At 71.0% G+C, this 115,100-nt stretch carries 99 protein-coding genes and 1 pseudogene (2 of these 100 running past the window's edge); 35 read left to right on the forward strand and 65 right to left on the reverse strand.

Annotated features, from left to right (window positions below; genetic code table 11):
- Positions 1–2,141: the 5' portion of a G8 domain-containing protein gene (locus D7D94_RS09270; RefSeq protein WP_156242333.1), read on the reverse strand. 469 nt of this gene lie to the left of the window's left edge; 2,141 of the gene's 2,610 nt are visible here — the first part of the coding sequence; its start codon is at positions 2,139–2,141; its stop codon lies off the left edge, out of view.
- A gap of 200 nt (positions 2,142–2,341) precedes the next feature.
- Between D7D94_RS09270 and D7D94_RS14460 the strand changes: the two genes are divergently transcribed.
- Both D7D94_RS14460 and D7D94_RS09290 read left to right on the forward strand, forming a co-directional pair.
- Entirely contained in the window at positions 2,342–5,008 is a 2,667-nt protein-coding gene (locus tag D7D94_RS14460) for a glycosyltransferase (RefSeq protein ID WP_246171749.1), read from the forward strand.
- The gene (locus D7D94_RS09290; protein ID WP_156242334.1) at positions 5,005–6,234 is read left to right on the forward strand and encodes a rhamnosyltransferase WsaF family glycosyltransferase; all 1,230 of its coding nucleotides are present in this window, start codon (positions 5,005–5,007) and stop codon (positions 6,232–6,234) included. Before D7D94_RS14460 ends, D7D94_RS09290 begins: the two co-directional genes overlap by 4 nt.
- Before the next feature lie 69 nt (positions 6,235–6,303).
- Here the strand turns inward: D7D94_RS09290 and D7D94_RS09295 are convergent, their stop codons facing one another.
- The 11 genes from D7D94_RS09295 to ypfJ all read right to left on the reverse strand — a co-directional run bounded on the left by D7D94_RS09295 (position 6,304) and on the right by ypfJ (position 21,455).
- On the reverse strand, positions 6,304–7,683 hold the full coding sequence (locus tag D7D94_RS09295) for an O-antigen ligase family protein (protein ID WP_173024276.1): 1,380 nt from the start codon (positions 7,681–7,683) through the stop codon (positions 6,304–6,306).
- A gap of 62 nt (positions 7,684–7,745) precedes the next feature.
- A complete protein-coding gene (locus D7D94_RS09300; RefSeq protein ID WP_156242336.1) occupies positions 7,746–8,534 on the reverse strand; it encodes a YveK family protein in 789 nt (262 codons plus the stop codon).
- Positions 8,531–9,226, reverse strand: a complete 696-nt coding sequence (locus D7D94_RS09305) for a hypothetical protein (protein WP_156242337.1) — start codon at positions 9,224–9,226, stop codon at positions 8,531–8,533. Before D7D94_RS09305 ends, D7D94_RS09300 begins: the two co-directional genes overlap by 4 nt.
- Positions 9,213–10,331 (reverse strand): glycosyltransferase family 4 protein, encoded by a 1,119-nt coding sequence (locus tag D7D94_RS09310; protein WP_156242338.1) that lies wholly within the window; start codon positions 10,329–10,331, stop codon positions 9,213–9,215. Before D7D94_RS09310 ends, D7D94_RS09305 begins: the two co-directional genes overlap by 14 nt.
- A 264-nt stretch (positions 10,332–10,595) precedes the next feature.
- Positions 10,596–13,406 carry a DUF7402 domain-containing protein gene (locus D7D94_RS09315; RefSeq protein ID WP_173024277.1) on the reverse strand — a complete coding sequence of 937 codons (2,811 nt, stop codon included), beginning with the start codon at positions 13,404–13,406 and terminating at the stop codon, positions 10,596–10,598.
- A 44-nt stretch (positions 13,407–13,450) separates the two neighbouring features.
- Entirely contained in the window at positions 13,451–14,872 is a 1,422-nt protein-coding gene (locus D7D94_RS09320; protein WP_173024278.1) for a glycosyltransferase, read from the reverse strand.
- Positions 14,869–16,278, reverse strand: coding sequence for an oligosaccharide flippase family protein (locus D7D94_RS09325; protein WP_156242341.1), 1,410 nt, complete (start codon positions 16,276–16,278; stop codon positions 14,869–14,871). Before D7D94_RS09325 ends, D7D94_RS09320 begins: the two co-directional genes overlap by 4 nt.
- 419 nt (positions 16,279–16,697) lie before the next feature.
- Positions 16,698–19,256, reverse strand: coding sequence for a CHAT domain-containing protein (locus tag D7D94_RS09330; protein ID WP_156242342.1), 2,559 nt, complete (start codon positions 19,254–19,256; stop codon positions 16,698–16,700).
- A gap of 81 nt (positions 19,257–19,337) precedes the next feature.
- Positions 19,338–19,802, reverse strand: a complete 465-nt coding sequence (locus D7D94_RS09335; RefSeq protein WP_156242343.1) for a hypothetical protein — start codon at positions 19,800–19,802, stop codon at positions 19,338–19,340.
- Entirely contained in the window at positions 19,799–20,476 is a 678-nt protein-coding gene (locus D7D94_RS09340; RefSeq protein WP_156242344.1) for an RNA polymerase sigma factor, read from the reverse strand. The genes D7D94_RS09335 and D7D94_RS09340 overlap by 4 nt, the downstream gene beginning before the upstream one ends.
- 94 nt (positions 20,477–20,570) lie before the next feature.
- Positions 20,571–21,455 (reverse strand): KPN_02809 family neutral zinc metallopeptidase, encoded by an 885-nt coding sequence (gene ypfJ / locus D7D94_RS09345; protein ID WP_156242345.1) that lies wholly within the window; start codon positions 21,453–21,455, stop codon positions 20,571–20,573.
- 61 nt (positions 21,456–21,516) lie between these two features.
- Here ypfJ and trhO point away from each other — a divergent pair, with 61 nt between their 5' ends.
- Positions 21,517–22,416, forward strand: a complete 900-nt coding sequence (gene trhO, locus D7D94_RS09350; RefSeq protein WP_156242346.1) for an oxygen-dependent tRNA uridine(34) hydroxylase TrhO — start codon at positions 21,517–21,519, stop codon at positions 22,414–22,416.
- Between the two features lie 4 nt (positions 22,417–22,420).
- Here trhO and D7D94_RS09355 read toward each other — a convergent pair whose 3' ends face one another.
- The gene (locus tag D7D94_RS09355) at positions 22,421–23,524 is read right to left on the reverse strand and encodes a Gfo/Idh/MocA family protein (protein ID WP_156242347.1); all 1,104 of its coding nucleotides are present in this window, start codon (positions 23,522–23,524) and stop codon (positions 22,421–22,423) included.
- A 103-nt stretch (positions 23,525–23,627) separates the two neighbouring features.
- Here D7D94_RS09355 and D7D94_RS09360 point away from each other — a divergent pair, with 103 nt between their 5' ends.
- The 7 genes from D7D94_RS09360 to D7D94_RS09390 all read left to right on the forward strand — a co-directional run bounded on the left by D7D94_RS09360 (position 23,628) and on the right by D7D94_RS09390 (position 32,687).
- Positions 23,628–26,297, forward strand: a complete 2,670-nt coding sequence (locus D7D94_RS09360; protein WP_156242348.1) for a phosphoenolpyruvate carboxylase — start codon at positions 23,628–23,630, stop codon at positions 26,295–26,297.
- Between the two features lie 71 nt (positions 26,298–26,368).
- Positions 26,369–27,412: a LacI family DNA-binding transcriptional regulator gene (locus D7D94_RS09365; RefSeq protein ID WP_246171750.1), complete on the forward strand. Its 1,044-nt coding sequence runs from the start codon at positions 26,369–26,371 to the stop codon at positions 27,410–27,412.
- Between the two features lie 235 nt (positions 27,413–27,647).
- Complete coding sequence (locus D7D94_RS09370; RefSeq protein WP_246171751.1) at positions 27,648–28,964, forward strand: extracellular solute-binding protein; 1,317 nt, start codon at positions 27,648–27,650, stop codon at positions 28,962–28,964.
- Positions 28,961–29,902, forward strand: coding sequence for a carbohydrate ABC transporter permease (locus D7D94_RS09375; RefSeq protein WP_156242350.1), 942 nt, complete (start codon positions 28,961–28,963; stop codon positions 29,900–29,902). The genes D7D94_RS09370 and D7D94_RS09375 overlap by 4 nt, the downstream gene beginning before the upstream one ends.
- Positions 29,902–30,798 (forward strand): carbohydrate ABC transporter permease, encoded by an 897-nt coding sequence (locus tag D7D94_RS09380; protein ID WP_156242351.1) that lies wholly within the window; start codon positions 29,902–29,904, stop codon positions 30,796–30,798. The genes D7D94_RS09375 and D7D94_RS09380 overlap by 1 nt, the downstream gene beginning before the upstream one ends.
- A gap of 26 nt (positions 30,799–30,824) precedes the next feature.
- Positions 30,825–32,360: an arabinosylfuranosidase ArfA gene (gene arfA / locus D7D94_RS09385; protein WP_156242352.1), complete on the forward strand. Its 1,536-nt coding sequence runs from the start codon at positions 30,825–30,827 to the stop codon at positions 32,358–32,360.
- A 63-nt stretch (positions 32,361–32,423) separates the two neighbouring features.
- Positions 32,424–32,687: a glutaredoxin family protein gene (locus D7D94_RS09390; RefSeq protein WP_156242353.1), complete on the forward strand. Its 264-nt coding sequence runs from the start codon at positions 32,424–32,426 to the stop codon at positions 32,685–32,687.
- A 51-nt stretch (positions 32,688–32,738) separates the two neighbouring features.
- Here D7D94_RS09390 and D7D94_RS09395 read toward each other — a convergent pair whose 3' ends face one another.
- From D7D94_RS09395 to idi, 9 genes are all read right to left on the reverse strand, one after another.
- Positions 32,739–33,161, reverse strand: a complete 423-nt coding sequence (locus D7D94_RS09395) for a recombinase family protein (protein ID WP_425486969.1) — start codon at positions 33,159–33,161, stop codon at positions 32,739–32,741.
- 82 nt (positions 33,162–33,243) lie between these two features.
- Positions 33,244–34,422: a ferrochelatase gene (locus D7D94_RS09400; RefSeq protein ID WP_246171752.1), complete on the reverse strand. Its 1,179-nt coding sequence runs from the start codon at positions 34,420–34,422 to the stop codon at positions 33,244–33,246.
- 31 nt (positions 34,423–34,453) lie between these two features.
- Positions 34,454–35,314: a prenyltransferase gene (locus tag D7D94_RS09405; RefSeq protein WP_156242356.1), complete on the reverse strand. Its 861-nt coding sequence runs from the start codon at positions 35,312–35,314 to the stop codon at positions 34,454–34,456.
- Positions 35,304–35,630 carry a lycopene cyclase domain-containing protein gene (locus D7D94_RS09410; protein WP_156242357.1) on the reverse strand — a complete coding sequence of 109 codons (327 nt, stop codon included), beginning with the start codon at positions 35,628–35,630 and terminating at the stop codon, positions 35,304–35,306. The genes D7D94_RS09405 and D7D94_RS09410 overlap by 11 nt, the downstream gene beginning before the upstream one ends.
- The gene (locus D7D94_RS09415; RefSeq protein WP_156242358.1) at positions 35,627–35,959 is read right to left on the reverse strand and encodes a lycopene cyclase domain-containing protein; all 333 of its coding nucleotides are present in this window, start codon (positions 35,957–35,959) and stop codon (positions 35,627–35,629) included. The genes D7D94_RS09410 and D7D94_RS09415 overlap by 4 nt, the downstream gene beginning before the upstream one ends.
- The gene (gene crtI / locus D7D94_RS09420) at positions 35,956–37,512 is read right to left on the reverse strand and encodes a phytoene desaturase family protein (protein ID WP_156242359.1); all 1,557 of its coding nucleotides are present in this window, start codon (positions 37,510–37,512) and stop codon (positions 35,956–35,958) included. The genes D7D94_RS09415 and crtI overlap by 4 nt, the downstream gene beginning before the upstream one ends.
- Positions 37,509–38,381, reverse strand: coding sequence for a phytoene/squalene synthase family protein (locus D7D94_RS09425; RefSeq protein ID WP_156242360.1), 873 nt, complete (start codon positions 38,379–38,381; stop codon positions 37,509–37,511). Before D7D94_RS09425 ends, crtI begins: the two co-directional genes overlap by 4 nt.
- The gene (locus D7D94_RS09430; RefSeq protein WP_173024279.1) at positions 38,378–39,409 is read right to left on the reverse strand and encodes a polyprenyl synthetase family protein; all 1,032 of its coding nucleotides are present in this window, start codon (positions 39,407–39,409) and stop codon (positions 38,378–38,380) included. The genes D7D94_RS09425 and D7D94_RS09430 overlap by 4 nt, the downstream gene beginning before the upstream one ends.
- 14 nt (positions 39,410–39,423) lie before the next feature.
- Positions 39,424–39,987, reverse strand: a complete 564-nt coding sequence (gene idi / locus D7D94_RS09435) for an isopentenyl-diphosphate Delta-isomerase (protein WP_156242362.1) — start codon at positions 39,985–39,987, stop codon at positions 39,424–39,426.
- Positions 39,988–40,063: 76 nt separating this feature from the next.
- On the opposite strand from idi, the gene D7D94_RS09440 reads away from it, so the two are divergent.
- Positions 40,064–40,642, forward strand: coding sequence for a MarR family winged helix-turn-helix transcriptional regulator (locus D7D94_RS09440; protein ID WP_246171753.1), 579 nt, complete (start codon positions 40,064–40,066; stop codon positions 40,640–40,642).
- Positions 40,643–40,655: 13 nt separating this feature from the next.
- Here the strand turns inward: D7D94_RS09440 and D7D94_RS09445 are convergent, their stop codons facing one another.
- Positions 40,656–42,722 (reverse strand): acyl-CoA dehydrogenase family protein, encoded by a 2,067-nt coding sequence (locus tag D7D94_RS09445; RefSeq protein WP_156242363.1) that lies wholly within the window; start codon positions 42,720–42,722, stop codon positions 40,656–40,658.
- Between the two features lie 143 nt (positions 42,723–42,865).
- A complete protein-coding gene (gene recQ, locus D7D94_RS09450) occupies positions 42,866–44,857 on the reverse strand; it encodes a DNA helicase RecQ (RefSeq protein WP_156242364.1) in 1,992 nt (663 codons plus the stop codon).
- Positions 44,858–44,940: 83 nt separating this feature from the next.
- Here recQ and D7D94_RS09455 point away from each other — a divergent pair, with 83 nt between their 5' ends.
- Both D7D94_RS09455 and D7D94_RS09460 read left to right on the forward strand, forming a co-directional pair.
- Positions 44,941–45,279: a GNAT family N-acetyltransferase gene (locus D7D94_RS09455; RefSeq protein WP_156242365.1), complete on the forward strand. Its 339-nt coding sequence runs from the start codon at positions 44,941–44,943 to the stop codon at positions 45,277–45,279.
- On the forward strand, positions 45,276–46,262 hold the full coding sequence (locus tag D7D94_RS09460) for a pirin family protein (RefSeq protein WP_246171754.1): 987 nt from the start codon (positions 45,276–45,278) through the stop codon (positions 46,260–46,262). Before D7D94_RS09455 ends, D7D94_RS09460 begins: the two co-directional genes overlap by 4 nt.
- A gap of 29 nt (positions 46,263–46,291) precedes the next feature.
- Here the strand turns inward: D7D94_RS09460 and D7D94_RS09465 are convergent, their stop codons facing one another.
- Positions 46,292–47,215 carry a M15 family metallopeptidase gene (locus D7D94_RS09465; protein WP_156242366.1) on the reverse strand — a complete coding sequence of 308 codons (924 nt, stop codon included), beginning with the start codon at positions 47,213–47,215 and terminating at the stop codon, positions 46,292–46,294.
- A 99-nt stretch (positions 47,216–47,314) separates the two neighbouring features.
- Between D7D94_RS09465 and D7D94_RS09470 the strand changes: the two genes are divergently transcribed.
- Positions 47,315–48,367 (forward strand): Rv2578c family radical SAM protein, encoded by a 1,053-nt coding sequence (locus D7D94_RS09470; protein WP_156242367.1) that lies wholly within the window; start codon positions 47,315–47,317, stop codon positions 48,365–48,367.
- A 9-nt stretch (positions 48,368–48,376) separates the two neighbouring features.
- On the opposite strand, the gene D7D94_RS09475 is transcribed toward D7D94_RS09470, so the two are convergent.
- Positions 48,377–49,291, reverse strand: a complete 915-nt coding sequence (locus D7D94_RS09475; protein ID WP_156242368.1) for an aldose 1-epimerase family protein — start codon at positions 49,289–49,291, stop codon at positions 48,377–48,379.
- A 119-nt stretch (positions 49,292–49,410) separates the two neighbouring features.
- On the opposite strand from D7D94_RS09475, the gene D7D94_RS09480 reads away from it, so the two are divergent.
- Positions 49,411–51,621 (forward strand): MMPL family transporter, encoded by a 2,211-nt coding sequence (locus tag D7D94_RS09480; RefSeq protein WP_156242369.1) that lies wholly within the window; start codon positions 49,411–49,413, stop codon positions 51,619–51,621.
- A gap of 6 nt (positions 51,622–51,627) precedes the next feature.
- Here D7D94_RS09480 and D7D94_RS14280 read toward each other — a convergent pair whose 3' ends face one another.
- From D7D94_RS14280 to D7D94_RS09505, 6 genes are all read right to left on the reverse strand, one after another.
- Positions 51,628–51,801 carry a hypothetical protein gene (locus D7D94_RS14280; protein ID WP_173024280.1) on the reverse strand — a complete coding sequence of 58 codons (174 nt, stop codon included), beginning with the start codon at positions 51,799–51,801 and terminating at the stop codon, positions 51,628–51,630.
- Between the two features lie 82 nt (positions 51,802–51,883).
- Complete coding sequence (locus D7D94_RS09485; RefSeq protein ID WP_156242370.1) at positions 51,884–53,965, reverse strand: DEAD/DEAH box helicase; 2,082 nt, start codon at positions 53,963–53,965, stop codon at positions 51,884–51,886.
- A gap of 357 nt (positions 53,966–54,322) precedes the next feature.
- Complete coding sequence (locus D7D94_RS09490) at positions 54,323–57,487, reverse strand: efflux RND transporter permease subunit (protein WP_156242371.1); 3,165 nt, start codon at positions 57,485–57,487, stop codon at positions 54,323–54,325.
- 117 nt (positions 57,488–57,604) lie between these two features.
- Positions 57,605–57,967, reverse strand: a complete 363-nt coding sequence (locus tag D7D94_RS09495; protein ID WP_156242372.1) for a fluoride efflux transporter FluC — start codon at positions 57,965–57,967, stop codon at positions 57,605–57,607.
- Positions 57,964–58,359: a fluoride efflux transporter FluC gene (locus D7D94_RS09500; protein WP_156242373.1), complete on the reverse strand. Its 396-nt coding sequence runs from the start codon at positions 58,357–58,359 to the stop codon at positions 57,964–57,966. The genes D7D94_RS09495 and D7D94_RS09500 overlap by 4 nt, the downstream gene beginning before the upstream one ends.
- Positions 58,360–58,436: 77 nt before the next feature.
- The gene (locus tag D7D94_RS09505) at positions 58,437–58,625 is read right to left on the reverse strand and encodes a DUF3073 domain-containing protein (RefSeq protein WP_156242374.1); all 189 of its coding nucleotides are present in this window, start codon (positions 58,623–58,625) and stop codon (positions 58,437–58,439) included.
- Between the two features lie 155 nt (positions 58,626–58,780).
- Here D7D94_RS09505 and D7D94_RS09510 point away from each other — a divergent pair, with 155 nt between their 5' ends.
- Entirely contained in the window at positions 58,781–59,332 is a 552-nt protein-coding gene (locus D7D94_RS09510) for a universal stress protein (RefSeq protein ID WP_156242375.1), read from the forward strand.
- A 16-nt stretch (positions 59,333–59,348) separates the two neighbouring features.
- Here the strand turns inward: D7D94_RS09510 and D7D94_RS09515 are convergent, their stop codons facing one another.
- On the reverse strand, positions 59,349–59,957 hold the full coding sequence (locus D7D94_RS09515) for a PadR family transcriptional regulator (protein ID WP_156242376.1): 609 nt from the start codon (positions 59,955–59,957) through the stop codon (positions 59,349–59,351).
- Entirely contained in the window at positions 59,957–60,859 is a 903-nt protein-coding gene (locus D7D94_RS09520; RefSeq protein WP_156242377.1) for a DUF4097 family beta strand repeat-containing protein, read from the reverse strand. Before D7D94_RS09520 ends, D7D94_RS09515 begins: the two co-directional genes overlap by 1 nt.
- Before the next feature lie 173 nt (positions 60,860–61,032).
- Here D7D94_RS09520 and D7D94_RS09525 point away from each other — a divergent pair, with 173 nt between their 5' ends.
- Together D7D94_RS09525 and D7D94_RS09530 are read left to right on the forward strand one after the other, a co-directional pair.
- Positions 61,033–61,791: a MerR family transcriptional regulator gene (locus tag D7D94_RS09525; RefSeq protein WP_156242378.1), complete on the forward strand. Its 759-nt coding sequence runs from the start codon at positions 61,033–61,035 to the stop codon at positions 61,789–61,791.
- A gap of 169 nt (positions 61,792–61,960) precedes the next feature.
- Positions 61,961–62,536 (forward strand): HdeD family acid-resistance protein, encoded by a 576-nt coding sequence (locus D7D94_RS09530; RefSeq protein WP_156242379.1) that lies wholly within the window; start codon positions 61,961–61,963, stop codon positions 62,534–62,536.
- A gap of 9 nt (positions 62,537–62,545) precedes the next feature.
- Here D7D94_RS09530 and purF read toward each other — a convergent pair whose 3' ends face one another.
- From purF to D7D94_RS09550, 4 genes are all read right to left on the reverse strand, one after another.
- Positions 62,546–64,018, reverse strand: a complete 1,473-nt coding sequence (gene purF / locus D7D94_RS09535) for an amidophosphoribosyltransferase (protein ID WP_156242380.1) — start codon at positions 64,016–64,018, stop codon at positions 62,546–62,548.
- Positions 64,019–64,024: 6 nt separating this feature from the next.
- Complete coding sequence (gene purM / locus D7D94_RS09540; RefSeq protein WP_156242381.1) at positions 64,025–65,164, reverse strand: phosphoribosylformylglycinamidine cyclo-ligase; 1,140 nt, start codon at positions 65,162–65,164, stop codon at positions 64,025–64,027.
- Between the two features lie 35 nt (positions 65,165–65,199).
- Positions 65,200–65,523 (reverse strand): potassium transporter Trk, encoded by a 324-nt coding sequence (locus D7D94_RS09545; protein ID WP_156242382.1) that lies wholly within the window; start codon positions 65,521–65,523, stop codon positions 65,200–65,202.
- Between the two features lie 63 nt (positions 65,524–65,586).
- Positions 65,587–65,955 (reverse strand): sterol carrier family protein, encoded by a 369-nt coding sequence (locus D7D94_RS09550; protein WP_156242383.1) that lies wholly within the window; start codon positions 65,953–65,955, stop codon positions 65,587–65,589.
- Positions 65,956–66,023: 68 nt separating this feature from the next.
- Here D7D94_RS09550 and purD point away from each other — a divergent pair, with 68 nt between their 5' ends.
- On the forward strand, positions 66,024–67,292 hold the full coding sequence (gene purD / locus D7D94_RS09555; protein ID WP_156242384.1) for a phosphoribosylamine--glycine ligase: 1,269 nt from the start codon (positions 66,024–66,026) through the stop codon (positions 67,290–67,292).
- A 36-nt stretch (positions 67,293–67,328) separates the two neighbouring features.
- On the opposite strand, the gene D7D94_RS09560 is transcribed toward purD, so the two are convergent.
- The 3 genes from D7D94_RS09560 to D7D94_RS09570 all read right to left on the reverse strand — a co-directional run bounded on the left by D7D94_RS09560 (position 67,329) and on the right by D7D94_RS09570 (position 70,854).
- Positions 67,329–67,742, reverse strand: a complete 414-nt coding sequence (locus D7D94_RS09560) for a DUF2695 domain-containing protein (RefSeq protein WP_156242385.1) — start codon at positions 67,740–67,742, stop codon at positions 67,329–67,331.
- Positions 67,743–67,773: 31 nt separating this feature from the next.
- Positions 67,774–68,832, reverse strand: a complete 1,059-nt coding sequence (locus tag D7D94_RS09565) for a DUF998 domain-containing protein (protein ID WP_246171755.1) — start codon at positions 68,830–68,832, stop codon at positions 67,774–67,776.
- A 150-nt stretch (positions 68,833–68,982) separates the two neighbouring features.
- Positions 68,983–70,854, reverse strand: a complete 1,872-nt coding sequence (locus D7D94_RS09570) for a DEAD/DEAH box helicase (protein WP_156242387.1) — start codon at positions 70,852–70,854, stop codon at positions 68,983–68,985.
- Positions 70,855–70,985: 131 nt separating this feature from the next.
- On the opposite strand from D7D94_RS09570, the gene D7D94_RS09575 reads away from it, so the two are divergent.
- The 3 genes from D7D94_RS09575 to D7D94_RS09585 all read left to right on the forward strand — a co-directional run bounded on the left by D7D94_RS09575 (position 70,986) and on the right by D7D94_RS09585 (position 73,832).
- On the forward strand, positions 70,986–71,879 hold the full coding sequence (locus D7D94_RS09575; protein ID WP_246171756.1) for a phosphoribosylaminoimidazolesuccinocarboxamide synthase: 894 nt from the start codon (positions 70,986–70,988) through the stop codon (positions 71,877–71,879).
- 113 nt (positions 71,880–71,992) lie between these two features.
- Complete coding sequence (locus tag D7D94_RS09580; RefSeq protein ID WP_156242388.1) at positions 71,993–73,348, forward strand: uracil-xanthine permease family protein; 1,356 nt, start codon at positions 71,993–71,995, stop codon at positions 73,346–73,348.
- Between the two features lie 7 nt (positions 73,349–73,355).
- Complete coding sequence (locus D7D94_RS09585) at positions 73,356–73,832, forward strand: hemerythrin domain-containing protein (RefSeq protein WP_156242389.1); 477 nt, start codon at positions 73,356–73,358, stop codon at positions 73,830–73,832.
- A gap of 21 nt (positions 73,833–73,853) precedes the next feature.
- Here the strand turns inward: D7D94_RS09585 and D7D94_RS09590 are convergent, their stop codons facing one another.
- The 6 genes from D7D94_RS09590 to D7D94_RS09615 form a co-directional block, all read right to left on the reverse strand.
- Positions 73,854–74,429: a GNAT family N-acetyltransferase gene (locus D7D94_RS09590; protein WP_156242390.1), complete on the reverse strand. Its 576-nt coding sequence runs from the start codon at positions 74,427–74,429 to the stop codon at positions 73,854–73,856.
- 6 nt (positions 74,430–74,435) lie between these two features.
- On the reverse strand, positions 74,436–75,467 hold the full coding sequence (locus tag D7D94_RS09595) for a LacI family DNA-binding transcriptional regulator (RefSeq protein WP_156242391.1): 1,032 nt from the start codon (positions 75,465–75,467) through the stop codon (positions 74,436–74,438).
- A gap of 117 nt (positions 75,468–75,584) precedes the next feature.
- Complete coding sequence (locus D7D94_RS09600; RefSeq protein ID WP_246171757.1) at positions 75,585–77,057, reverse strand: GH1 family beta-glucosidase; 1,473 nt, start codon at positions 77,055–77,057, stop codon at positions 75,585–75,587.
- Positions 77,058–77,062: 5 nt separating this feature from the next.
- Positions 77,063–77,953 carry a carbohydrate ABC transporter permease gene (locus tag D7D94_RS09605; RefSeq protein WP_156242393.1) on the reverse strand — a complete coding sequence of 297 codons (891 nt, stop codon included), beginning with the start codon at positions 77,951–77,953 and terminating at the stop codon, positions 77,063–77,065.
- Positions 77,950–78,984 (reverse strand): carbohydrate ABC transporter permease, encoded by a 1,035-nt coding sequence (locus D7D94_RS09610; protein WP_246171758.1) that lies wholly within the window; start codon positions 78,982–78,984, stop codon positions 77,950–77,952. The genes D7D94_RS09605 and D7D94_RS09610 overlap by 4 nt, the downstream gene beginning before the upstream one ends.
- A gap of 123 nt (positions 78,985–79,107) precedes the next feature.
- Positions 79,108–80,379, reverse strand: coding sequence for an ABC transporter substrate-binding protein (locus tag D7D94_RS09615; protein ID WP_246171759.1), 1,272 nt, complete (start codon positions 80,377–80,379; stop codon positions 79,108–79,110).
- 193 nt (positions 80,380–80,572) lie between these two features.
- Between D7D94_RS09615 and purS the strand changes: the two genes are divergently transcribed.
- From purS to D7D94_RS09630, 3 genes are all read left to right on the forward strand, one after another.
- The gene (gene purS / locus D7D94_RS09620; protein WP_156242395.1) at positions 80,573–80,821 is read left to right on the forward strand and encodes a phosphoribosylformylglycinamidine synthase subunit PurS; all 249 of its coding nucleotides are present in this window, start codon (positions 80,573–80,575) and stop codon (positions 80,819–80,821) included.
- A complete protein-coding gene (gene purQ / locus D7D94_RS09625) occupies positions 80,818–81,525 on the forward strand; it encodes a phosphoribosylformylglycinamidine synthase subunit PurQ (protein ID WP_156242396.1) in 708 nt (235 codons plus the stop codon). The genes purS and purQ overlap by 4 nt, the downstream gene beginning before the upstream one ends.
- A 107-nt stretch (positions 81,526–81,632) precedes the next feature.
- Positions 81,633–82,565 (forward strand): 2-hydroxyacid dehydrogenase, encoded by a 933-nt coding sequence (locus D7D94_RS09630; RefSeq protein WP_156242397.1) that lies wholly within the window; start codon positions 81,633–81,635, stop codon positions 82,563–82,565.
- 49 nt (positions 82,566–82,614) lie between these two features.
- Here D7D94_RS09630 and D7D94_RS09635 read toward each other — a convergent pair whose 3' ends face one another.
- Positions 82,615–83,004 (reverse strand): RidA family protein, encoded by a 390-nt coding sequence (locus D7D94_RS09635; RefSeq protein WP_156242398.1) that lies wholly within the window; start codon positions 83,002–83,004, stop codon positions 82,615–82,617.
- Positions 83,005–83,111: 107 nt separating this feature from the next.
- Positions 83,112–83,867 carry an SDR family NAD(P)-dependent oxidoreductase gene (locus D7D94_RS09640; protein WP_173024281.1) on the reverse strand — a complete coding sequence of 252 codons (756 nt, stop codon included), beginning with the start codon at positions 83,865–83,867 and terminating at the stop codon, positions 83,112–83,114.
- 168 nt (positions 83,868–84,035) lie between these two features.
- Here D7D94_RS09640 and D7D94_RS09645 point away from each other — a divergent pair, with 168 nt between their 5' ends.
- Positions 84,036–85,469: an NCS2 family permease gene (locus D7D94_RS09645; RefSeq protein ID WP_156242400.1), complete on the forward strand. Its 1,434-nt coding sequence runs from the start codon at positions 84,036–84,038 to the stop codon at positions 85,467–85,469.
- Positions 85,470–85,529: 60 nt separating this feature from the next.
- Here the strand turns inward: D7D94_RS09645 and D7D94_RS09650 are convergent, their stop codons facing one another.
- Positions 85,530–86,057, reverse strand: a complete 528-nt coding sequence (locus D7D94_RS09650; protein ID WP_156242401.1) for an adenine phosphoribosyltransferase — start codon at positions 86,055–86,057, stop codon at positions 85,530–85,532.
- 52 nt (positions 86,058–86,109) lie between these two features.
- Between D7D94_RS09650 and D7D94_RS09655 the strand changes: the two genes are divergently transcribed.
- From D7D94_RS09655 to D7D94_RS09665, 3 genes are all read left to right on the forward strand, one after another.
- Positions 86,110–86,688: a hypothetical protein gene (locus D7D94_RS09655; protein WP_156242402.1), complete on the forward strand. Its 579-nt coding sequence runs from the start codon at positions 86,110–86,112 to the stop codon at positions 86,686–86,688.
- A complete protein-coding gene (locus tag D7D94_RS09660; protein WP_156242403.1) occupies positions 86,688–87,551 on the forward strand; it encodes an endo alpha-1,4 polygalactosaminidase in 864 nt (287 codons plus the stop codon). The genes D7D94_RS09655 and D7D94_RS09660 overlap by 1 nt, the downstream gene beginning before the upstream one ends.
- A gap of 117 nt (positions 87,552–87,668) precedes the next feature.
- The gene (locus D7D94_RS09665) at positions 87,669–87,941 is read left to right on the forward strand and encodes a GlsB/YeaQ/YmgE family stress response membrane protein (RefSeq protein ID WP_156242404.1); all 273 of its coding nucleotides are present in this window, start codon (positions 87,669–87,671) and stop codon (positions 87,939–87,941) included.
- A 223-nt stretch (positions 87,942–88,164) separates the two neighbouring features.
- Here the strand turns inward: D7D94_RS09665 and D7D94_RS09670 are convergent, their stop codons facing one another.
- A complete protein-coding gene (locus tag D7D94_RS09670) occupies positions 88,165–89,319 on the reverse strand; it encodes an ROK family transcriptional regulator (protein ID WP_156242405.1) in 1,155 nt (384 codons plus the stop codon).
- A gap of 115 nt (positions 89,320–89,434) precedes the next feature.
- On the opposite strand from D7D94_RS09670, the gene D7D94_RS09675 reads away from it, so the two are divergent.
- The 5 genes from D7D94_RS09675 to D7D94_RS09695 are packed head-to-tail and all read left to right on the forward strand — an operon-like array spanning position 89,435 to position 95,969.
- Complete coding sequence (locus D7D94_RS09675) at positions 89,435–90,733, forward strand: ABC transporter substrate-binding protein (protein ID WP_156242406.1); 1,299 nt, start codon at positions 89,435–89,437, stop codon at positions 90,731–90,733.
- Positions 90,730–91,641, forward strand: a complete 912-nt coding sequence (locus D7D94_RS09680) for a carbohydrate ABC transporter permease (RefSeq protein WP_156242407.1) — start codon at positions 90,730–90,732, stop codon at positions 91,639–91,641. Before D7D94_RS09675 ends, D7D94_RS09680 begins: the two co-directional genes overlap by 4 nt.
- A complete protein-coding gene (locus D7D94_RS09685) occupies positions 91,641–92,537 on the forward strand; it encodes a carbohydrate ABC transporter permease (RefSeq protein ID WP_156242408.1) in 897 nt (298 codons plus the stop codon). The genes D7D94_RS09680 and D7D94_RS09685 overlap by 1 nt, the downstream gene beginning before the upstream one ends.
- Positions 92,538–92,571: 34 nt before the next feature.
- A complete protein-coding gene (locus tag D7D94_RS09690) occupies positions 92,572–94,248 on the forward strand; it encodes a glycoside hydrolase family 13 protein (protein ID WP_156242409.1) in 1,677 nt (558 codons plus the stop codon).
- A gap of 35 nt (positions 94,249–94,283) precedes the next feature.
- Positions 94,284–95,969 (forward strand): glycoside hydrolase family 13 protein, encoded by a 1,686-nt coding sequence (locus tag D7D94_RS09695; RefSeq protein WP_156242410.1) that lies wholly within the window; start codon positions 94,284–94,286, stop codon positions 95,967–95,969.
- A 67-nt stretch (positions 95,970–96,036) separates the two neighbouring features.
- Here the strand turns inward: D7D94_RS09695 and glgB are convergent.
- The 14 genes and pseudogenes from glgB to dnaK all read right to left on the reverse strand — a co-directional run.
- A pseudogene (gene glgB, locus D7D94_RS09700) lies at positions 96,037–98,256 on the reverse strand (1,4-alpha-glucan branching protein GlgB); the annotation flags it as partial.
- Positions 98,253–100,253 carry an alpha-1,4-glucan--maltose-1-phosphate maltosyltransferase gene (locus tag D7D94_RS09705; RefSeq protein ID WP_156242411.1) on the reverse strand — a complete coding sequence of 667 codons (2,001 nt, stop codon included), beginning with the start codon at positions 100,251–100,253 and terminating at the stop codon, positions 98,253–98,255. The pseudogene glgB and the gene D7D94_RS09705, both read right to left, overlap by 4 nt.
- A 67-nt stretch (positions 100,254–100,320) precedes the next feature.
- Entirely contained in the window at positions 100,321–102,474 is a 2,154-nt protein-coding gene (gene glgX, locus D7D94_RS09710) for a glycogen debranching protein GlgX (protein ID WP_246171760.1), read from the reverse strand.
- A gap of 70 nt (positions 102,475–102,544) precedes the next feature.
- A complete protein-coding gene (locus D7D94_RS09715; RefSeq protein WP_246171761.1) occupies positions 102,545–103,441 on the reverse strand; it encodes a ribokinase in 897 nt (298 codons plus the stop codon).
- A gap of 45 nt (positions 103,442–103,486) precedes the next feature.
- Positions 103,487–105,118: a fucose isomerase gene (locus D7D94_RS09720; RefSeq protein WP_156242412.1), complete on the reverse strand. Its 1,632-nt coding sequence runs from the start codon at positions 105,116–105,118 to the stop codon at positions 103,487–103,489.
- A gap of 17 nt (positions 105,119–105,135) precedes the next feature.
- A complete protein-coding gene (locus D7D94_RS09725; RefSeq protein ID WP_156242413.1) occupies positions 105,136–106,005 on the reverse strand; it encodes a dihydrodipicolinate synthase family protein in 870 nt (289 codons plus the stop codon).
- The gene (locus D7D94_RS09730) at positions 106,002–107,651 is read right to left on the reverse strand and encodes a tripartite tricarboxylate transporter permease (protein ID WP_156242414.1); all 1,650 of its coding nucleotides are present in this window, start codon (positions 107,649–107,651) and stop codon (positions 106,002–106,004) included. The genes D7D94_RS09725 and D7D94_RS09730 overlap by 4 nt, the downstream gene beginning before the upstream one ends.
- Positions 107,648–108,166, reverse strand: a complete 519-nt coding sequence (locus D7D94_RS09735) for a tripartite tricarboxylate transporter TctB family protein (protein ID WP_156242415.1) — start codon at positions 108,164–108,166, stop codon at positions 107,648–107,650. The genes D7D94_RS09730 and D7D94_RS09735 overlap by 4 nt, the downstream gene beginning before the upstream one ends.
- A complete protein-coding gene (locus tag D7D94_RS09740) occupies positions 108,166–109,125 on the reverse strand; it encodes a Bug family tripartite tricarboxylate transporter substrate binding protein (protein WP_156242416.1) in 960 nt (319 codons plus the stop codon). The genes D7D94_RS09735 and D7D94_RS09740 overlap by 1 nt, the downstream gene beginning before the upstream one ends.
- 95 nt (positions 109,126–109,220) lie before the next feature.
- Entirely contained in the window at positions 109,221–109,883 is a 663-nt protein-coding gene (locus tag D7D94_RS09745; protein ID WP_156242417.1) for a GntR family transcriptional regulator, read from the reverse strand.
- Positions 109,884–109,958: 75 nt separating this feature from the next.
- Entirely contained in the window at positions 109,959–110,402 is a 444-nt protein-coding gene (locus D7D94_RS09750; protein ID WP_156242418.1) for a heat shock protein transcriptional repressor HspR, read from the reverse strand.
- 17 nt (positions 110,403–110,419) lie between these two features.
- Positions 110,420–111,403, reverse strand: coding sequence for a DnaJ C-terminal domain-containing protein (locus tag D7D94_RS09755; protein WP_156242419.1), 984 nt, complete (start codon positions 111,401–111,403; stop codon positions 110,420–110,422).
- A gap of 78 nt (positions 111,404–111,481) precedes the next feature.
- Positions 111,482–112,099 carry a nucleotide exchange factor GrpE gene (locus D7D94_RS09760; protein ID WP_156242420.1) on the reverse strand — a complete coding sequence of 206 codons (618 nt, stop codon included), beginning with the start codon at positions 112,097–112,099 and terminating at the stop codon, positions 111,482–111,484.
- Complete coding sequence (dnaK, locus tag D7D94_RS09765) at positions 112,099–113,958, reverse strand: molecular chaperone DnaK (protein WP_156242421.1); 1,860 nt, start codon at positions 113,956–113,958, stop codon at positions 112,099–112,101. Before dnaK ends, D7D94_RS09760 begins: the two co-directional genes overlap by 1 nt.
- A gap of 222 nt (positions 113,959–114,180) precedes the next feature.
- Here dnaK and D7D94_RS09770 point away from each other — a divergent pair, with 222 nt between their 5' ends.
- On the forward strand, positions 114,181–115,100 hold the 5' portion of the coding sequence (locus D7D94_RS09770; protein ID WP_425486970.1) for an MFS transporter. It continues 487 nt past the right edge of the window; 920 of the gene's 1,407 nt are visible here — the first part of the coding sequence; it begins with the start codon at positions 114,181–114,183; its stop codon lies off the right edge, out of view.

Genomic DNA, 115,100 nt, shown 5'->3' on the forward strand with positions numbered 1-115,100 from the left:
GGCGTCTCGCCGCTCTGCGGGTAGAGGAACTCGTCACCCTCGCGCATGAAGGGAGCCGCGTTCGTGTACGTCACGGGCTGTCCGTCCTCACGGATGGACCCGTCCAGATCCACCAGCGCGTGGGCGTTCCCGCCGTGCTCGGGCCCCCAGTAGCACTGTCCCCACACGGTGCTCCCATCGACAGTGGCGGGGCAGGCGTCGAACAGGACCCGGTAGCCCTCGCCGAAGAAGCGGAGGTCGCGCACCCGCATCGGATGGTCTGAGATGCCCGCGCCGCCGTCGCTGATCGCGGAGTAGTTGGCCGTCAACGGCGTTCCTCCGAAGCCGCCGAGCCACACGTCGTCGTAGTCGGACGCCCCGTGATACGCGCGCAAGATGCCGTCGCCGTAGGGGAACAACTCCGTGGCGGCGGGATCCCCCGCGGTGTTCTCCGTCTCCCCCAGCAGCAGCCCACCGCGCATGACGGACCCCTGGAGTGTGGCTCCCATACCGTTGTTCGCGCCGGTGCTGTCGGTGAAGTCGATCGGCCCGTCCACCCAGAACCCCGTGCCGGAGTTCTTCCAGGCGCTGTTGCGGAACGCGCGGAACCGTTCAGGGGGATCGCCGATGTACCCGCCCACGAAGATGCCGTTGCTCTCCTCGTGGTCGGGGCGGCCCGCCTCCGGCGAGTCGTGGGAGTGGGCGACGTTGTCATCCAACACGCCGAAGATTCCGCGCTGGGCCTCGACGACGTTGTGGTTGTCGGTTCCGAAGTCGATCCAGATCCCCGAGCCGTCGCCGCCGGCGGCGTGGTTGCCACGCAGATCGTTGTCCGCGTTGGGCACCCAGAACTCTGAAGGGGTCCGGTCCGAGACCCGCACACGCTGCTCGGGGTCCGGATCGAACTGGCTCCCGATCACGAGGTTGTCGGTGAGCTCGTTCCGTGTCTCGAAGCCGTCCTCGAGCATGAAGCTGTGGCCGAACGTGAGGTAGGAGACCGTGCGGCTGACCCGCACGCCATTCGTGCCATGGATCGTGATCTGCCGGTTCAGGCTGTGGTGCATGCTGATGTCGGCGACCTGGGAGTCGGCGCCGCCGTCGCCGGTCACGTGGAAGTGGATCGGATAATGCCCGATCAGGCCCTTCTGCCCGAGGCGGACGAGCTCCGTGTACGCGGTGTCGATCGTGCCGCCTGCGGCGATCATGATCTGTCCCCCGAACCCGTCGACAGGCTCGTCCGGCCCCGCCACCTTCACGTTGTGGGTCAGCAGACCCACCTCCGCCCGCTCTGCCGCGCATCGGGTCTCGCCGTCCGCGCTCTGGCAGGTCTCGACGCTGCTGTGGGAGCGCTCGAGAGCCGAGCTCAGTTGAACGGTCCGTCCGTCGCCGGATACCGCCTCGACGCGGACGGGCTCCGCTTCCCGCCAGTCGACACCGCTGCTGGCGACGACGATCTCGTCTCCGGCGCTCCAGCCGACGGGATCGACGAGTTCGAGCATGTCGCTGCCCGCGGCCGCCGTCCGCGCCAGCTGGGTCCACGTGCGCCCCACGTCCTCGCCGTGCAGCTCGATGGAGCCGCCGTTGGCGGCGAGCAGCAGATTCGTCCCGGCGCTGGGTCCGATATGCAGGCAGTTCCCGTCCGCGGTGCAGTGTCCGTGATGGGTGCCGCTGTACGCCTCGATCGCGTGCGCTGCCCGGCCCGTCAGCTCATAGTCGTCGTCCGGCGTCCCGCCCTCGAGCTTGATCGTGACCTCGCTCTGGAGCGGCCGTGCGGCGGTGCCCGCCTGCAGCGCGCCGTGGACGATGATCTCCCTCGCACTGAAGACGGTGTCGCGGTCGGGGAAGCAGAGTGCCGCCCCCTCGGGCACCTCGACGCGACCGAGGTGCGGCACGTCCACGTCCACCGAGACCGCGCGCCCCTGGGGCAGGGTCACGTCCTGGCCTCTCCGAGGGACGGCTCCGCGCCAGGTCGCCGGGGAGCTCCAGGAACGAGCGTTCTCGCATCGCTGCGCGGTCGAGCCGACGGGGTCGGCCGCGGCAGGAGGAGCGGCCTGCGTCGGGCCGAACGCGAGCAGGCCGACGATGAGCGCGCTCACCGCGAGCGTCGTCGCGCCGGCAAAGGCCGCGCGGCGCCGTGGCGCCGCCTTCATCCAGAATCGCATGTCAGCACCGACCGTCAGAGAACGACCGACCTCCGGGGGGGCAGGACGGGTGCGTCGAAAGCTACCACCGTCGATGAGCCGCTTCCACCGGTGTATCAGAACCTAACCAGGGTCCTCCTCCCCTTCGAGGGGAGCGCTTGGCATCCGGGCGAAGCGCCCCCGAGCCGCGCGTGGTCGCGGCAGGAGTCGGGGGAGTCGCGATGCATTCCGGTGTCACCGCAGAGATCGAGAACGAGCAGGCCGCGGGCCGGTTTCACCGGGACGGGTCGGTGGACGTGGCCGTGCTGGTCGTCACCTACCGCAACGCCGCGCACATCGATGCGCTCGTTGCCGACCTCCGCCGGGAGGCCGGGACTGTCTCGCTTCGTGTCATCGTCGCTGACAATTCCTCCGCGGACGACACGCTGGCTGTCGCGCGCCGGCACGACGACGTGATCGCCGTCGCAACCGGCGGCAACCTGGGCTACTCCGGCGGCCTCAACGTCGCGATGTCGCACGCGGGCGCGGCCGAGGCGGTGCTCGTGCTGAACCCCGATCTCCGAGTGGTCGAGGGTGCCGTCGGCGCCCTGCTGCGGCGGCTGCGGTACGACCGGCGCATCGGCGCCGTCGTTCCCCTGATCCATGACGAGGACGGCGAGATCTATCCGTCGCTGCGGCGGGAGCCCACTCTGGTGCGGGCGTGCGCCGACGGCGCCCTCGGCCGCATCTGGCAGAGCCGACCGGCACCGCTGTCGGAGTACGTCCGCTCTTCGGACGCGTACCGGCGCGCGCACCCGATCGAATGGGCCACCGGAGCGGCCATCCTCGTCCGTCGCGATGCGGCCGCGGCGGTCGGATCCTGGGACGAGCGCTTCTTCCTGTACTCGGAGGAGACGGATTTCCAGCGGCGCCTGCGCGATGCGGGCTTCCAGATCTGGTTCGAACCGGAGGCCATCGTCGTGCACGAGGGCAGCGGCTCCGGCACCTCGGCCGACCTCGTGGCCTTGACCATCGTCAACCGCGTGCGCTACGTGGACAAGCACGCTCCGCGCCAGGCGGAGGCGTTCCGTGCGGCGGTCGTCGTCGGCGAGCAGCTCCGTCGGGACCCCAGCCACTCCCGGGCGAGGTGGGCGCTCGCACGCCGCTCGCGGTGGGCGGAGCTGCCGCGCGCCGAGCGCGACCCGATCTCCCCTGCGGAGTACCCCGCAGCTTCGATCATCATCCCTGCACACAACGAGGCCGCCGTGATCGAGCGCACGCTCCGCCCCCTCTCCTCCCTCGCCGAAGCCGGCGCCATCGAAGTGCTCGTCGTCTGCAACGGCTGCAACGACGACACGGCCGCCCGTGCGCGCGCCGTCCCCGGCGTCCGCGTCTTCGAGACTCCCGTCGCCTCGAAGACGTCGGCGCTGAACCTCGGCGATGACCATGCGACGCGCTGGCCCCGGATCTATCTCGACGCGGACATCCGCGTCTCCCCGGAGGCTCTCGAGCCGGTGATCCGGGCGCTCGCGGACGGCACCTCGCTCGCCGGCCGCCCCGCATTCCGCGTCAATACGGAGGAGGCATCCCCCCTCGTCCACGCGTACTACCGCGCTCGGGATCGCATGCCGTCCACGAGCGGCGCCCTCTGGGGAGCCGGCGCCTACGGACTGAGCGAGGAGGGACACGGCCGGCTCGGTCGCTTTCCCGACGTCACCGCCGACGACCTCTACGTGGACCGGCTCTTCGGTGCGTCGGAGAAGGCCCTGCCGGCGGGTGCGCCCGTCGAGGTCATGCCCCCGCGCAGCGCGGACGCTCTCGTCCGGGTGCTGACCCGCAACCGTCGTGGACCGGCGGAGCAGGGCGTCGAGACGGCGTCTTCCAGTCTCCGCGAGCTTGCGCGCACCATCGCCGGCCCGCTCACGGCGGCCGATGCCCTCGTCTATGCCGGGTTCGCCGTCGCGGGTCGGATCAAGGGCAACCGCGCAGCGCGCGACGGCCGGACGAGCTGGGAGCGAGACGAATCCTCTCGTGAAGCCGCGGCAGCCATGCCGACGGCCGCGGTCGACCACGTGATCCTCACGCGCTTCAATCTGCCGACGCCCGGCCCCGAGAGCCTCGTCCGCGCACGGGAGGGATGGCTGCGCGAACGCATCGACCTCTTCGAGCGCTACACGGTGCCCTCCGTCTCACGTCAGACGGAGAAGGGCTTCCGCTGGATCGTCTACCTCGACCCGCAGAGCCCCTCGTGGCTGCTGGAGCGCCTCGCTCCGCACGTCGAAGCCGGTCTGTTCACCGCGCTCTACCGAGAGTCCGTGTCGTGGCAGGACGTAGCCGTCGACGCCCGATCCCTCACCGGCGCGAGCGGGTCCATCCTGCTCACGACCAACCTCGACAACGACGACGCGATCGCCGACGACTTCGTCGAGCGCCTGCAGGCCCTCGCGCGCAGGCACCCGCGTGCCGCGCTGTTCCTCGGCCGAGGGATCATCGCCCACGGCGACGAGGTGTACCTGCGCCGCGACGATGAGAACGCGTTCTGCAGCGTGGCCGAGCCGTGGGACGCGCCGGTCACGGCGTGGCGCGACTGGCACACCCTGCTGCACGACCATCTCCCGGTCGTGACCGATGGCGGACGGCCGGCCTGGCTGCAAGTCGTGCACGGCGGAAACGTCAGCAATCGCGTGCGCGGCGTGCGGGTGTCCCCCTTCGCCTACCGCGCGCTGTTCGGCGACCTCCTGGATGAGCTGCCGGCCCCGCCGCGCGGCACGGTGGCGTTCGATCGCCTGGTGCGCTCCCCCGCGCGCTTCTCGCGGGAGACAGTGCGCGGCCTCGGCAAGCGCGCGTTCGTGGCCGTGGCCGGCAAGGACGGCCTCGACCGGCTCAAGGCGAGGATGGCGGGGCAGTGAGCTCCGTCGGCATCCCCGCGGCTCCCGCACCCCGCGCTCCGCGTCGACGACTGCTCGCGCGGCTGCGCGGGCGCACGCCCGGTTACCTGCTGCGCTTCGCCGCGTTGCGCGTGCACGATCGACTGGACGCCGAACGGCTCCGCTTTCCCGTCCGCGAGGAGGATCTCGCGGATTCGCGACTGCTGCAGCCATTCGAGGTCCGCCCGGTCCCGACCGACCGCGCCGCCCGCGTGGCGTGGGTGATCCAGCCTCCGAGCGCGGGCTCCGGCGGTCACACGACCCTGTTCCGGATGGTCCGCGCGGCAGCGGACGCCGGATACGACAGCACGCTCCTCCTCTACGACCGGCATGACGGCGACATCGACTATTACCGCGATGTCATCCGGGCCGCCTGGCCCTGGCTCCAGGACGTGGCCGTCGAGCGCGCCGACAAGCAGATCGTCGGATACGACGCCGTCGTGGCATCGAGTTGGTCGACAGCGCATGTCATCGCGACGCGGGCCCGCGAGGGACGTCGTCTCTACTTCATCCAGGACTACGAGCCGTTCTTCACCCCCCGCGGATCGGAGTACGCGTACGCGGAGGACTCGTACCGGCTCGGCTTCCGCAACCTCGCTCTCGGAGAGATGGTGCACGGCCTGCTGCGCGACGAGCTCGGCGCGGCCAGCGACCTGATCCCCTTCGGTCTCGACACCGAGACCTACCGCGCGCCCGATGTGGCCGGCGCGCGGCGCGGCGTCGCCTGGTATGCCAAGCGTGGGAACGACCGCCGCGGGTACTCGCATGCCGTGCGGGCTCTGGAGATCTTCCACTCCCGTCACCCGGAGGAGCCCATTCACATCTACGGGGACGTCGTGTCCGACGCGACGTTCCCCGCGATCAATCACGGGAGCCTCTCGCCCAGCGGGCTGAACGCGCTCTACGGCTCGGTCGTGGCGGGGCTCGCGCTGTCGTTCACGAACGTCTCGCTCGTTCCCGAGGAGATGCTCGCGGCGGGCGCCATCCCCGTGGTCAACGACGACCGCTACGCACGGATGGTCCTCGGCAACTCTGAGGTCGTGTGGGCGCATGCGACGCCGGCAGCGCTGGCTGAGGCGCTGGGCGCCGTGGTCGAGCGCGAGGACCGCGCCCAGCACGCGGCGGCGGCGGCGGCGAGTGTCGCCGGTCGCTCCTGGAGTCCCGGCACCGAGGCGCTGCTGCGCGTGCTGCGGAGCGAGCTCGGCTGACTTCCGCGCCGACGCGAGACGCCGCCGAGCTCAGGCTCGGCGGCGTCTCGCGTCAGCTGCGCTCGCGCTTCACCCCTGGGTGAGGCCGGTCGCGCGGCGGATCGCCGACACCGGGGCGTCGGGGGTGAGGCGCATCCCCAGCATGTGCGTCCGTGCCGTGCGGCCCGGGGCCATCCCCCGCATGAACTCGGAATCGGCATGCCCGATCGAGCGGATGGAGCCGCACAGCCCCGCGAGCAGGAACAGCATCCCGCCGGCCATCGGAAAGGAGAGACCGTCGAAGAAGGCCAGCACGACCGCGACGGCCAACATGGCCGCCGCGAGCACGCGCCCGTAGAGCTGAGCATCCTGGTGGGGCGACTGCCGCCTGACGGCGAAGGCGCTGGCCACGGCGGCGAGGATGAACAGAGCCAGTGCGGCGACGCCGGCGATGCCCGTCTCGGCCGTGCTCAGCGCCCACTGGTTGTCGAAGATGTAATAGCGCGGAAGGAACGTCCCGAAGCCCGCGCCGAGCACGGGCGACCCCGACAGGAAGAAGGGCAGCAGCTCGAGCGCCGCCACCCGCGACTGCGTGCTCGAGTCGTTGGAGGCGCCGCCGGCGAACATCCCGCTCAGCGTGCCGAACAGGCCCGGTATGGCGACGACCGCGGCAGCCGCGAGGAAGCCCGTGCCGAAGATGACGACGGCGCGATAGCGGCTCGGCAGAGCGGGGATGGTGGCCATCACCGCAACGGCGAAGCCGATGAGCGCCGAGCGCGAGACGGCGAGGAAGCACCCCAGGGCGAGGAGCGCGAGGGCGAACCACCAGCGCGCGCGCCCGGACTTCGCACGTTCGGGCGCGCGGGCGATGGCCGCGGCGACCGCGAGCGGCACGCACGCCGCGAGCACGGTCGCGTATTCCAGGGGGTGGGTCGCGGTGGCCGACGACCGGGTGAAGCCACCGCGGTCCGCGAGCCCCGTCGCGCTCCCGGTGAAGCCGGGAAGCCCGTCGAGGAAGCCGATCAGCGGCTGATCCGTGGCGAACTGCGCCAGCCCGAGCAGAGCCAGCAGCGCGCCGCCGACGACGATCCGTCGCGTCAGCTTCGTCAGGTCGCGCATCGTGGAGATCCCGTCGATGGCGACGAGGAAGACGCCGGCCCACGAGACGAGCCTGGCCACCGCCATGAAGGCGGTGCTGATCTGATCCTCCGGCTGCCCGCGCAGCAGCGCTGCGGCGAAGCCCAGCAGCAGTACGACTACGAGTGCGCCGAATGCCAGCCGCACCGGCTGCGAGGTCGGACGCACCGCGATCCCCCGTGCCTGCAGCCGGCTCATCGTCCACCACAGCATGAGCACCAGGCCCCAGAGGAAGGACGGCCGGCCGAGCCCTCCCAGCGCCGAGAGGGCGAGATTGGACGGAAAGGCGAACAGCAGGACGAGGTAGATCGTGAGCATGGTCACGGCGTCCACGCCATGCCCCCGGATGACCGCGTGCGCTGATGCGGGAAGGGCGCTGTACGCCCCACGAAGGCTCACGATCGTCGTGCGTCTCGGGTCGCGCGCGTGCGACGTTCGGACGGGCGGGAGGAGATGCCAGCGGCCGCAGGTGTCTCGACGAGATCCCGGACGTCGAGGTCGTCGTCCTCGCCGGTGTCCTGTCCGAACGAATCCGGCAACGCCCGCTCCGCGGCCGCTCGCGCGCTCTCCCTGCGGGAGCGCTTCCGACGCCGGCTCCGCGCGAGCCCGTCTACGAGGCCGGCCATGCCCAGCGTGAGGAGGAGGACGAGGAGGCCCGCGCCGCCCGCGAACGTGATGCGGTTGCGCTGATCGATGGTGCTGGACGCGTCGACGTTCAGAGGGAGCACGCTGATGCGGTCCTCGGCGATGACGTCGGCCTTGGCCTGGATGTCGTCGAGGACGACCGCCGTGCGCTCGATCATGTCGGTGAGGATCTCCTCCGCCTCGGCGTCGGTGGGGCCGGACACGTCGATGCGGACGACCGGGCCGGCGGTGGAGAAGTCGCGTGCCACGGTGACCGTCGCACCAGGATGGTCGGCAGTGACCTCCTCGATGAGGCTCTCGGCGCCGAGCGCGAGCGAGAGCACGTCGGCGGCCTGACCCAGCCCGTCGATATAGAGGTAGGGGTTCCCGCCTTCCGGGATGCTGAGCGCGCCGGGAAGCAGCAGCTGGCTGGCCGAGCGCTGGTAGTCCGGCGTCACCTCGGACCAGACGAACACCACGGCTCCCGCGGCGAGGAGGACTCCCGCGACGATCACGTACCAGCGTCGGACGAGCATGCGCAGAGCGTCTGCGAGCCTCATGCGGTCACCTCTTTCCGGTTCCACCTGCGATTGCGTTGCGAGGCGCGCGTGCGCGCCGGCATCATGTCGTCGACGGCCGCCGCGCACCAGCCGCCGACGAGAAGGGCGACCGTGCCGAGCGCGGCGAGTGCCGCGAGCGTGGTCAGCCGTCCAGAGCCCACGTGGTAGATCTCGGTCGTCACCGGCTCGACGGTCGTCTGGAAGCGCGCCCTCGGCGCGATCCGCATGGCCTCCTGCTGCGACCGCGTCAGCTCGGCGACCCGGTCGAGCAGAGCGCGCTGCCGCGTCTCGACCCACGCCGGTGTCGGCCCGACGATCTGCAGTTCGATGGCCGCGCGCGGGTAGCTCACGCTCCACTGCCCGCCGGTGCTCGGCAGGGAGACCAGAACACCCTCGCGGATGCCGGCCCCGTAGTACGGCGCCTCCGTGGTCGCGTAGCGCGGGGGCTCCTCTCCGTCGTTGATGACGCGGGCGACGGACGCCGCGAAGGCGATCGCCCCTTTCTGCGTCGACCCGTCCGTGTCGAAGGGGCCCGTGTAGTCACCCGGCGCCACGAAGGCGATGACAGTGCGGGTGGCATAGACGCCCCCCGCCGAGATCGATGAGGACGCGAACAGCCCGACACCGAGGAACACGGCAACGACCACGTACCACCGCCGGAGCATCACGCCGAGAAGCTCACGCACGGTCACGAGCGCGCTCCTTGTCTCCGTGTTCGGAGCCAGCGACCTCCGAGAGGACGCGACCGATTCCCTCGCTGAAGACGGCGTGCGACCTGCGCTCGGCAAGAGCTCGGCCCCGCCGTCCCATCTCCGCGGCGCGCTCGGGGTCGTTCCAGAGCTCGACGATCGCCCTTCGGAGGGCGGCGACGTCGCCCTGAGGAACCCACAGTCCTTCGACGCCGTGTACGAAGGCGTCGCGCTGACCCTCCACGGCCGACACGATCACCGCTCTGCCCATGGCCCACGCCTCGTTCATCGAGGTGATGCCGTTGTCGCTGGTGGTGGGCTGCAGCGGCACGATGACGAAGCGCGAGCGCTCGTAGAGCGCCCGGAGCTCGACCGGCGGCATCGTTCCGAACGTCACGTTGTCGGGAACGCTCTCCTCGCCAGCGCGATCGACCTCGCCGGCGTTCCACCAGTCCGGACGCCCGGTGTCGAGCACCCCCGCGATGTGGCAGGGGATGCCGGTGCCTTCGAGCGCGGCGACGAGGGTCGCGTAGTCGCGCATCTCGCCCCCGGCCGCCGAGATCGTCGTCTGCGCGACGTCGCGACGCGCGCGCCAGAAGTCGACATCGAGAGTCCAGGGGAGCGCGACGAGCTTGTCCGCCGGCACGCCGAGCTCCTCGACTGCGAACTCCCGCTGAGCTGCGGGCGGAAGGATGATCCTCGCCAGGTGCGAGTGGACGCGCTTCAGCAGAATCGCCTTCTTGGGCTCCGACACCCGGGTGAGCAATGCGACCACGGGCATGCGACGGCGCGTGAGCTTGAGCAGGGACGCGAGCACGAGCGCCACGTCCGCAACGCTCCAGCAGAAGACGACGTCGTAGCGATCACCGACGCGGTACGCCTCCAGCACCTGCACCATCCAGATCGGCAGCCGGCGGTAGACCGCGTGAAGCCACCGCGGCGGGTTCGTGCGCAGGCGCTGGTCCAGGTAGTGGATGTCGGCGTCGACGTCCGTGATCCAAGCGGAGGGCTGCGCGCCCCGCGCACGGAGCTCGGGCAGCTCGTCGGGGTACGGGGGGAAGAAGAGGGCATTCGGGATCAGAAGCACACGCGTGCGCTCGCCGCTCATGACCTCGGACCCGATTCCCGCCGACCGGCGAGACGTGCGCCCGGCGCGGACCGGACTGAGGCCCGCTCCCGCCCCCGCAAATGGACATGATTCAGCGCATCAGAAAACATCGCTACTCCCCGTGACTCGCCGCGCCCGGTAGCGCGGCCGACGACGCCTCGCCCGGATGCGAGGCATTCGCCGTCACAGGAGAAGAGGCGCGGCATGCGCCCCTGATACATGGGAGCGTGGCGGCGACCTTGCGGCCGCCGCCACGCTTCGCACTCACGGAGTGGCTGGCGCTCCGTTGTAGGTCGAGATCTCCGCCAGCCCGACGTTGCCGGTGCTGCCCGACACCGCCGTCACCGTGAAGCGAAGCGACGTCGTGGTTCGCGCCGGGAAGGTCACGATCGTGGCGGCCCCGCTGTTGTTCAACGCGGGAACCGTCACCGTCGACCCGTCGGAGAAGGTCAGGGTTCCCCCCAGCACCTGGTCGGAGCCGTTCGGCCGGTCATAGAGGTACACCCGGTCGATGGTCGTGGCCTGCGTCCAGTTCAGACGCAACCACGCTCCGCTGCGCTCGCCGTCGGACGACCACTCCGCCCCGGCGTTGGCGGGGTACCCCGCCGCCACCGCGTCGATCGCCTGCGTCGCCGCCTGGCCGGGCACCTGGGACGACGCCGACACGAGCGCGTTGCGCGCCGAGTTCGGGCCGCTGTAGGCGGCCGGCCCGGGTGCCGGCGCGGTGCCCGTCTGAACGGGCTCGCCACTGTATGCCTCCATCTCCGCCAGCCCGGCGTTCTCGGTGTTGGCGGAAGTCGCCGTCACCGTGAACCGGACCGACGTCGTCGCCCGCGCTGGGAACGCCACGATCGTGGCGGAGCCGTTGTTGTTCAGCGCCGGCACGGTCACGGTCGAGCCGTCCGAGAACGTCAGCGTGCCACCTTGGATGTGGTCGGCCCCGTTGGGCCGGTCGAAGAGCTGCACACGGTCGAGAGTCTGCGCCTGCGTCCACTGCAGCTGCAGCCACGCGCCCGCACGCTGTCCGTCGGAGGACCACTCGGCTGCGGAGTTGCCGGGGTAGCCCGCCACCACCGCATCGATCGCCGCCGTCGCCGGCTGACCGGTCGCCTGCGATGACGCCGACACCAGCGCGTTCCGCGCCGCGTTGGGTCCGCTGTACGCCGCCGGGCCCGGTGTCGGCGTCGGGGTCGGCGACGGGTCGCCGTTGTACGTCTCGATCTCCGCGAGCCCGATGTTGTCGGTGCTGCCGGAGGCCGAGGTCACCGTGAACCGCACCGACGTCGTCGACCGCGCCGGGAACGTCACCTCCGTGACGGAGCCGTTGTTGTTCAGCGCGGGCACGGTCACCGTCGAGCCGTCCGAGAACGTCAACGTCCCGCCCAGCACCTGATCCGCCGCATTCGGTCGATCGAAGAGACGGACCCGGTCGAGAGTCTGCGCCTGCGTCCACTGCAGCTGCAGCCACGCGCCCGCACGCTGTCCGTCGGAGGACCACTCGGCTGCGGAGTTGCCGGGGTAGCCCGCCACCACCGCATCGATCGCCGCCGTCGCCGGCTGACCGGTCGCCTGCGACGACGCCGACACCAGCGCGTTCCGCGCCGCGTTGGGTCCGCTGTACGCCGCCGGGCCCGGTGTCGGCGTCGGAGTGGGTGTCGGCGTCGGCGTCGGCGTCGGAGTCGGCGTCGGCGTCGGCGTCGGCGTCGGAGTCGGCGTCGGAGTCGGAGTCGGAGTCGACGTCGGGTTGCCGTTGTACACCTCGATCTCCGCCAGTCCGACGTTCGCGGTCGCCGAGGAGGTCGCCGTCACCGTGAAGCGGATCGTGCGCGCGGCGCGGGCCGGGAAGGTGACCACCGTCGCCGAGCCGTTGTTGTTCAGCGCCGGCACCGTCACCGTCGAGCCGTCCGAGAACCGCAGCGTTCCACCCTGGATGTGATCGGATCCGTTGGGCCGGTCATAGAGGATTACTCGGTCGACTGTCTGCGGGTCCGCCCAGGCCAGCTCAAGCCATGCGCCGGAGCGCTGGGAGTCGGACGACCACTCGGCTGTGTCGTCGGCCGGGTAGCCGGAGACGACGGCGTCGATCGCGTTCGTGTCCTCCTGACCGTCGCTCTCCGACGATGCGCGCACGGTGGCGTTGCGCGCGATGTTCGGACCGTCGTACGGAGCGGGCCCCGGCAGGGGCGTGACAGCCGCTGGCAGGGGGGCGAGGTACTGCCGCTCCATCCACTGTGCTTCGACACCGCCAGGGCACGTGGTGTTCGGGCAGAGGAGCTGGTCGTACTTCGCGTAGCTGAGCAGAGCCGCCCGCTTGTCCTCCAGCGCCTGATCCGTCACGTTCGCCGGGGAGTTCTTCGACCCGTACCCCACGTACGCCCGCACCTCGCCGCGGTAGGCGTCGAGCGCCTCGACGGAGAACAGCGCGGCGGCACGGTGATCGGAATGGTCGCCCTGCCCGGTGCGGGCGTCCTGGATGCGGACGGTGCTCGGCTGCGTGTCGTCGAGGATGGCCGTCAGCGTCGCGAGCAGCTCGCTGCGTGTGTACGTGGCGGAGGCGTCCAGCGCGCGCAGCGACGGGATGACCCCGTCCCACAGCCGTTGCAGGGACGTGCCTCCGGTGCTCGAGAATCCGCTGCCGCTGAGACCGCCGTCCGGCAGCCTCAGGAAGATGTCGACGACCTGCCCCGCACCGGGGCTGGTCACCGCCTGCACCGTGCGACCGGCGTATGTGGGGCGCGAACTCGTCCATGTCGCGCCGGGTGCGAGCTCGAGCAGGGTCGCGTAGGCGGCCTGCGATCCGAGCTCCCGACGCTGCCAGTAGTCGGCGCTGCCTCCCGAGTCGCCGGCGGTGAGGAACACGTTCACGAGGCAGTCGCCTGCGGCGAGACTGTTCTGGATGTCCGGGTTCATGAACAGCAGGTCATCATCCTGGTGCGCGATGATCGACAGATCCGTCTCCGCGCAGTCGGCCGCGCTCGCGGTCGTCGGGATGCCGAGGACCGCCGCTCCCGCGACGAGGACGACGGTCAGCGCGATCCCCAGCCATCGTCCCGTGCGGGACAGGTAATCAGACACGGTGGTACTCCCCAGATGTGTTGAAGGCACCGAGCGGGCGGGGCTCATGGCCGCGCCGCCGCTCGGAGGATCTCCGCGTGGTCGGCGACCATCGCGGGTTCGGTGAAGGGCGCCGGCGTGGCGGGCACTCGCTGTCGAGCCATCCGACTCACGCGCAGCAGCGCCCGTGCGAACTCCGCGCGGTTGCGCTGATGGCGCTGACGACGGGCGCGAGCGAGTTCGCGCTGCGATGCGTCCGGCAGTGCGCTCGGCACGACCTCGCCCCAGCCGTCTGCGGCTTCCACCAGCTGCCGCGTGAAGCCGACATCGGACAGCACGACGGGGAGGCCGCACGAGACGGCCTCTAGCGCCGAGATGGGCCCGCCCTCGGAGAACGAGTCGAGCGCATAGACGTCGGCGGCGGCGAAGAGCACCCAGGGGTCGGATTCGCCCAGGAGATGCACGCGGTGGCCCCGATCGTGAGCGCGTCGCAGCACATCGGCTCGACGCACCTCGAGCCAGCTGCTCGGCGCCCCTGCCAGGACGAGACGCAGCCGCGGCTCGCTCTCCGCCGCGAGCAGGAAGGCGTCGACGAGGCCCGCCGCGTTCTTCTGGTCGCTGAAGCGCTGCAGTCCGACGACGAGGATGTCGTCGTCCTCCAGATCGGGGACAACCGCCGAGACGAGACCCCGCGCCGCCGGGCGGGAGAGCGGACTGCGCGAGCTCGCCCGGCTCACGCCGTTGACGACTGTGCGCGGGAGCGGACGTCCCGTCCGCTCGGCGACGAATCGTGCGACCGCGTCGCTCACGGCGATGGACGATGGCGCGGCGTCGACGAGATCCCTGAGGTGCTGCCACGCGGAGTCGTCCAGATAGGACTCGAGCGCGTGGAAGACCGGCACCGTGCGATGCCCGAAGGCGATCAATGGGGTGACCAGCTCAGGATCTGCCCGATGCAGCTGGATGACGTCGGGTCCGACGAGGCGAAGCCTGTCTGTGGTCTCGTGAGGAGCGACCACGTCGACGTCGACGCCCGCCGCCCGAAGCCGACCGGCGGTGGCGCCATCCTGAGTGGCGAGCACATGCACCTCCACACCGTGAGCGGGCAGGCCGAGCGCCAGGGTCTCGACGACCGTCTCGACTCCTCCCGAGTCGAGCGCGCCGGCGACGAGCACGCAGCGCAATGCCCGCCGACTCCCGTCTGACGAGCCGGCCTGGACGACGAGAGCCATCTCCTCTGCCGCCCGCGCTGAATCGGCCCGTGCGGGCGCTGCCGCAACGGCCGGCAGTCCGGAGCGAACGGCGACGACTCCGAGCAGGCGGTTCCAGCGCCCGAACCGCCACCGCGCGGGCACGAGGTCCGTCACCACGGTGAGCGCCCAGACTGCGAGGACGGCCGAGGATCGACATGCGCGGACGACAGCCCGCGGGAAGCGCGCCATGGGGTGATGGTCCCACTTCCGGCGCTTGTTCGTCAGCACCTTCATGCGCTCATCGCCCGGAGCTCGCGCTTTCCCCATCGCCAGACGACGGCGAGGTAGACAGCGACGGCCGCGAACCCGCCGACCAGCAGCGCCGGAAGAGCACTGCCGATCAGTGCCACGGCGAGCCCCGCGACCGCGAAGGCGGGGACCGTGGCGACCGTCGGCCACACAGCACCGCGCAGCAGCGCGCCCAATCGCACACCGCAGCGGCGGAGGGCGATGAGGTACATGGGGAGGATGACCACCAGCGCGACCACGACGTGGACCCACGCCGCGCCGACGATCCCGAACGAGGTGGTCGCGAGGACCATCCCGACCACCAGTGCGAGCAGCCAGGCGATCTGCACCCACAGCACGGGGCGCGCGTGCCCGCGCGCGTAAAGGAAGCCGTTGAAGATGTCGAAGAGCACCCGGAGCGCGCCGAAGACGCCCAACGCGGAGAGCACGGGAGCCGACGTCAGCCAGCGTTCCCCGTACAGCACAGAGATCAGCGGCGCGCTCACCACAGCGAGGACGGCGCCGGCAGGCAGCGCACCCGCCCAGCCGAGCGCGGTCACCCTCGCGAGGCTCGACGACGCGTCGTCCGTGCGGGAGAAGTATGGAAGGGCGATAGCGCGCACGCTCTGCGAGAGGGCGCTCATCGGCCAATTCGAGATGTTGAAAGCGAGAACGTAGTAGCCCAGGGCAGTCGCGCCGGCGATGCGCACGAGGACGATGTTGTCGACGTTGAGGAGTCCCCACGCCAGCAGGTTCGCCGTGGCGATGGGGAGGCCGAACGCCAGCACCGGTCGCACCCGCTCGCGGTCGAGACCGTAGCGCGGCCTCTCCTTGGCGAGGACGAATTGGAGGGCCGACGAGACGACCTGAGCGCTCACACGCCCAATGGCGAGGCCCATCACGCCGAACCCGGCGAACACCAGCAGCAGGGTGACGACGGTGGAGACGACGAAGTCGACGACGCCGATCCAGAACAGCTCGCGCTGCTGGAAGCGTCGCAGCAGCATGGCGTAGGGCACGATGCTGACGCCGGCGAGAAACAGCGTGAGCGCGAGGACCGCGATGGCGGGCGCGGCGGCTTCGCTGCCGAGGACCTGCGCGACGAAGCCGCTTGAAGCGATCGCGAGCGCGGTCGTGACCGCGCCGCTGACCATGCCCAGGGTGGCGACCGTCGGGGCGATCTTCTCGGGCTCCTCGGATCGGATGAGGTCCGCGGAGAGCCCGAGGTCCGCGACCGTCATGAGGATGGACTGCACGGTGAGCGCGACGGCGTACACGCCGAACTGCTCGGGAGTGAGGATGCGCGCCAGCACGATCCCGACGACGAGGCTCCCCATCCGCAGGACGATGGAGCTCACGCCGCCCCAGGCGGCGCCCCGCACCGCTTTGGACTTCAGCTCGACGTCCGTCATCGCCGCCGCCCTTCCTCAGAAGAGCGAGCAGATGCAGATCGCGCGACCGCGGACCCAGATTTCCCCATGTGCGTTTCCCCAGAACCGGAAGAGCGTCCGCCCGGATGCGAGACGCTCCCTTCAGAGGGGAAGAGCCGTAGACGCGATCCCTGATACATCTCCCGCGCCACGGCGGTGATCACGACGCGCCCGGGAACTCGTTCGGGTCGGCGTGTATCAGGAGGGGTGCGGGGTGCTCTTCCTCATCGACGGGGACCACGCCGCAGCATGTCTGCGGCCACAGACTCCGGTGCCGATGCCGACCCCCGCGGCGCCCGCACCGGAAACCTCGGCCCTCGCGGCCGAGCAGGGTGGGGAGGGCTGCAACCCTCACACCGCCCCGGTGGCGCGCCGGAAGCGCCACCGGGGCCTTTCTCTTCTCAGAATCCGGAGCCGTAGCAGAGGAACGGCGAATCGTGGCCGGTCTCGGCGACCGCCGCCGCAAGCGCCTCTGCCGGGTCGAGCCGGGCGGCGAGCCCCTCGTGCATGACGCTCAGCAGCTCGCACGCCACGTCGTCGGCGACGGTGACGGGGGCGGCGATCACGCAGCGGGCACCGGCGTGCAGCCAGGCCCTCGCCATCCCGATCGCCTCTTCGCCCCATCGCACCGACGACCGACCGAGCTCGCACGCGGAGAGCACCACGAGGTCCGGTGCCTTCGCGATGGCGTCGATGTCGTACCCGAACAGCGTGCCGTCTGCCAGCTCGAATCCCGACAGCAACGGCGAGTCGGCGGAGTGGCGGCCGTGCGCGACGACGTGCAGCACATCCACCTCCTCGGCGAGCGCCGTGGCGTGCTCGACGCGGGCCGCGCCATCCGCCAGAACATGGACGGCGTCTCCGCCCGAGCCGCGCGCGCGGCGCTCCGCCTCGAGCCACCACGGCCGCGCGCCGGACTGGGCTTCCTCCGTGCCACGCGCGATCCGCGGCCCGACGACGAACCCGGCGCGCTCGAGCGCGAACGGCGTGCGGCTGCCGTGCGCCCAGCGCGACGCGGAGCGGACGTTCGTGATCACTCGCCCGCGGAGGGCGGGCAGCATCCCCCACGGCGTGCCGTGCAGTTCGCCCGGAACCGTGATGAGAACGCGGCGCGCATCGCCGGCGATCCGCATCGCATCGTCGACGAGCGCCTGCGACAGCCGAGCCAGTCGCCGCTCCAGGGTCTCCCGGATGAGGCGCCCGGCCGGGCTGCCGTGAGTCGCGGCCGCCGCATTCAACTCGCTGTGGAGGCCGTCGTGCAGGTCGCGCACCGCGCGCCAGGAGAGGTCCACCAGCGCCGGCGGAGCCTGCCGACCCACCACGAGGCACGTGAGCCGACCACGCGCGTACACGAAGCTCAGCAGCACCGTCTCGTCGTCGAGGTACTCGCGGAACTCGTGCAGCGTCAGCGACGGCGGCCCGTCGATGGACGAGGTCCCGACCCACTGCCGCTCGCTCACGCGACGTCGCAGGGCCACCACGCGCGGATCGTCCGCCCAGTCCGGCGTCGCCAGCTCGGCGCGCAGCGCGCGGATCTCCGCGAGGTCGGCGGCGTGCCGAGGGTCCTGCGGAGGTCGCACCGGCGACACCTGCTGGGTGAAGTGGCGCGCGTACTCCGACCACTCGAACACGACCTCCGGCTTCCCGGAGCGGATGCTGGCCGCGATCCCCTCGGCGAAGACGCCGGTGCCGTGGATCGCCGCTGACGACAGCATGTCGAGCGATCCGAAGGAGCGCTGCCACGCGGACACCTCGCGGATCCCGTCCGCGGCATGCCGCCGCGCGTCGGCGTCGCGCCCGAGCGCCGCGGACCGCGCGGCCCGCGCCTCGTGGGCGAGGACGCGCACCGAAAGCGGGTCGTCGGGATCGAGCCGCGGGGCACGGCGAGGCGGATGGCCGCTGCGCGACAGGGCGGCATCCCGCACGTACCCCAGGGCACGGGCTTCCACTCGGAAGCCGAAGCGCGACAGCCTGCGCGCCGTGTGCGCGCACGCCGCCTCCAGGTCCGCTGACACGGGCTTCGACGACGTCCGATCGGCTGTGGGCGTGAGCAGCGCGCGCAGCCGCACGCCGTCGGCCCGCACCTCCCAGGAGTCGCTGCCGAGCGCGCGGAAGCGCTGGGCCGCGCGCTGCGCGACCTGCGCCGCCCTGGCCGGGTCGTACCCCAGCAGCGTCTGCGCGAGCTGCAGCTCGGCCTCGCCGCGGGTCTGCGGCCGACGCAGGCGCCCGAAGGCGCGTGCGGCCTGCTCCAGCAGCGCCGCCGACTCGTGCAGCTGGCCGGCCTCGCGCAGCGCTTCCGCGCGGTCGAGATCGGAGATCGCCGCAGCCAGCGGCGACTCCCGCCCGAGTTCGTCGCGCGCGGCGTTCATCTGGGTGAGCGCGAGCACGAGGTCGCCCGCCAGCAGGGCGGTGTACCCGAGGTTGTGGCGCGCCTGCGCCTCCCCCGCGGCGTCGCCCAGTTCGGCGAACAGCTCGGCCGCCGCCGCGAACTCGTCTGCGCATTCCCGCAGCCGGCGCCGCTGCAGCAGGGCGACGCCGTGGTTGAGGAGCACGTTCGCGCGAGCGACGGGGTCCTCGACGAGGGCCACGGCCGTCCGGAACAGCGCGAGTGCGGCGTCCACTCCGCCGCGGTGGAGCACGAGCGTGCCGAGCTGCCCGGAGAGGATGCCCCGGGTGGCGGGCGGCAGCTCGGGCAGCGCCAGCGCCGTCCGGCACAGCAGCTCCGCGCCCGAGGTGTCGCCGAGCTGCCCCATGGCGTAGGCCAGCGGCGCGCTGATCCGCGCCCGCAGCCCGTCGCCGTCCGCGCTCTCGAGGGCGTGCGCGAGGATCCGTCGCGCGTTGCGCAGTCGCCCTCGGCCGTTCTCGGCGATGCCGCGGCTCAGGAGCTCCTCGGCGGAGAGCGCCTCGAGACCGGAGCGCGCCCAGTACTCACCCGGCGCAGCACGGCCGTGGTCTGACATCCGCCCTCCCCCGGCCGGTCGATCCGGTCACTACCGTATCCGGGAATCCTGCTCACCCGAAGACGGCGGGGGAATTCGACGTCAGATGTCGAACCAGGGCGTCGTGAACTCGCGCATCGCCTCGTTCTGCTGCACGACCATCCGCACGCGGGAGCGGCCGCGACGGACGTGGTCGAACGCGAAGCGGCCGTCGCCGACCGTCTGGGCGCTCCACTCCTCGTCCTCCTGCGCCAGGCGCGCCGCGAGGACCGCCGGTCGCGACCATCCGTCGACGCGGACGACACCCGATTGCGGCGCTGCAAGGTGCAGCAGCACCTCGGTGCCGTCGCCCTCGAACTGCACGGTGCGGTTGCCGTCCTCGCCGCGGACGGCGACCTCGACGCCCTCCACGAGGGTCAGCAGCTGGAACTCGCGGTTGAGGTCGTCAACGGCGACGGCCGCGATCATGCGCTCGGCGAGTCCGGCGGGCACCGGGTCGACGTCCTCCCACGCGCTTCGCAGCGCGGCGAACAGCTCGCGGTTTTCTCCGCCGTCGGTCCCCGTCATGGGGTCCCCCCATCTCGCAGGTCTGAATCCAGTTTCGCACGCAGCTTGGCAAGGCAGCGCTGGCGCGTGGGGCCGATGCTTCCCATCGGCATATGAAGGTCGGCGGCGATCTGCGCATAGTCAGGTCGATCGTCGAAGGCCACGATGCGCAGCAGCCGCTGACACCGCTCGTTGAGCGTCTGCACGGCGGTCCAGAGGCGATGCGACGTGTCGCGCTCGGCCACGTCTTCCTCGGCGGCGCGCTGGGTGGGCAGCCTTCCCTCGAGCTCGTCGTCGGGGAGGCTGTCGGCGCGCCGGTCGATCCGCGACACCCGCCACGCCTCGCGGCGCGCGGTCGTGCTGAGCCAGCCGTACACGGCGGTCGCGTGCGTGATCGACCCGTTCTTGCGCACGAGCGTGAGCCAGGTCGACTGGATGACGTCCTCGGCGGCGGCCTTCGGAAGACCGTAGGCCCGCACGTGGTGCCACAGCACAGGGGTCATGACCCGCACCAGCTCGTCGATCGCGCGCGGATCGCCGTCGCGCCAGCTCTCGAACGATCGCGCCGCGCGCTCCCAGCGTGCAGCAGCGACCCCGGAGTCGTGATCGGCATCGCTCTGCACGTCTTCGGGCGACGAGGAGAGCGTCCCCGGGGAGTCATCTCCCGAGGGGACCGACAGAGACAGGTCATCCATGTCGCACTCATTGTGCCCATATACGGAAGGAGTCATGCAAATCCACCCTGATACGTGACGAGGTCGTGATGCAGGAAACGTCCAGGCTCGCGCGTCAGAGGTCGCTGCCGGGGACCGCGAAGGTGTCGCACGCGTTCACTCCGCCCTCGTAGCCGGTCTGGAACCACCGCGTCCGCTGCTCGCTGGAGCCGTGGCTCCAGCTGTCGGGGTCGACGGCGCCGCCGGACTGCTGCTGGATGTGGTCGTCGCCGACCGCGGCCGCCGCGTCGATGGCGTCGCGCATCTGCGCGGCCGTGGGCGCCTGGAGGTACGCGACGCCGTTGTCGTCCTCCTGCTCCGCCATGTGACCGATCCACACCCCGGCGTAGCAGTCGGCCTGCAGCTCGGTGCGGACGCTGTCGCTGTCGGCCCCCGTGCCGCCGCCCTGATGCGCGGCCAGCGCGCCGGTCAGGCCCTGCACGTGGTGCCCGTACTCGTGGGCGAGCACGTACAGCTGCGCCAGGTCGCCCGCCTCCGCGTCGTAGCGCTCGCGCAGGAGCGAGAAGAAGGTCGGGTCGATGTAGACCGTGCGGTCGGGCGGGCAGTAGAACGGCCCCGTCGCGTTCGACGCCGTGCCGCACGAGGTGGAGGCCTGTCCGTCGACGATGATGAGATCCGGCTCCTGATAGCCCTCCACCGTCTCGCCCCAGAACTCGTCCAGCGCCAGCGACCCGGCGGCCAGGCGGCAGTCGTCGTTCTCGTTCGCGTCGCGGCCGGTCTGGCAGTCCGCGATCACGGTCTCCCCGCCTCCCCCGCCCTGCGCCGCCTGCTGCTGCCCGAGACCCCCGAGCAGCGCGCTGAGGTCGCCGCCGGTCAGCAGGTTGAGGAGGAGGAAGCCCAGGCCCAGCACGCCGACCGTGCCGCCGCCCGCGATCGCGGTGGTGCGGCCGCGGCGACGCGCGCGGTTCCGGCTCACATCGGCGTTGTCGTTGAACGTCATGGGCGACACCGTACTGCTGCGCAACCGGCGTCTTCTCGGCCTTGACGCCTAGCCTGGATCCGTGCCCGCGAAGATCCTCCTGTACTACCTCTTCACCCCCATCGCGGACCCGGAGGCCATCCGCCTGTGGCAGCGCGACCTCTGCGAGCTGCTGGGTCTGCGCGGGCGGATCCTCCTCTCGAAGGACGGGATCAACGGCACCGTCGGCGGCGACATGGACGCGCTCAAGCGCTACATCCGCAAGACGAAGGACTACGCGCCCTTCAGGGGCATCGACTTCAAGTGGTCGTCCGGCAGCGGGCTCGATGCGGATGGCCGGAGCCTCGACTTCCCGAGGCTGACCGTGAAGGTGCGCGATGAGATCGTCTCCTTCGGCGCCCCCGACGAGCTCCGCGTGGACGAGAACGGGGTGGTCGGCGGCGGCACGCACCTCAGCCCCGGCGCGCTGCACAAGCTCGTGGCGGAGCGCGGCGACGACGTCGTCTTCTTCGACGGCCGCAACGCGTTCGAGGCGGCGATCGGCCGCTTCCGCGACGCGGTGGTGCCCGATGTCGCCACCACGCGCGACTTCATCGCCGAGCTCGACTCCGGTCGCTACGACGACCTGAAGGGGAAGCCGGTGGTGACGTACTGCACCGGCGGCATCCGCTGCGAGGTGCTGTCGAGCCTCATGACCGCGCGCGGCTTCGGCGAGGTGTACCAGCTGGATGGCGGCATCGCCCGCTACGGCGAGACCTTCGGGAACACCGGCCTGTGGGAGGGCTCGCTCTACGTCTTCGACGGGCGCGAGTCGATGACCTTCGGCGACGGCGCGGCCGTCATCTCCCGCTGCTCGCGCTGCGACGCCCCCTCGGCCAGGATGGTCGACTGCGTGGACGACGCGTGCCAGGTGCGCGTGGTGCTGTGCGAGGGCTGCGGCGATGCGTCGCCCTGCCCGCGGCACGAGGCCGCCGCCGCCTGATCGCTCAGGGCGCCCAGGCCTGCCGCGTGGTGCGCACCCGCTCGCCGCTCTCGGCGGCCCTCGCCACGGCCATTCCGAGGAGATGGTCCTGCGCGGCCTCCGCGAGGCCGTACCAGCCGTCGCCGCCGCGCACGTACGCCGCCATGCGCGCGAGGCACTCCGCGACGGCGATCTCGTCGTCGCTGAGCGGCGCCGGAGCGAACGGATTGCGGTACAGCCATTCCCCGCCGCCGGTGAGGCCACGGAGGAAGTGCCCCTCGAGATTCGTGAAGTGCCCGGTGTCGACGCGGCGGATGCGGTACTCCATCGGCGTGCGCGCGTCCTGCAGGTACCGCACGTCCAGCCCGTCGATCTCGCCCCGCTCTCCGCGGGCGAGAAGACGGGTGCCGCGGATCCACGACCGGTTCTGCTGCGGCGCCCAGTCGTAGACGCCGAGTCGGCCGCCGAAGTCGAGTTGGGCGAGGGTGAGCTCGGCGGTCAGCAGCTCCTCGCGCGCCGGATCGCCGCCACGGCCGGGGCCGCCGACCAGCGGTGCGTCGAAGCGCGCCGCCGTGATCGCGGCGTCGTCGAATCCGACGCCGAGCATCCGCCGCATCACGCTCATGGCGTGGTACCCGTGGCTGACCGAGACGCGGCACTCGCGCACCTCGCCGAGCACTCCCGACCGGGCGATGCCGAGCTGCGCGGCGATGAGCGGCTGCAGGTGATACTGCTCCGCGACCTGGACGGGCGCGTCCCGGCCGACGGCGCGGAACAGGGAGGTGAGGTCGTCCACGGAATCCGCCGGTGGCGTCTCGGTGAGCACGGGGAGGTCTCGGCGCACGGCATCGGCGATGAGCTCGGGCGCCGCCGTGCGGGGCACGGAGAGGACGAGGAAGTCGGGGCGACGGTGCGCGAGGAGCGCGTCGAGCGAGGCGAATGCGGGCGCTCCCCACTCGGCCCTCATCTGCTCGGCCGCCGCGGCATCGCGCACGACGAGTCCCGCGATCCGGAGCCGATCGGGAAGCGCGGCCGCCACCCGCAGGATGAACCGCGCGCGCCATCCGGCCCCCACGACGGCGAGCGAGACCGGCTCTGCGCTGTCGGCGTTCGTGCGGCCGCTGTGCATGCGCCCTCCTGTTCCGCGGCCCACCCTAGCGGGGGCGGCGACCGCGTGACGGCGTGCGACGGCGGGCGACAGAGCATCCCTCGGCGCCCGTTACCGTTGTCGTATGCACGATCCCACCCCCACGGAAGTTCTCGACGCCGTCGGGCGACTGGAAGCGGAGCAGGAGATGCCCGAGCGGATGCGCGCGGATGTCCGCCTGCTCGGCTCCCTGCTCGGCCAGGTGCTCCGCGAGAGCGGCTCCGCAGACCTGTACGAGGACGTCGAGCGGCTCCGCGTGGCCACGATCCACGCCTACACCGACCCGAGCCCGGAGGCGTTCGACCGGGCTGCCCGGGTCGCGGACTCCTTCTCGGTGCAGCGGGCGGACGAGGTCGCGCGCGCCTTCACCTGCTACTTCCACCTCGTGAACCTCGCCGAGGAGCACCACCGCGTGCGGGTGCTGCGCGAGCGCGACGGCCAGCCCGAGCGCGACCCCCGCGGCACGATCGCCGGCGCGTACGCCGAGCTCGCCGCCGAGGTCGGCGAGGACGCCGCGCGCGAGCGCCTCCAGGCCCTCCGATTCCACCCCGTCTTCACCGCGCACCCCACCGAGGCCCGGCGTCGCGCGGTCTCCACGGCCATCCGCCGTCTGTCGACGCTCGTCGACGAGCTCGGTGCCGCGCCGGAGAGCAGCGCGGCGCAGCAGCGCACCACGCGCCTCATGCTCGAGGAGATCGACACCCTGTGGCGCACCGCGCCCATCCGCGCCGAGAAGCCGTCGCCCACCGACGAGGTGCGGACGGTCATGGCCGTGTTCGACGACACCCTCTTCACGACCGTGCCGGAGATCTACCGCCGGGCGGACGAGGCCATCCGCGGCGGCATCGACGGCGATCAGCCCCCGCTCGTGCGCCCGTTCGTGCGCGTGGGCACCTGGGTCGGCGGCGACCGCGACGGCAATCCGTTCGTCACCGCGAAGGTGAGCCGCCAGGCGGCGGCGATCGCGAGCGAGCACGTGCTGCTCGGTCTCGAGCGCGCGGCGCAGCGCGTGGGGCGCGGGCTCACGCTCGACGCGTCGACCACTCCTCCGAGCGATGAGCTGCTCGCGCTCTGGGAGCGGCTGCGCAGCGCGGACGAGGACGCCGCCGTCGAGATCGCCAAGCGCTCGCCGAACGAGCCGCATCGCCGCGTCGTGCTCCTGCTCTCGCGCAAGATCGCCGCGACGCGCACGCGCGATGCCGACCTCGCGTACCGCGACCCCGAGCACCTGCTGGCGGATCTCCGCATCGTGCAGGCGTCGCTCGCGCAGGGCGGCGCCGCACGCCAGGCCTACGGACAGCTGCAGCAGCTCATCTGGCAGGTGGAGACGTACGGCTTCCACCTCGCCGAGCTCGAGGTGCGCCAGCACTCGGCCGTGCACGCGAAGGTGCTCGCCGAGCTCGACGCGGGCGGCGCCCGCAGCGAGCAGACCGAGGAGGTGCTGGAGGTCTTCCGCGCGATCTCCTTCATCCAGGAGCGCTTCGGCCCGCGTGCGGCCGGCCGCTACATCGTCTCGTTCACGCAGTCCGCTGAGGACCTCGCGAACGTGCACCGCCTCGCCCGGTACGCGGTCGGCGAGGGCGGCACCCCGCCCGTGCTCGACGTCATCCCGCTCTTCGAGACGTTCGCCGACCTGCAGGCGGCCCCGGCCATCCTCGCGGAGATCGTCGACCACCCGGAGTTCTCGGCGCGGCTCGAGGCCACCGGACGCCGCCTCGAGGTCATGCTCGGCTACTCCGACTCGTCCAAGGACGTCGGCCCCGTCGCGGCGAACCTCGCGCTGTACGAGGCGCAGGCCCTGATCGCGGCGTGGGCGCAGGAGAGCGGCATCGAGCTGACCCTCTTCCACGGCCGCGGCGGCGCCCTCGGCCGCGGCGGCGGGCCGGCGAACAGCGCCATCCTCGCCCAGCCCCCGCACTCGGTCGACGGGCGCTTCAAGCTCACCGAGCAGGGCGAGGTCATCTTCGCCCGCTACGGCGACCCCGACATCGCGATGCGCCACGTCGATCAGGTGGCCGCGGCCATCCTCACCGCGTCGGCGCCCTCGAACGAGGAGCGGAACCGCACGGCCGCCGAGCACTACGCCGACATCGCCGAGGTGATGGAGACGACGTCGCGCGCGCGGTTCTTCGACCTCGTCAAGGCTCCGGGCTTCGCGCCCTGGTTCGCGACGGTGACGCCCATGGAGGAGGTCGGGCTGCTCGCGCTCGGCTCCCGTCCCGCCCGGCGCGGGCTGTCGGTCGAGTCGCTCGAGGACCTCCGGGCCATCCCCTGGGTCTTCGCGTGGACGCAGGCGCGCATCAACCTCGCCGGATGGTTCGGGCTGGGCACCGCGCTGGAGTCCGTCGGCGACGAGGCGCGGCTGAAGGAGGCCTACGCACAGTGGCCGCTCTTCCGCACGATGATCGACAACGTCGCGATGAGCCTCGCGAAGGCCGACGACCGGATCGCGCGGCAGTACCTCGCGCTCGGCGACCGCGAGGACCTCGCGCAGCTCGTGATGGACGAGATGACGCTCACGCGCGCCTGGGTCATCCGCATCGCGGGCGGCGACGGCCTGCTGGCGAACAAGCCGGTGCTGCAGCGCGCGGTGAAGCTCCGCAGCCCGTACGTCGACGCGCTCTCGCTCCTGCAGCTGCGGGCGCTCCGCGCGCTGCGCGACGCCCCGGCCGACCTGCCCGCCGACCCCGAGCAGCAGCGACTGCTGCTCCTGTCGGTCTCGGGCGTCGCGGCCGGCCTCCAGAACACCGGGTGAGTTCGCGCTCCCCCTCCGGCATGTCCCGCCTGTGCACGTCATGACCGCCTCTTGGCGTGAACGAGTGGGACATGCCGGATTATCCTGAGCGGATGGCGGGGCGGGCGGCGAGAGCCACCATGAAGGACGTGGCGGCGCTGGCCGGCGTGTCCGCGAAGACCGTCTCGAACGTCGTCACCGGCACCACGTACGTGCGTCCGGAGACGACCGAGCGCGTCGAGGCCGCCATGCGCGAGCTCGACTTCGTGCCGAACCTCAGCGCGCGCGGACTGCGCAACGGCCGCTCCGGCACCATCGCCGTCGCGCTCCCCGACCTCGGCACCGCGTTCTCCGCCGAGCTGCTGCACAGTCTCGTCGAGGTGGCGCACGAGCGCGGATTCGCCGTGCAGGTCGAGGAGACCGCCTCCGACCCCGGCCGCGAGTACGAGCTGCTCTCGCGCGCCCGCGCTCACCTCATCGACGGCCTCATCCTCAACCCCATCCGCTTCGAGGACAGCGCCATCGGGCACGCCGATCACCTGCCGCCGGTCGTCCTCATCGGCGAGGTCGAGCAGCGCGTCGCCGACCGCGTGCACGTCGACAGCCTCGCCGCGTCGCGCGAGATCACGCGGCACGTCATCGGGCAGGGCGCGCGCCGCATCGCGGCCGTGGGCGGGGATGGCGATGACGCGTCGGCGACGGCGACGAGCCGCGTGCGCCTGGCCGGGTATCGCGACGCGCTCGCGGAGGCCGGGATCCCCGCCGACCCGGCGCTCGAGATCAGCAGCCTCCCGTGGACGGTCGGCTCCGGCGCCGCCGCGGTCGAGCATCTCCTCGCGCGGGGGGCGCGCTTCGACGCGATCGTCGCGTTCACCGACTCCCTCGCCGCCGGCGCGCTGCACGCCCTCCACGCGCACGGCCTCCGCGTGCCCGAGGATGTCCTCCTCACGGGGTTCGACGACGTCGAGATCGCGCGCTTCACCACCCCCTCGCTCACGACCATTCGCTTCGACCGTCGCGCCTTCGCCCGCGAGGCGCTGACTCTGCTCGAGTGGCGCATGGGCGACCGCGCGCACGCGCCGCGCGCGGTGCGCGTTCCGTACGAGCTCGTCATCCGCGGCAGCACGTCCCGCTGATCCCGAGTCGCCCCGAGCCCTGCTCCCCGGGACACCGCGCAGGAGATCCGGCGCGGCGAGGGCCCTCGACCCGCGCGCTTCCGCGGCCACTTCGCGCGCACGGCGACCGATCTCCTGCGCACTGTCCCGCCCCTGCCCCTTGCGCGGCCGATTACATCGATGTAATGATGGCCGCACCCTGGTCACGAAGTCACGAAGTCACGAAGGAGTGACGATGGCGCCACCATCGCTTCATATGACGCGCCGGCAGCTGTTCGCCGGCGCCGCCGCACTCGCGGGAACCGCCCTCCTCGCCGGGTGCACGCCTCCCGGCAGCGCTCGCACCCCGCAGGAGCTGCAGTTCTGGCACCTCCTCAGCGGCGGTGACGGCGTCACGATGTCGGGCCTGCTCGACACGGTGAACGCCGCCCAGTCCGACTACCGCGTCCGCCCCACCGTGCTCGCGTGGGGGTCGCCGTACTACACGAAGCTCGCCATGGCGGCGACCGGCGGGCGCGCGCCCGAGGTCGCGATCATGCACGCGACGCGCGTCGCCGGCTATGCGCCCGGCGGCCTGCTCGACCCGTGGGACGTCGACCGGCTCGCCGAGCTCGGCGTCGACGAGTCCACGTTCCCGGCTCCCATCTGGGAGAAGGGCCACGCGGGAGGCGAGCTCTACAGCGTGGCGCTCGACGCCCATCCGTTCGTCCTCATGTTCAACACCGACATCTGCGACGCGGCGGGCGTGCTCGACAGCGACGGGCGCCTCAACCCGACGAAGAACCCGGACGAGTTCCTCGAGCTCACGCGCGCGGTCGCGGGCTCCGCCGAGGGGCACGGTCTCTCGTACGGCTACCTCGGCGACGGCGCGCAGATGTGGCGCCTGTTCTACACGCTCTACACGCAGCACGGGCTCGAGATGAAGCTCCCCGAGGGCGGCAAGAGCGAGCTCGATCAGGACGCCGCGGTCGAGTCGCTCGCCCTCATGCAGAGCCTGCTGGATGGCGAGATCGCGGCTCCGCAGAACGACTACCAGTCCGCGATCGCCGAGTTCGCGACCGGCCGGAGCGGCATGCTCCTCACCGGCGTGTGGGAGCTGCGCACGATGCAGGCCGCCGGCATCCCGTTCGACGCGACGACGATCCCGACCCTGTTCGGAACGGAGTCGGTCTACGCCGACTCGCACTCGTTCGTCCTGCCGCATCAGAACGACCCGGACCCGACCAAGCGCGACCTCTCGTACCGGTTCGTCGCCGACCTGCTGAAGGGGTCGTTCGACTGGGCGGAAGCGGGTCACATCCCGGCGTACCTCCCCGTCACGCAGTCCCCCGACTACGCCGACCTCGTGCCGCAGGCGCACTATGCGGAGGCCGCCGAGCACGTGGCGTACGACCCGCCGGCCTGGTTCACCGGATCCGGCTCCAACTTCCAGGGCGACTTCGGCGCCTCGGTGCAGGGCGCGCTGCTGAGCGGCGGCGACCCCGCCGCGGCGATCGCGGACTTCCAGCGCCGGGTCGACGCCGTGCTCTCCCGACCGAACCCCGCCGACCCCGAGGGGACGTGGCAGTCATGACGACGGCACCGCAGACCACCCGCGCGATCGTCACGGGCGCCGCCCGCGAGCGGCCGGGGCACGCGGGAGGCAAGCGCGGCGAGCAGCTGGTGAGCTGGGCGTTCCTCGCTCCGTTCCTCATCGCGTTCGCGCTCTTCCTCGTGTGGCCCATCCTGCACGGCATCTACCTGAGCTTCACCGACCAGTCGCTCACGGGCGCCGGCGGTGACATCATCGGCTTCGCGAACTACGCCGAGGCGCTGAGCGACCCGACCACGTGGCGCTCGATGGGCAACACCCTGCTGTTCACGGTGCTGTCGACGATCCCGCTCGTCGTGCTCGCGCTCATCATGGCGGTGCTCGTCGACCGCGGCATCCCCGGCCAGTGGCTGTGGCGGCTGTCGTTCTTCATGCCGTTCCTCCTGGCCTCGACCGTCATCTCGCAGATCTGGGTGTGGATCTTCAACCCGCAGATCGGCGCGGCGAACAACCTCCTGGAGGCTGTCGGCCTGCAGCCCATCGCGTGGCTGCAGAACCCCGACACGAACCTCATCGCCATCGTCATCGCCACGGTGTGGTGGACGGTCGGGTTCAACTTCCTGCTGTACCTCGCGGCCCTCCAGAACATCCCGGCCCAGCAGTACGAGGCCGCGTCGCTCGACGGCGCGGGCCCGTGGCGTCAGCTGTGGTCGATCACGATCCCCCAGCTCGGCCCCGCGACGGTGCTCATCGTCATGCTGCAGATCCTCGCGTCGCTGAAGCTGTTCGACCAGGCGTACCAGATGCTCGGCGGCGTCGCGAGCGACACCACGCGCTCCATCGTGCAGTACATGTACGAGGCCGGCTTCGTCGGCTACCGATTCGGCTACTCGGCCGCGATCTCCTACGTGTTCTTCGCGCTGATCGTCGTGATCGGCATCGCTCAGGCGCTCGTCGTCGGGCGCCGGAAGGAGCAGTGATGACCACCCTCACCGAGACCATCGTCGCGCCGACCGGCGCCGACGCGCACGAGCGCAAGCCCGGTTCGAAGCCGTTCAGCCCCCTGCGGGTCGTCGCGTTCATCGTGCTGCTGCTGATGGCGATCGGATGGCTGCTGCCGTTCCTCTGGGCGGTCGCGACGGCCTTCAAGACGGAGAACGACGCGGCCTCCGGCGATCCCTCCTGGATCGGTCCGAGCGGGCCGACCACGGAGGCCTTCACGGCCATCCTCTCGCAGGGGAACGTCTGGATCTGGGCATTCAACAGCCTGTGGACGTCGGTGGCGGTGACCCTGATCACCCTCGCGATCTCGGCGCTGGCGGCCTACGCGTTCTCGCGGATGGACTTCCGCGGTCGTCGGTGGCTCTACGTCGTCGTCATCGCCGGCATCGTCGTCCCGCCGCAGGCGCTCATCATCCCGCTGTTCTACGAGATGCTCGCCTTCCACCTCGTCGACACGCACTGGGGGCTCATCCTCCCCCAGGTCGTGGCGCCGGCGATGGTGTTCATCCTCAAGCAGTTCTTCGACGCCGTGCCCATCGAACTCGAGGAGGCCGCCCGCGTGGACGGCGCCAGCCGCTTCCGGGTGTTCTGGTCGATCGTGCTGCCGCTCTCGCGACCGATCCTCGCGTCGGTGGCGATCTTCGTGTTCATCGGCGCGTGGAACAACTTCCTCTGGCCGTTCCTCGTCATCAACGACACCACGCTCATGACGCTGCCGGTCGGCCTGCAGACCGTCATCAGCGCCTACGGCGTGCAGTACGCGCAGATCATGGCCCAGGCCGTGCTCGCCGCGCTGCCGCTCATCATCGTGTTCCTCATCTTCCAGAAGCAGATCGTCAAGGGCGTCGCGACCACGGGCTTCGGCGGCCAGTGATCTCGCGCACGCAGAACAGGAGAACCATGACCAGCGCCCGCATCACCATCGACCGCGACTTCACGATCGCCGACGTCCCGCGACGGCTCTTCGGCTCGTTCGTGGAGCACATGGGCCGGTGCGTGTACACCGGCATCTACGAGCCGGGGCACCCGCAGGCCGACGAGCGCGGCTTCCGACGCGACGTGCTGCAGCTCGTGAAGGAGCTCGGGCCCACCGTCATCCGCTACCCCGGCGGCAACTTCGTCTCCGGCTACCTCTGGGAGGACGGCGTGGGGCCGGTCGAGAACCGGCCGCGCCGCCTCGACGGGGCCTGGCACACGGTCGAGACGAACGCGTTCGGCCTGCACGAGTTCGTCGACTGGGCCAAGGAGGCCGACGTCGAGATCATGGAGGCCGTGAACCTCGGCACCCGCGGCGTCGAGGAGGCCCGCGCGCTCGTCGAGTACGCGAACCACCCCGGCGGCACGTACTGGTCGGACCTGCGCCGCAAGAACGGTGCGGCCGATCCGTTCGACATCCGCCTCTGGTGCCTGGGCAACGAGCTGGATGGCCCCTGGCAGATCGGACACAAGACCGCAGACGAGTACGGCCGGCTCGCGCAGGAGACCGCGAAGGCCATGCGCCTGGTCGACCCCACCATCGAGCTCGTCGCCGTCGGCTCGTCCAGCAGGGAGATGCCCACCTTCGGATCGTGGGAGCACACCGTGCTCACGCACGCGTACGAGGAGGTCGACTACATCTCCATGCACGCGTACTACCAGGAGCACGACGGCGATGCCGCGTCATTCCTCGCCGAGGGCGTCGACATGGACGCGTTCATCGACGGGGTCGTCGCCACGATCGACGGCGTGAAGGCCGCCGGCAAGCACCGCAAGCAGATCGACATCTCGTTCGACGAGTGGAACGTGTGGGACCAGACCCGCTACAACGAGATCGAGGCCCGCGAGATCGCCGCGGCGGGCTGGCGCGAGCACCCGCGCCTCATCGAGGACACCTACGACGTCACCGACGCCGTCGTCGTCGGCACGCTCCTCCACAGCCTGCTCCGGCACGGCGACCGCGTCCGCATCGCGAACCAGGCGCAGCTCGTCAACGTGATCGCGCCCATCCGCTCGGAGGAGGGCGGCCCCGCCTGGCGTCAGTCGATCTTCTGGCCGTTCGCCCGGATGGCCCAGCTCGCCAAGGGCCGGATCCTGCGGCTCGCGGTCGAGTCGTCGCAGATCCCCACGCGCAAGTTCGGCGACGTCGATGCGGTCGACGCCGCCGCCACGTGGGACGAAGCCGACGGGACCGTCGCGCTGTTCCTCGCCAACCGCTCGCTCGAGGAGTCCGGCGAGGTGACGGTGGACCTCCGCGGACTCTCGGCCACGGCCATCCGCTCGGCCGAGGTGCTCACCACGCCCGAGGGAGGCGACCGCGCCACGGCGAACGTCGAGGGCGACCAGGACCGCGTCGGGCTCGTGCCGCTGCGCGAGGTCGGCTTCGACGAGGGCACGCTGCGGGCGACGCTGCCTCCGCTGTCGTGGGCCGTCGTGGTGGTGGACGCCGCGAAGGCCTGACCGCACGCGGCGGCGGGCGGGCTCTCAGCGCCCGCCCGCCGCCGCGCGCGTAACCTGGAAGGCATGACGACTCCCGCGAGCAACGAGATCACCATGTTCGGCGCCGAGTGGTGCCGCGACTGCCGCCGCACGAAGGCGCAGCTCGACGGCCTCGGCATCGCCTACACGTACGTCGACCTCGAGGCCGACCCCTCGGCCGCGCAGGTCGCGAAGGACATCTCCGGCCGCACGAACATCCCCGTCGTGGTCTACCCGGATGCCACCCACCACGTCGAGCCGTCGAACGCCGACGTCGAGGCGAAGCTCAAGGAGCTGTCGCTCATCTGAGCCGGAGCGGAGCGAGGCGTCTCGCTCGCTCGACGTCTGGGATGCGCGAGCTCAGGCGTCGTGGAGGTGCTTCTGACCGTGGTCGAGCACCTTCACGACGACGCCGCGACGACTGAGCTCCGCGATCGTGCGGACCTCCTCCGCGGCATCGCGCCCGAGGGCGTGCACGCTCGCGACGACGAGCACATCGCCGCCCTTCAGCCGTGAGAACAGCCGGTGCAGCCGCTCCTCCCACGACTCGAGAATGTCCGGAGCCGGGTGCCGGAAGCCGTCGATCGGCACGCCGAAGCGCGTGAGGTCCTCGCGCTGCTGGATGACCGACGGCATGTCGTCGCGCTGCACGACGAGGCCCACGAGCCGGGATCCGGCCGGCCGCGCCTGCCACCAGCCGCCGTCGCGCTGCAGCTCGACGAAGCAGGTCGGGCACTCCGCTGCCTGGTGGATCTCCGTGCCGGCGATCTCCGAGTGACTCATGCTCATCCTCCCCGCTCCATTCTGCCGTGCCGAGGGCGGAGGTTCCCACCCCGCGCCGGAATCGGCGCGGGGTGGGAGCACATCACGGTGCGACGCCTGCCGCGGCGGGCTTGAAGCCCGCGCGCACGTTCTCGCAGCAGCCGGGGCGGCACACGTCGTACCAGGGGCCGAGCTTCGTGAGGCTCGGGCGCTCCTCCCGCGGGGTGGCTGCCATCCGCTCCTCGACGAGGTCGACGACGCCCGCCACGAAGCGCGGGTCCGCGCCCGGCGTGGGCGTGCGCACGGCCTTGAGACCCGCCTCCTCGGCGGCCTCCAGCGCCTCCTCATCGAGATCCCACATGACCTCCATGTGGTCGCTGAGGAAGCCGACCGGCACGATCGCCACGGCCTCGGCGCTCTCGGCGGGCAGCTCCGCGATGCGGTCGCAGATGTCGGGCTCGAGCCACGGCTGCGACGCGGGGCCCGACCGCGACTGGAACACGAGCTCCCAGGAGATGTCGGCGGCCTCGGGCAGGACCTCTCCCACCTTCGCCATGACGACCTCGGCCACGGCCCGGTGCTGCGCCTCGTACGCACCGCCGGGACCGAAGTCGATGTCGCGGGGTCCCGAGCGGAGCGCGTCGTCGACGGGGATGCTGTGCGTCGTGAACAGCACCTTCACCGCCTGCGGCGCGACGCCATCCGCGAAGAACCCGCGGACGGCGTCGACGACGCCGTCGACGAACGCGTCGACGAAGCCCGGGTGGTCGAAGAACTGACGCACCTTGTCGATCGTCACCTCGCCGCCGAGGGCGGTCTCCTCGAGCACGCGGGCGAAGTCCTCGCGGTACTGGCGGCAGCTCGAGAACGAGCTGTAGGCGCTCGTCGCCACGGCGAGGAGGCGGGTGCGCCCGTCCTGGGCGGCCTCCTTCACGACATCGCCCAGGTACGGAGCCCAGTTGCGGTTGCCCCAGTAGACGGGCAGGTCGAGACCGCGCCGCGCGATCTCCGCCTCGAGCGCCGCCTTCAGCGCACGGTTCTGCGCGTTGATCGGGCTCACGCCGCCGAAGTGCCGGTAGTGGTGCGCGACCTCCTCGAGCCGCTCGTCGGGGATGCCGCGCCCGCGCGTGACGTTGCGCAGGAACGGGATGACGTCGTCCTGCCCCTCCGGACCGCCGAACCCGGCGAGGAGAATGGCGTCGTATCGCTGGGGCGTCGAGACGAACGGTGCGCCGTCCGCCGAGGCGGGCGACGCGTACGGGACGGTGGAGGCCGTGGTCATGGCAGTTCTCCTGTCGGTCATGGGCGGATGGTCAGGCGGTCTGCATCGCGAACACGATGAGGATCATCGTGACGACGAAGCCGGCGGCGTAGTTGATCCAGAGGAAGTGGCGCCACCCGCGGTTCGCGCGAGCGGAGTCCGCGTCGGACACACGGGCGAACGGCGCGGCGGCCCACAGATAGGGCAGCGCCAGCAGCGCCGCCCATGCTCCGGGAGACCCCGTTGTCAGCATAAGCACCCCCGCTGCGAACCAGGCTGCGAGCGCGAACCACGTGGTGCGGGCGGCGCCGAGCACGGTGGCGATGGAGGCGATGCCGCCCTCGCGGTCGGGGACGACGTCCTGCACCGCGCCGAACGCGTGGCTGGCCATCCCCCACAGCAGGAACGCGGCGAGCACGGTCAGCGCACCGCGGTCGAGGTCGCCGCCGCCGAGCACGAGCCCGTAGAGCGCGGGGCTCGTGAAGTGGATGCTCGAGGTCAGCGAGTCGAGGAACGGCACCTCTTTGAACCGGAACGGCGGCGCCGAGTACGCGACGACGGCGAACAGGCTCACGGCGAGAACCGCCCAGGACGCGGGCGACCCGAAGATCACCAGCGCCACGACGAACGGCAGGCACGAGAGCGCTGCCGTGAGGAGCACCGTGCGATGGTGCGCGGGCTCGAGGAGCGCGCCCTCGACGCCGCCCTTCCGCGGGTTGGCGAGGTCGGACGCGTAGTCGAAGACGTCGTTCACGCCGTACATGGCCAGGTTGTAGGGCACGAGGAAGAACAGCGTGCCGACGACGAGCGCGACGTCGACCTCGCGCGTGGCGAGCAGGTACGCCGCGGCGAACGGGAACGCCGTGTTGATCCAGCTCAGCGGGCGCGAGGAGAGGAAGAGCTCACGAATCATGTCGCCTCCGGAGGAAGAGCCAGAGGGCGGGCAGCAGGATGGCCGCGGCCAGTGGATAGGTGAAGTCCTCGACCGGGGCGGCCCCGATCCGCAGGCCGGAGATATGGCCATCCGAGTAGGCGAACAGCCCCGCCGCGATCATGACGTTGTCGAACACCGCCGTCAGCACGAGGAGCGCCGCCGACGCGAGCACCGCGGCGAGCGCGACGTTCCGCCGCGCACCCTGTCGGCTCCCCTGTCGCCGCGCGACGGTCAGGCCGGTGGCGGCCACGACCGCGACGCCGAGGAACACCGCGCACAGCAGCGCGTACGTCACGAGTGCGTCCTCTCCGCGCGGCGGGCCAGCAGACGCTCGGCGCCGCAGAAGAGCACCATGGTGAGCTCGCACAGGAAGAGCAGGAACACCGGCTCCTCGAGCGGCAGCTCCGGCGCGAGGACGATGCCCGTCATGAACGTCGTCTCGGCGCGGAAGAACACGCCCAGCGCGATCCCCGCCGCGTCCCACGCGAGGAAGAAGACGAGGCCGACCGCCAGCACGGCGAGCGCCGTGCGCGGGGCGCGCCAGAGGAACAGGCGGAAGCGCCGGTCGACGACGAGCACGCAGGCGAACGAGACGAGGAGCGCGGCGAGATAGACGAGGCTCACACCGGCTCCGACTGCGGCTCCGGCAGCGGTCCAGCGGAGACGTCGCCCCGCAGCCGCTTCAGCACGAGCTCCGCGCTGATGAGGCACATCGGCAGGCCGATTCCGGGGATGGTCGTGGCGCCGGCGTAGAGGAGGCCGTCGACTCGGAAGGAGACGTTGGACCCGCGCAGGAACGCACTCTGACGGAGGGTGTGCGCGGGGCCGAGCGCCCCGCCCCGCCACGCGCCGAAGTCGCGCTCGAAGTCCGCCGGTCCGATGCTGCGGCGCACGACGATCCGCTCGGCGAGGTCGGGAACCCCCGCCCACGCCGCGATCTCGGCGATGGCCGCGTCCACCGTGCGCTCCACGGCCGCGTCACCCGCGCCATCCACCCCGCCGAAGCCGATGCCGGTGTCGGCGGGAACCGGCACGAGCACGAAGAGGTTCTCGTGACCCTCCGGGGCGACCGCATCGTCGGTCGCACTCGGACGGCACACGTACAGCGATGCGGGATCGGGGATCGACGGCTCGCGGCCGTGGATGGCGTCGAAGCCGCGGTCCCAGTCGCGCGTGAAGAACAGCGTGTGGTGCGCGAGCTCGGGCAGCTCGCCGCGCACGCCGAGCAGGGCGAGCACGGCTCCGGGGCCCGGGTCGCGCCGATCCCACCAGGCGGCGCTGCGCGAACGGCTCGCCGAGGGGAGCAGACGCTCGGTCACATGCAGGTCGGCCGACGAGACGACGGTGTCGGCGAGGAGCTGCTCGCGCGCGCCGTCCGCGCCTTCGATCTCGACTCCGCAGGCGGCGCCATCCTTGACGAGGATGCGGCTGACGGGAGCACCCGTGCGCAGCTCGACCCCGTTCTCGGCGGCGAGGCGGGCGATCGCGTCGATGACCGCGCTGAATCCGCCTCGCGGGTACAGCACCCCCTGCCCCACGTCGAGGTGGCTCATCAGGTGGTACATCGCGGGGGCGCGAGAGGGCGAGGTGCCGAGGAAGACCGCGGGGTACCCGAGCACCTGCCGCAGCCGCGGGTCGGCGGCGTGACGGGCGATGAAGCGCTCCATCGGCTCGGCGAGCAGGCGCGCGAGCCGCGGCAGCCGCGACAGCGTCGACGAGTCGAGCAGCGGGCGCATCGACTCGAACGTGCTGTAGAGGAACTTCGCGGTGGCCAGCCCGTACGTCTCCTCGGCCGAGGCGAGGTAGGCGTCGATCCGGTCGGCGGAGGCGGGGTCCAGCGCCTGCAGCGCCTCGCGCGCGCCCTCGGCCGGGAGATCGAACGGCTCGTCGTCGCCCTCGAAGTACACCCGGTAGGCGGGATCGAGCGGCACCAGATCGAGCTGCTCGGCGGCGGACGTGCCGAGCAGCCGGAAGAAGTGGTCGAAGACCTCGGGCATCAGGTACCACGAGGGGCCCGTGTCGAAGACGAAGCCGTCGGCGCTCCACCGGCCCGCGCGCCCGCCGAGCTCGTCGCGCGCCTCGAGGAGCGTGACGTCGGCGCCGTCGCGTGCGAGGAGCGCCGCCGTGGCGAGCCCCGAGATGCCGCCGCCGATGACGATCACCCGTCGTGCGGTCATGCCGCTCCCTCTCTCGTGCCGCGCACGATGGCAGCGGCGATCACCCGGAGCTTCTCGCTCGTCGGAACCGACACGCGCCGCACGAGGAGCTCCTCGGCGGGCGCCGCGCGCAGCAGGTCGTTGAGACGGCCGAACAGGTCGGCCGCCGCGGTCGTCGCGCGCCGGGAGGCGGGCGGAAGGCGCGCGATCGCGGCGCGGGCGACGGCGAGGTCGTCGTCGATCTCCGCCACGATGCGGAGCTTGTCGGCCTCGGTGAAGGCGTGCGGGTCGACGCCGGGAAAGTACGAGCGCCCCAGCCCATCGCAGTCCTCGGCGAGATCGCGGAGGAAGTTCACCTTCTGGAACGCCGCGCCGAGGCGTCGAGCGCCCTCCTCCATCGCCTCGTCGATCACGAGCCGGGGGTCCTCCTGGGCGAACCCGCGCAGGCACATCGACCCGACGACCTCCGCCGAGCCGTGGATGTACCGCCGGTACGTCGCGTCGTCGGCGATCTCCACGCCGTCCGCGTCCATCCGCATCGAGGCGAAGAACGCGCGGACGAGGTCATCGCCGATTCCGGTGCGCCGCGCGGTGTGCGCGAACGCGTGCACGACGAGGTTGGCGCTGAAGCCCGACGACATCGCCCGCAGCGTCTCCTCCTCGAGGGCATCGAGCACGGTGCGCTTCTCCCGCGCGTCGAGCCCGGCCTCCGCGGCCGGGCCGTCGACGATCTCGTCGGCCACGCGCACCAGCGCGTACACGTCGGAGATGCAGGCGCGCACCTCGGATGGCAGGAGCCGGCTGGAGAGGCCGAACGACGTCGAGTAGGCGGAGATGACCCGGGCCGCCGCCGCCCGTGCGGTGCGCGTGTAGAGATCGAGGCCGCTCATGCGTCGCGCTCCGCGCAGCGGACGGCGAGGGCGTCGAGCTCCTCGCGCAGGCCATCGGGAAGCGGCGCCTCGGCGATCTCCGCACGCGTGATCGCGCACTGCTCGGCGATGACGCGCTCGATCTCGGCCGCAGCGCCGCTCGCGACGAGCGCGCTGCGCAGCAGGGCGGCCCCCTCCTCCTCCAGCGACCGCCGGCCGAAGAGGTGGCGGACCTCGCGCCAGGCCGCCTGGTCCTCGGCGAACGCGATGAGCAGCGTGCGCTTGCCTTCGCGCAGATCGCCGAGGGCGGTCTTGCCCGTGCGGGCCTCGACGCCGAAGACGCCGAGCACGTCGTCTCGCAGCTGGTAGAGGAACCCCATCTGCGTGCCGATGCGCTGCAGGGAGGCGTCGACGAGCGGACCGGCTCCGGCGAGCGCGGCGCCTGCCCGCAGCGGAGCCGCGAAGGAGTAGCTGGCTGTCTTCTGCTCCATCATGCGGACGATGTCGGCGGCGTCGGCGGGCATCGTGCCGTGCGCGAATCCGATGTCGGCGTGCTCCCCCGCCGAGGTGAGGAAGAGGCAGTCGTCGATGATCTCGTGCACGGCCACGCGGGCCGGGCTCTCGATCCGGGCGACGAGCGCGTGGACGGCGCTCAGCAGCAGGTCCCCCGCGAGCAGTCCGGATGCCTGGCCCCAGGCCGTCGCGGCATCGGCGCTCGCGCCCGCATCCATCGCCTCGGCGGCGAACGTGCCCGCGAGGTTCGGTCGGCCGCGCCGCACGAGGTCGCCGTCGAGCAGGTCGTCATGGAACAGCAGAGCCGTGTGCAGCAGCTCGAAGGCGGCGGCTGCGGTGTGTGCGGCCGCCTCGTCGATGCCGCCGAGCTCGGCGTGCGCGGTGAGGACCAGCCGCGGTCGCAGTCGCTTCCCACCTCGCACGGCCTCGGCCATCCGCTGCCAGAGCGCGGCGTAGGCCGGGCCGAGCTCCTCGGCGCGCGCCTGCCGCTCGGCGAAGAACGTCTGGAGCATCGCGCTCAGCGCGTCGTGTGCCATGGTGTCGCTCGTCATCATGTCACCGCTCCCCGCCACGCGGCGCCGCTGATGGCGCCGCCGGGCGAGAGCTCCCTGGCCTGCAGCACGAGCCAGGGGCTGAAGGCCCACGGTGCGGCGTCGAGCGCCGTCGCCAGATCGTCCGCATCCACCCACCTCACGTCCATCGCCTCGTCCGGCGCGGGAGCCGGCTGGTCGTCGGCGATCGCGAAGTAGACGGGACAGACCTCATTCTCGACCATGCCCGAGGCATCCACGGCGCGATAGCGGAAGTCGGGGAGCACCAGGCGCACATCGCGCAGGACGAGGCCGAGCTCCTCCTTCGCCCTCCGCTCGAGCGCGGCGGGAATGGCTTCGAAGGGGCTCGGATGGCCGCAGAACGCGTTCGTCCAGGTTCCCGGCCAGGTTCGCTTGGAGAGCGCGCGGCGCGAGAGCAGGACCCTCCCGCGCGGATCGAGGACGTGGCAGGAGAAGGCGAGGTGGAGCGGCGTGCTCTCCGTGTGAACGGTCGCCTTCGGCGCCGCACCCACCGAGCGCCCCTCGTCGTCGAGGAGCACCACGCGCTCGACTGCAGTCGTCATCCGTCTCTCCTCACGATCTTTTCACTAAGCTAGCTATCAACGTAGCTGATTTCAATATGAGGGGTAAGCTCGAGCCGTGCCTGAAGACAAGTCGCCGACGGAGGAGCCGTTCTCGCTGCTCGATCCGCGGGTCGTCGACCCGGACGAGGAGCTGGTGCAGCGCGCCCATCTTCCGGCCGAGGAGATCATGCAGGTCGTCCGCGTCCTCGAGTCCATGAAGAGGTGGCGCGACACCGAGGCCGAGCTGAGCGAGGCGTCGCGGCGCTACATGAAGCTCGGCACCACCGACATGCGCGCGCTGCGCTACCTGATCGCCGCTCAGCGTCACGGCGCGGTCGTGACGCCCAGCTCGATCGCCGCGCACCTCGGCATCTCCACCGCCTCGACCACGAAGCTGCTGGATCGGCTGGCCGCGGGCGGCCACGTGCGGCGCCTGCCGCACCCGACCGATCGCCGCAGCCTGGCCATCGAGGTCAGCGAGGACACCAGCATCGCCGCGCGTGCGACCGTCGGCCGCATCCATGCGCGCCGGTTCGACGTCGCGGCATCGATGGCACCCGCGGAGCGCGAGGTGATCATCCGGTTCCTCGACGAGCTCGTCGCGACGGCAGAGGATCTGAAGCACCCCGACGAAGCGGGCGTCGCCGAGGCGTGAGCGCCGCGCGCGCTCAGCGCTTCTGCTTCTTCTCCTTCACAGGAGCGTCGCCGCTCGCGGCCAGCGCCGCATAGTAGGCGGCCGCCTCCTCCTGGCGCTCCCCCTCCCGACCCGAGGCGATGGGCGCGCGGACGTGCTCGGGGGCGAGGCCGAAAGCGTCGACGAGGTCCTGCGCGTGCGGGCGGAGGCGCGCGCAGAGGCGGTCGATGTAGCGGGAGACCGCCGCCGCGCGCTGCGTGGACAGGCGCCCGTGCAGCAGGTACCAGGCGAGGTGCTTCTCGATGAGGCTGAGGCCGAAGAGGTCGCGCAGCCAGGTGAGCACCTGCCGCGTGCCGTCGTCGTCGACCTGACCGAGGGCGTCCGTGAAGGCCTCCCACTGCAGGAGCTCGCCGTGGGCGCGCGCAGCCTCGAGCAGCTCGACCTGGTTCTCGTTGAAGAGGTCGCTCGCCTGCGCGGGCGTCAGCCGCGATGCCAGGCGCAGTCGACCCGCGACGTCTGCGACCATGCGCTGCACGCGGTCGGTGAGCAGCTGCTGCTGGTCGTCGGCGCGCAGACCCAGCTCGACGGAGCGGGCGGTGGATCCCAGGTCGGCCATGGCCTGGCCGAGACGACGGAGCCCCGCGCCGTGGAAGATCTTGCCCGCGGTCTCGCCGACGGCGTAGCGGGCGAGGGCGCGCGCGTCCTTGCCCTTGAACTGCGCGCCGTAGTCGGTGAGAAGGCGCTTGCCGACGAGCTGCAGCAGGACGTTGTTGTCGCCCTCGAACGTCGTGAAGACGTCGAGGTCCTGATGAAGCGTGACGAGGCGGTTCTCTGCCATGTAGCCCGCACCGCCGCACGCCTCGCGGCATTCCTGGAGGGTCGCGAGCGCGTGCCATGTCGACAGGGGCTTCAGCGCCGCCGCGAGCGTCTCGAGGTCCTGCCGGTTCTCGTCGGTGTCGGCCTCCCCGCTGAAGACGCCGTCGAACTTCACCAGCAGCTCGTCGTGCGCGAACGCCTGCGCGTACGTGGTGGCGAGGAGCGGCAGGAGGCGGCGACGGTGCTTGCCGTAGTCCAGCAGCACCGTCTCCCCCGCACCGCTGCCGCTGTCGAACTGGCGACGCTCGTTGCCGTAGGTCACCGCGATCTTCAGTCCGAGGGCGGAGGCGAGCGTGGCCGAGCCGTCGAGCGAGACCCTGCCCTGCACGAGCGCGCCGAGCATCGTGAAGAAGCGGCGACCCGGGCTCTCGATCGGGCTGGTGTAGGTGCCGTCCGGCGCGACGTCGCCGTACCGGTTCAGGAGGTTCTCCCGCGGGACGCGCACGTGATCGAAGTGCAGCCGACCGTTGTCGATGCCGTTGAGCCCGCCCTTGACACCGTCGTCCTCGCCGCCGACGCCGGGCAGGAAGACACCCTGCTCGTCGCGGATCGGCACGAAGAAGCAGTGCACGCCGTAGTCGACGCCGCGGGAGATGAGCTGCGCGAACACCGTCGCGGCCTTGCCGTGCACGGCGGCGTTGCCCAGATACTCCTTCCACGCCCCGCGGAACGGCGTGTGGATGACGAACTCCTCCGTCTCGGGGTCGTAGGTCGCCGTCGTGCCGATCGACTGGACGTCCGAGCCGTGCCCGGTCTCGGTCATCGCGAAGGCGCCCGGGATCTTCAGGCTCATGATGTCGCGCAGCCACCGGTCGTGGTGCGTCTTGGTGCCCAGCTGCAGGACGGCACTGCCGAAGAGGCCCCACTGCACGCCCGACTTGATCTGCAGGCTGGGGTCGGCCAGGACCAGCTCCTCGAAGCCGGCGAGGTTGCCGCCGTTGGTGTTGCGCCCGCCGTACTCGAGCGGGTAGGCGCGCGCTCCGGCCCCGAGATCGGCGAGACGCTGCGTCTGATCGAGCACCCGCTCTCGGTGCGCGTGGTGGCTGAGGCCGTCGATCCGCCAGAACGCGGAGTCCTTGATCATCTCGCGGGCTTCGAGCCGGATGTCCGCCCACGTGCCGAGCAGCATCCGGTTGACGCGGGAGATGTCGATGCGGGCGTCGTCGGCCTCAGCGGCGACCGGGCGCGTGCTGGGCTGGACGGGACGAACGACTGTGTCGACCATGAGTCACACCTCTTCTACGGGGTGGGAAGGATGGCCTCCACGTTAGGCCTTCGACAACACCCTCGCAGATGATTTGTCCCGACCAGACAGGCCTGCATCGTCTCGGCCGCCGGGGGCGTTGTCCGTCGACGACATATCGCCCGTCAGCCGCCAGCGATGACGGCCAGCACGGCTTCGCCGTAGGCGTCGCGCTTCTTCGCGCCGATGCCGGGGATGCCGTCGAGGTCGGCCGGGTTCGCCGGCCGGTGCTCGGCGAGCGCGCGCAGCGTCGCGTCGCCGAACACAATGTACGCGGGAACGCCCTGCTCTCGAGCCTGCTCCGCACGCCAGGCGCGGAGCGCTTCGAAGAGACTGCGGTCCTCCGCGGCGAGCGCGTCGGCCGCGCTGGCCTTGCGCTGCGGAACGCGCGCCACGCGTCCGATCACGTCCTTGCGGAGCGGCACCGGAGTCTCCCCCCGCAGCACGCCGGTCGAGGCCGCGCTCAGCGCGAGTGTGCCGTACTCCCCCTCCGCGGCCAGCAGCCCCTGCGCGAGAAGCTGCCGGATGACGCTCCGCCAGTCCTGCTCGGACAGGTCCTGCCCGATCCCGAACGTCGACAGCTGGTCGTGCTGGAACTTCCGCATGCGTTCGCTCGACGCCCCACGCAGGATGTCGATGAGGTGCCCCGCGCCGAAGGACTGATTCCGTTCCCGCTTCAGCCGGACGACCGTCGAGAGCAGCTTCTGCGCGGCGATCTGGCCATCCCATACCTCCGGCGGCTCGAGGCAGGTGTCGCAATTGCCGCACGGCCCGGACTCCTGACCGAAGTACCCGAGGAGGTTCTGCCGACGGCACGACACGGTCTCGCACAGCGCGAGCATCGCGTCGAGGTGCTGCGACTGCCGCTGCTGGATGGCGCGGCCGCCGTCACCCTGCTGGATCATCCGCCGCTGCTGGACGACGTCGCCGAGACCGTAGGCCATCCACGCGACGGACGGCTCGCCATCCCGCCCCGCGCGCCCGGTCTCCTGGTAGTACCCCTCGACCGACTTCGGCAGGTCGACGTGTGCGACGAAGCGCACATCGGGCTTGTCGATGCCCATGCCGAACGCGATGGTCGCGACCACAACCACACCGTCGTCGCGCAGGAAGCGGGACTGGTGCGCAGCCCGCACGCGCGCGTCGAGACCGGCGTGATACGGGATGGCGTCGATTCCCTGCTGCGCGAGGAACGACGCGACCTGCTCGACGGACTTGCGGCTCAGCGCGTAGACGATGCCCGCCGAGCCCTCCGGCTGCGAGCGGATGAACTGCAGCAGCTGCTTGCGCGCATCCGTCTTCGGCTCGATCCGATACCGGATGTTCGGCCGGTCGAAGCTCGCGACGAAGTGCTTCGCGTCAGGGAGGCGCAGACGCTCGGTGATCTCGCGATGGGTCTCGCGCGTCGCCGTGGCCGTGAGCGCCACTCGCGGGACGCCGGGGAACCGGTCGGCGAGGGAGCCCAGGGCGAGGTAGTCCGGCCGGAAGTCGTGGCCCCACTGGCTGACGCAGTGCGCCTCGTCGATCGCGATGACGCTGAGGGCGCCGCGCTCGAGCATCCGCAGCGTCTGCTCGCCGTTCAACCGCTCGGGTGCGACGTAAAGCAGGTCGAGCTCACCGGCGACGTACGCGCGCTCGACCGCACCGCGCTCTTCGGGCGACTGCGTGGAGTTGAGGTACGCCGCACGCACACCGTTGGCGCGCAGGGCGTCGACCTGGTCGTGCATGAGCGCGATGAGGGGCGAGACGACGAGCCCCGTTCCCTCGCGCACGAGCGCGGGAATCTGATAGCAGACGCTCTTGCCGCCACCGGTCGGCATGAGCACGACCGCGTCGCCGCCCGCGATGACCTGCTCGACGATCGCCTCCTGGTCGCCCCGGAACGACTCGAAGCCGTAGACGGTGCGGAGCGCGTCGACCGCGGAGGGGAAGCGGGATGGCGTGGGCCGCGAAGGCACGGACCCGCCGCTCCACGGCGCGGCCGCCTCGACCGGCGCCCACCCTTCGGGCGGCCCCTCGTCATACGGCTCTTCGGGCGGAACCCAGCTGTCGTCGTCGGGGATGCGCGCGACCATCCACGGATCGCCCTGAGGGCCGCTCTGCAGATGCGCGGACATGTCCCAAGTCTACGGAGAGCGTCTGACACCGCCCTCGACGCGTCGGATGGGCTTAGCGTGGGAGCCGACGAGAGGAGCCGATCATGAGCGACCACACGGTCACCAGGAACGACAAGCTGAACCGATACGAGCTGCACGACACGGAGACCGACAAGGTCGCCGGCTACGCGGAGTTCGAACAGGGCGAGGGACGAGTGCGCTTCACGCACACCGTCGTCGACCCGGAGTTCCGAGGACGCGGTTACGGCAACACGCTGGTCTCCGACGCGTTGGCTGATGTCGCCCGACGCGGCGACGTCATCGTCCCGGAGTGCCCATTCGTCGCAGACCACCTCAAGGAGAACGAGGTCGCCGGCGCGAACGTCGAGTGGCCCGAGGGCACGCCGATCGACGCGGCCACCCCGGGAGAGCAGTCGTCGTGACCCGGTACGACGCCGGCGTCGAAACCGACGGCGGCGCGACCACCTGCGACGGCCCGCGCGCGCTCCTCCTCCCCGCCCGTGAGGTGCCGCTCGGCGGCATCCGAGCGATGGACGTCCGGCGCTCACTGCCTCAGCGAGAGCTCCCCACCGTGGGCGCGTGGTGCTTCCTGGACCGGTTCGGCCCGCAGGAGACCGTGATGCGCGTGGACCCGCACCCGCACATCGGGCTGCAGACGGTCACCTGGCCGCTCGTCGGCGAGATCCGTCATCGCGACAGCCTCGGCAATGATGTCGTCGTGCGGCGCGGATCACTCAACATCATGACCGCCGGCGTCGGCATCTCCCACTCGGAATACTCGTTGGGAGACGACGCGATCGCCCTCGATGCGCTGCAGCTGTGGGTCGCCCTGCCGGAGGAGCGCCGCCACGGCGCACCGGACTTCGAGCGACACGACGATCTTCCGCGGCTCTCGCTCCCGACGCTGGAGGGCGATCGCGCGGTGGCCACGGTCGTTGTCGGCGAGTTCGGCTCGGTCACCTCGCCGGCCACCATGCACACGCCGATCGTCGGCGCCGAGATCGCCCTTCCCGCCGGCTCCCGCGTGCGTGTGCCCCTTCGCTCGGACTGGGAGCACGCGATCGTGCGCGTGCAGGGCGACCTCCGCGTGGTCGCCGACGAGAACGACGACATCGCGGTGCAGGGCCAGGACCTGCTCTACCTGGGCGTGCAGCGCGATGAGATCGAGGTCGCGTCAGACCAGGGCGCGCTCGTCTTCCTTCTCGGCGGCGAGCCGTTCCCCGACGACATCGTCATGTGGTGGAACTTCGTCGCGCGCAGTCACGAGGAGATCGCCGAAGCCCGTGAGGCGTGGGAGCGTGGAGACCGGCGATACGGAGCGGTCACGGGGCACTCGCCGAACCAGAGGGTCCCCAGCCCGCCGCTGCCCAGCGTGCGCCTCACGACGAGGCGTCGCCGGCTCTGATCGCGACGGGGCGCCGGGTATGCGCAGCATCAGTCGGCGTAGTCGGCCGCGGCGGGGAGCCCGAAGAAATCCTCGAGGGTGTGGAACCCGCCGTCGTGGTAGCTCCGGGCCAGTTCGACGCCCACGAAGCGCAGATGCCACGGCTCGGGGTCGTATCCCGAAGTCGGCGTCTGCCCCTCCTCGTAGCGGACGATCCACCCGTGCCGCCAGGCGTTCTCGGCGAGCCAGTCGCCCTGCGGTGTGCCGGCGATCTCGTAGATCGTGCCGCACCTCCCGCTCGTGCAGGCGACGACGTCGGCCGCGAGGCCCAGCTGATGCTCGCTGAAGCCGGGCCGTGCGGAGATCGCCTCCGCACCTTCCTCACCCAGGGCGCCGAGCTGCCCCTCGAACGTGCTCACCTGCGTCCCGTATGAGCGATAGCCGCTCTGCAGCGCGATCTCCCCTGCGCCGGCCTCGACCGCGTCGGCGGCGAGCGCATCCAGCGCGGCGGCTGCCTCGGGGCGCAGACCCCCGCCGACGAGGCTGCGAGTGGCGGATGGCGTTCGCACGTCGGGCGCGTAGTCGATCGGCTCCAGCGGGCGCTGCTTGTTGACAACCGCCCAGGTCGTCGACGGATCGTCCAGCGCCACGCAGCCGGCGGCTGCCGCACGGCGGAACTCCGCTGCCCCCGTCTCCGTGGACAGGAGCTCGGAGATCGCCTCGGCGTCGTCGAGATCTCCGCTGCGCTCGCAGGGCTCCTCCACGACGACTTCGAAGCTCGGCACCGGCAGTGCTTCCACTGACCCCGGGCGCGGGTCCTCACGCTGGGTCGTCTTCACCGTGGCCGAGTCGACGGACGGATCCTCGTGCGACATCGCCCACGCGGCGCCGAGCGTGCACACCGCCACGACGCCCGCGGCGCTCGCGAGCGCGATCACCGCACGCGGAAGGTGTGCCCTCGAAGTCCGAGCCATGACCTCATTGTGACCCCTCCTTGTCCTGATCCGACACCGACCCGCACTTTTGTACGATTGGATCTTGACTTCTTCTTCGCACCTGTGTTCGATAGAAGAATGCGGTGGCAGGGGCAGCAGGTCGGAGCGGTGGACGAGGCAGCACTTCCCGGCCTCGACCAGGTGGGCGCCGGCGTGCGAACCGTGACCACCCCGGAGTTCGCCGGGATCACCTTCCACGAGGTGGTCGCCAAGTCGGCCTTGAACCACGTTCCGGGCCCGAGCTCCATGCCCTTCGACTGGACAGTGAACCCCTATCGAGGATGCAGTCACGCCTGCACTTACTGCTTCGCTCGCGGCACGCACGAGTACCTCGATCTCGACGCCGGGCGCGACTTCGACTCCCAGATCGTCGTCAAGGTGAACGTCGCAGATGTGCTGCGGCGCGAGCTCGGACGATCGAGCTGGCAGCGGGAGCAGGTCGCCCTCGGCACGAACACCGATCCCTATCAGCGCGCCGAGGGGCGATACCGCCTCATGCCGGCGATCATCGATGCACTCGCCGACTCGGGCACGCCGTTCTCGATCCTGACCAAGGGCACGCTCCTCCGGCGCGATCTTCCGCAGCTCGCGCGGCGACGAGCGGATGTCGACATCTCCCTGGCGATGTCGATCGCGGTCTACGACGACGCCCTGCAGCACGCGCTCGAACCGGGCACGCCCTCCGCGCAGGCCCGACTGGACACAGTGCGCGCGGCCACCGACCTGGGGTTCCGCGTGCAGGTCTTCCTCATGCCGATCGTGCCGCACCTGAGCGACTCGGTGGAGGCGCTGGACGCGGCACTCGGACGCATCAAGGCGGCGGGCGCGAGCCGGGTGATCTACGGCGCGATGCACCTGCGACCCGGCGTGAAGCCCTGGTTCTTCCAGTGGCTGCAGCGCGAGCATCCGGAGCTCGTCCCCGCGTACCGCGGGCTCTACCCGGGCGCGTCCGTCGAGGCGCCGAAGGGATACCGCACCTGGCTCGCACAGCGGGTCCGGCCGCTCGTCCGCGCGCACGGCCTGAACGGGTACGCCGAGGACGACCAGCCGACCCGCTCTCGCCCGCGCACGCCGCGCGCTGCGCCGCGGATCATCGAGACGGGGCCGACCGCCGCGCCCACGCTGTTCTGACCGCGTGACTCAGCCCGAGTAGGAGACACCCCAGCGCAGCACCCATTCCTCGTCGGGCGCCAGCCAGCGCAGCCCCCGACCGGAGTTGAAGGCATCGGCGGGAGCCGTCATGGGCTCGACGGCCACCGCGAGGTCGCGGCCCGGATACTGCGTCGTCGTGAAGACGACGCCGAACTCGAAGCTCTCGTCCTGCCAGACGGTGAGCGTCCTCCCGTCGGGGGCGGCGAGAACCGTCCGCGCCATCCCGTCCACGCCCCGAGTGAGCCCGCCATACGCCCGGTCGAGGGAGACGTCGCCCAGGCGCACCCCGGGGCGCAGATCGGTCACCGCGTCCACCTCGTGCTCCGCGACGGGGAGCATGCGCTCGTCGGTCTCGAACCAGCTGGTGCCGGGCGCGGTGATCGTGAGGTCGGCGACATCGACATCGCCGATGCAGAAGAACGGATGGGCGCCCACGGCGACGGGGGCATCCTCCGCGCCGGCGTTGACGATCCGGTGGGTGACCTCGATGCCGTCTTCGACGAGCGCATACGTCACGCTCGTCGCGAGCGTGAACGGGTAGCCCGTCTGCGGGTGGATCACCCCGGAGAGCGTCGCCTCCGCGCACGCCGCTTCGATGCCGTATGACGCGTAGCGGAGCAGACCGTGGCTCGCGTTGCCGTACTTCGGCTCGGAGATCGCCAGCTGCTCGGTGCGTCCGCGCTGGGTCCACCGGCCGTCGCGGATGCGATTGGGCCAGGGGACGAGGACGATCCCGGACGCGGATGGCGTGCGGGCGCCTTCCGGGTAGCGGGCGACGAGGTCGACTCCACCTACCGTGAGCGCGCGCAGCGATGCGCCCACCTGCGCGATCTGGGCACTCACCTCGCCGCGGCCGCCCTCCGCCCGAAGAAGAACCTGCTCACCCGTGGGATCGATCCGCATCATCGTCCTCTCTGCCGCTCCGGCCATCCGCTCTCCGGGCTTCAGTATCGCTCGCCCCGCACAGGGAAGCCTTTCTATTTGCTAGCTTAGCTAGAGACATCGATCGATGAGGAGCACGCATGGCCGAACGCCGCACGACCGACGACCTTCCGGAGGCGCCCCGTGTGCAGACGGTGCGATCGGAGGGTCGAGCCGCTCCCCGCGCGCCGCGCTGGCTGCGCATTCTGCTTCCCGCGCTCCTCATCCTCGTATGGCTGACGGCGGCCTCGATCGGCGGGCCCTACTTCGGGAAGGTCGACGAGGTCTCATCGAACGATCAGACGACCTACCTGCCGGAGAGCGCCGACGCGACGGCGGTGCAGAAGCGCCTGGCGGACTTCACAGACGGCGATGCGATCCCCGCGGTGGTGGTGTTCTCGTCCGACGAGACCCTGTCGGACGATGACCGCGCCGCCGTCGACGAGCGTCTGGCGGCCGCCGCGGACGTGCCGGGCATCGACGAGGTCTCCCCGGCCATCCCGTCGGAAGACGACCTGGCCATCCAGGCGTTCGTCCCGATCTCCTCCGATGCGGAGCTGGCCGACGCCGTCTCCGAACTCGGCGACACCCTCCGCGACGGGCTGCCCTCCGGACTCGACGTGCACATCACGGGGCCGGCCGGATTCTCGAACGACCTGGTCGGCGCATTCGCGGGCATCGACGGGGTCCTCCTGCTCGTCGCCCTGCTCGCCGTCCTCGTCATCCTCGTGATCGTCTACCGCTCGCTGCTGCTGCCGGTGGCGGTGCTCTCCACGAGCCTGTTCGCGCTGTGCGTCGCGCTGCTCACCGTCTGGTGGCTGGCGAAGGCGGGCATCCTGCTGCTCAGCGGGCAGACGCAGGGCATCCTCTTCATCCTCGTGATCGGCGCGGCCACGGACTACTCGCTGCTGTACGTCTCCCGATACCGCGACGAGCTGATCCACCAGGAGAGCAGGTGGAACGCGGCGCTCACCGCCCTGCGCGGATCGTTCGAGCCGATCCTCGCGTCCGGCGGCACCGTGATCGCCGGCCTCCTCTGCCTGCTCCTGAGCGACCTGAAGTCGAACAGCACGCTGGGTCCGGTCGCCGCGATCGGCATCGTCTTCGCGATGCTGTCAGCCCTGACCCTGCTCCCCGCGCTCCTCTACGCCTTCGGCCGAGCGGCGTTCTGGCCGCGGCGCCCCGCCTTCGATCCCACGGCGGAGGCCGCTGGCGTGCCCTCTCGCGGTCTCTGGGCGCGCGTGGCGGGGCTCGTGCGCCGCCGCCCGCGCCTCATCTGGATCGTCACCACCCTGGTCCTCGCCGTCGGCTCGCTCGGCTTCACGCAGTTCCAGGCGTCGGGCGTCTCGCAGTCCGATCTCGTGCTCGGCGACTCCGAGGCGCGCGACGGGCAGGCCGTGCTCGGCGAGCACTTCGCCGGCGGTTCGGGCAGCCCCGTGTACGTCATCGTGCCCGAGGCCGATCTGCAGGAGGCGGCCGACATGCTTCTCGCGAACGACGGCGTCGACGCCGTCGCGGTCTCCGCCGACACCGACAGCGGCAGCGCCCCGGTGACGGCGGACGGGATCGCCGCCTTCGGCCCTCCCGGCACGCCGGCTCCCGAGCCGACGGTGGCGGATGGCGATGTGCTGGTGCAGGGGACGCTCGCGGATGCGGCGGACTCGGCAGCCGGCGAGGACACCGTCCGCGACCTCCGCGAGGAGCTGGCAAAGGCCATCCCCGACGCCCTCGTCGGCGGCGTGACGGCGACCGACGTGGACACGAACGACGCGTCGATCCACGACCGGAACCTCATCATCCCGGTGATCCTCGCGGTGATCCTCGTGATCCTCATGCTGCTGCTGCGGTCGGTCCTCGCGCCGGTGCTGCTCATCATCACGACGGTGCTGTCGTTCGGCACGGCGATGGGCGTCTCGGCTCTCGTGTTCAACGAGGTGCTCGGCTTCCCGGGGGCGGATCCCGCGGTGCCGCTGTACGGGTTCGTGTTCCTCGTCGCGCTCGGAATCGACTACAACATCTTCCTCATGACGCGCGTGCGAGAGGAGTCGCTCGCGCACGGGACGCGAGATGGCATCCTCCGCGGTCTCGCCATCACGGGCGGCGTCATCACCTCGGCGGGGCTCGTGCTCGCGGCGACCTTCACGGCCCTGTCGGTGATCCCGGTGCTGTTCCTCGTGCAACTCGCGTTCATCGTCGCCTTCGGCGTGCTGCTCGACACGTTCATCGTGCGGTCGCTGCTGGTCCCCGCCCTGTCGTACGACATCGGGCGTGCGATCTGGTGGCCGTCGCGTCTCGCACGCGGGGAGCACTGACCGGCGCTACCTCTCCGGCGGCGCCCACACCACGATGAGGAGCGTCGCGATCGGCCCCAGGAGGAGCGACAGGAGGAACCAGTTCAGCCGGGATCGGCTCTTCTGCTCGGCGAGTCCTGCATTGACGAGTGCGAGGACGAACCAGCCGCCCCCGCCGCTGAGCCAGATGTCCGAGTCCATCCCGGCAGGCTAGCCGAGACGAGAACGGCCCCGTGCCATCCGCGAAGGATGGCCCGGGGCCGCTCTGCAGAGAGCGCTCTGCTTACGCGGTGAGCTCGGCCGCGGTCGGCGCGGCGCCGGCGAGCTCGGCGATCAGGTCGTCGCCGGGGCGCACCTGGTCGAACGGCGCGTCGATCTCGGCGCGCTCGAGGAGCTCGGCCATGCGGCGCTGACGCATGCGCGTGATGAGCGTGACGACGCGGCCCGAGCGACCGGCGCGGCCGGTGCGGCCGGAGCGGTGCAGGTACGTCTTGTACTCGGTGGGCGCGTCGGCCTGCACGACGAGGTCGACGTCGTCGACGTGGATGCCGCGCGCGGCGACGTCCGTGGCGACCAGCACCTGCGCGCGACCCTTCGCGAACTTCTCGATGTTGCGCGTGCGCTTGGCCTGGTTCAGGTCGCCGTGGAGGGCGACGGCGGTGAAGCCGGCGTCTTCGAACTGCTCGGCCAGCTGCTCGGCGTAGGCGCGGGTGCGGGAGAAGACGAGCGTCTTGCCCTCGCGGTCGACGAGGGTGTCGAGCACCTCGCCCTTGCTGCGCTGGTCGATGACGAGCACGCGGTGGTCGATCGTGCCGGAGTCCTGCGTCTCGTTCGCGACCTCGTAGACGGCCGGCTCGACGAGGAACTCGTCGACGAGCGCGGCGACCTCGCGGTCGAGCGTGGCGGAGAAGAGGAGCTTCTGGCCGCCCTTCGAGGTGTGACGCAGGATGCGCTGCACGGGCTCGAGGAACCCGAGCTCGCACATGTGGTCGGCCTCGTCGAGGACCGACACGATGATCTGCGACAGGTCGAGCTTGCCCTGGTCGACGAGGTCCTCGATGCGGCCGGGCGTGCCGATGATGATGTCGACGCCCTTCTTCAGCGCACCGACCTGGCGCCCCTGGGGGACGCCGCCGTAGATCTGCGTGGTGAACAGGCCGACGCTGCGCGCGATGGGCTGCACGGTGCGGTCGATCTGCAGAGCGAGCTCGCGCGTCGGCGCCATGATGAGCGCGACGGGGGCGCGACCGAACTCGCGCTTCTGGCCCGCCTTCGACCGGAGCACGCGCTCGACGAGCGGGGCGCCGAAGGCGATGGTCTTGCCCGAGCCGGTGCGGCCGCGAGCGAGGACGTCGCGACCCGCGATGATCGGGGCGATGGTGGCGGCCTGGATCGGGAAGGGCTTCGCGGCACCGAGCTCGTCGAGCACGCGGACGATGTTCTCGCCCAGGCCCAGGTCGGCGAACGTCACCTCGGAGTCGACCGCCTGCACGGCCTGCGCCTCGAGGCGCTCGTGCACGGTGTCGATCTGCTGCTCCTCCGCGACCGAGCGTGCGGGACGCTCGTCGCGCTGGAAGCGGGCCGGCCGCTCGTCGCGCTCGAAGCGCGGACGCTGGGCGCTGCGTGCGTCGCGAGCGGGGCGGTCGCCGTACGAGGGGCGGCCGTTGTCGCGACCGCCGCGGTCGCCGTACGAAGGACGTCCGTTGTCGCGAGCGGGACGGTCGCCGTACGACGGACGACGGTCATCACGCGCTGGGCGGTCGTTGTACGACGGACGGCCGTTGTCGCGAACGGGGCGGTCGCCGTACGACGGACGACGGTCATCACGCGCGGGACGGTCGTTGTACGACGGACGGCCGTTGTCGCGAACGGGACGGTCGCCGTACGACGGACGACGGTCGTCACGAGCGGGACGGTCGCCGTACGAAGGACGGCCGTTGTCGCGAACGGGGCGGTCGCCGTACGAAGGACGACGGTCGTCACGCGCCGGACGGTCACCGTACGAAGGACGACGGTCATCACGCGCCGGACGGTCACCGTACGAAGGACGACGGTCATCACGCGCCGGACGGTCACCGTACGAAGGACGACGGTCATCACGAGCCGGACGGTCACCGTACGAAGGACGACGGTCATCACGCGGTGCGAAGCCGCCCTCGCGACGCGGGGCGTAGCCACCCTCGCGGCGGGGACCGGAGCCGCGCTCGAAGCGATCTCCATCGCGCGTGGGGCGGGCGTCGTCACGACGCGGGCCGCGGGGGCCGCCCTCGTTGCCGCGGAAGGGGCCGCCGGGCTTCTTCTTCGCGTAGCGGGGGTCGAAGTTCTGGGCGGGGCGTCCGCCGGCCGGCTTCTTGCTCTTGGGCATGGTGTTCCTTCGGGTTCTCTCACGAGAACAGCGCTCGAGCGCGCACGCGCGAGCAGACCCGGACTGTCGGGAGCCGGGGGCCATTCATGTGATGGTTCATGCGCGTCGATCGACGCTCACCATCGGCCCCTGGACTCACACCTGCCAAAACGTCCGCGCTCTGCGCGGTGTCCGAAGCCGACCGATCAACGGTACGGGAGGCGTCTGGGAAAGCCCCGGGCGGGGCCATCCGCGTCATCCCGCCGCTCGCCATCGACCCCCGCGTGTTCGAGATTTCGGAGCCGCGGTGCGGGAGTCGCCCGCAGTTACGCACACGCGCACACCCGCCCCGGCCATCCGAAATCCGGTACCGGCCATCTACCGCCGGCGACGGCGTCGCAGCGGTGCGGCCGCCGGACCATCCGACTCGTCACTCGCGCCACGGCCGGCTCGCTTGGCAGCGCGACGCTCGCGGGCGCCCTCGACGAGGTTGTAGAGCGTGGGCAGCACGATCAGGGTCAACAGCGTCGATGACACGAGACCGCCGATCACGACGATCGCGAGCGGCTGCGAGATGAAGCCGCCGTGACCGGTGATGCCCAGCCCCATGGGGGTGAGCGCGAAGATCGTGGCCAGCGCCGTCATCAGGATCGGCCGCAGACGCATCGAGGCGCCCGCGAGCGTGGCGTCGTGCGCGGAGAGGCCGCGCTCGCGGTACTGGTTCACGAGGTCGACGAGCACGATCGCGTTCGTCACCACGATGCCGATGAGCATGAGCACGCCGATCAGCGATGCGACGCCGAGCGGCACCCCGGTCACGATCTGCAGCAGGATGGCCCCGGTCGCCGCGAACGGCACGGACACCAGCAGCAGCAGCGGCTGGCGCAGCGACTTGAAGGTCGCGACCATCACGACGTACACGATGAGGATGGCCGCGAGCATCGCGAGGCCCAGCTGGCTGAACGAGTCCGCCTGCTGCTCCGCGACGCCGCCCACCGACGCCGTGGCGCCATCCGGCAGCTCGACCGCGTCGATCGCCGCGTTCACCGACGCGGTCGCGACGGCGAGGTTGTCGACCGTCGGCGGCACCGTGATCATCGCGGTGCGGCGTCCGCCCACCGTGGTGATCGACGCCGGGCCCTCGCTCTCCTCGATGGTCGCGAGGTCGCTCAGCGGCACGGTGCCGCCGGCGGTGGGGATGGCCAGATCGCGCAACTCGTCGACGGTCGCGGGCGGGTCGGCCACGGCGATGTACACCGTGAGGGCGGCGTCATCGAACTCGACGGTGCCCGCCTGCTGCGGCTGCATCGTGCCCGAGACGATCGAGCCGACCGCGGCCTCCGAGAGCCCCGCCTCGGCCGCCGCGCCGCGGTCGACCTCCACGGCGATGTAGGGCAGTGACGCGGCGAGGTCGTCGGTCAGGTCGCCGACGCCCTCGCGCCCGTCGAGTTCGGCGACCAGGACCTCGGTGGCCTCGGTGAGCGCGTCGGACGTCGGCGCATCGACGGTGACCTCGATGTCGGAGGATCCGAAGCCGGCCGATGCCGCCACGGTGAGCTCGCCCGCATCGTCGAGCTCGCCGAGCGCGTCCTGCACCTCGGTCCGCAGCGCCTCCTGGTCGACCCCGTCCTCCGTGGTGATGGAGTAGGTGACGCCCGCGCCGCCCGAGAACGCATCGCCGAGGGCGGAGCCACTGGAGCCGATGGACGCCTGCACGGTCTCGATGCCGTCGATGTCGACGAGCACGTCCTCGACCTTCCGAGCGGCCTCGTCCTTGGCCTCGAGGCTGGCGGTGTTGCCGAGGTCCTGCGACACCGACATCGTGTTCTGCCCGGTGTCGCCGAGGAAGTTGATCTTCATGAGCGGCGCGAGAGCGATCGTGCCGACGAGGACGACGACCGCGAGGACGAGCGTCACGACGGAGTGCCGCAGCGTCCATCCGAGGATCGGGAGGTACGCCTTCTGCAGTCGCGTAGGCGGCGCGTCGGGGTGCTCGGGGTCGATGGGCTCGCCGTTCGCGTCGAGCAGGGGCTTGCCCGGGCGCATGAACCAGTAGGCGAGCACCGGCACGATCGTCAGCGCGACGAGCAGCGAGGCGGCCATCGCGATCGTGACGGTCAGCGCGAACGGTCGGAACAGCTCGCCGACCATGTCGCCGACGAAGACGATCGGCAGGAACACGGCGACGGTCGTGATGGTCGAGGCGGTGACGGCGCCTGCCACCTCGCGCACGGCCAGACGGATGGCGTCGCCCTTGTCCGCGCCGCCGACGTAGTGCCGCTTGATGTTCTCGATCACGACGATCGAGTCGTCCACGACGCGGCCGATCGAGATCGTCAGCGCGCCCAGGGTCAGCAGGTTGAGCGAGTAGCCGGACGCCTGCATTCCGATGAACGTGATGAGCACGCTCGTGGGGATGGAGATGGCGGTGACGATGGTGGAGCGGATCGACAGCAGGAACACGAGGATGACGAGCACGGCGAACACGAGGCCGAGCAGTCCCTCGGTCGCGAGTGTGTCGATGGACTCGACGATGAACGGCGCCTGGTCGAAGACGATCGTGAACTCCGCGTCCGGCAGCGTCTCGCGCAGGTCGTCGATGACGCTCTGCACGCCGTCCGACACCTCGACGGTGTTGGCCGCCGGCAGCTTCGTGATCGAGAGGGAGACGGCGTCCTCGCCGTTGACGCGGGAGATCGACTCGGTCGGGTCATCCGTCTGCTCGACGTCGGCGACGTCGGCGATCGTGAGCACGGGGCCCGGGATGGGCTGACCGGTCAGAGGATCCAGGGTCGGGGCCGCGTCCGTCGCCAGCGGCAGCGCGCGCAGTGCGCCGATGTCGGCGATCTTCTCGCCCGTCTGCACGGTGAGGGTGCGATCGTCCTCCGTGATGTCACCACCCGGGAAGAGGTTGCCGTTCTGCTCGAGGGCGTCCGAGATGGCCTGCTGCGTGAGCCCGTTCTCGGCGAGCGCCTCGGCGTCCGGGGTGACGGTGATCCGCTGGCCGGTCCCGCCGACGATCTCCGCAGACCCCACCCCGTCGACGTCCTCGATCGCGGGCACCGCGATGTCCTCGAGCTGCGAGCGGCCGGTCTCACCCTCGCCGAGGCCAGACACGGCGACCTGGATCACCGGCAGATCGTCGATGCTCACCGACAGCACCTGCGGCTCGACCGACTCGGGCAGCTGCGACGCGATGCGGTTGATCGCCTGCTGCATCTTCTGCTCGGCAGTGGCGAGGTTAGATCCGTACTCGAACGTCGCCTGCACGATCGAGGCGTTCGTCGTCGAGGTCGCCGTCGTGGACTCGAGCCCCTCGACCCCCTGCACCGCCGTCTCGATCGGCGTCGACACGTCGGCCTCCACCACGGTGGGCGACGCCCCGGGGTACGTCGTCATCACGACGAGGGCGGGCAGCTCGATCGACGGGATGAGCTCCTGCTTCAGGCTCGTCAGCGAGAGGCCGCCGAAGACGGCCGCGCAGATGGTGATGAGGGCGATGAGCGCCCGGTTCTTCAGACTGAGGACGGCGAGCTTCGACACGGGGCTCTCTCGTTCGGGATGGCCAGGCAGAGCGGTCGGACCGTTCGATACGGTCCTGTATCCGAGTCCCATTGTTTCACCGCCGCGAAGGGCCTGGCTCCCCCCACGGGAGGATCCTCAGGCGGCGAGACCGCCGAGACCGAGACCCGCCAGGGCGGCCAGCGCGCACAGCGCGAAGGTGCCGCCGACGTCGAGGAGCGCCTTCGCGACCTGGCCTTCGCGCCAGAAGGCGGCGGCGTCGAGGGAGACGGTGCTGAAGGTCGTGTAGCCGCCGAGGAGGCCCGTCCCGAGGACCGTCAGCCACGGCCATCCGATCGATGCCCCGGTCACAGCGCCCAGCGCGAACGACCCGCTGACGTTCACCGCGAGGATGGCCCAGGGGAAGCCCCGCGGGACGACCCGCGAGAGCAGCACGTCGGCGAGCCACCGGAGGCCGGCGCCGACGCCGCCGCCCACGGCGACGAGAGCGACGAGGGTCATCGGCGCGCCTCCCGCCTCGCGATGCGGACCCCGAGGGCCAGGCCGGCGGCCGCCGCGACGACCGCCACCCCCAGCAGCGCCAGCGCGCCTGCGACCGCCACCAGGGGCTGCGGCCCGCGAAGGGCCTCGGCGACCTGCACGGCGAAGGCGCTGTACGTGGTGAAGCCGCCCAGCACGCCCGTGCCGAGGAAGGCGCGCCAGCGCGCATGCCGCGCACCGCACACACCGGCGACCACGCCGAGCAGCAGCGACCCCGCGACGTTGATGAGAGCGATGACGGGCACCGTCGCCCCTTCGCCCGCGAGCACGGTCAGCAGGTAGCGGGCGGTCACGCCGACCGCACCGCCGGCGCAGACGAGCGGAAGGAGCCCCCACGGGATCGCCGGGCGCATGGTGTCAGCGTCCGCGCACAGAAAGTCGCCGCGGAGGGTGCTCCGCGGCGACTTCCGATATTCGTTGCCCGAGAGGGCTACGCCTTCTCGAGTTCGTCTTCGTCTTCGTCTTCGTCCTTGTAGTCGTCCGCCCAGCGGTCGACGTACGGGTCATCGTCCGGGTGCGCCAGTTCACGCTCCAGCGCCCGATAGTCGACGCTCGGGCTGAACGACTTGAGTTCACGGGCGAGCTTTGTGTGCTTCGCCTTCTGACGGCCACGCCCCATGCGCGAGACCCCCTTATGTTGATCCGCACCGGGCTTCTGCGACGGCCCGCGTGCGTAACTTCCGACAGCCGGCTGATGCCGGGAAAGAGTAGAGTCCAGGGTACCACGCGGCCCTCGCACGCCGGCCGGGCTGCGGTTCGAGAGAGGACGCGCCCATGAGCGACAACGAGGTCTTCCCCGCCGATGAGACCCGCGACACTGCGGCCGACGCTTCCCTGCGCGGGGCGGTGATCGTCGCCGCCGTCCCGGGGCAGGCTCCCCGCGTCATCAAGGAGGCCGCGCGGTACGCCGCGCTGCTCCGCGCGCCGCTCGTCGTGGTGCACGTCGACGTCACCCGCTTCGTCACCTACGAGGACCCGGACGGATTCGTGCAGACCGCCCCCGTCGACATCCACATCGATGCGGGCGCCGAGGAGCTCGAGGCCGTCACCCGCGCCGCCGAGGAGCACCTCACCGGCAAGGACGTGCAGTGGTCGGTGCGGCAGCTCGTCGGCGACCCGGCCCTCGCGCTCAAGCACTTCGCCGACAAGATCGACGCGCGCCTCATCGTCGTCGGCACGCGCAAGCGCGGCATCGGCGACTCGATCCGCGAGTTCTTCACGGGATCGGTCGCCGCGCGCCTGTCGCACCGTCAGCACCGCAGCATCCTCGTGGTGCCGGTCGGCGAGCCGATCTCCGACGACGAGGACTGGCCGATCGAGGGGTAGCCCGGCGTCCGCGGCCTCAGCGGCCGCCGAGCGCCCGCTCGACGGCCGCCGCCGCGTCCTCCAGAGCTCGCGCGAGATCGTCGACGACGGATGGCGCGAGCTCGCCGCCGCGGGCGACGTGCGTGCGCAGGTCGGCGCGCACGCGCCCGCGGAACTCGCCCACGACCACCTCGGCGCGCTGCAGCTGCTCGCGTGCGCGCACGCGGGGGTCGTCGGCGCGATGCGGGCGCGCGGTCTCGGTCGTCGCATTCGCGGCGGCCGCGAGATCCGCGCGGAGGCTCTTCATCGCCTCGCTCACACTGCTGCGGACCCCGTCGGCGATGATCCGCACCGAGTCGGCGAGCCCCGCCTGGATGCCGCCGAGTTCCTCCGCACGCGCGCGCACCTCGGCGCGCCCGGCGTCGGTGATCGCGTAGACGGTCTTGCGGCCATCCGCGGTCTTCGTCACGAGGCCCTCCTCCTCCAGCTTCGCGAGGCGCGGGTAGACCGTGCCCGCGCTCGGGGTGTAGGTGCCGCCGGTGCGCTCCGCGAACGCCTGCATGATGTCGTACCCGTGGCGCGGAGTCTCATCGAGCAGGCTCAGGAGATAGAGCCGCAGGTCGCCGTGCGAGAAGACGGGAGGCATCAGAGCCCCTCCCCCTCGGCCGTCGCCTGTCCCGGCCACTGCGTCTGACCATCCGCCGCATCGGCCTGCGTGTCGGCGCCGGGCGCGACGTCGCCGCTCTCGCGCCGCACGACGGTGATGTCACCGGCGACGGTGTTCACGCGCACGTCGACGAACCGGCTGGAGAGCTCGCCCACCGAGGCGGTGTAGGTCGCCGGGCCGGACGAGGTGTAGGCGACGCCGTCGACGCGGATGCGTCCGCTGGCCGATCGCGCGACGTAGTTCGCGGGGTAGCCCGCATCGAGGCGCAGCGTCACGGTGCCGCTCACGCCCTTCGCGGAGACGCGCTCGACAGGGCCGTGGGCATCGACGAAGGTCGAGCCCGACACGGAGTCCACGTCGACGCGCGTGAGCGCGCCGGACACCGCCACGTCTCCCGACACCGTGTTGGCCGAGAAGGCGCCGGTCATCTCGCGCGCCTGCACGTCGCCGGAGACGGCGTTGACGCCGAGGTCGCCGCGCAGGCCGTCGACGAGGACGTCGCCGGAGACGGTGTTGATGCGCGCGGGGCGCTCGAGCCCGGCGACCAGCGCTCCCGCGCTCACGACACCGAGGGTGAGCGCGACCGCGCGTGGCACCGCCACGCTGATCTCCGCACGCGGTCCGCCCGCGCCGAAATTGCGGAAGACCTCGAGGAAGTTGTCCCAGCGCAGCTGCGGGTGGTCGATCTCCAGCTCGTCGCCGTCGAGCTCGACGCGGAGGTCCTTGATGGTCACGCCGTGCACCTCGATGCGCGCGTGCGGCTCGTCGTGGCCGATGATGTCGACCTGCCCGCCGATCAGCCCCACCTTCAGGCGACGGACGCCGTCGACGTCGATCGTGCGGGTCTCACCGGGATGGATGACCCATTTCTCGTCTGCCATGATCTGCTCCTCTTCGGCGACCAGCGCCATCCGGATCGAGATATATCTCGTTTCGAGCAGTAGAACACGATATATCTCGAGGCGCAAGAGGGTCCGCCGTGAAGATGACTTGACCTTGACGCTGCGTCAACCCGTAGCGTCGTCCGCATCCGGTCAGCAGAGAGGAGTCGGCGATGGAGTGGACGATCCAGGAGGTCGCCCGACTGACGGGCACGACGAGTCGCGCCCTGCGTCACTACGACGCGATCGGCCTGCTGCGGCCATCCCGCATCGGGCACAACGGCTATCGGCGGTACGACGAGGAGGCGCTCGTGCGCCTGCAGCGCATCCTGCTGCTGCGCGAGCTCGGGCTCGGACTGCCGCAGATCGCCGGGGTGCTGGCGCGGGAGACCAGCCCGGTCGCCGCGCTCGAGACGCATCTGGCGTGGCTGGAGAAGGAAAGAGGTCGGCTGGAGCGGCAGATCCGCTCGGTGGCGGCCACCATCGGAACCCTGAAGGAGGGCGGAGAGATCATGGCAGAGGACATGTTCGACGGATTCGACCACACGCAGCACCGCGAGGAGGTCGAGCGGCGCTGGGGTCGCGACGCATACGCCGCGGGCGACGCCTGGTGGCGTGGGATGAGCGCCGAGGAGCGGACGGCGTGGCAGCAGCGGTCCGCGCAGCTCGGCGCCGACTGGATGGCCGCGGCGAGCGCCGGCGTCGATCCGGCGTCCGACGCCGCGCAGGAGCTGGCCGCGCGTCACGTGGCGTGGCTGCGGAGCATCCCGGGCACGCCCGCCGCTGACCCCGAAGGCGACCTGCGCGGCTACGTCGTGGGGCTCGGCGAGATGTACGTCGCCGACGAGCGCTTCGCGGCGAACTACGGCGGCGTCGAGGGTGCGACGTTCGTGCGCGACGCACTGCGGGTCTACGCGGAGGCGCGCTTGTGACGCCATCCCCCGTTCCGGTTCGCCGGACTCTCTCGACTCGCCAGTGCGGGCGACACGGTTCGGGCCCCGCCCGCGTGTCGCCCGCACCGGCGAACGGGCTCGCGGGGTCTTACGCCCGACCGCGGCGCTCCGCTAGCGTCGGGGGCACGCGCCGGACTCAGGAGGAACCGTGACGGACACCACGCACCGCCCCATCGGCATCGCCCGCACGCTGCGCACGATCGCCATCGTCACCGGCGTCGTCTCGCTCGTCGCGGGACTCGTCATCCTCGTCTGGCCCCTGAAGTCCGCCCTGGTGATCACCGTGCTCATCGCGATCTACGCGATGGTCGCCGGCGTGATCGACATCGCGCTGGCGACGGTCTCCCGAGGGCTGAACGGATGGCTCCGCGCGGGTCTGGCGCTGCTGGGCGTCCTGTTCGTGGTCGCCTCGATCGTCGCGTTCGCGAACCTGCCGTCGACGACCGTGCTGCTGGCCGTGGTCGTGTCGACGTTCCTCGGCATCGCGTGGATCCTCGACGGGCTCCTGTCACTGCTCGCCCTGGGCGGCCCGAAGGACCCCTTCACCCCGGTGCGGCGCTCGCGCGGCTGGACGATCGCGTTCGCGATCGTGAGCATCCTCGCGGGCGTCGTCGTGCTGCTCTCGCCGCTGTTCACCGCGCTGTGGCTCTGGCTGTTCATCGGGGCGTCGCTGCTGGTGTTCGGCGTCATCCAGATCGTCCGCGCCGCGACGCTCGAGCGCTGACTCAGGCGATCAGGAGCCCTGCGTCTGCTCCACCCACGCGAGGTACTCCTCGCTGACGGTGCCCGTGACGTAGCGGCCGTCGAAGCAGCTCATGTCGAGGTCGTCGAGCACCTGCCCCTCGGTGCTGCCCTCGAGGATCGCGGCCTTGAGGTCCTCGACCTCCTGGAACACGAGGTGGTCGCAGCCGAGCACCTCGGCGATCTCGGGGATCGTCCGATCGTGCGCGACGAGCTCCTTGCTCGAGGGCATGTTGATCCCGTAGACGTGCGGGTAGCGCACGGGCGGAGCGGCCGAGGCGAAGGTCACCGAACGGGCACCGGCATCGCGCGCCATCTGGATGATCTGCTTGCTCGTGGTGCCGCGGACGATGGAGTCGTCGATGAGGAGCACGTTCTTGCCGCGGAACTCGCTCGACATGGCGTTGAGCTTCTGGCGCACGCTCTTCCGGCGCACGGCCTGCCCGGGCATGATGAACGTCCGGCCGATGTAGTGGTTCTTGTAGAAGCCCTCGCGGTACTCGATGCCGAGCACGCGCGCGACCTCCATCGCGGCGGGGCGCGACGAGTCCGGGATGGGCATGACGACGTCGATCTCGTCCATCGGCACGTGCCGGGCGATCGTCGCGGCGAGCTTCGCGCCCATCCGCAGCCGCGCCTCGTAGACGGAGATGCCGTTCATGATCGAGTCGGGGCGGGCGAGATACACGTACTCGAACGAGCACGGCTTCAGCTGCGGAGCGTCCGCGCACTGCTTGGAGAACAGCTCGCCCTCGGTGGTGATGAAGATGGCCTCACCGGGCTCGACATCCCGGACGACCTCGTAGTCGGCGTTCTCGAGGACGAGCGACTCGCTGGCGACGACCCACTCGTCGCCGCCGTCCTCCGCCGTGCGACGGCCGAGGATGAGGGGGCGGATGCCGAACGGATCGCGGAACGCGAGGAGTCCGTAGCCCGCGATCACGGAGATCACCGAGTAGGCGCCCTCGATGCGGCGGTGCGTGCGCGAGACCGCCTCGAAGATGCGCTCGGGCTCGAGGTCGACCGGCGATGTCGTCGCCTGCAGCTCGTTCGCGAGGACGTTGAGCAGCAGCTCCGTGTCGCTGGAGGAGTTCAGGTGGCGCCGATCGCGCTGCGCCATGTCGGCGGTCAGCTCGCGCGTGTTCGTCAGGTTGCCGTTGTGGATGAGGATGAGGCCGTACGGCGCGTTCACGTAGAACGGCTGAGCCTCCTCCTCGCTGGAGGCGGTGCCCTTCGTCGCGTAGCGCACGTGGCCGAGGCCGACGTTGCCGAGCAGCGCGCGCATGTCGCGGGTGCGGAATCCCTCGCGGACCATCCCGCGCGCCTTGCTCACGTGCATGACGCCGTTCGGCTCGGCGGTGGCGATGCCCGTGGCGTCCTGGCCGCGGTGCTGCAGCAGGAGAAGCGCGTCGTAGATGTCCTGGTTGACCGGGCCGCGCCCGACCACTCCGACGATGCCGCACATAGGGGGTTACTTCGCTCCGTCCGCGTACGCGCCGACCAGTCGCACGGCGCCGCCGTCGACGCCCTTGGCGCCCTGTTCGAATTCGCCCTCCGGCCGAGCTCCCGTGTGCACGGAGCCGACCTGCCAGGCGTGGATGCCGTCGGCCGCGAGCGCGGAGACCGCCGCGTCGAGGCGCTGCGGGGCGATGACCGCGAGGAAGCCGACGCCGAGGTTCCAGGTGCCCTCACTCGACTCGAGCCGCGTGCCCGCGATGTCGTTCAGCACGCGGAAGACGGGAGAGGGCGACCACGTCGAGCGATCGACCTCCGACCACACGTTCCGCGGAAGCACGCGCGCCAGGTTGGCCGCGATGCCGCCGCCCGTCACGTGGCTGAGGGAATGCACGTCGTCGCCGAGGGCGTCGATGAGACGCAGCAGCGGCGAGGTGTACAGACGCGTCGGCTCGAGGAGCGCCTCGCCCCAGGTGGCGCCCAGGTCATCCGAGCGGTCGCCGTAGCCGATGCCCGCGCCGTTGAGGATGTGGCGCACGAGCGAGTACCCGTTGGAATGCAGGCCGCTGGAGGCGAGCGCGAGGACGACGTCGCCGTCCTGCACGCGCTCGGCGCCCAGCACGCGGTCGGCCTCGACGATGCCCGTCGCGGCGCCCGCCACGTCGTAGTCGTCGACGCCGAGGAGCCCGGGGTGCTCGGCCGTCTCACCGCCGACGAGCGCGGTGCCCGTCGCGGCGCAGGCGTCGGCGATGCCGCGCACGATGTCGGCGATGCGCTGCGGCACGACCTTGCCGCACGCGATGTAGTCGGTCATGAACAGCGGTCGGGCGCCGACCACGACGATGTCGTCGACGACCATGCCGACGAGGTCCTGCCCGATGGTGTCGTGCTTGTCGATCGCCTGCGCGATCGCGACCTTGGTGCCGACGCCGTCGGTGCTCGTCGCGAGCAGCGGACGGCGGAAGTCGCGCAGTGCGCTCGCGTCGAAGAGCCCGGCGAAGCCGCCGACGCCGCCGAGGACCTCGGGGCCGTGCGTCGCGCGCACCGACGACTTCATGAGCTCGACGGCGAGGTCGCCGGCAGCCGTGTCGACGCCGGCCTGGGCGTAAGTAGATGACGGGGATTCAGCCGCAGCTGCGGTGGGATCGAAGACCACCGGACAAGGATAGCGGCCGCTCCCTGTACCGAGATTCAGGCTTCGTCGACCTGCTCGTGCGCGACGTGCACCTCGCGCGTGCGGCGCCCGATCGTCCAGTCGAGGACGAGCGCGACGAGCATCCCGAGGAGGACGCCGGCGGGCACGCACCACAGCATGATGAAGCCGAACGCCTGGGACGGCGAGTACATCACCTTCGTGAAGGGACTGGCGTCGCCGGTGCCGTCGAAGACGGTCGAGAGGATGAGCGCAGCCAGGATGCCGACGGCCGCTCCGAGCCCCGCGAAGACGCTGTACTTCGGGGCGCGGCGCACGTTCGCCACATCGGCGTCACGGCGCGCTGCGGGGATCTCGGACATGCTGCTATTGTCCACCGCCATCCTGGGAACCGTCTCCCATCGAGAGGGCTCCGCCGCGCCGTCTCAGTAGAGGACGGGCAGCAGCGCGGCGATGTCTGCTCGGGTCCCCGAGACGGAGATGCGCCCCGCCGCGGCCTCGTCCGTCCACATCCGCTGGCCGGTGGCGACGGCGATCCATGTGAGCGGGTCGAGCTCGACGACATTGGGCGGGGTTCCCCGTGTGTGCCGCGGCCCCTCGATCACCTGCACGGCGCCGAACGGCGGCACACGCACCTCGACGCTGCCGCCGGGAGCGCGCTCCTCGAGCAGCTGCAGCAGGTATCGGACGGCCGTGGCCAGGTCCGTCCGGGCGGGTCTCGCCTCGCGGTCGACAGCGTCCGCCACCGCCGCGATGGCTGCCCGGCCGTCCCCCGTCTCGATCCTCCGCACCATCCACCCAGCCTACGAGTCACGCCGCAGGTCGTTTCCCCGCCCGGAGGCCCCTCGGTAGGCTCTGACGCGTGAAGATCCTCGTTCTCGGCTCCGGCGCACGCGAGCACGCCATCATCCTCGCCCTGAAGTCGGAGGACGCGGGCCACGAGCTGCTGGCCGCTCCGGGCAACGCCGGCATCGCGCGCGACGCGCAGATCGTCGACGTCGACATGCTCGACGGCGCCGCCGTGACCTCGTTCGCGAACGAGAACGGCGTGAACCTCGTCGTCGTCGGCCCCGAGGCGCCGCTCGTCGCCGGAGTCGCGGATGTGCTGCGCGAGCACGGCATCCCCGTGTTCGGACCGGGCCGCGCCGCCGCCGCATTGGAGGGCTCGAAGGCCTTCGCCAAGCGGATCATGGAGGACGCCGACGTGCCGACCGGCCGCGCCGTGCACGCCCGCACCCTCGAGGAGGTCGCCGGCGCGCTCGACGCCTACGGCGCGCCGCACGTGGTGAAGGCCGACGGCCTCGCCGCAGGCAAGGGCGTCATCGTCACCTCCGACCGGCAGGCCGCCCTGGACCACGCCGCGCAGTACCTCCCGACCGGGCCCGTGCTGGTGGAGGAGTTCCTCTCCGGACCCGAGGTCTCGCTCTTCTTCCTCAGCGACGGCGACACCGTGCGCGCTCTCAGCCCCGCGCAGGACTTCAAGCGCGCGCTCGACGGCGACGAGGGCCCGAACACCGGCGGCATGGGCGCGTACTCGCCGCTGCCGTGGCTGGCCGAGAGGTTCGGCGACGAGGCCGCGTTCGTGCAGCAGGTGACCGACGAGGTGGCACTGCCCGTCATCCGCCGCCTCGACGAGGAGGGGACTCCCTTCATCGGCCTCCTGTACGCGGGTCTCATCCTCACGGACGCCGGCGTGCGGGTCATCGAGTTCAACGCGCGCTTCGGCGACCCGGAGACGCAGGTCGTCCTCCCGCGCCTCGTCACGCCGCTGTCGCGTCTGCTGCTCGCCGCGGCGACCGGAACGCTCGAGGACGAGCCCGCCCCGCAGTTCTCCGACGACGTGGCCGTCACCGTAGTCGTGGCGAGCGAGGGCTACCCGGAGGCTCCCCTCACCGGGCGTCCCATCACCGGGCTCGACGCGGCCGAGGCCATCGAGGGCGTCCACATCGCCCATGCGGCGACGAAGGCATCCGACGGGGCGCTCCTCGCCACGGGTGGACGAGTGCTCAATGTCGTCGGGCGCGGATCGGACTTCCGCACCGCACGCGAGCGCGCCTACCGCGGCATCGCGGAGATCTCCCTCGAGGGCGCTCACCACCGCTCGGACATCGCCGCGCACGTCGCCGAGTAGGGCGCGGGGGTCCCCGCCCGGTCCCGGCGCTCGCGGTCATCGCCGCTGCGCCTCCCAGTTGCGACAGGGCTGCGCGGAGCCGCGCGGGATGCCCGCGCATGCGGGGATCAGCTGCGGTTCCTCGGCCTCCACGAGCACCTCCTCCCCGTCCTCGTCGAGGATCGTATGCTCGGGCGTCCACAGGTGCCGCGCGGGCTCGTAGGCGTTGAACAGCACCTCGCAGTCGCAGTAGCCGCCCTTCCGCGCCAGGCGCATCTCGAGCCCGGTCGCGCGCGGCACCCGAAGGTCGCGGAACCGCCGCGCGAAGCGGTGCGTCCCGTCGCAGCCGAACTCCGCGACCATCCGAGACAGGAAGCACACGAGGCATTCGCCGTCGTGGGGAGTCGTCAGATCGTCGTCGATCCTCCGAACCAGGGCTTCGGCTTCTTCGCCGATGTTCTTCGTATCCATGCCCGGAGGATAGGAGCGGCCACCGACATCCTCACCGCGCGCGCAGCCGCGGGCGAGCGGATGGCCGCGGCCGGTCGGGCGCGAGGGCCGCGAGCGTGCGCATGAGGGTCGTGAGCCACACGAAGACGAGCCCGACGGCGACCGCCTCGAGGGCCGCGGCCGAGTACATCGCGAGCGGACGCCACAGCAGCACCGCGACGACGAGCGCGATCCCGACGCCGACGGTGGTGAGCGTCAGCACCCGCGGTGGGCCGGGGACGACCGCGGTGGCGTCCACCGCGAGCACGGGGAGGAGCGCCAGCAGCAGGAACGCCGCGACGTTGTGCGCGACGGGAGCGCGATGGAGCGGCAGCAGGCCGATGGCGGCGAGGGCGGCGCCTGCCAGGGCGAAGAGCACGACGACGCGGCCGATCCGGCCGAGGGCGTCGTCGCCGAGGATGCGATGGAGGTCGCGGCCGACGTACGAGCCGACGGTCGCGAGGAGGAGCCCGCCCACCGCGAGCGTGCCGTTGAAGGCCCAGGCCGTCGCGCCACCGGCGCCGAGCTGTGAGAAGTTCCGCTCCCACCATCGGGGATCGGCCGCGGTGAGCATCGAGAAGAGGGTTCCGGCGACCAGGAACGCGAACAGCAGGGTGACGAGCTCGCGCGTGCGCAGCCGCATCCCGAGTCCGTAGGCGAAGCCGCCCGCGGCGGCAGCGGCGACGCCGGTCAGCAGCCCGCCGCCCAGCGGCGGGACCTCCAGACCGTCCAGCCCGACGGCGAGAACCTCGCCCGCGCACAGCACCGCGAGCGCGCTCACCCCGGCGACGGCCAGCGCGACCGCAGCGTCCGAGACCCGGACGACGATCGCCTGCCAGACGGGCATCCCCGCGGTGTCACCGCGGCGATGACGCACCGAGGCGACCGCGAAGGACGCCGCGGCCACGGCGCCCACGACGAGGGCGGCGGGGATCCCGACGGACCCCTGACCGGCGAGCGGTCGCGCCACGCCCCACAGCACGAGCGTGCCGAGAGCCGTCCCGATGACGAAGCAGAGCCATCCCGCGCCGACGACCGCGCTCTCGCGCCGGAGGTCGTCATCGTCGTCCACGACACCATGGAAGCACGCGGGCGCGACATCGACGCAGAACGCGTCCATCCGGATGACGATGGACGCATTCCGGGGAAAGGGTCGTGGACCCTCGCCCCGGAATGAGGCAGCGCTCGCGCCGGTTGCCGCACATCGCGGCAACGGCTCGGATCAGTGGCGCGGCTTGCGGGGTCCCCGGTCGTCGCCGTCGCGCGATCCGTAGCCGCCTCGGTCACCGCGGTCGCCGCCGCGGTCGCCGCCTCGGTCACCGCCGCGGTCGTCACCCCGGAAGCCGCCGCGTGCCGGGCGGTCGTCGCGGAAGCGCCCGCCGCCGCGCGGGCCGCCGGTGCTGCGGAAGGGACGGGGGTCCGGCTTCAGCTCGATGGCCTGGCCGCCGATGCGTGTGGCGGCGAGGCGGTCGAGCGTCTCGCGCGGCAGGTCGGCCGGGAGCTCCACGATCGAGAAGTCCGGGCGGATGTCGATGCGACCGAAGTCGTCGCGGTTCAGCCCGCCCTCGTTCGCGAGCGCGCCCACGATCTGGCGCGGCTCGACGCGCTGCCGGCGGCCGACCTCGATGCGGTACGGCGAGAGCTGCGCGCCGCTGCGGGGGCGGCGCTCGCCGCGGTCGTCGTCCGAACGGCGCTCGCGGTCGTCGCGCTGCGGACGCTCGCGGCGGGGCGGGTCCGGCGGCAGCAGGAGGGGCGTCTCGCCCTGTGACACGATGGCGAGCGCGGCCGCGACGTCGGCCTCGACCACGTCGTGGTGCTCGACGTAGTGCGCGATGATGTCGCGGAACGCCGCCAGGCGCTCCTGATCGCCGAGCGCCTCGGTGATCGCGTCGTCGAAGCGCGTCAGACGCGTGGAGTTGACGTCCTCGACGGTCGGGATCCGCATCTCCGTGAGCGGCTGACGCGTCGCGCGCTCGATGGCGCCGAGCAGGCGGCGCTCACGCGGCGTGACGAAGCTGATGGCGTCGCCCGTGCGCCCGGCGCGGCCGGTGCGCCCGATGCGGTGCACGTACGACTCCGGGTCGATCGGGATGTCGTAGTTGACGACGTGCGTGATGCGGTCGACGTCGAGGCCGCGCGCGGCGACGTCCGTCGCCACGAGGATGTCGAGCTTGCCCGACTTCAGCTGCTCGACGGTGCGCTCGCGCTGGGCCTGGGCGATGTCGCCGCTGATGGCGGCCGCCGTGTACCCGCGTGCGCGCAGCTTCTCGGCGAGGGTCTCGGTCTCGCTCTTCGTGCGGACGAAGACGATCATCCCGTCGAAGTTCTCGACCTCGAGGATGCGGGTGAGGGCGTCGACCTTCTGCGGGTACGACACCATCAGGTAGCGCTGGCTGATGTTCGCCGACGTGGTCGTCTTGCTCTTGACCGTGATCTCTTCGGGATCGTTCAGGTGCTGCTGCGAGATCCGACGGATCTGCGCGGGCATGGTCGCCGAGAAGAGCGCGGTCTGCTTGTCCGACGGGGTGTCGGCGAGGATCGTCTCGACGTCCTCCGCGAAGCCCATCTTCAGCATCTCGTCGGCCTCGTCGAGCACGAGGAAGCGCAGCTCGGAGAGGTCGAGCGTCCCCTTGTCGAGGTGGTCCATGATCCGGCCCGGGGTGCCCACGACGATGTTCACGCCGCGACGCAGCGCGGAGAGCTGCGTGCCGTAGCCCTGGCCGCCGTAGACCGGCAGCACGTGCACGCCGCGCATGCGGGCGGCGTACTTCTCGAACGCCTCGCACACCTGGAGGGCGAGCTCGCGGGTCGGCGCGAGCACGAGGGCCTGCGGGGTCTTCTGCGTCGTGTCGAGCTGGTCGAGGATCGGCAGCGCGAAGGCCGCCGTCTTGCCGGTGCCCGTCTGCGCGACGCCGAGCACATCCCGGCCGCCGAGCAGCAGCGGGATGGTCTGGGCCTGGATGGCGGACGGGGTCTCATACCCGACGTCCTTGAGCGCCTTCAGGACGGCATCGCCGAGTCCGAGGTCGGCGAAGGTGGGAGTGGTCTCTCCCTCGGCCTCGATGGGCGCGTCGGACGTATCACTTGATGCCATACCCCCACGGTATGCCGCGCGAGCCGATTCCACCCTGCTCAGACGCGGATCGGCGGCGAACTGCCATCTCCGGGCCGCACAGGGCGCTCGCGGCGACGGATGGCGGGGTCGTCAGCTGCGATGATGGTGGCGTGAGCGACGCCCTCGAGATCCCCGGCTGGAAGCACGTCTACTCCGGGAAGGTCCGCGACCTGTACGCACCGGCCGACACCGCGGAGGGCGCGCAGCCCGAGCGCATGCTCGTCGTGGCGAGCGACCGCGTGAGCGCATTCGACGTCGTCCTCTCCCCCGGGATCCCCGGCAAGGGCGAGCTCCTCACCACCCTCAGCCTGTGGTGGTTCGACCAGCTCGCGGGAGGCGACGGCGCGGAGCCCGTGCCCAATCACCTCGCGTCCGAGCCGGTGCCCGAGGCTGTCGCCGGACGAGCGATGGTGGTCCGCTCGCTGAACATGCTTCCCGTGGAATGCGTCGTGCGCGGCTACATCACCGGATCGGGTTGGGCGGAGTACCAGGCGGAGGGGACTGTGTGCGGGATCCCGCTCCCCGCGGGCCTGCAGAACGGCGACCGCCTCCCCGAGCCGATCTACACGCCGGCATACAAGGCGCCGCTGGGCGAGCACGACGAGAACATCTCGTACGAGAAGACGGTCGAGCTCGTCGGCGACGACCACGCCGCGCAGCTGCGCGACCGCTCGCTGGAGATCTACCGTCGGGCCGCCGAGGCGGCGGAGGCGAAGGGGCTGATCCTCGCCGACACCAAGTTCGAGTTCGGCGTGGACGAGGCCGGCGTCCTCCGCCTCGCCGACGAGGTGCTCACGAGCGACTCGTCGCGCTACTGGGATGCCGCCGCCTGGCACGCCGGCACCACGCCCGCCGAGCGCATGGCGAGCTTCGACAAGCAGATCGTGCGCGACTGGCTCGCCGCCCACTGGGACAAGCAGGGCGAGCCGCCCGCACTGCCGAGTGAGATCGTCGAGAAGACCGTGGCGCGCTATCGCGAGCTGCTGGAGCGCATGACGGCCTGACGGACCGTCGACGCGCTACCGTTCTCCGGGGGCCGCATCCGGCCATCCGCTCTCAGACGCGCACACGGCCGCCCGAATCGACCATCCTGCGCGGCCCTCTCGAAGGAGACCCCATGCCCCTGTGGACCGTGCACGGCGACGGCCGCACCGTCGCCCCCGGCGCCGTCGTCGCCCCGACCGAGCGGCTCTCGTGGCCCGCGACGGTCGCGATGGGCGTCCAGCACGTGGTGGCGATGTTCGGCGCGACGTTCCTCGTCCCGTCGCTGACCGGGTTCCCCGTCTCGACGACGCTGCTCTTCAGCGGGCTCGGCACGATCCTGTTCCTCCTCGTCACGCGCAACCAGCTGCCCAGCTACCTCGGCTCGTCGTTCGCGTTCATCGCGCCCATCACGGCGGCCGTCGCGGCGGGCGGCCTCGGCTCCGCGCTCGCGGGTGTCGTGGCCGTGGGCGTGCTGCTCGCCCTCGTCGGAGTCGTCGTGCAGGTCGCGGGGCTCGCCTGGGTCGACGCGCTCATGCCGCCTGTGGTGGCCGGCGCGATCGTGGCGCTCATCGGCTTCAACCTCGCCCCCACGGCGTGGACGAACTTCCAGGCGGATGGCGTGACCGCGACCGTCACGCTGGCGGCGGTCGTCCTCTTCGCCGTGCTCTTCCGCGGCTTCCTCGGCCGAATCTCGATCTTCCTCGGCGTGGTCGTCGGCTTCGTCTTCGCAGCGTTCCGCGGCTCGTTCGGCGTGCCGAACCCCCTCCGCGGCGGGAAGACGCCGGCAGAGCTCATCGCCGACGCCCCCTGGGTCGGGCTCCCGCAGTTCCACCTGCCGGACTTCGTCTCCCCCGGCACGTGGACGACCATCGCGATGTTCCTCCCGGTCGTGCTCGTGCTCGTCGCCGAGAACGTCGGGCACGTGCGGGGCGTCGCCACCATGACCGATGCCTCGGTCAACCGTCACACCGGCCGTGCGCTCATCGCCGACGGCGCGGCGACCGCACTCGCCGGGGGCTTCGGCGGCTCGGGCACGACGACGTACGGCGAGAACATCGGCGTGATGGCCGCCACCCGCGTCTACTCGACCGCGGTGTACTGGATCGCGGGCGGCTTCGCCGTGCTGCTGGCGTTCTCCCCCAAGGTCGGCGAGGTGTTCAACTCGATCCCCGCCGGCGTGCTCGGCGGCGCCACCACCGCCCTCTACGGTCTCATCGGCATCATCGGCATCAAGATCTGGGTCGACAACCGCGTCGACTTCTCGCGCCCGGTGAACCAGTACACGGCCGCGGTCTCGCTCGTCATGGGCATCGCGGGCTTCAGCCTCGACCTCGACGACTTCGCGTTCGGCGGCATCGTGCTCGGCACGGTGGCGGCGCTCGTGATCTACCACCTCGGCAACCTCATCGCCCGCGCGCGGCGCACCGGCGCCGACGACGGCGGACCCATCCCCGCCGTCGGGCAGCTCGGCGGCGATCCGCTGGACTGAGCACGCGATGGCGAGCGAGGGCGAGGAGGCGCGGTTCGTCGCGTGGGCCGGCGAGCTGCGCGCCGTGCATGAGCGCCTGCGTGACGCGCTGCGTGTCACGCGCGAGGCGGTCGAGGCCGACGAGCGGATGGCCGAGGGCGCCGCTCGAGAGCTGCTCCTGTTCTGCCACGGGTTCTGCGCCGCCCTCACCGCCCACCATCGCGCGGAGGACCGGACGCTCTTCCCCGCGATCGCGAGCGCGCACCCCGAGCTGGGCGAGACCATCCGCAAGCTGGAGCAGGACCACGCAATGATCGGCCACCTGCTCGGCGGCCTGCAGGAGGCGGTCGACCACGGCCGGTCGCCGTCTGAGCTGCTCCGCCACCTCGAGGGCGTCGCGGCGATCATGGAGTCGCACTTCGGCTACGAGGAGCGACAGCTGCTCGCGGTGCTCGACGCGCTCGCGCTCGACGCGTCGGTCGAAGACGCGCTCGGCCCCTTCTGACGCCGCGGCCGCGACAGGAGGTCAGGCGCCGAGCTCGCGGCGCATGACCACCCGCGGGATCCCGCCCGCCACGGCGTCGGTGTCGGCGACCTTCGCGAACCCGACCTCCTCGAACAGCGACCGGAACCCCACGAACGCCATCGTGAGATCGACCCTCTGCTCGCCGTTGTCGACGGGGTACCCCTCCACCGCGGCCGCTCCGCGCTCGCGGGCGAACTCGACGGCTCCCGCGAGCAGCGGGCGCAGGATCCCTCGCCCGCGGTACCCCGGGCGCACCCGCAGGCACCAGATGCACCAGGGCTCAGGCCCGTCCAGGTGCGGGATCCGCCGACTGCGCGCGAACTGCGTGTCCGCGCGCGGCGCGACCCCGGCCCATCCGACCGGCTCGTCGCCGTCGTAGGCGAGCACGCCCGGCGGCAGGTCCGACCGGCACATCTCCGCCACGAGGGCCCCGCGCTCCTCGCCGTGCAGGGCGTTGTTCTGCTTCGACGGCAGCCGATGGCTGAGACACCAGCAGACGCTCGCGTCCGGCCGCTTCGGCCCCACGAGCGTCCTGACGTCCTCGAACTCCGTCGCGGGGCGCACCTCGATCACCATGGGCGGCTACGCGCTCTGCCGTACCACGAGCTCGGCGGGCAGGATGGTCACCCGCGGCGGGTCGAGTCCGGCCAGCCGGGCGAGGAGGACATCGGCCATCGCCTCCCCCTGCTCGAGCGATGGCTGGCGGATGGTCGTGAGTGCGGGAGTGACGCTGGTCGCGACCGGCGAGTCGTCGAACCCGATGATCGCGATGTCGCGCGGGACGCGCTTGCCGGCCCGCGCGAGCACGTCGAGAACGCCCCGGGCCATCAGGTCGCTCGCGACGAACAGCGCGTCGGGCAGGGGCTCCCCGGCCGCCTCGCGGTCGAGGATCGCGCGCATGGCGTCGGCGCCGCCGCTCGCCGTGAAGTCCCCGTCGCGGACGGGACCAGGCTCGATGCCCACCTCGGCCAGCGCGTCGCGGAATCCGGTGAGGCGGTCGATGCCGGCCGGCATGTCGAGCGGACCGGTGATCATCCCGATGCGCCGGCGACCGCGACTGAGGAGGTACTCGGTCGCGACGCGGCCGCCCGCGACGTTGTCGACGTCGACGAAGTAGTCGTCCGGCCGCTCGCGGGCGGGGCGGCCGCCGAAGACGACCGGCACCGACGCGGAGATGCGGTCGATGTACGTGTCGCTCGTGTGATGCGAGACGACGAGGGCGCCGTCGACATTGCCGCCGGCGAGGAACGTGGTCGCCTTGTCGCCCGGGTCGTCCGACGCGACGATGAGGTTGAGCATGTGCTCCGACCGGGAGAGCCGCTGGTTGATGCCGGATACGATCGCCGCGAAGAACGGGTCTCCGAAGAACCGCGTGGTGTCCTCCGGCACGACCAGCGCGATCGCCTGGGTCTGCCTGCTGGCGAGCGACCGCGCGGCCCGGTTCGGCACGTAGTTGAGCTCGGCGATCGCCCGCTTGACCGACTCCAGCGCCTCCGGACTCACCCGGTCGCCGCCGTTCACCACGCGCGAGACGGTGGAGCGCGAGACTCCCGCGCGCGCGGCGACCTGCTCCAGCGTCGCGGGAACGCGTCCCACGCCGGCATCGACGCTCATCCGCAGGCTCCTTCTCTCGTCAGGACATCTTCTCGCGAGAAGGTGTCGGGCGCACCCGGTCTCTCCGCCCGCTCTCGGTCGTTCCCCCGGGTGCGCCCGCTGCGCTCCGCCGCCGCGTCAGCTCGACGCGAGCAGCCCCTCCGGCTCGACGTCCCCCGGTGCGGCGTCCGCCGCTTCGCCGTCCACGGCGCGGGCGGCGATGATCCGCGCGTACTCGAGGCCGGACTCCTTCACCGTGCGCTCCTGGGTGGCGTAGTCGACGTGGACGATGCCGAACCGGCGCGCGTAGCCCCACGCCCACTCGTAGTTGTCCAGCAGCGACCAGTAGAAGTAGCCGCGCACGTCCACGCCGTGGTCGAGGGCGTCGCGCACGGCGGCCACGTGGTCGTGCACGAAGGCGACCCGCTGCGCATCGTCGATGCGGCCATCCGCGAGGTGGTCGTCGCCGGCCGCGCCGTTCTCGGTCACGTACAGCGGCACGTCGTGCGCGTACTCCGCCGACACCCGCTCGAGCAGCCGGGTGAGGCCCGCCGGGTCGATCTCCCAGCCCATGTTCGTGCGCTCGTAGCCGCGCTCGTGCCAGTGGATCCCCTCGTGGGAGGGGAACGGCGACGCGATGTGGCGATCGGTCGGCGCATCGCCACCCGGAACGGGGATCGGTGACGGCCGTCCCGACACGTACTCGCCGTGGTAGTAGTTCACGCCGAGGAAGTCGATCGGCGTCGAGATCGTCGCGAGGTCACCGTCGCGCACGGCGCACCGCAGGTCCTCGACCGCGGCCTCGTCGACCAGGCGGATGTCCTCGACGATGTCACCGGGGTACGTCGCGTGGAAGACCGGGTCGAGGAACCAGCGGTTGAACTGGCCGTCGATCCGGCGCGCGGCATCGAGATCGGCCGCGTCGGAGGGGTCGACGGGCTCGGCGTTGGTGAGGTTCAGCGTGATCCCCACGTGCTCGGCCCCGCGGCCGCGCAGCTCCTGCACGGCGCGGCCGTGTGCGAGGAGGAGGTGGTGCGAGGCCAGGAGCCCGTCGCGCACGCTCTGCCGGCCCGGCGCGTGCGCGCCGGCCGTGTACGACAGGAACGACGAGCACCACGGCTCGTTGAACGTCGTCCAGTGCGTGACGCGGTCGCCGAGCGCCTCGTGCATCGTCGCGGCGTACTCGACGAACCGCTCCACGGTGTCGCGCGAGGTCCAGCCGCCCTTCTCCTCGAGGGCCTGCGGCATGTCCCAGTGGTACAGCGTCAGCCACGGGAGGATGCCGGCCTCGAGCAGCTCGTCGACCAGGCGCGAGTAGAAGTCCACGCCCTTCGCATTGACGGCGCCGCCGTCGGGGCGCACGCGCGACCACGACGTCGAGAACCGGTAGCTCTGCAGCCCCAGGCGCTTCATGAGCGCGACGTCCTCGCGGTACCGGTGGTAGTGGTCGCAGGCCACGTCGCCGGTGTCGCCGCTGATCACCGCGCCGGGCACCCGGGCGAACGCGTCCCAGATGGACGCGGTGCGGCCATCCTCGAACGCCGCGCCCTCGATCTGATAGGCCGCCGTGGCGGCGCCGAAGAGGAAGTCCTCTGGAAATGAACGGGTCATGTGCATCATCCCTTCACCGCACCGGCCATGATGCCACTGACGAGCTGCTTTCCGGCGACGGCGAAGAGGAGGAGCAGGGGCAGCGTCGCGAGCACGACGCCCGCGAGCACGATCGAGTAGTCCACGAAGTGATTCGACTGCAGCAGCGACAGCGCCACCGGCAGGGTCGGGTTCTGGCGGTCCAGGACGATGAACGGCCAGAAGAAGTTGTTCCAGGCGGTGACGAACGTGAAGAGGAAGAGCATGGCCGCCGCAGGTCGCGCTGCGGTCACGCCCACCGTCCAGAACGTGCGGATCATCGACGCCCCGTCCATCCGCGCCGCCTCGATGAGCTCGTCGGGCACCGCCTGCTGCAGGTACTGCGTCATCCAGAACACGCCGAACGCGCTGGTGAGGGCGGGGATGATGATCGCGCCGATCTTGCCCGTCCAGCCGATCTCGCTGAAGAGGATGTACATCGGCACGACGCCGAGCTGCTGCGGCACCGCCATCGTCGCGACGACGAAGGCCAGGAGGGCCTTGCCGCCGGGGAAGCGCAGCTTCGCGAAGGCCCAGCCCGCGAGCGTGGAGAAGACGACGACGCTCACGGCGATGAGGGTCGAGCTCCACACCGAGTTCCACAGCGCGCGCCAGAAGTTCACGGCCGGGTCGTTCACCACGCTCAGGGCGTTGGCGATGAAATTGCCGCCCGGGATCCACGACTTGTCCGGGTCGCGGAGGGTCGAGGAGTCGCCCGATCCGATGAGGAACGAGAAGTACAGCGGGAAGACGCTCGCGATGAGCACGACGGCGAGGCCTGCGTACACCCAGAAGCCGGGACGCGAGCCGCGGATGCGCACGGTGCGGCGCTTGGCGGCCGGGGCGTCCTTCATGACGAGGGTCGAGGTGGCGGTCATCGGCGGGCCTCCGCTCGCTTGAGTGCTCGTCGTTCCCGGCGCGACAGCTGAGCGCCGCGTCGGCCCTCGTCGCGCACGAGCGAGCGCGTGACGAGCAGGTTGATGAGGCCGATCGCGAGGATGATGATGAACAGGATCCAGGCCATCGCGGCGGCGCGGCCGAAGTTCCACTCGCCCCAGCCGATGTCGTAGAGGTAGAGCGTGATCGTCAGCCACTGCTGAGCGGAGCCGCCGCGCCCGAACTGGTCGAACATCCGCGGCTCGTCGAAGATCTGCAGCCCGCCGATGGTCGAGGTGATGACGACGAAGATGAGCGTGGGCTTCAGCGACGGCAGCGTGATGCTCATGAACTGGCGGAAGGCGCCCGCGCCGTCGACGGTCGCGGCCTCGTAGTAGTCGCGCGGGATGGCCTGCATCGCCGCGAGGAGGATCAGCGCGTTGTAGCCGGTCCAGCGGTAGTTCACCATCGTCGCGATGGCGATGTGGCTCCAGAACGGCTCCACGTGCCAGGGGATGGCGCCGATGCCGATCCACTCGAAGAAGCCGTTGACGGCGCCGGACTTGTCCGCGAAGAGCGCGTTGAAGATGAGCCCGACGGCGACGGGGGCCACGACGTACGGCAGCAGGGCGCTCATCCGCCAGAAGGTCTTCGCGCGGATGTGGCGGTCGAGCATGGCGGCGATGAACAGCGCGAGGATGAGCTGCGGCACGCTCGAGAGCAGGAAGATGCTGAAGGTGTTGCCGAGCGCCGTCCAGAACTTCGGCTGCGTGAGGATCCAGGCGTACTGGTCGAAGCCCACGAACTCGCCGGACCGGCGGACCTGGTCCCAGTCCATGAACGAGATGACACCCGTGTACGCGATCGGGAAGAGGCCGACGATCGCGAACAGCACGAAGAACGGCGAGATGTAGAGGTACGGGGAGAGCTTCATGTCCCAGCGGCTGAGCCGCTGCGAGAACGAGAGCACTCGGATGGGCCGGTCCGGCGGGGGCGTCTGCGCGCTCGCCGGGCGGGTGGCGGTGATGGTCACGGCGTCCCCTCGGGGTGTTCGGATGGTCGGTGCGGGGCGGGCGTACGGCCTGCGCGGCGGGGTGGGAGGAGTGCGGCGGGCGGATGGCCGAAGCGGCTGCACCGCCCGCCGCACGTCACCGGGTCAGAATCCGGAGACCTCGTCGACCCAGGTCTGCCAGCTCGTCTCCTGGTCCTCGATGCCGTCGAAGACCCGGGTCACGGCGCTCTGCAGCGCGTCGTGGAACTGGAAGTACTTCGCGCCCTTCACCGGCGACACCGTCACGGCCTCGGCGCGGTCGACGCCGATCTGACCCGTGGGCGCGTCGTTGAAGAACTCGTTCGTGAAGCCGGTGAGGTCGTCGCTCTCGTAGGCCTCGGTCTGGCTCGGGAAGGTGCCCGCGTTGCCGAAGGCCTTCACCTGCGTCTCCGGCGAGCTCAGCCAGTCGGCGAGCTCCTGCGCGGCCTCGACGTGCGCGCCGTTCGCGGGGATCGTCAGGTACGAGCCGCCCCAGTTGCCGCCGCCGCCGGGGAAGACGTCGGCGATGTCCCATCCCTCGACGTCCGGGCCCTCGCCGGAGATGATGCCGTGCATCCAGCCGGGGCAGAGCATGGCCGGGAACTCCCCGTTCGCGAGGGAGGCGTACCAGTCGTCGCCCCACTGAGCGGGGTAGGCCGAGATCGGGACCGCGCGCTCGACGACCGTGTCGTAGACCTCGCGGACGTCGGGGTTCTCGGTGGCGACGACGGTGCCGTCCGCCTCCTCGTAGCTCACCTCGACCTGGTTCATCAGGCCCTGCAGCACCGTGTTCGCCGAGTCGATGAACGGCTTGCCCGTCTTGTCGACGTACTCCTGGCCGACCGTGAAGAAGTCATCCCAGGTCGTGAAGAGCTTGGCGACCTCTTCGCGGTCGGTGGGCAGCCCGGCCGCTTCGAACAGGTCGGAGCGGTAGCAGACGGCCTGCGGGCCGATGTCGGTGCCGTACCCGACGAGGTTGCCCTCGGCGTCGGTCGCCGCGGCTTCCTTCCAGTCCAGCCAGCGGCCCTTGAGGTCGTCCGGAACCGGCTCCAGCAGATCCGAGTACTCCATCATCTCGGCGAGCCAGTCGACCTCGATGGCCTCGATGTCGGCGAGGCCCGAGTTGCCGAGCTTCTGGAAGAAGTTCGCACGGGCGTCGTTCGACGTCGCGGCCTTGTTGTGGACGATCGTCACGTTCGGGTGCTCGTCCATGTACTCCTGGAGGAGCTCGTCGGTGTAGCCGAAGTCGTTGAAGGTCGCGATCGACAGCTCGATGGGCGCGTTCGGGTCGTCCGAGGCGGATTCCTCCGCGGAACCGGCGCAGCCGGCCAGGACGACGCCGCCGATGGCGAGAGCGCTGACCGCGGCGGCGCCGCGGCGGATGGCACGAGAGTTCACAGTCACTCCTTTGTGGGTGGGACCGCCGTGAGAGCGCTCCCACGGCATTGACCAGGACTCTATGGGAGCGCTCTCACGACGTCAAGTCGAATGCGAGCGGACGCATCGCGCACCCCGAGTGCGGGCTCTCGCTCAGCCACGCGCGGACTAGACTGGAGACGATCCCCCGCCCGCGACATCCGGAGCTCATCTCATGCCCACCATCGTCGTCGACGTCATGCCCAAGGCCGAGCTGCTGGATCCGCAGGGGAAGGCCGTGACCGGCTCCCTCGCGCGCCTCGGCCACGGCGCGTTCCAGAACGTCCGCATCGGGAAGCGCATCGAGCTGACCGTCGAGGGCGAGGTCACCGACGAGGTGCTCGCCGAGGCGAAGACGATCGCCGACGAGATCCTCTCGAACGGCGTGATCGAGGACGTCGTGAACATCGGAGTGGTGGAGTGACCGCCCGCATCGGGGTCATCACCTTCCCCGGCTCGCTCGACGACCGCGACGCGCAGCGCGCGGTCCGCGTCGCCGGCGCGGAGCCCGTCGCCCTGTGGCACGGCTCGCACGACCTCGAGGGCGTCGACGCGGTGATCCTGCCGGGCGGCTTCTCGTACGGCGACTACCTGCGCGCCGGCGCCATCGCCGCGCACGCCCCGATCATGGCCGAGGTCGCCGCCGCGAGCGCGAAGGGCATGCCCGTCCTCGGGATCTGCAACGGCTTCCAGATGCTCGTCGAGGCGCACCTGCTGCCGGGCGGACTCATCCGCAACGCGCACCAGCAGTTCATCCGCCGCGACCAGAAGCTGCGCGTCGAGAACGCGTCGACCGCGTGGACGAACGCGTTCACGGTCGGCGAGGAGATCGTCATCCCGCTGAAGAACGCCGACGGCGGCTACATCGCCGACGACGAGACGCTGCGCCGCATCGAGGGCGAGGGCCTCGTCGCCTTCCGCTATCTCGGCGTGAACCCGAACGGGTCGCTCAACGACATCGCGGGCATCACGAACGAGCACGGCAACGTCCTGGGGCTCATGCCCCACCCCGAGCACGCGGTGGAGCCCGGCTTCGGCCCGGCCACGCCCGCCGCCATGCGGTCGGGCATCGACGGCCTGCGCTTCTTCCAGTCCGCCGTGTCGGCCCTGGTGGGCCAGGCCGCCTGAGGCGCGGCGCCAAGCCAGGAGGTAAGCGCGCACCCGGGAGGCGATCGGCGCCGACGCTCCTGGGTAAGCGCCATCCACCTGGGTCGGCGCACCGGTAGCCTCGACGCATGAGCGCGATCACGGTCTCCGTCCCCACCGAAGAGCTCGCCGGCGACGTCTCGGCGCTGCTCGACCCCGAGCTCGGCATCGAGGTCGTGCGGTGGGATGGCCAGGAGCCGGCCCCGCGGGACCGGTTCGACATCGTCGTGCCGCCGTACATGCGCCAGGGGCGGATGCTCGCGCGTCTTCACGAGATCGACTGCGGCCTCGTGCAGGGCCAGGCGATCGGCTACGAGGGCGTCGAGGAGCGGCTTCCCGCGGGCTCGACGTACGCCAACGCCTCCAGCGTTCATGAGACGGCGACGGCCGAGCTGACGATCGGGCTGCTGCTCGTGGCGCAGCGCGAGCTGGACCGGATCGTGCGCAATCAGGACCGCGGCGTGTGGGACAACGGCGGCATGCCCGCCGGCCTCGCCGACCGCCGCATCGTCATGCTCGGCTACGGCGGCGTCGCGAAGGCCATCGCCCGACGCCTCGAGGCCTTCGAGGTGGATCTGGCGCCGGTCGCCTCCCGCGCTCGCGACGAGGACGGCCTCCACGTGCACGCCCTGTCGGAGCTCGACGAGCTGCTTCCCGGTGCCGAGATCCTCATCAACGTGCTGCCCGGCGGCGCCGAAACCCACCACCTCATCGACGACGCGGTCCTGTCTCAGCTGCCCGACGGCGCGCTCGTCGTGAACGTCGGCCGCGGCCCGACCGTCGACACCGACGCGCTCGTCGAGCACGTGCGGCGCGGACGCATCCGCGTCGCGAGCGACGTGTTCGACCCCGAGCCGCTGCCGGAGGGCCACCCGCTGTGGTCGCTCGACGGCGTCTTCATCACGCCCCACGTCGGCGGGCGCAGCGCCGCGATGCGTCCGCGCATCGCGCGACTCATCGCGGAGCAGGCCGAGCGCCTCGCGCGCGGCGAGGAGCACGTGAACGTGGTCATCCGCACCTGACGCGCGCGCGGGTCATCCGCGCGCGACCCGCGCGGAGCCATGCGCCCGCTCAGCCGGGCAGCGCCGCGACGGCCTCCACCTCCACGAGGGCGCCCGGCCGCGCGGGCGTCACCGAGAGCACCGTCACCGCGGTGCGTCGCGTGCCCCAGACCGCCTGCGAGGCCGCATACGCCGCGGTGGGATCCACGCCGGCCGCGAGATGGATGGTCATCTTGACGACGTGCTCCGGACCCGCCCCCGCTGCGGCGAGGACGGCGAGGAGATTCCGCAGCGCCTGCTCGGTCTGCGGTCCGAGACCGTCGAGCAGCGCGCCATCCGCGTCGGCGCCGTTCTGACCGCCGACGAACAGCAGGCGCCCGGGCGGCGCGATCATCCCGTGCGCGAAGGCGGGGCTCCGCAGCACCTCCGGTGCGTCCACGGGTTCGGGCAGCGCGGCCATGGCGGCTCCTCTCGTCGATGCGGCCGATTATGGCGCGCGCCGCCGACATCCGCACCGGGAACGGCGAACGGGCCGCCCCCAGGGGGACGGCCCGTTCGGCAGACGGATCAGACGGCGGTGTAGCCGCCGTCGATGAGCCAGTACGCACCGGTGACGAACGAGGCGTCGCCGGAGAGAAGGAAGCGCACCACCGCGGCGACCTCCTCCGCACGGCCCAGGCGGCCGAGGGAGTGCTTGCCCTTGAGCGCGTCGAGCACCTCCGGCGACAGCGCGGAGTTCACCAGCGGCGTCTCGATGTAGCCGGGGCCGACCGCGTTGATGCGAAGGCCCTGCGCCCCGTACTCGGCGGCGGCGTTCTTCGTGAGGCCGACGACCGCGTGCTTCGATGCGGTGTAGGCGCCGTTGCCGAGGGCGGCCACGGTGCCGTGGATCGAGGCCATGTTGACGATCGCACTGTCCGCCGCCCCTGCCTCGAGCATCGCGGGGATCTGGTACCGCATGCCGTAGAGCACGCCGTTGAGGTTGATGTCGATGACGCGCTTCCAGTCGTCGAGGTCGACCTCGCCCGCCGGCGCCTGCTTGCCGCCGATGCCGGCGTTGTTCACGGCGTAGTTGAGCTTGCCGTAGGTGTCCTTCGCGAACGCCACCGCCTTCTCGCTGTCCTCTGGCACGGCGGTGTTGGCCTGGAACGCGCTGGCCTCGCCGCCCGCCGCTGCGATCTCACCGACCACGCGCTGCGCGCCCTCGAGGTTGATGTCGCTGACGACGACCTTCGCACCCAGGCTCGCGAGCTCCTTCGCGATGGCCTCGCCGATGCCCGAGCCGCCGCCCGTGACGAGGGCGACCTTTCCGTCGAATGTCATAATGTTCCCTTCGGTCTGTTGCGCGAAGGTCCATACGATCGCATGGATCTTGGTTCCCTTAGTCTACGCCTGTCGAAGACGGCGGGATCGGTCGCGCACCCGGCACGACCATCCTGAGCCCGAACCCGGCACGGCTCCACCCCTCACCCCCGATGGAACGATGACCCCATGACGAGCACTACCGCGCCGCGCGGCGCCCTCGACCGCTACTTCCGCATCTCCGAGCGCGGCTCGACCGTCGGCACGGAGATCCGCGGCGGCCTGGTCACCTTCTTCGCGATGTCGTACATCGTCGTCCTCAACCCGCTGATCATCGGCACATCGGCGGATGGCACGGGTCAGTTCCTCGGCGGAGGGGACGGTCCGAATCTGGGCATGATCGCGTCGGCGACGGCGCTCATCGCCGGCGTGATGTCGATCCTCATGGGCGTCGTGGCGAACTTCCCGCTCGCGATGGCGGCCGGCCTCGGTCTGAACGCCGTCGTCACCTACTCGATCGCCGGCCTCCCCGGAGTGACGTGGGCGGACGCCATGGGCGTGATCGTCATCGAGGGCCTGCTCATCCTCGTGCTCGTCCTGACCGGCTTCCGCGAGGCCGTCTTCCGCGCGGTCCCGACGCCACTGAAGACCGCGATCGGCGCGGGCATCGGCCTCTTCATCACCCTCATCGGCCTCGCCAACGCGGGCTTCGTCACCGGCGACGGCGCGACCATCCTCGCCCTGGGCAACCTCGGCACCTGGCCCATCCTCGTCTTCGTCGTCGGCCTCGTGCTCGCGATCGTGCTGCACGCGCGGCACGTGAAGGGCGCCATCCTCATCTCGATCCTCGTCGCCACCGCGCTCGCGATCATCCTCGAGAACACGCTGCACATCGGCGATCGCTCCGAGAACCCCGGCGGCTTCAACTCCGCTCCGCGGTTCACGGGCGTCATCGCGGTGCCGGACTTCTCGCTGATCGGGCAGTTCGACCTGCTCGGCTCGGTGCAGAACATCGGCGTCGTGACGCTCGTGCTGCTCGTCTTCACGCTGCTGCTCGCGGACTTCTTCGACACCATGGGCACGATGGTCGCCATCGGCGGCGAGGCGGGCCTCCTCGACAAGCAGGGCAACCCCCCGCGCACGAAGCAGATCCTCATCGTCGACTCCCTCGGCGCGGTCGCGGGCGGCGTCGGCTCCGTCTCCTCCAACACCGCGTTCGTCGAGTCCACGGCGGGCGTCGGCGACGGTGCGCGCACCGGCCTCGCCTCGGTCGTGACCGGCATCGCGTTCCTGCTGTCGACGCTCTTCGCGCCGCTCGTCGCGCTCGTGCCCTACGAGGCCGCGGCCCCCGCGCTCGTGCTCGTCGGGTTCCTCATGCTCACGCAGGTCGCGGGCATCGACTGGAAAAACATCGAGGTCGCACTCCCGGCGTTCCTCACGATCGTCATCATGCCGTTCACGTACTCCATCGCCGACGGCATCGGCGCCGGCTTCATCGCGTTCATCGTCGTGAAGCTGGCCCGCGGCAAGACGCGCGACATCCACTGGCTGATGTGGCTCGTGGGGGCGCTCTTCGTCCTCTACTTCACGATCGAGCCGATTCGCGCCCTGATCGGCGCCTGAGGCCCCGACGACAGAAGGCGCGTCCCCGCGAGGGGACGCGCCTTCTGTCGTCGTGCCGGATCAGGCGGATTCGCGCGCCGTGAAGAGGGTGTGGACGTCGCCGACATGGGCGCGGCCGCCGAGGTCGGAGAGCTCCAGCACGACGGCGGAGCCCGCCACCTCGGCGCCGAGGTCGCGGATGAGCTGCTGCGCGGCGGCCAGCGTGCCGCCCGTGGCGAGGACGTCGTCGAGGAGCAGGACGCGCTCCCCCGGCTGCAGGACACCGGGGGCCTCGATCGCCGCGGAGCCGTACTCCAGCTCATAGGAGACCGCCGCGGCGGGCTTCGGCAGCTTGCCGGCCTTGCGGATGGGCAGGACGCCCACACCCGCGACCGCGGCCACGTAGCCCGCGAGCAGGAAGCCGCGCGCCTCGATGCCGCCGACGATGTCGAAACGGCCGCGGAAGGGCTCGGCGAGCGCCTCGCACACGTCGCGCAGGGCGCGGGCATCGGCGAGGAGCGGGGAGATGTCTCGGAACAGCACGCCCGGCTCCGGGTAATCCGGAGTGAGGTCGATGAGCGATTCGGCACGGGCGAGGGCGTCGTTCACTCGCCCCAGGGTACCGGCGGCGGCTGTGCGGACGACGCCCTAACCTGGACTCATGACGCGACTGCTCGCCGACGCCGACCCCGCTCGCTGGGTTCCCGTGACCGGCCGCGGTTTCCGCGGCGGCCGCCACCGCAAGGCGGCCATCCGGATGCTGCTGAGCGGCGCGGGAATGTCGCAGGGGACCCCGGGATCAAGCTTCGTCTCGTGGGTCGCGAATCGCGCGGCGACGGCGATGATGCGGCGATCGGATGGCCGTCTGCTCGCGTGGGTGTGGAAGGACGACCCCGATCGACTCGCCGCCCTCGGACAGGTGCAGGAGCTCACGCCGCAGCTGCGCACGGCCCGCGCGATGATGCCGATGCAGTACGACGACACCGAGGACTTCCGCTCGCCGTACCTCGGCACCGGGGAGAAGCTCGTGATGGACATGCCGCAGAGCGAGAGCGCGCTGCTCACGGCCACCTACACGTGGGACACGGGCACGCAGCTGGTCACGCTGCAGGCCGCGTCCTCCGACCGCGAGCGCTTCCGCACGATGCTCCCCGCGATCGAGGACCTCGCGCGCACCCTGCGCCTCTCCGACGATCTCGAGGTCGGCGAATCCAACATCCTGCGCCTCCCGCCCGCCTGATGCGGCGCACCGCAGGCCCCGCCGCCGTCGCGCTCGTCGCGCTGCTCTGCGCGGGGTGCGCGACGACCACGCCGAGCGAGCGCAGCGTCCGCCTGCCGCCGGAGGGCGGAGCGCTCGACTACCAGCTGGGCGGTGCGTATCCGCCGCCTCCCGGCGTCGACATCGTCGCCCGCGACCGTCTGCAGGCTCCGCCGGACGACGTCTACGCCATCTGCTACGTGAACCTCTTCCAGACGCAGCCGGACCCCGAAGGGGCGGCCGAGGCCGACCTCGAGGGCACGACCGCGTGGTGGGAGGAGGAGCACCCCGAACTCCTGCTCCGCGGCGACGACGGCGCGCCGGTGATGGATCCGGAGTGGAACGAGGCGCTGTTCGACATCCGCACGGCGGCGAACCGGGAGGCGCTGTCGGACATCCAGGGCGCCTGGATCGAGGGCTGTGCAGACGAGGGCTATGACGCCATGGAAGCCGACAACCTCGACCAGCACGAACGGTCCGAAGGACTGCAGACCCTCGACGACGCATTGGCGTACATGCGCGTGATCATCCCGCTGGCTCACGATCGCGGCCTCGCCGTCGCGCAGAAGAACACGGCGGAGCTCGGCGAAGCGGGCCCTCAGCTCGGCTTCGACTTCGCCGTGGCGGAGGAATGCGAGGTGTACGACGAGTGCGACGCCTACCGCTACCCAGGCCGGGTCCTCGAGGTCGAGTACACCGACACCGAGGACGTCACCCGCGACGGGGTCACGCGGTCCGCGTTCGCCTGGGCCTGCGAGCGACGCGCCGGCGACCATCCCATCACGCTGCGCGACCGCGATCTCGTCGCGACCGGGGAGGCCGGCTACGTCTTCGAGCGCTGCTGACGCGCGGATACCGTTGCGACGTCGGCGGTGTCAACCCCGTTCATAGCAACCACTCAGCCACGTAGCTTTGCTTCAGCGGCGCACATCCGCGCACCGCTCTTAGAAGGGAGCAGTCACATGGGCTTCATCGCATTCCTCATCCTCGGCCTCATCGCCGGAGCCATCGCGAAGGCCATCCTGCCCGGACGGCAGGGCGGCGGCTGGATCGCCACGCTCGTTCTCGGCGTCATCGGCGCCTTGCTCGGCGGATGGATCGGAACGGCCATCTTCGGCGTGGGCGTCGACGAGTTCTGGGACCTGGGCAGCTGGCTGCTGGCCATCGGCGGGGCGATCATCGTCCTGCTGATCTGGGGCCTCATCACGGGCCGCCGCGGCAGCGCCCGCCGCTAAGCGGGACCGGCACACACAGCGTGCCAAGAGGTTCGGATGGCCGGCGCATCGGGGGGATGCGCCGGCCATCGTCATGTCCCGGGTCTTTCGTCGGACATTGAGGCGAGGGAGCGCAGCGACCGAGACGAAATGCCGCAACCCGGCCTCGGGAACGGCTCTCCGCGTTTCGTCTCGCTCCGCTTGCTCAACGACCGGGGCTCACCGCGTTTCGTCTCGCTCCGCGTCAGGGGCGCGGGGAGAACGCGGACGGCTCGGCACGCACGCGGGCGAGCGCGAGCTGCACCGCACCGAGCACGACGACCCGGCCGCCGAGCTTGCTCGCGACGAGGCGCGGCACCGATTCGGAGAGCCCGGCCGCCAGCGCCTCCCGGGCGCGGATGAGCACGGGCTCCACCGCATCGGCGATGGCCCCGGCGACGACGATCTGCTCCACGCCGAGCAGGCTCGAGAGCACGACCGCGACCCGCGCCACGCGCTCGCCGAGGCGCCGGATGATGTCGAGCGCCGCGCCATCCCCGGAAGCCGCCGCCCGGAAGACCGCCTCCGCGTCGACCTGCTCGCCGCCCTCGATCAGCGCGGCCCGACCCCACTGGCGAGCCAGCGCGCCGATCCCCTCGGCGGAGCCCACGCCGTCGACGAGGTCGAGGAAGTGCATCTCGCCCGCGCCGCCGAGTGAGCCGCGCAGCAGGTGTCCGTCGAGGATGATCCCGGTGCCGAGACGCTCGCCTGACAGCACGGTGGCGACATCGCCGGTGCCGAGCCCGTGCGCCTGCTCCGCGACCGCCGCGAGGTTCGCATCGTTCTCCACCACGACGGCGGCCGGGACGATGCCCGCGTAGCCGGGGTTCATACGCGTCCAGAAGTCGTTCCGCCCCCGCGGCGAGCGCCCGTCGGCGTCCACGGGAGCGGGGATCCCCACCACCGCGAGCAGCACGTCCTCGCGCTCCACGCCCGCTCCTCGCACGACGCGTTCGGCGAGTGATGCGGCCGCCGCCCGGCGCTCGACCCCGTCGGCCTCCGGTCGGATGTCCGTGCTCTCCTCGGCGAGGACGGCGCCGCGGAGATCGGCGATCACGGCGGTCACCCGATGCTCGCCGGCGTCCATGCCGAGCACCACGCCGGCCTCATCGCGCAGCCGGTAGCGCCGCGCGGGGCGCCCCCTGCTCGTGAGCCCCGCCGCCCTGCTGTCCTCGACCTCCACGAGCCATCCCGCCGCGACGAGGTCGTCACAGACGCCCAGCACGGTCGCCCGCGCGAGCTGCGTCTCGGCCATGACCTCGGCGGCGGTGAACTCCGGCATGCGCAGCGCGAAGCGCACCACGACATCGGAGTTCATCCGGCGCAGCACCTGAGGCGAGTTCGCCGTGCCTAAAACCATCCCTCGACCCTACTGACCCTCTTGACTTCGACACGTCTCGATGAGACAGTGTGCTCATTAGATTCGTTGTCTAGATTTAGTCACCGAATCAATCTCCGCGCAAGAGAGGACGAGGATGTCTGTGAAACGGAGAAGGACGGCTCGCGTCGCCGCCGGCGGCGCCGGGCTGGTGCTGACGGGCGCACTGATGGCGGGCTGCTCGGGCAGCGGCACCGAGACCGTGCATTTCGCCTTCAGCAAGCGCGAGGCCATCGGCTTCATGACCGAGGTCGTCGACGAGTTCAACGCCGCGCAGGACGAGGTCCAAGTGGAGCTGGACACCTCGGGCATCGACGTCGTGGCGGCGAGCTTCGTCCGCGGCAACCCGCCCGACCTCCTGCTGGCGAACTACAACCACGAGGTCTCCCGGTTCGTGCAGCGCTGTGCGCTCGTCGATCTCTCGGAGACCCAGGCCGCCAGCACCATCCGCGAGGACATCGACGACCTCCTCAGCCAGTACGGCGAGTGCGAGGGCCGCACGACCGCGCTGCCCTACTCCGCGATGGCGGCCTCGGTCATCTACAACAAGGAGATCTTCGCCGAGCACGATCTCGAGGTCCCGGAGACGTGGAGCGAGCTCATCGAGGTCGCCGACACGCTCAAGGCGGCCGGCGTCGCGCCGTTCTACGCCACCTTCGCCGACGCGTGGACCGTCAACCAGGGGTGGTTCGACTACGCCGTCGGCGGGTCGATCGACGTCTTCGACTTCTACGAGCGGATGGCCGAGCAGGGCGCCGACGTCGGTCCCGACTCCCCCGTGTCGTTCCAGAAGGACTTCCTCGAGCCCGTCGAGAAGATGCAGCTCCTGGCGCGCGAGTACACGCAGCCCGACGCCGCCAGCCGCACCTACGACTTCGGCAACGTCGCCTTCGCGAACGGCGAGGGCGCCATGTACCTCCAGGGGCCCTGGGCGTTCAGCGAGATCGCGAAGACCGCTCCCGATCTCGACCTCGGGACCTTCCCGCTCCCCATGACCGACGACCCGGCCGACCTCAAGGTGCGCGTCAACATGGACCTCGTCACGATGATCCCGGAGGAGGCGCAGAACAAGGAGGGCGCCTTCACGTTCCTCGAGTACCTCTTCCAGCCGCAGATCATCCAGGAGTACAACGAGTCGCAGCTCGGCTTCGTCCCCACCACGACGGGCGAGGACCCGCGCGACCCGCGCATCGAGGGGATGATCCCCTTCTACAACGACGGCGCGGTCTACCAGGGCCCCGGAGTCCTCAACCCCCGGGCCATCCCCACCGAGAACTACGCGCAGTCGCTGGCGCTCGGTGAAGACGCGACCGCGGTCCTCAGCCGGATGGACGCGGACTGGGCTCGACTGGCGTTCCGCCAGCCGGTCATGTCGAGCGAGGAGACGGCGAAGTGAGCACCACCACGACCATCCTGACCGGCGGCGACCGCCGCGTGCGCCGCAGCCGCAAGCGCGTGGAGCCGATCTACTACCTCTTCCTCCTGCCCGCGCTCGCCCTGTTCACCCTGGCGATCACGCTCCCCGCCGTCATCGGCATCTTCTTCAGCCTCACCGACTCCATTGGCATCGGCAGCTGGCGTTTCGTCGGCTTCACGAACTACATCGCTGCCTTCAGCGACCCGGCCATCCTGTCGAGCTTCCTCTTCACGTTCGGGTTCTCGCTCGTCACCGTCGTGCTCGTGAACGTCGCCGCGTTCCTGCTCGCCGTCGGCCTCACCTCGCGCATCCGCTTCAAGACCGGCCTGCGGGCGATCTTCGTGATCCCCATGGTCGTCTCGGGCATCATCATCGCCTACGTCTTCCAGTTCCTCTTCCAGAACTCGCTGCCCGCCGCCGGCTCGGCCCTGGGCATCCCGTTCCTCGAGACGAGCATCCTCGCGAATCCCGACCTCGCGTGGATCGGCATCGTCATCGTGACGGCCTGGCAGGCGATCCCCGGCACCCTCCTCATCTACATCGCGGGACTCCTGTCGATCCCCGGCGAGGTGTACGAGGCCGCAGACATCGACGGCGCATCGAAGACGCAGCAGCTGCTGCGGATCACGCTCCCGCTGGTGGCCGGCTACGTCGTCATCAACGTCATCCTCGGCTTCAAGAACTTCCTCAACGCGTACGACATCATCGTCGGCCTCACTAACGGCGGCCCGGGCACCGCCACCCGCAGCATCGCGATGACGATCATCCGCGGATTCCAGACGGGCGACTACGCCTACCAGATGGCGACCGCCACGCTGTTCTTCATCATCAGCGTCATCATCGCCATCGTGCAGCTCTCCCTGACGCGCGGAAGGAGCGCTCTCTGATGTCCACCACCACCGCCCGAACCGACAGCACCCGGGCCATCGTCACCGGCAGGCGCTCCTCCTCGAAGGTCGGGATGGAGCGGGTGAGCTGGTCGGGGACGATCCTGCTCCTCCTCTGCGCAGTCACCGTGCTGCTGCCGCTCTACGTCACGATCTCGATGTCGCTGAAGACGGGGCAGCAGGCCGTCAGCGGCAATGCGTTCTCGCTGCCGGCGCCGTTCAGCGTCCAGGGCTTCATCGACGCCTGGCAGCTGACGAAGTTCCCCGTGGGCTTCGCGATGTCGCTGTTCGTGACCGCCGGCACCGTCGTCGCCACGATCATCCTCGCCGCCTTCGCCTCGTTCGCGATCGTGCGCAACTGGGACCGTCGGCTCTTCCGCTGGTCGTTCTTCTACCTGCTGGGCGCGATGTTCATTCCGTTCCCCGTCGTGGCCCTGCCGCAGATCCAGCTCACAGGGCGCGTCGGGCTCGACAACCCGCTCGGCGTCGTCCTGCTCGCGACGATGTTCCAGCTGAGCTTCAGCGTGCTGCTGTTCACCGCGTTCCTCCGCTCGATCCCGATCGAGCTCGAGGAGAGCGCCCGCATCGACGGGGCATCGACGTGGCAGACCTTCTGGAAGCTCATCTTCCCGCTGCTCGCCCCGATGAGCGCGACGGTCGGCATCTTCGCCTTCCTGTACGCGTGGAACGACTTCATGATGCCGTCGCTCATCATCTCCGACGCCGACCTGCAGACCCTGCCCGTGCGGCAGAACCTGTTCCAGACGCAGTTCAGCAGCAACTACAACGTCGCCTTCGCGTCGTACCTGATGGCCATGGCCCCGGCCATCATCGCCTACCTGTTCGCGCAGCGCTGGGTGATGGAGGGCGTGACCCAGGGCGCCGTCAAGGGCTGACCGCCGTTCCGGATCCCGAGGAGAATCAGAGCCGATGACAGACACCCCCGCGATCGCCGACGCCGACTGGTGGCGCCAGGCCGCCGTGTACCAGATCTACCCCCGCTCGTTCGCGGATGCGAACGGCGACGGGATCGGCGACCTGCGCGGCATCACGTCCCGCGTTCCGTACCTGCGATCGCTCGGCGTCGATGCGGTGTGGCTGAGCCCGTTCTACCCGTCGGCGCTCGCCGACGGCGGGTACGACGTGGCGGACTACCGCGACGTCGACCCGCGCATCGGGACGCTGGACGAGTTCGACGCGATGGTGGCCGCGCTGCACGGCGCGGCCATCCGCGTCGTCGTCGACATCGTGCCGAACCACTCGTCGAACGAGCATCCGTGGTTCCAGGCCGCGCTGCGCTCGGCCCGCGGCTCGGCCGAGCGCGAGCGCTACATCTTCCGGGATGGCCGGGGCGACCGCGGCGAGCTGCCTCCGGCCGACTGGCCGGCGACGTTCGGCGGTCTCGCGTGGGAGCCCGTGGGTGACGGCCAGTGGTACCTGCACAGCTTCGCGAAGGAGCAGCCGGACTTCAACTGGGACAATCGCGAGGTGCGCGACGACTTCCTGAAGACCCTGCGCTTCTGGTCGGACCGCGGCGTCGACGGCTTCCGCGTCGACGTGGCGAGCCTGCTCGTGAAGGACCTCACGGAGCCGCTTCCGTCGCAGGCCGAGCTCGACGCGATCGACCGCGACTCGGGAGTCCATCCCCTCCTCGACCGCGACGAGGTGCACGAGGTCTACGCCGAGTGGCGGGCCGTGTTCGACGAGTACGACCCGCCGCGGACGGCCGTCGCCGAGGCGTGGGTGGACTCGCCGGCCCGGCGGGCGAAGTACGCGTCTCCCGCCGGGCTCGGCCAGGCGTTCAACTTCGACCTCCTCACCGCGGACTTCGCCGCGGAGCCGTTCCGCCGCATCGTCGCCGACAACCTCGCGCAGTCGGCGGCGAGCGGTGCCTCCTCGACGTGGGTGCTCTCCAACCACGACGTCACCCGACACGCCTCCCGCTACGGCCTGCCCCCGCTGGACGGGCGGGCGGGCGTGAAGCAGGGCGTCGAGTGGATGCTCGCAGGCGCGCCCGCCGACGGCATCGACCGCGAGCGGGGGCTGCGTCGCGCTCGCGCCGCGACGATGTTCCTCCTCGCCCTCCCCGGCAGCGCGTACCTCTACCAGGGCGAGGAGCTCGGCCTGCACGAGGTGGGCGATCTCTCCCCCGAGGACCGCCAGGACCCGGCCTACCACCGCTCCGTGGGTCAGCCGGAGTGGACCTACGACGGTCTCGGCAGAGACGGATGCCGTGTGCCGCTGCCCTGGACGTCGACCGGGTCGTCGTTCGGCTTCGGCCCCGACGGCGCCCACCTGCCGCAGCCGGCCTGGTTCGCCGACGTGGCCGTCGAGGTGCAGGAGGACGACCCCGCGTCGACGCTCACTCTGTACCGCGAGGCGCTGCGGCTGCGCCGCGAGCTGCAGACGGCGGAGACGCTCGACTGGGACGACGCGCTCTCCCACGACGACGTGCTCGTCTTCACCCGACCGGGCGGCTGGACGAACGTGACCAACTTCGGCGACGAGCCCGTTCCTCTGCCCGAGGGCGACCTGCTCCTCGCCAGCACGGCCATCCACGACCGTCGCCTGCCCGGCGACGCGACCGCCTGGATCCGACGCCCGTGACCACCGCCATCCGCCCCTCGTATGAGAGAGACACCATGACGACACTGACCGAGACGACCGACCCGCTCCTCGTCCCCGCCGCCGACTGGTGGCGCCAGGCCGCGGTCTATCAGATCTACCCCCGTTCGTTCGCGGATGCCAACGGCGACGGCATCGGGGATCTGCGCGGCATCATGTCGCGGATCCCGTACCTGCAGACGCTCGGCGTCGACGCGGTCTGGCTGAGCCCGTTCTACCCGTCCGCGCTCGCCGACGGCGGGTACGACGTCGACGACTACCGCGACGTCGACCCGCGCATCGGGACGCTCGACGAGTTCGACGAGATGGTGCGCGAGCTCCATGCCGCGGGCATCCGCCTCATCGTCGACCTCGTGCCGAACCACTCGTCGGACCGGCACGTGTGGTTCCAGGAGGCACTCGCCTCGCCCCCCGGATCGCCCGCACGGGAGCGGTACATCTTCCGCGACGGCCGCGGCGAGAACGGCGAGCTGCCCCCCGCCGACTGGGAGAGCATCTTCGGCGGCCCGGCGTGGACGCGCGTCGCCGACGGCCAGTGGTACCTGCACCTCTTCGCCCAGGAGCAGCCGGACCTCAACTGGGACAACGAGGAGGTCCGTGCGGACTTCCGGGCGACGCTGCGCTTCTGGGCGGACCGCGGGGTGGACGGCTTCCGGGTTGACGTCGCGCACGGCCTGGCCAAGGACCTTCCGGAGGAGCTGCCGTCGACGGCGGAGATGAAGGACATCACGGCTCCCGGGCAGCACCCGCTCTGGGACCGCGACGAGGTGCACGACATCTACGCCGACTGGCGCCGCGTCTTCGACGAGTACGACCCGCCGAAGATCGCCGTGGCCGAGGCCTGGGTCGAGTCGACCCGCCGGCCGCGCTACGCGAGCGCGGAGGGACTCGGTCAGGCGTTCAACTTCGACCTGCTCGAGGCCGAGTACGACGCCGCCGCCTTCCGGACGATCATCGCCGACAACCTCGCGATGTCGGCGGAGTCGGGATCGTCCACGACGTGGGTGTTCTCGAACCACGACGTCGTGCGCCACGCCACCCGCTACGGCCTTCCGCAGCCGGCGCACGAGGTCGATGCGACGGAGATCATGGCGGGTCCGAGCAAGGAGTGGCTGGTCCGCGGCGCCCCCGAAGCGGAGCTCGACCGCGACCTCGGCCTGCGGCGCGCGCGAGCCGCGACCCTGCTGGAGCTCGCGCTGCCCGGCTCCGCGTACCTGTACCAGGGCGAGGAGCTCGGCCTCCACGAGGTGGGCGACATCCCCGACGGCGCGCGCCAGGACCCGTCGTTCTTCCGCAGCGCGGGCGCGGACATCGGGCGCGACGGCTGCCGCGTGCCGCTGCCGTGGACGACAGAGGGCCCGTCGTTCGGATTCGGCGAGCGCGGCGCGCACCTGCCGCAGCCGACCTGGTTCGCCGACGTCTCCGTCGAGGCGCAGGAGGACGACCCGTCCTCCACGCTCAACCTGTACCGCGAGGCGCTGCGCCTGCGGCACGAGCTGCAGACGGAGGAGACGCTCGCCTGGGACGAGGAGCTCACGCACGGCGACGTGCTCGCGTTCACCCGCCCGGGCGGATGGGCGTGCGTCATGAACTTCGGCGATGCCGCGGTGCCGCTGCCCGAGGGCGAGGTGCTCCTCGCGAGCGGCCCGCTCTCCGACGGCGAGCTGCCCGGCGCGACGACCGTCTGGCTGCGCCGCGGCTGAGCGGCACAGCCGAGACGCCGACGCGCCGCCTCCCCGCAGGGAGGCGGCGCGTCGGCGTCTGAGGAGGTCAGCTCCTGCGGCGGAACCACACCGTCGCGAGCGGCGGAAGCGTCACGTCGGCGTACGCGGGCCAGCCGTGGTGCTCACCCGCCGTCGCCGTCACGCCGCCCATGTTCCCGACACCCGAACCGCCGTACGCCTCGGCGTCGGTGTTGAGGCACTCCTCCCACTCCCCCGCCGCGGGGAAGCCGAGGCGGTACCCGTGGTGCGGCATGGCGGCGAAGTTCGTCGCCGACAGCAGCTCCTCGCCATCGCTGCGGCGCACCCAGGCGAACACGTTGCCGGCGGCATCGTCGCCCTGCACCCACTGGAACGACGCCGGGTCCCCGTCCGAGCGCCAGATCGCGGGCGACTCCCGATACCGCGTGTTGATGTCGCGCACCGCGGAGCGCAGCCCCTCGTGCTCGGGGTGGTCGAGCAGCCACCAGTCGAGCTCGCGCGACTCCGCCCACTCGGCCTCCTGGCCGAACTCCGATCCCATGAAGATCATCTGCTTGCCCGGATGCGCCCACATGAACCCGTAGTACGCGCGCAGCGTGGCCAGCTGACGCCATCGGTCGCCCGGCATCTTCCGCAGCAGCGAGCCCTTGCCGTGCACGACCTCGTCGTGCGACAGCGGCAGCACGTAGTTCTCGCTCCACGCGTACACGAGCGAGAAGGTCATCTCGCCGTGGTGGTAGCCGCGGTGCACCGGGTCGCGCTGCAGGTACTGCAGCGAGTCGTGCATCCAGCCCATGTTCCACTTGAACCCGAAGCCGAGTCCGCCGTCGCTCGTCGGTCCCGTCACGCCCGGCCACGCCGTGGACTCCTCCGCGATCATCGCGATGCCCGGCACCCGCTTGTACGCCGTCGCGTTCAGCTCCTGGAGGAACTGCACGGCCTCGAGGTTCTCGTGTCCGCCGTGGATGTTCGGGGTCCACTCCCCGTCCTTCCGCGCGTAGTCGAGGTACAGCATCGACGCGACGCCGTCCACGCGCAGGCCGTCGGCGTGGAACTCCTCGAGCCAGTACAGCGCGTTGGCGTACAGGAAGTTCCGCACCTCGGGACGACCGAAGTCGAAGATGTGCGATCCCCACTCCTTGTGCCAGCCGCGCTGCGGGTTGGGGTCCTCGTAGAGCGGCGAGCCGTCGAAGCGCACGAGCGCCCACTCGTCGGTGGCGAAGTGCCCGGGCACCCAGTCCAGGATGATGCCGATGCCGGCCTGGTGCAGCCGGTCGATGAGCAGGCGCAGGCCGTCGGGGTCGCCGAAGCGGCTGTCGGCCGCGTAGTAGCCGGTGACGTGGTAGCCCCACGAGCCGCCGAACGGGTGCTGCATGACGGGCATGAGCTCGACGTGCGTGAAGCCGAGGTCGGCCAGGTACGGCACGAGCTCGTCCGCCAGCTGCTCGTACGAGCGGTCGCGACGCCACGAGGCGAGGTGCATCTCGTAGATCGACATCGGGGAGTCGACGCTGCCGCCGGAGGCGCGCGCGGCCATCCACTCGTCGTCGCCCCAGGCGTACTGCGAGGAGAAGACGCGCGATGCCGTGCGCGGCGGCACCTCCGCCCACTCCGCCAGCGGGTCGGCCTTCTCGCGCCACACGCCGTCGGCCCCGAGGATCTCGTACTTGTAGGCGGTGCCGTTGCCGATGTCGGGAACGAACAGCTCCCACACGCCGCCATCGAGCCGCCGCATCGGGTGCTCGCGTCCGCTCCAGCCGTTGAAGTCGGCCTTGATGCGCACGGCGCGGGCGCGCGGCGCCCAGACGGCGAAGGCGGTTCCGGTGACGTCGGGCGCGACGCCGAAGCCGTCGTAGCGGTGCACGCGCGCGCCGAGCACCTGCCACAGCTGCTCGTGGCGCCCCTCGCCGATGAGGTGCAGGTCGACCTCGCCGAGGGTCGGCAGGAACCGGTACGGGTCGTCGCGCTCGATGGGCTCGCCGCCCTCGTATGCGATCTCGAGCCGGTACACGGGAACCTCGGCGACGGGGAGCACACCCGCCCACACGCCCTCGTGCTCGTGCGCGAGGGCGACCACGGCCCATCCATCGGGGTTCTTCCGCGTCGGGGCGTCCAGCCGGTATCGCACCGTCACGGACTGCGCGAGCGGCTTCAGCACGCGGACCGTCACGGCTCCGTCATGCGGATGCGGGCCCAGGACCGTGTGCGGGTTGCCGTGCTCGCCGCGCGCGATCTGCGCGAGCACCGCGTGGTCGACGGGGCGAGCGGATGGCGATGCGGCGCTCACGAGATGTCCTCTCGGATGGTGGTGGCCGATTCCTCGACGAGCGGACGCACGGTGAGGATGTGCGCGACCTCGTACCCCGGGTCGAGCCGCACGTAGTCGTGGGCGCCCCAGGTCCACTCCGCTCCGGTGAGCTCGTCGCGGACGACGAACTGCTCGGGAAGCCCCGCGGCCTCCAGATCGAGGTGCACGACCGTCTCCCGCGTGCCGTGGGGGTCGAGATTGATCACCGCGATCACGGTGTCGCCCGCCCCGTCGGACTTGGAGAAGCAGAGGATGTGGTCGTCGTCGGTGTCGTGCACGACGATGTTGCGCAGCAGCTGCAGCGCGGGGTGCGCGCGGCGCAGCTGGTTGAGCTGCGTCACGTACGGCGCGAGGGTGCGCCCCTCCTGCTCGGCGCCCTCCCAGTCGCGGATGCGGATCTGGTACTTCTCGCTGTCGAGGTACTCCTCGCTGCCGGTCTTCACCGCGACGTGCTCGTAGAGCTCGTACCCCGCGTACATGCCCCAGGAGGGCGAGCTGAGCGCCGCCAGCGTCGCGCGCATGCGGAAGGCCGCCGGGCCCCCGTACTGCAGCGACGCGTGCAGGATGTCGGGGGTGTTGACGAAGAAGTTCGGCCGCAGCAGGTGGTCGGTCTCGTGCGACACCTCGCGCAGGTAGTCCTCGATCTCCTCCTTCTCGGTGCGCCACGTGAAGTACGTGTACGACTGGTGGAAGCCGACCGCGCCCAGCGTCCGCATCATGGCCGGGCGCGTGAACGCCTCGGACAGGAACAGCACGTCGGGGTCGGTGCGGCGGATCTCGCCGAGGAGCTTCTCCCAGAAGGCGACGGTCTTGGTGTGCGGGTTGTCGACGCGGAAGATCCGCACACCGTGGTCCATCCACACCCGCAGCACGCGCAGCACCTCGTCGTAGATGCCGTCGAAGTCGTTGTCGAAGTTGACCGGGTAGATGTCCTGGTACTTCTTCGGCGGGTTCTCCGCGTACGCGATGGTGCCGTCGGCGCGCGTGGTGAAGAACTCGGGATTGGTCTGCGCCCACGGGTGGTCGGGGGCGGCCTGCAGGGCGAGGTCGAGGGCGACCTCGATGCCGAGCCGGCGAGCCCGTCGCACGAACGCGTCGAAGTCGTCGAACGTGCCGAGGTCGGGGTGGATGGCGTCGTGCCCGCCGTGGCGGGAGCCGATCGCCCACGGCGACCCGGGGTCGTCGGGACCCGGCGTGAGGGTGTTGTTCGGGCCCTTGCGGTTCACCTCGCCGATCGGGTGGATCGGCGGGAGGTACAGCACGTCGAAGCCCATCGCGGCGACCGCCGGCAGCCGCTTGGCCGCGGTCTTGAAGGTGCCGCTGCGCACCTTGCCCGTGCGGCGGTCGACGCGCGCGCCCTCCGAGCGCGGGAAGAACTCGTACCAGCTGCCGAACAGCGCGCGGGGGCGGTCGGCGAACAGCGGGTAGGGGCCGGCCGTGGTGAGCAGGTCGCGCAGCGGGTGCGCGTGGAAGAGCGCGACGAGCTCGTCGCTCGCGAGGTCGGCCATCCGCTCCTCGGCCGCGCGCGAGTCGTCGGTCGCGACGGCGAGCGCGGCGTCGAGGGCCGCGGTCTCGTCGGCGGAGAGGTCTGCGCGGTCGATCCGCTCGAGCAGCAGCCGCCCCTCGAGGAACATGAGGTCGACGTCGACGCCCGCGGCGATCTTCACGCTCGCGTTGTGCTCCCACGTGCCGAGGGAGTCCGACCAGGCCTGCACCTCGAACGTCCAGGGACCCTCTGCGTCGGGCGTGACCCACGCCTCGTAGCGGTCGGTCCCCTTCACCAGCTCGCGCATCCGGACGGGCGGCCGGCGACGGCCATCCGGCCCGGTGAGGACCACCTCGGCCCCCAGCAGGTCATGGCCCTCGCGGAACACCGTCGCGCGGACGGGGAGGGGCTCACCGCGCGTCGCCTTCGCCGGCAGCGCGCCGCCCTCGATGAGCGGGTGGACTTCGATCACGGGGATGCGGCCGATCATGGCTCAAACCTAGCCATCTCCCGCACCGGAAACCCAGGCTGGACAGACGCGTGTCGAAGTGAGACGCTCAGCGCGGCGCGCCGAGCGACTGCACGACCACCATGCTCTGCGGCCCCAGGACGAGCGGCTCCTCGATGGACACGCCCGTGCCGACCGGCACGGCCTCGTCGGTCGAGAGCACCACGCGCCCGGCGCGGATCCAGTCGTTCTCAGGATGGCGGATGGTCGTCTCGCCGGTTCCCGCGTTGAACCACAGCAGGAACGAGTTGTCCACGAGCTGCTCGCCGTGCGGGCCCGGCTCGCGCAGCGGGCCGCCGGAGAGGAACATCCCGATCGCCTTGAGGCCCTGATCCGCCCAGTCCCCGTGACGCATGCGGTGGCCCTCCGGGTGCAGCCACAGCAGGTCGGCGGGGCCGCCCTCGACCGTGGGCTGCCCCTCGAACCACCGGCGCTGACGCAGGGCGAGGTGCTCGCGGCGGAGGCGCAGCGCGGCCTTCGTCAGCTCGTACACGTCGAGCCATGCGTCGTCGGCGCGCCAGTCCACCCAGGAGATCTCGTTGTCCTGGCAGTAGGCGTTGTTGTTGCCGCGCTGCGTGCGGCCGCGCTCGTCGCCCGCGGTGATCATCGGCACGCCGTTCGACAGGCACAGCGAGGCCATGAGGTTCATCGCCTGCCGACGACGCCGGGCGACGATGTCGGCGTCGTCGGTCTCGCCCTCGACGCCGTGGTTCCACGAGCGGTTCGCGTCGGTGCCGTCGCGGTTCTGCTCGCCATTGGCCTCGTTGTGCTTGCCGTTGTAGCTCACGAGGTCGCGCAGCGTGAAGCCGTCGTGCGCGGTGATGAAGTTGATGGAGTTGTAGGGCGTGCGCTGCCGGCCGTAGAGATCGCTCGAGCCCGCCAGCCGCGTCGCGACGTCGGTGACGGCCGCCTGTCCGCGCCAGAAGTCGCGGAGGGTGTCGCGGTACTGGTCGTTCCACTCCACCCACGGCTGCGGCATCCGGCCCACGAGGTACCCCTCCGCGGACACGTCCCACGGCTCTGCGATGAGCTTCACGTGCCGCAGCACCGGGTCCTGGTCGATCGCCATGAGGAACGCGCACGCGAAGTCGACGTCGTAGCCGGTGCGGGTGAGCGCCGAGGTGAGATCGAAGCGGAAGCCGTCGACGTGCATCTCCGTCACCCAGTACCGCAGCGAGTCGAGGATGAGCCGCAGCGTCATCGGGTCGGTCGTGTTCACTGTGTTGCCGCAGCCGGTCACGTCCCAGTACGTGTCGTCGAAGCGGCCGTCCTTCGGCTTCACGCGCTTGTACGTGCCGCGGTCGTCGAGCCCGCGGAACGACAGCACCGGGCCGCGGGGACCGGACTCGGCGGTGTGGTTGTAGACGACGTCGAGGATGACCTCGATGCCGGAGCCGTGCAGCGCCTTCACCATGCGCTTGAACTCGTGCACCTGCCCGCCGCGGTCGCCGGAGGCCGAGTACGAGGCATCGGGCGCGAAGAACGACTGGGTGTTGTATCCCCAGTAGTTCGTGAGACCGCGATCGAGGAGGGCCGGCTCCGAGAAGAACTGCTGCACGGGCAGCAGCTCCACCGCCGTCACGCCGAGGTCGTGCAGGTAGTCGACGACCGCGGGCTCGGTCAGCCCCGCGTACGTCCCCCGCAGGTGCTCGGGGATGCGGTCGTGGAGCTTCGTGAACCCCTTCACGTGCAGCTCGTAGATCACGGTGTCGCGCCATCGCCGCTTGATGGGCTCCTCGCCCTGCCAGTCGAACGACGGGTCCACGACGACGCTGCGAGCCGTGTACGCGGCGGAGTCCGCGTCATCGCGCAGCGCGGGGTCCTCCCAGTTCACGCCGTACAGCGGCTGCTCCGCGACGATCGTGCCGCTCGTCGCGAGCGCGTACGGGTCGAGCAGCAGCTTCTTCGGATTGTGCCGGAACCCCTGGGACGGATCCCACGGGCCATCCACCCGGTAGCCGTAGCGCTGGCCGGGGACGATCCCGGGGACGGCGCCGTGCCAGATCCCCTGGGAGTGCTCGGTCAGCTCGTGGCGCGTCTCGGAATCCGTGTCATCGAACAGACAGAGCCATGCCCGGGTGGCGTGCGGGGCGTGCACCGCGAAGTTCGTCGCCTCGGCGGTCCAGGTCGCGCCGAGGGGCCAGTTGCGACCTGGCCAGATCGCTCTGCTCTCCCCGGTGCGGGACCACGTTTCCGGACTCACTCCCATATTGTCCACGACGCGAGGCGGCTAAGGGTCCGTCTGGTGCGAGACGGCGTGAACGCGAGGCCCGTCAGCCGAGCGCGGCGACGATCTCGGCCCGCTCCGGCATCGCCGCGGCGGCACCGGGCCTCGTCACCGCGATCGACGCCGCGACGCTCGCGGCGTCGACCGCGCGCTCGAGCGGCTCACCGCGGATGAGCCACGCCACGAGCACGCCGACGAAGGTGTCGCCCGCGCCGGTGGTGTCGACCGCGTCCACCGCGCGCGCAGGCACGGCCGCGACGATCTCCGCGTCGCGGGCGACGAGCACGCCCCGGGCGCCGCGGGTGACGATCGCCGTGCCGCCCGCCCCGCTGAGGCGGCGTGCGGCGGCCTCGACGTCGGCGCATCCCGAGAGCGCGAGCGCCTCCGCCTCGTTCGGCACGAGGATGTCGGCCAGTGCCACCAGCCGCGCGGCGTCGGGATGCACGGGCGCGGGAGTGAGCACGGTGAGCGCCCCCGCCGCACGGGCCGCGGCGAGCGCCTCCTCGACGAGCGCGAGCGGGCGCTCGAGCTGCACCACGACCGCCGCAGCGCGCGCGATCCACGCGCGGTCGCCATCCGTCAGGTCGTCGGCGGCGTTCGCGCCCGCGACGATGACGATGCTGTTCTCGCCGCCGTCGAGCACGCTGACCTGGGCGATGCCGGTCGCCGTCGGGCCGGTGCGGAGCCCCGAGACGTCGACGCCCTCGCCGGCGAGGAACTCCCGCAGCTCGCCGCCGAACCCGTCGTCGCCGACCGCGCCGAGGAACATCACCTCGGCGCCCGCGCGGCGTGCGGCGACGGCCTGATTGAGCCCCTTGCCGCCGGGGCCGGTGGTGAAGTCCGTGCCCGCCATGGTCTCGCCGGGCTCGGGCAGCCGCGGCTGCCGGGTGACGAGATCCATGTTGGCGCTGCCCAGCACGACGACGGGTCCTGCTTCGCTCACTCGGGTCCTCCTCGAGACGGTGTTCCCCGTCACGCTACCGGCGCGTCAGATGCGCACCTCGCCGGCCAGGTTCACGCGAATGCCCATCCGATCGAGCATCGCGGCCTTCGCCACCAGCGCGCGGTCGGCGGTCTCCGCGTCGGGGGCGTAGACGACCTGCGCGTGGTTGGCCCGGTGCCGCGCCATGAACTGATCGCGGTCGATGCCGTGCAGCACGACGTGCGCGATGGGCCACTCCGGGTTCGTCGCCTGCTTGCGGCGCTCGGTCTCCTCGGCCGGCAGCTCCACCGCGGTGCCGCGGAAGATGTCGGCCTGCAGCACGCCCTCGGCGATGAAGACACGGGAGATGACGAGCTCGCCGGGCTTCGAGACCCCGTTGACGGTCGCGCCGCCGGCAGGGAAGAAGACCGGGTCCTGCCGCCATCCCTCGGCCTGGTCCCATCCGCCGAGGTGCGAGCCGGGGACGGAGCCGGAGATCTCGTAGACCCACACGAACCGGCCGTCGTACTCCTCGCCCCAGCGCACGTCGTGCAGGGTGTTGTCGGGCACCAGCCCCATCGCGGTCCAGACGCGGTCGGTGACCAGCGCGTCGACCGCGACACCCTCGTCGGCTTCGTTGAAGTGCGGCAGCGCGCGCCCCGCGTAGAGCTCGCGGGAGCCGTCGCGGGAGTGCACCGGCGGGCGCTCGGTCGAGTTCAGCAGCCCCTCGGCGAGGTCGGACGCGGGCACGAGGTCCTTCAGGCCCTGCTGGTACTGGATGCCCACGGCGTCGAGCCCGAAGTCGTCGGCGATGCGCAGCGCGGCAATGTACATCTTGAACTGCCAGCGCAGCTGCGTCTCGGTGAGCTCGGTCCTCTCATCGCTCCCGAGGCGGAAGGTCATGCCGCGATCGCGCAGCCAGGCGCCGACCGCGTCGGCCTCCTCGTCGGGCACGGTGAGCATCTCGGCGTACAGGGCGGACTGCGACAGCCGCTCCTTGTAGATGCCGGTGGGGTTCAGCAGCTCGTCGTCGAAGATCGCGTTGTACATGCCCATGCAGCCCTCGTCGAAGACGCCGATGAGCGCCTTGTCCGCCAGCAGCTGGTCGCCGAGCGCGCGGCCGAGCTCCCGCTCCGCGCTCTCGGGCAGCTCGGGCAGCGGCCGCACGTGCGAGGTGTCGTGGGCGATGCTCCCCGTCTCGATCCACTCGCGGATGCCGTCGCGGAACCAGTCGTCGGCGAAGTCGACCGACCAGATCGTGGCGTAGTCGCGGCCCATCTTCGCCAGACCCGCGTTGAGCCCGAGGAGCCCGACGAGGCCGGGCCAGTCGCCCGCGAAGTTCGCCACCGTGAGCACCGGGCCGCGGTGGGTGCGGAGGCCGGCGAGCACGTGATGGGAGTACTGCCACACCGCCTCGGCGACGATGAGCGGAGCGTCCTCGGGGATGGTCTTAAAGACCTCCAGGCCCATCCGCTGACTCGAGATGAAACCGTGTCCGGTGTCGGGATCGATGTCGTTCGCGCGGACGACCTGCCAGCCGAGACCCTCGACCACGCGCGTGACGGCGGCCTCCAGCTCGACCTGCGTCGGCCATCCGGCGGTGTTGGCCGACTCGCGCAGATCGCCGCTCGCGATCAGGTAGGCGGTCTTCGGGGCGAGCTCGGGGCGGATGGCCGGAGCGGGGAGGGTGTAGGACATGTGGGCTCCTCTCGGGGTCAGCGGTGGGCCGCGATGACGCGGTCGATCTCGGACAGCGCGTCGGCGGACGGCTCGTCGAGCGCCATGCGGCAGTGGCCGTCGGCGACGCCCATGGCGCGGTAGGCCGCCTTCATGCGCGGCATGTCGCCGCCGATGACCGAGACGATGTCGTCGACGTCGGCCTGCGCGGCCGCCACGCGGTCGGAGTCGCCGGAGTCCGCTGCGGCGGCGAGCGCGCGGAAGGGCTTCGGCAGCACCGACGACACTCCCGACACCACACCCTGCGCGCCCACCCCGCCCGCTGCGACGAGGTCGCGGTCGGCGCCGGTGTAGATGACGAACTCGTCGGGCACCGCGGCGCGGTACGCGGCGATCTCCTCGAGCGAGAGCTCGCTGGCCTTCACCCCCACGATGTTGGTCCGCTCGGCGAGACGCCCGAGGAGCTCTGGCGAGACGGGATTGCCGGTGCGCGCGGGATAGGCGTAGACGTAGAGACTGCCCTCGCCCACCGCGTCGGAGAGGGTGTCGTAGTAGCGCAGCAGCGCGTCGTCGGAGGCCGGCAGGTAGTACGGCGTGACGGCGGCGAACTCCGTCGCGCCGAGCTCGCGCGCCCTGTGCACGCGTCGCACCGCCTCGAACGCGCTGGGTGCGCCGACGTGCACGACCACGCGCATGGCGTCGCCGAGGTCGGCGAGGGCGGCCTCGACGAGCTGCGCGAACTCCGCGTCGTCGATCGCCGGGAACTCCCCGGTCGTGCCGAGGACGAAGGCGCCCTCGTTGCCCGACTGCGCGACGTAGCGGAAGATCGACCGGCTGCCCTCGAGATCGAGGCTGCCGTCGGCGTGGAACGACGTCGGCACGGCGGTGAGGATGTCTCGGCGGGTCATGAGCGGGGCTCCTTGCGGTTCTTGCGGCGGCGCTGCGGCTGCGGAGCCCCGTCGCTGCGGATGGTCGAGGTGAGCAGATCGGGTCGGCCCCGCAGCTCGTCGTGAGCCTGCTCGATCTCGGCGACGGTCTCGTCGCTGAGCACGGAGTCGGCCAGGGAGGCGCGCTTCTCGCGCGGGCGCCGCGCGTTGCGGATCACCGGCACGACGACCGAGGCCACCGCCAGCGCGAGGAGGACGAGCGCGATCGGGCTCACCACCGAGAAGAAGGGCTGCGTGGGCAGGATGGCCAGGGTGCGGGCGAGGTTCTGCTCCGCCAGCGGGCCGAGGAGGAGTCCGAGGACCACCGGCCCCGCGGGGATGGCCAGGCGCTTGAAGGCGAGGCCGACCACGCCGAAGACGAGCATCTGGACGACCGCGGAGATGCTGTTCGACGTCGCGTAGGTGCCGATGATGCAGAAGACGAGGATGCCGCTCCACAGGTACGGGCGGGGGATGTCGAGCAGCTTCACCATGCCGCGCATGCGCACCAGGCTGAGCCCGAGCGAGAGCAGCGTGGCCACGGTCATGATCGCGGTGATCGAGACGACGAGCTCCGGGCGGTCCGCGAACAGCGTCGGCCCGGGGGTGATCCCCCAGATGATCATCGACCCGATCATCACCGCCATCACGGAATCGCCCGGGATGCCGAGCGCCATGGTCGTGGTGAGCGATCCGCCGAGCGTGGCACTGGAGGCGGTGTCCGACGCCGCGACGCCCTCGATCGACCCCTTGCCGAACAGCTCGGGCTGCTTGGACGCCGCGCGAGCGCGCTCCCAGCCGATGAGGCCGGCGATGTCGCCGCCGGCGGCGGGGATGAGACCGACACCGAGACCCACCGCGCCGCTGACGGCGACCGCGCGGCCGGTCTGCTTGAGCTCGCCGCGGTTCGGCATCCACCGTCCGAGGGACGAGATGGGCCGCACCTTCGACTCGTGGTGGGTGATGAGCTGATCGAGCAGCTCGGCGATGCCGAACAGGCCGATGATCACGGCGATGAAGTTGAGGCCCTCGGCGAGCTCGAGCACGCCGAACGTGAAGCGCTGGTCGGCGGTGGCTGCGTACGTGCCGACGCTGCCGAGCATGAGCCCGATGAGACCGGCCAGCACGCCCTTCAGCATCGACTTCGAGGAGATGCCGATCATGATCGCGATGCCGAAGAGCACGAGGGCGAAGAGCTCCGGCGAACGGAAGTAGTTGCGCGCGAGCGTCGCGATCGGCACGGCGAGTGCGGCGAACAGCACGATCGAGGCGAGGATGCCGACCGCGCTGACGATGGCGGAGATGGTCAGGGCGAGTCCCGCGCGCCCCTGCTTCGCCATGGGGTAGCCATCGAGCGTCGTGGCGACCGAGGCGGGCGTGCCCGGGGTGTTCACGAGGATGGCCGGCACGCGGTCGCCGAAGTTCGCGGCGACGTAGATCGTGAGCAGCACCGCGAGACCCTGCACGGGCTCGAGCGTCATCGTGAACCCGGCGGCGAGCGCGACCGCCATGGTGGCGGTGATGCCGGGGAAGGCGCCGACGAGGAAGCCGAGCAGGAGCCCGACGAGCATGTAGAGGGCGACGGAGATGTCGAGGAGGGAGCCGAGGCCCTCGGCGAGCGCGTTCACAGGGGGATCCTCAGGAGCATGCCGAACACGACGTAGATGAAGGCCGTGATGGCGAGGGGATAGACGATGAGCCCGATCCAGCGCCGCTGCCCGAAGACGAGCATGAGCACGAAGAGGTACAGGGCGGCGACGATCGGGAAGAGCTCGATCCGGTAGCCGAAGGCGATGACATCGCCCACCGACCACAGCGCGATGAACGCGGCCGAGACGACGAGGGCCAGCGTCGCGCGCAGCCAGCCGCCGGGCGAGACGCGCTCGAGGTCGTCGCGCGTGGCGGGCGGGCGGGTGACGGCGATGGCGAGGAGGGCGATGGCGACGGCCACCGCCGCGACCCCCAGCACGATGGGCCAGCTGCGGGCGTCCATGCCGCCTGCGGACTCGCGGCGCAGCTCGATCTGCGTCGCCAGCGCGAGGTAGACGGCGGATCCCGCCAGTGCGAGCACGGCGAAGGCGACCTCGAGCGCCCGAGACGGGCGCGGAGGGGCGCCCGTCTCGATGTCGACGGACGAGCTCATCAGCCCAGCAGCTCCTGGAACTGCGTGAACTGGTCCTCCACGAACGTCGTGAACTCGGCGGAGTCGCGGTAGACGACGAGGTTGCCCGCGTTCTTCTGGAAGTCCTGGTACGTGTCGCTCTCGACGGCTTCGGCGATCGCGGCCTCGAGCGTGTCGTGCACGTCGCCCGGGAGACCGGCGGGGGCGTAGATGCCGCCCCAGCCGCCGAACTCGACGTCCTCGCCGACGGCCTCGGAGACGGTCGGCACGTCGGGCAGGTCGGGGTGGCGCTCGTCGTGCATGATCGCGAGGATGCGCACGGAGTCCTCCTGCGCGAGGGCCTCGCCCACGCCGGAGACGGCCGCGACGACCTCTCCCGACGCCGCGGCGCTGACCGCGGTCGCACCGCCGTCGTAGGGCACCGGCTGGAATTCCGCTCCGACGGCCTCGCCGAGGCCGAGGGTCGCCGCCTCCCAGATGGAGCCGGCTCCCGAGTTCGAGACGGTGACCGCGCCCGACTCGGCCTGCGCGACGAGGTCCTCCAGCGACTGGATGTCGCTGTCGGCGCTCACCGAGATGACACCGGGGGCGAGCATGATCTGTCCGAGGAGGTCGTAGTTCTCCGGCAGCACGTCGGCGTTCTGCGTGGTGTTCAGCATGGAGATCTCGACGGGGCCGAAGCCGATGACGTAGCCGTCCGGCTCCTGCTCGGCGACGTACTCCATGGCGAGCGCACCCGAGGCGCCGGGCATGTTCTCGGGGATGACGCTCACGTCGAGGATTCCCTCGAGCTCGGTCGCCAGAGCGCGCGAGGAGAGGTCGGAGCCGCCGCCCGCGTCGGCCTGGATGATGAGGCGGATGTCCTTCTCCGGGTACGAGGAGGCCTCCCCCTCTTCGGCGACGGGGGTGCAGGCGGCGAGCGCCACGGCGGTGAGGCCGGCGCCGGCGATTGCTGCGGCGAAACGGATGGGGCGGGGCATCGTTGCTCCTCTCGGTGCGATCCCGAACGGCGATGTCGGGCGAGACGAGCATGACACGTTTACTGTTAACAGTCAACGCTGGCCGTGCTGGCCGGTCAGGAACGACTGAGCAGCTCCAGGCGCATGCGGTCCTCGGCGCGCTTCAGATGGTCGACGAGCTCTCGCTCGAGCGCGCCGCGGTCCTCTCCCCGAACGAGGTCGTAGAGCCGACGATGCGCCTCGGCCGATTCGTGCAGGTCGTCGTCGTGATTGATGGTGACGTCGAGGAGGGCAGCGAACGTCGGCTCGTACTGGCGCCACGTCGCGAGCAGCCGCGGGTGCCGCGCCATCTCGTAAAAGAGGGAGTGGAATCGGACGTCGGCCCGCTGGAAAGCGGGATGGTCGCCCTCGTCGGCCGCCGCGGCCATCCGCTCGACGCAGTCGCGCATCGGCTGCCACGCCTCGTCGTCCCGCACCTCCGCCGCCCGGTTCACGGCGAGCCGCTCCAGAGCAGCGCGCAGACTGTACAGCTGCTCGACATCGTCGGCAGTGAGTCCGATGATGTAGATCCCGCGAGGGCGACGGACTTCGACGAGACCCTCGTAGCTCAGCTGCGATACGGCGTCGCGCACGGGGCCGCGGCTCACCTGGAACTCCTCGGCGACACCCTCCTCCGTGAGGCGGTCCCCCGGCCTCAGCTCGCCGCGCACGATGCGCTGGCGGATGATGTCGGCGACCTGCGCGCCGAGCGAGACCCCCCTGTCGACCTTGTCGCGCATCGCTCACTCCCTCGGTATTCGTTGACTGTCAACAGAATACCGCGAGAAGCCGCTCCCACCGGGAGAGATTCGCGCTCAGGACCCCGGACGAGGGCGCCAGAGGACGACGTCGGTCTGGCGACGCACGCGCGTTCCCGCGCGGAGCGTGACGACGGCGCCGTTCGCGCTGGTGGCGAAGACCCGCGCACCCGGGCGCTGCTCGCGCTCCTCCCGGAGCTCCTGCTCGAGCTCCCGCACCCGCCCGCGCAGCTCCTGCACCTCGTTCTCCATGTGCAGGATGCGCTCGATGACGGCCAGGCGGACGCCCTCCGTCGACAGCCGGGCGACCTCGCGCAGCTGCTCGATGTCGCGCACGGAGTAGCGGCGCGAGCCGCCGCGGGTGCGGCCGGGCACCACGAGCCCGATGCGGTCGTACTGGCGCAGGGTCTGCGGATGCATCGCGGCGAGCTCGGCCGCCGCCGCGATGGGGAAGATCGGCGCCTCGGGGTCGATCTGGGTGGGGTCGATGGGGACCGGCATGCTGCTCACCTCCTGAGCTACTGCTGGGCCTTGGCCATCATGTCCGCGCGCGGGTTCTCACGGGACTCCGCCTCGCGGTACGCCTCCAGCGCCTCGCGGGCGCGCTCGTCGAGATGCGCGGGGACGGCCACCTGCACTTCGGCGAGGAGATCGCCGGTGCCCTTGGACGTGACGATGCCGCGCCCCTTGACGCGCAGCACGCGACCGGACGGGGTGCCGGGGGCGACTCGCAGCTTGACGGTCTCGCCGCCCAGCGTCGGCACCTCGATGGTCGCGCCGAACACGGCCTCGGTGAAGGTGACCGGCACCGTCACGCGGACGTTCAGGCCCTCGCGGGTGAAGACGGGGTGCGGGCGGACAGCGACCTCGACGACGACGTCGCCGTTCTCGCCGCCGTCCGGCGACGGCCGGCCGCGGCCGCGCAGGCGGATCTTCTGCCCGTCCGCGACGCCGGCGGGAACCTTCACCTTGAAGGGCCTGCCGTCCTCGCCCTGGAGGGTGATGGTCTCGCCGCGCGCGGCGGTGGTGAAGTCGAGGGTCGTGCGCGCGCGCACGTCGGCGCCGCGCGACGGGCCGCCGAAGCCGCGGTATCCACCGGTCGACTGTCCGAACCGCCCGGAGCCGAAGCCGGGGCCGCCGCCGCCGGAGAACATGGAGAAGATGTCGTCGAAGTCACCCGGCGTGGAGGTGCGCTGCTGCGTGAACCGGCTGAAGACGTCGTCGAAGCCGCCGCCGCCGCCTCCGGGAGCCGTGAAGCGCGCACCGGATCCCATGGCGCGCAGCTCGTCGTACTCCTTGCGCTGCTCGGCGTCGGAGAGCACCGAGTACGCCTCGCTGATCTCCTTGAACTTCGCCTCGGCGGCCGCGTCGCCCGGGTTGGAGTCGGGGTGGTACGTGCGGGCGAGCTTGCGGTACGTCTTCTTGAGCTCGGCCTCGCTCACGCCCTTGTCGACGCCGAGGACCTTGTAGAAGTCCTTGTCGAACCAGTCCTGACTGGCCATCTGCACCTTCTTCGCGGGTTGGTTCTGCGACGTGAGGGGAGGGAGGACGGCCGGCCCCCGCAGGGGCCGGCCATCGACTCACTCCGCGGGGACGGCGACGACGACCTTCGCCGGCCGCAGCTCCACGTCGCCCAGTCGGTAGCCGACCTCGACGACCTCGAGGATCGTGCTCTCGGTCGCGCCGGGGACGGGCTGCTGGAAGATCGCCTCGTGACGCTGCGGGTCGAACTCCTCGCCGGCCGCGCCGTAGGCGACGACGCCGAGCCGCTCGGCGACCGCGCGGAGCTTGGCCCCGACGGCGGAGAACGGGCTGCCCTCGCCGAGGTCGCCGTGCTTCTCGGCGCGGTCGAGGTCGTCGAGCACCGGCAGGAGACCCTTCACGGCCTCCCCGCGCGCTCGCGCGATCTCGATCTCGCGCTGCTCCTCGGTGCGCCGGCGGTAGTTGGCGTACTCCGCCTGCAGACGCTTGAGGTCGTGCAGCAGCTGCGTCTCGTAGTCGCTCTTCTCGGCCTCGGCGGCCTCGTCGGTCTGCTCGGCGCCCAGGATGTCGTCGACCGTCAGGCCGTCGCCATCCGCGGCCTCAGCCGGCTGCGCCGCGGGGTCGGCGGCATCTGCCGCCGACCCCTCGGCGTCCGGCTGGACCTCGGCGCCGTCGGGCTGCTCGCCCTGGGGCTCCTCGAAGTCCTTGTCCGTCATCAGCTCTTCTTCTCGTCCTCGTCGTCCACGACCTCGGCGTCGATGACGTCCTCATCCGCCGAGCCCTGCTCGCCGGTCGGGGCGTCCTGCGGCGCCTGCTCCTGAGCGGCCTGACCCTGCTGGTAGATCGCCTCGCCGAGCTTGGTCTGGCTCTCGTTCAGCTTGTCGAACGCGGTCTTCACGGCGTCGTCGTCCTCGCCCGCGAGCGCGGTCTTCAGAGCGTCGACGTCGGCCTTGACCGAGTCCTTCACGTCGGCGGGGAGCTTGTCGTCGTTGTCGGCGATCAGCTTCTCGATCGAGTACGCGAGCGTCTCGGCCTGGTTGCGGACATCCGCGGCCTCGCGGCGCTTCTTGTCCTCGGCCGCGTGCTCCTCGGCGTCGCGGACCATCCGGTCGATGTCGTCCTTCGAGAGCGACGAGCCGCCCGTGATGGTCATCGACTGCTCCTTGCCCGTGCCCTTGTCCTTGGCGGACACGTGCACGATGCCGTTCGCGTCGATGTCGAAGGTGACCTCGACCTGCGGCACGCCGCGGGGAGCCGGCGCGATGCCGGTGAGCTCGAAGGTGCCCAGCGGCTTGTTGTCGCGGGTGAACTCGCGCTCGCCCTGGAAGACCTGGATGGCCACGGACGGCTGGTTGTCGTCTGCGGTCGTGAAGGTCTCGCTGCGCTTGGTCGGGATGGCCGTGTTGCGCTCGATGAGCTTGGTCATCACGCCGCCCTTGGTCTCGATGCCGAGGCTCAGCGGAGTGACGTCGATGAGGAGGACGTCCTTGCGCTCGCCCTTCAGCACGCCGGCCTGGATGGCGGCGCCGACGGCGACGACCTCATCCGGGTTGACGCCCTTGTTGGGCTCCTGGCCGGTCTCGCTCTTGACGAGCTCGCTGACGGCCGGCATGCGGGTCGAGCCACCGACGAGGACGACGTGCGCGATGTCGGACACCTTGATGCCGGCCTCGCGGATGACGTCCTGGAAGGGCTTCTTGGTCCGCTCGAGGAGGTCCTTCGTGAGCTCCTCGAACTTCGCGCGCGAGATGTTCTCCGACAGCGACACCGGGCCGCTCTCCGTGAGCGACAGGTAGGGCAGGTTCACGCTCGTCGAGGTGGAACTGGAGAGCTCCTTCTTCGCCTGCTCCGCGGCCTCCTTGAGGCGCTGCAGGGCGATCTTGTCGCCCGAGACGTCGACACCGGTCGTGGCCTTGAACTGCTTGATGAGGTAGTCCACGACGCGCTGGTCCCAGTCGTCGCCGCCGAGGCGGTTGTCGCCGGCGGTCGCACGCACCTGGATGGTCGAGAAGTCCTCGTCCTTGCCCACCTCGAGGAGCGAGACGTCGAACGTGCCGCCACCGAGGTCGAAGACGAGGATGAGCTCGTCCTCCTTGCCCTTGTCCAGGCCGTACGCGAGAGCGGCGGCGGTGGGCTCGTTGATGATGCGGAGCACGTTGAGGCCCGCGATCTCGCCAGCCTCCTTCGTCGCCTGGCGCTCGGCGTCGTTGAAGTACGCGGGGACCGTGATGACGGCGTCGGTCACGGTGTCGCCGAGGTACTGCTCGGCGTCGCGCTTCAGCTTTTGGAGGATGCGCGCCGAGATCTCCTGCGGCGTGTAGTTCTTGCCGTCGACGCCGAAGCTCCAGTCGGTGCCCATGTGGCGCTTGACGGATGCGAGCGTGCGGTCGACGTTGGTGACGGCCTGGCGCTTGGCGGTCTCGCCGACGAGCACCTCGCCGTCCTTCGTGAACGCGACGACCGACGGGGTCGTGCGGAATCCCTCGGCGTTGGCGATGACCTTCGGCTCGCCGCCTTCGAGGACGGAGACGACCGAGTTCGTCGTCCCGAGGTCGATACCCACAGCACGTGCCATGTTGCTTCTCCTTCTGTCGCTGCCTGAAGTCCACGCGCGATGTTGAGTCGCGCTGACTCAAGCGTACGAGTCGAAAGCGGAGAAGTCAACGAACTTGATAGAGATCGGCTCAAGTTCCGCTCCTGTTCCCGCCGGAGACACCGATCCTCGTGGCATGAGCGCGCACGCGCCCCACGCGTAATACTGGGCTCAGGCGCGAACGCGCCGACGGAGGAGGCCCGCGTGACCGTTGACCCCGAATCCGGCCGCGTGCCGATTCCCCCCGCCACGGCCGACAGCGCCGCCGTCCCCGTCATGGGCCTCGCCCTCGCGGAGGAGCGGCCGACGCCGAAGAGCGTCGTCTTCGCATGGGCGCTGTGGGACTGGGCCACGCAGCCGTTCAACACGGTCATCCTCACGTTCATCTTCACGGCGCTGTACCTCACCACCGACGCATTCCTCCCACCCGAGACCCAGGCGCTCCCAAAGGACGCTCCCGAGAAGGTGGCGGCGCTCGCCGACCTCTCCTCGGGGCTGGGATGGGGCACCACCGTGGCAGGGCTCCTCATCCTCCTGCTCGCGCCCGTCCTCGGGCAGCAGGCGGACGCCGCGGGACGGCAGAAGCTGTGGCTGGGGATCGGAACAGGCGCGCTCATCGCCACCATGCTCGGCCTGTGGTTCGTCGAGCCCACACCGTCGCTCTTCTGGCTCGGGGTCGCGCTCATCGCGGCGGGGACGGTGTGCGGCGAGATCGCCGCGGTGAACTCCAACGCCATGCTCGTGGGCATCGCCACCCCGAAGACCATCGGGCGCATCTCGGGCCTCGGATGGGGCTTCGGCTATCTCGGCGGCATCGTCGCGCTGGTCATCGTGATCGTCTTCTACGCGAGCGGATGGTTCGGGCTGCCGGACGAGGACGGCCTGCCTTTCCGGATCATCGCGGTCGGCTGCGCGCTGTGGGCGATCGTGTTCGCCATCCCCGTCTTCCTGAAGGTGCCGGAGCCCTCGCTGGGTCGGCCCGAGCGCCGCGTGGGGTTCCTGCGCTCCTACGCGCTGCTCGTGAAGGACGTCGCCGGGCTCTACCGCTCCCCCGCGACCCGGCCGACCTTCTGGTTCCTGCTCTCCAGCGCCGTGTTCCGCGACGGGCTCGCCGGCGTCTTCAC

The sequence above is a fragment of the Microbacterium oryzae genome, from assembly GCF_009735645.1.
GTDB classification, from domain to species: Bacteria; Actinomycetota; Actinomycetes; order Actinomycetales; family Microbacteriaceae; genus Microbacterium; species Microbacterium oryzae.

Bases quoted from the DNA above. Each gene is read 5' to 3' on its own strand.
- D7D94_RS14460 (WP_246171749.1), top strand. From the start codon at position 2,342: ATGCATTCCGGTGTCACCGCAGAGATCGAGAACGAGCAGGCCGCGGGC.
- D7D94_RS09300 (WP_156242336.1), bottom strand. From the start codon at position 8,534: ATGAGGCTCGCAGACGCTCTGCGCATGCTCGTCCGACGCTGGTACGTG.
- D7D94_RS09310 (WP_156242338.1), bottom strand. From the start codon at position 10,331: ATGAGCGGCGAGCGCACGCGTGTGCTTCTGATCCCGAATGCCCTCTTC.
- D7D94_RS09320 (WP_173024278.1), bottom strand. From the start codon at position 14,872: ATGAAGGTGCTGACGAACAAGCGCCGGAAGTGGGACCATCACCCCATG.
- D7D94_RS09325 (WP_156242341.1), bottom strand. From the start codon at position 16,278: ATGACGGACGTCGAGCTGAAGTCCAAAGCGGTGCGGGGCGCCGCCTGG.
- D7D94_RS09330 (WP_156242342.1), bottom strand. From the start codon at position 19,256: ATGTCAGACCACGGCCGTGCTGCGCCGGGTGAGTACTGGGCGCGCTCC.
- D7D94_RS09335 (WP_156242343.1), bottom strand. From the start codon at position 19,802: ATGACGGGGACCGACGGCGGAGAAAACCGCGAGCTGTTCGCCGCGCTG.
- D7D94_RS09340 (WP_156242344.1), bottom strand. From the start codon at position 20,476: ATGGATGACCTGTCTCTGTCGGTCCCCTCGGGAGATGACTCCCCGGGG.
- ypfJ (WP_156242345.1), bottom strand. From the start codon at position 21,455: ATGACGTTCAACGACAACGCCGATGTGAGCCGGAACCGCGCGCGTCGC.
- D7D94_RS09355 (WP_156242347.1), bottom strand. From the start codon at position 23,524: ATGCACAGCGGCCGCACGAACGCCGACAGCGCAGAGCCGGTCTCGCTC.
- D7D94_RS09360 (WP_156242348.1), top strand. From the start codon at position 23,628: ATGCACGATCCCACCCCCACGGAAGTTCTCGACGCCGTCGGGCGACTG.
- D7D94_RS09365 (WP_246171750.1), top strand. From the start codon at position 26,369: ATGCCGGATTATCCTGAGCGGATGGCGGGGCGGGCGGCGAGAGCCACC.
- D7D94_RS09370 (WP_246171751.1), top strand. From the start codon at position 27,648: ATGACGCGCCGGCAGCTGTTCGCCGGCGCCGCCGCACTCGCGGGAACC.
- D7D94_RS09375 (WP_156242350.1), top strand. From the start codon at position 28,961: ATGACGACGGCACCGCAGACCACCCGCGCGATCGTCACGGGCGCCGCC.
- D7D94_RS09380 (WP_156242351.1), top strand. From the start codon at position 29,902: ATGACCACCCTCACCGAGACCATCGTCGCGCCGACCGGCGCCGACGCG.
- arfA (WP_156242352.1), top strand. From the start codon at position 30,825: ATGACCAGCGCCCGCATCACCATCGACCGCGACTTCACGATCGCCGAC.
- D7D94_RS09390 (WP_156242353.1), top strand. From the start codon at position 32,424: ATGACGACTCCCGCGAGCAACGAGATCACCATGTTCGGCGCCGAGTGG.
- D7D94_RS09395 (WP_425486969.1), bottom strand. From the start codon at position 33,161: ATGAGTCACTCGGAGATCGCCGGCACGGAGATCCACCAGGCAGCGGAG.
- D7D94_RS09400 (WP_246171752.1), bottom strand. From the start codon at position 34,422: ATGACCACGGCCTCCACCGTCCCGTACGCGTCGCCCGCCTCGGCGGAC.
- D7D94_RS09405 (WP_156242356.1), bottom strand. From the start codon at position 35,314: ATGATTCGTGAGCTCTTCCTCTCCTCGCGCCCGCTGAGCTGGATCAAC.
- crtI (WP_156242359.1), bottom strand. From the start codon at position 37,512: ATGACCGCACGACGGGTGATCGTCATCGGCGGCGGCATCTCGGGGCTC.
- D7D94_RS09425 (WP_156242360.1), bottom strand. From the start codon at position 38,381: ATGAGCGGCCTCGATCTCTACACGCGCACCGCACGGGCGGCGGCGGCC.
- D7D94_RS09430 (WP_173024279.1), bottom strand. From the start codon at position 39,409: ATGGCACACGACGCGCTGAGCGCGATGCTCCAGACGTTCTTCGCCGAG.
- idi (WP_156242362.1), bottom strand. From the start codon at position 39,987: ATGACGACTGCAGTCGAGCGCGTGGTGCTCCTCGACGACGAGGGGCGC.
- D7D94_RS09445 (WP_156242363.1), bottom strand. From the start codon at position 42,722: ATGGTCGACACAGTCGTTCGTCCCGTCCAGCCCAGCACGCGCCCGGTC.
- recQ (WP_156242364.1), bottom strand. From the start codon at position 44,857: ATGTCCGCGCATCTGCAGAGCGGCCCTCAGGGCGATCCGTGGATGGTC.
- D7D94_RS09455 (WP_156242365.1), top strand. From the start codon at position 44,941: ATGAGCGACCACACGGTCACCAGGAACGACAAGCTGAACCGATACGAG.
- D7D94_RS09465 (WP_156242366.1), bottom strand. From the start codon at position 47,215: ATGGCTCGGACTTCGAGGGCACACCTTCCGCGTGCGGTGATCGCGCTC.
- D7D94_RS09470 (WP_156242367.1), top strand. From the start codon at position 47,315: ATGCGGTGGCAGGGGCAGCAGGTCGGAGCGGTGGACGAGGCAGCACTT.
- D7D94_RS09475 (WP_156242368.1), bottom strand. From the start codon at position 49,291: ATGCGGATCGATCCCACGGGTGAGCAGGTTCTTCTTCGGGCGGAGGGC.
- D7D94_RS09480 (WP_156242369.1), top strand. From the start codon at position 49,411: ATGGCCGAACGCCGCACGACCGACGACCTTCCGGAGGCGCCCCGTGTG.
- D7D94_RS14280 (WP_173024280.1), bottom strand. From the start codon at position 51,801: ATGGACTCGGACATCTGGCTCAGCGGCGGGGGCGGCTGGTTCGTCCTC.
- D7D94_RS09485 (WP_156242370.1), bottom strand. From the start codon at position 53,965: ATGCCCAAGAGCAAGAAGCCGGCCGGCGGACGCCCCGCCCAGAACTTC.
- D7D94_RS09495 (WP_156242372.1), bottom strand. From the start codon at position 57,967: ATGACCCTCGTCGCTCTCGTCGCCGTGGGCGGCGGCGTCGGCGCCGGC.
- D7D94_RS09500 (WP_156242373.1), bottom strand. From the start codon at position 58,359: ATGCGCCCGGCGATCCCGTGGGGGCTCCTTCCGCTCGTCTGCGCCGGC.
- D7D94_RS09505 (WP_156242374.1), bottom strand. From the start codon at position 58,625: ATGGGGCGTGGCCGTCAGAAGGCGAAGCACACAAAGCTCGCCCGTGAA.
- D7D94_RS09510 (WP_156242375.1), top strand. From the start codon at position 58,781: ATGAGCGACAACGAGGTCTTCCCCGCCGATGAGACCCGCGACACTGCG.
- D7D94_RS09515 (WP_156242376.1), bottom strand. From the start codon at position 59,957: ATGCCTCCCGTCTTCTCGCACGGCGACCTGCGGCTCTATCTCCTGAGC.
- D7D94_RS09520 (WP_156242377.1), bottom strand. From the start codon at position 60,859: ATGGCAGACGAGAAATGGGTCATCCATCCCGGTGAGACCCGCACGATC.
- D7D94_RS09525 (WP_156242378.1), top strand. From the start codon at position 61,033: ATGGAGTGGACGATCCAGGAGGTCGCCCGACTGACGGGCACGACGAGT.
- purF (WP_156242380.1), bottom strand. From the start codon at position 64,018: ATGTGCGGCATCGTCGGAGTGGTCGGGCGCGGCCCGGTCAACCAGGAC.
- D7D94_RS09545 (WP_156242382.1), bottom strand. From the start codon at position 65,523: ATGTCCGAGATCCCCGCAGCGCGCCGTGACGCCGATGTGGCGAACGTG.
- D7D94_RS09550 (WP_156242383.1), bottom strand. From the start codon at position 65,955: ATGGTGCGGAGGATCGAGACGGGGGACGGCCGGGCAGCCATCGCGGCG.
- D7D94_RS09560 (WP_156242385.1), bottom strand. From the start codon at position 67,742: ATGGATACGAAGAACATCGGCGAAGAAGCCGAAGCCCTGGTTCGGAGG.
- D7D94_RS09570 (WP_156242387.1), bottom strand. From the start codon at position 70,854: ATGGCATCAAGTGATACGTCCGACGCGCCCATCGAGGCCGAGGGAGAG.
- D7D94_RS09580 (WP_156242388.1), top strand. From the start codon at position 71,993: ATGCCCCTGTGGACCGTGCACGGCGACGGCCGCACCGTCGCCCCCGGC.
- D7D94_RS09585 (WP_156242389.1), top strand. From the start codon at position 73,356: ATGGCGAGCGAGGGCGAGGAGGCGCGGTTCGTCGCGTGGGCCGGCGAG.
- D7D94_RS09590 (WP_156242390.1), bottom strand. From the start codon at position 74,429: ATGGTGATCGAGGTGCGCCCCGCGACGGAGTTCGAGGACGTCAGGACG.
- D7D94_RS09595 (WP_156242391.1), bottom strand. From the start codon at position 75,467: ATGAGCGTCGATGCCGGCGTGGGACGCGTTCCCGCGACGCTGGAGCAG.
- D7D94_RS09600 (WP_246171757.1), bottom strand. From the start codon at position 77,057: ATGACCCGTTCATTTCCAGAGGACTTCCTCTTCGGCGCCGCCACGGCG.
- D7D94_RS09605 (WP_156242393.1), bottom strand. From the start codon at position 77,953: ATGACCGCCACCTCGACCCTCGTCATGAAGGACGCCCCGGCCGCCAAG.
- purS (WP_156242395.1), top strand. From the start codon at position 80,573: ATGCCCACCATCGTCGTCGACGTCATGCCCAAGGCCGAGCTGCTGGAT.
- D7D94_RS09630 (WP_156242397.1), top strand. From the start codon at position 81,633: ATGAGCGCGATCACGGTCTCCGTCCCCACCGAAGAGCTCGCCGGCGAC.
- D7D94_RS09635 (WP_156242398.1), bottom strand. From the start codon at position 83,004: ATGGCCGCGCTGCCCGAACCCGTGGACGCACCGGAGGTGCTGCGGAGC.
- D7D94_RS09640 (WP_173024281.1), bottom strand. From the start codon at position 83,867: ATGACATTCGACGGAAAGGTCGCCCTCGTCACGGGCGGCGGCTCGGGC.
- D7D94_RS09645 (WP_156242400.1), top strand. From the start codon at position 84,036: ATGACGAGCACTACCGCGCCGCGCGGCGCCCTCGACCGCTACTTCCGC.
- D7D94_RS09655 (WP_156242402.1), top strand. From the start codon at position 86,110: ATGACGCGACTGCTCGCCGACGCCGACCCCGCTCGCTGGGTTCCCGTG.
- D7D94_RS09660 (WP_156242403.1), top strand. From the start codon at position 86,688: ATGCGGCGCACCGCAGGCCCCGCCGCCGTCGCGCTCGTCGCGCTGCTC.
- D7D94_RS09665 (WP_156242404.1), top strand. From the start codon at position 87,669: ATGGGCTTCATCGCATTCCTCATCCTCGGCCTCATCGCCGGAGCCATC.
- D7D94_RS09670 (WP_156242405.1), bottom strand. From the start codon at position 89,319: ATGGTTTTAGGCACGGCGAACTCGCCTCAGGTGCTGCGCCGGATGAAC.
- D7D94_RS09675 (WP_156242406.1), top strand. From the start codon at position 89,435: ATGTCTGTGAAACGGAGAAGGACGGCTCGCGTCGCCGCCGGCGGCGCC.
- D7D94_RS09685 (WP_156242408.1), top strand. From the start codon at position 91,641: ATGTCCACCACCACCGCCCGAACCGACAGCACCCGGGCCATCGTCACC.
- D7D94_RS09690 (WP_156242409.1), top strand. From the start codon at position 92,572: ATGACAGACACCCCCGCGATCGCCGACGCCGACTGGTGGCGCCAGGCC.
- D7D94_RS09695 (WP_156242410.1), top strand. From the start codon at position 94,284: ATGACGACACTGACCGAGACGACCGACCCGCTCCTCGTCCCCGCCGCC.
- D7D94_RS09705 (WP_156242411.1), bottom strand. From the start codon at position 100,253: ATGATCGGCCGCATCCCCGTGATCGAAGTCCACCCGCTCATCGAGGGC.
- D7D94_RS09720 (WP_156242412.1), bottom strand. From the start codon at position 105,118: ATGTCCTACACCCTCCCCGCTCCGGCCATCCGCCCCGAGCTCGCCCCG.
- D7D94_RS09725 (WP_156242413.1), bottom strand. From the start codon at position 106,005: ATGACCCGCCGAGACATCCTCACCGCCGTGCCGACGTCGTTCCACGCC.
- D7D94_RS09735 (WP_156242415.1), bottom strand. From the start codon at position 108,166: ATGAGCTCGTCCGTCGACATCGAGACGGGCGCCCCTCCGCGCCCGTCT.
- D7D94_RS09740 (WP_156242416.1), bottom strand. From the start codon at position 109,125: ATGCCCCGCCCCATCCGTTTCGCCGCAGCAATCGCCGGCGCCGGCCTC.
- D7D94_RS09745 (WP_156242417.1), bottom strand. From the start codon at position 109,883: ATGCGCGACAAGGTCGACAGGGGGGTCTCGCTCGGCGCGCAGGTCGCC.
- D7D94_RS09750 (WP_156242418.1), bottom strand. From the start codon at position 110,402: ATGCCGGTCCCCATCGACCCCACCCAGATCGACCCCGAGGCGCCGATC.
- D7D94_RS09755 (WP_156242419.1), bottom strand. From the start codon at position 111,403: ATGGCCAGTCAGGACTGGTTCGACAAGGACTTCTACAAGGTCCTCGGC.
- D7D94_RS09760 (WP_156242420.1), bottom strand. From the start codon at position 112,099: ATGACGGACAAGGACTTCGAGGAGCCCCAGGGCGAGCAGCCCGACGGC.
- dnaK (WP_156242421.1), bottom strand. From the start codon at position 113,958: ATGGCACGTGCTGTGGGTATCGACCTCGGGACGACGAACTCGGTCGTC.